Here is a 109,599-nt window from a genome sequence, read left to right as displayed (position 1 = left end):
CCCGACATCAAGGCGTTTTGTGACCGGCTGCGTGACAAAGGCAAAAAAACCAAGGTCGCCTTCGTCGCTGGCATGCGCAAACTGCTCATCCGGCTCAACGCCATGATGCGTGACGCTACGCGCTGGAGTCCGCCGAAATCATGATCGAATGAACCCCAAACACTTGACCTTCAATACAGTTGCTTTCTTTGCGGCGGCAAAGAAAGTAAGTGCCGCCCCGCACAGGGGCAACACTAATAGACCACTAACAAAACAAGAAAAGGCCAAAGAGCCAGATCAACAAAAAACCCGCCGAACAGGCAAAAAAACCACCACTACAAAACCGACACCTGATACCCAAACCGGCTAACAGTCTCAATCCTCACCTGAGGCACATCATCCAAAAGCTTCCGCCGTAACCTCGAAACAACCAGATTGACACTGGAAGGATCGACATCCTCCTTCTCGGGCCACGCATACCGGATCAATTGATCCCTCGCCACCGGCGCATTAATCTGCCTCAGCAAACATTCAAGCAGCAAAAACTCCCGCCGCGTCACGGCAACCCGCCGTCCGCCGCATACCAACTCGCGAGTAGCCGCATCCAAAGAAGGCCCCCCAAACGAAGGCAAAACAGAAGCAGAAGCAGCAGAACCAGCAGACGCCGTAGCAGAAAAAAAACCGGCGCCCCGCGCGCACCCGACCCGCTGCAATGCAGCCATCCTCTCGTGCATTTCAATAAACGAATAAGGCTGGCAAAAACACGCATCCGCGCCGGCCCGCAAAGTCCTGGTGCGATCCTGCGCCGTAGCAGCCCCCAGCACCGCAACAATCGCAGCGCCACTCCCGGCAGCAGCAAACTCCCCAATGAACCCCTGCAAGGAAGAATAAAATCCCACCTCAAGCACCATCAGAACAATCGCGTCGAACGGTTCCTGCGATGCAAGAAAAACCCCATCCCGCAGATCGTCGGCTCGCTGCAAACTATGAGCGCTCTCCTGCAGCGCCTTGAAAAGCCATGCCGCTTCCGGATGAGAAGGCCCAACGAACAGAATGCGCATTCACCACCCTGTCAGGATAAAGAAAACGCACAAGCTCATGCCAGCGTCCTCGACCAGCATTCGATGGAGATCCTCGCGCCTGGCTGCGCATTGCCGATCTTCATCGTGAAGTCATGCACCCGCATCACCGCCGAAACAATGCTTAAACCGAGCCCCGAGCCGGCCAGGTGCCGCGTACTCTCCCCGCGATAAAACCGCTGCAGGACCGCATCGCGCTCGTCCGCGGCAATCCCCGGCCCGTTATCGACAATATCCACCTGCGGCCCCGCTGAAGTCTGCCGAAGCTCCATACGTACCGCACCACCCTCCGGCGTGAACTTGATCGCGTTATCCATCAGATTGCTCAACGCTTCGAACAGCAACGCGCGATCGCCATGAATCGCGTCGACCGGTTGCGCATGCACGGACAACTGAATCAGGCGGCTCTCGGCGAGCGGCTCGTAGAGTTCACCCACTTCCTGCACCAGCGTCTCCAGTTGCACCTCGCCGAATCCACCGCGACGCTGCAGCGTGCCAATCTCGGAGATACGCAACATCGCGCGAAACCGGTCGAGCAAGGCATCGGTCTCCATTCGCGCACGTTCCACCAATTGCGATAGCGCAGGATCGTCAAGCGAGTCGGTATGCTCCGCCGCATGCGCGAGCAAGGTTCGCACATGCGCGAGCGGCGTGCGCAAATCGTGCGCGATACCGTCGCACGCGCCCTTCACTTCATTCATGAGACGCTCGACTTCCGCGAGCATATGGTTCACCAGATGCGCGAGCATATCTACTTCGTCGCGTCCGCCGATCGGCAGGCGTTGCGCAAGATCGCCCTGAGCAATACGCTGCGTGACGCGCCGGATCGCTTTCAGGCGGCGCATCTGCCGCACGCTCAGTGCGAGTCCACCCGCCACGCCTGCAAGCAGGCACACGATGCCGCCGCCCACCAGCGCGTTGATGATGGTCTCGCGAATCCGCAGAATGTGCGTCAGATCGCGGCCGATCACGAGCGTCGAGCCGTCCTTGCGCCGCTCGGCCATCGCGCGGACCACCGGCACCTGCTCGTTGCGTCCCTTCGCGAGCGCGAGATCGAGCGTCTTGCCGGTGCGGTTGGTGGGAAGCTGCGTCGGATACGAGAGAAGATCGCCGGCCAGCAGTTGGCCGTCGGCCGCGAACAGGCCGTAGTAATTCGTATGCATACGCTCGTGTTCGATACGCCGGTGAATCGCGTCCGCGAGGCCCGCATCAGGCACCGAATCGAAGTAGACCAGTTGCCAGTCCATCACGACATCGGTCTCGCGCTCCATATCGCCAGTCACGGCCCAGCCGATGTAGCCCAGCAACAGCATCACCGAAAGCGAAAAGATAACCGCGTAGACCGATAGCAGGCGAAAGGTGGTGGAATGCCAGCGCCGCCCGAGCGCAGATTGAGCCGGGAAGGTTGTGTCCATCAAAATGGTCTGCTCATGCGAGGATATAACCTGAGCCGCGCACGGTCTGGATCATCGGCGTCACGCCGGGTGGGTCGATTTTCTTGCGCAGGCGGCCCATGTGCACGTCGATCAGATTGGTGCCCGGGTCGAAGTGGTAGCCCCACACCGCCTCGAACAGCATGGTGCGCGTGATGGTCTGTCCGGCATGCCGCATCATGAATTCGAGCACACGATACTCTGTGGGCAGCAGGACGATCTCTTCGCCGTCGCGCTGCACCTTGCGGGAAATCAGATCGAGTTCGAGCGGACCGACCCGCAGATGCGTTTCGAGCGGCGTAGCCGGCATTTGACTGCGACGCAGCAAAACTTCGAGACGCGCGGTCATTTCCTCGGGGTCGAACGGCTTGGTCAGATAATCGTCGCCGCCAGCGCGCAGCCCGCGCACCCGTTCGTCCACATCGCCCAGCGCGCTTAGCATCAGCACCGGCGTTTGAATGCCGATACTGCGCATGGTGGTCAGGATCGTGAGACCATCCACGCCCGGCAGCATGCGGTCGAGCGTGATCACGTCGTACTCCTCGCTGATTGCGCGCGCCATGCCGTCGCGGCCGTTGGCCACCCAATCCACGGTGAAGCCGCGACTTTTCAGCTCCCCGACAATTTCATTCGCGGTAATTTCATCATCTTCGATCGTCAGTACTCGCGACATGATCATTGCATGCGCCGCCAGCTCAACCGATGCAAGCGGCGGGCGCGACTGGTTATCAGTAGGTAGACATGATGCCATATTCGGCTTGCGCGTTCAGAGTACGGGCGTGCGATTCGACGGGTGTCGCCGCTTTGCCCAGTGCCTGCCTGCAGGCTACGCGCGTGCGCATGGCGGATGAACATCCGCTTCATGAAGAAAAATTTAAGTTCGCCGCAAGGCGGCAGGAAACGGGCTGCAGAACGATAAAACATATTTCATTTTGCCGACGCTGCTTCGGTAGGCCGCCTCGACTAGCCTACTGCCATCCCGCTACTTTCTTTTGCGGTCCGACTCGAACCTTATCGTGATGGTATGAACATGAAGCTCGCAACCAGAACACTCGTCACTACCCTTCTGCTGATCGGCAGCGCGTCCGCAATGGCCGCGCCGGGTCTCACGCAGCAGCAATGCAACGACTACCCGTTCAAACAGCTCAAGACCGAAGTCACCCATAAGCAGTTGATGAACGAGCTCAGTGAACTGGAAGCAGTCGGCTACAGCCCGAGTGACGACGACGACGAATATCCGAGCGATCTGGACGAGGCGGAGCAAAAGCTGCAAGCCGAATATCGCGCGGACTGCATGCCGGTCGCGCACGCGTCCACAACCGCTACGCAAATGCCGGACGGTGCGGCGCCCGCAGCAGCGAATCAACCGGCTGGCTGAGCGCTGCGCTCGACGCTGATGACGGCGCGACGCCGAATCGCCGCACGGCCGCCGTCACGTCATCGGCCGTTGGTCAACTGACCGCTTTCGCTCGCCGCCCGCTGGGCGCGCCGCTCGTTACGCTTGCGGCGCAGCTCTGCGAGCCGCCGCCTGCTATAGGTTAGCGAGGCAACCGCATGAAACGCGACCGGCGCGAACACGAGGCCGAACAGCGTGGCCGCCAGCACCCCGCCAAATACCCCGGTGCCGATCGAGCGGCGGCTTTCGGCACCCGCCCCGCTCGACACCACGAGCGGCACGACGCCCAGCAGGAACGCCGCCGAGGTCATCACAATCGGCCGGAAGCGCGCCGCGGCCGCTTCGGTGACAGCACGCGTCAACGGCAGCCCCTGGCCATACAGGTCGCGCGCGAACTGCACGATCAGAATCGCGTTTTTCGCCGCGAGACCGATTACGGTAATCATGCCGACCTTGAAGTACACATCGTTCGGCATGCCACGCAGCAGCACGGCGGCAACCGCGCCGATCACGCCGAGCGGCACGACCATCAGCACGGCAAGCGGGATCGTCCAGCTTTCGTACAGCGCAGCCAGCGCCATGAACACGGCCAGCATCGACAAGCCGATCAGCAACGGGGTAAGCCGCGCCGCCGCGGTTTCTTCACGCGCCGCGTCGACCCAGTCGTACGAAACGCCGAGTGGCAGCGAAGCCGCGAGCCGCTCCATTTCCGCCATCGCCGCGCCCGAACTGTAGCCAGGCGCCGCGTGACCGCTCACGTCGAGCGAGGGATAGCCGTTGTAGCGGCTCAGCATCACAGGTCCAATGGACCAATGGCGCGACGCAATCGCTGACAGCGGCACCATGCCGCCCGTCGAGTTCGGCACGGAGAGCGCCATCAGATCGTCTTCGGTCATGCGGGTGGCGGCATCGGCGGAGATCATCACCCGGCGCATGCGGCCACCGGCAGGAAAGTCGTCGATATACGTCGAGCCGAAGGTGCTGCCCAGCACGTCGGAGATACGATCGAACGACACGCCGAGCGCGTACGCTTTCGCGCGGTCGATAATCAGCTCGACACGCGGCGCATCCGGCAAGTCCTCGGAATGCACCGATGCCAGCACGGGGCTCGCCTTTGCCTGCGCGAACAGTCGCTCGCGTGCGGCCTTCAACGCGTCCAGCCCGACTCCACCGCGATCTTCGAGCCGGAACACGAAGCCGTCCGAATGCCCCAGACCCGGCACGGAAGGCGGCAATTGCGCCTCAACGTCGCCGTCGAGAATCTTGTTGAACTTCTCGTTGAGGCGATCGCGCAACGCCATCGCATCGGTGTCGCGCTTGCCCCAGTCTTTCAGTTCGACGAAACCCATGGCCACGTTCTGGCCGCTGCCGGTAAAACTCCAGCCGATCACACTGGTGACGTGCGCAATCGCGGGCTCCATATGCAGGATGCCTTCCATCCGCTTGACCACGGCGAGCGTACGCGCCTGCGTGGCGCCGGCCGGCAATTGCACCATCACCTGCAATTGGCCCTGGTCTTCGCTCGGCAAAAAGCCGCCGGGCATTTGCCAGTACAGCACGCCGCATACGCCGACCAGCACGGCATAAATAACCAGCATCGGTCCGATACGGCGCAGCGTTCTCGCGGTCAGTCCACGATAACCGCTTGCGGCGCGATCGAAACCGGCGGTGAAACGGCTCGCCGCACGCGCCGCGAAACCGAGCGGGCCGCGGCGGGTATCGCGCTCACTCACCGGATGCTTGTGCGCTTTCAGCAGGTTCGCGCACAGCGCGGGCGTCAGCGACAAAGCCATGAAAGACGACACCAGCATCGAGGCGATCATCGACACAGCGAATTGCCGGTAAATACCGCCGACACCGCCTGGAAAGAATGCCATCGGCACAAACACGGCAGTCAGCACCGCGGTCACGCCGACGATCGCACCGCCGATTTGCGACATCGCCTTACGGGTCGCCTCGCGCGGCGGCAAGCCTTCTTCTTCCATCACGCGATGCACGCTCTCCACCACCACGATCGCATCGTCGACGAGGATGCCGATGGCAAGCACAAGGCCGAACATCGTGAACACGTTGATTGACAGCCCGCACACGTAAATCGCGAGAAACGCGCCCATCAGCGTGACCGGAATCACCACCGTCGGCACCAGCGTATAGCGCAGATCGCGCAGGAACAGCCACATCACGAAGAACACCAGCACCACCGCTTCCGCCAGCGTGACCAGCACTTCACGAATCGCGATCTGCACGAAATGGGCGTTGTCGAACGGGATTTCGACGGCCACGCCAGGCGGCAAGGTTTTCGAAAGTTCAGCCAGCCGCGCGCGGATCGCGTTGGACGTCTCGAGCGCATTGCCGCGCGGCCCGAGTTGAATACCCACGGTGGCCGCAGCCTTGCCGTTCAGGCGGGAATAGTACGAGTAATTGTCGCGCCCGAGTTCGACCCGCGCGACGTCCCGCAAGCGCACGGCCGAGCCGTCGGGCAATGCCTTGAGCACGATCTGTCCGAACTCGGCGGGCGAGATCAGTTGCCCCTTCACGCTCACCGAGGCGGTCAATTGCTGCCCCGGAACGAACGGCGCGTCGCCCAGCGTGCCTGCCGTTACCGTGGCATTCTGCGCGGCGATCGCGGCGTTGACTTCGGCGGCGCCGAGGCCGTATTCGCGCAGCTTCATCGGATCGAGCCAGATGCGCAGCGCTTCGTCGGCGTCCCACAACTCGGCCGCGCCCACACCCGGCGCGCGCTTCAATTCGCGCAAGACGTAGCGGCTCAGGTAATCGCTCAATTGCACGGAATCGCGCGAGCCGTCCGTCGATGTCAGCGCGACCAGCATCAGGAACGTATTGGCCGCCTTGAATACGCTAATGCCCTGCTGCACGACCTGCTGCGGCAAGCGCGGCTCGACCTGCTTGAGACGGTTCTGGATGTCGACCAGTGCGAGGTCCGGGTTGGTGCCCGGTGCAAAGGTCGCGTCGATCTCCAGATTGCCGAGATTGTCGCTGGTTGTTTGGTAGTACAGCATATTGTCGGCGCCATCGAGACTTTCCTCGATGATGCTGCCGACATTGGCATCGACCACCTCCGTCGCGGCGCCCGGATAGGTGGCGCTGATCACGATGCGCGGCGGCGCCAGACGCGGATACTGCGCCACCGGCAATTGCGGAATGGCGAGCGCGCCCGCTACCACAATAGCGAGCGCAACAATCCATGCGAAGACCGGGCGGTCGATGAAAAAAAATGGCACGCAATAGTCCGTTCAGATTGACTGGAGGCGCGGCGCGTCAACCAGGCGGGCCATATGCAGCACGTCGGCCAGTATGCCGTCGCGCATCGCAAAACCGCGCGAGCGGCCTTCTTCGACAAAACCGAACTTGCGATACAGCGCGATTGCCGGCGCGTTGTCGAGAAACACCGTGAGGTCGATGCGGCGCAAACCGAGCGATGCGTCCGCGCAATCGGTCAGCCCCTGCAGAAGCGCCGAGCCGACGCCGCGTCCATGATACGCGTCATGCACCGCCAATCCTAAGTGTGCGCAATGCGCGCGGCTGGGCCGCTGGAGCTCCAGACTTGCGTGGCCGACCATCTGCCCGCCAATCGTCGCGCACACGTTCACCCCGTCTTTGAGGCGCTGCTCGTACCATGTCTTGAGTTGCTCGGCGCTGCGGTAGCCAACCGACAACGTACCGCGCCGCACGCCAGGCAAGCTCATGATATCGGCGAACGCGTCCATATCGGACGATTCGAGTGCGCGAATCGTAATACGATTGTCGAACATGGCGCCGTGCTGCACCGTTTCTTCTTTCATAGTCCTATTCCGCTGCGACGCTGGCGGCTGCCGGCTCGATGTGGGCGGCCGGTGGCGCCGACATCCATGGCGGCGCCTCGCGCAGCCGCGCCATGAAATACCAGTCGATCAGTACGCCACGGCGCAACACCGCACCTCGCTGATGCGCTTCGATCTCGAAGCCGAACTTGCGATAGAGCGCGAGCGCCGCATGGTTGTCGGCGAAGACATGCAACTCGAGACGGCGCAGACCGAGCCAGTTGTCGGCCAGATCGAGTAGTTCGCCCATCAGCGCAGAGCCGATGCCACGCCGATGCCACGCGTCGTGGACACTAAGGCCGATCGACGCGGCATGCGCGCGGCGCCCCTTGAAAGGCGTGAGCTCCGCTGCACCTGCCAGGGTATCGCCAACCGTCGCCGCGATCGCGATCTCGGGGGGCGCGAGTTTTTCGAGGTATTCGCGCGTGCTCGCAAGCGTCTGAAACGGTACGTGCGGATTGCCGTTCGCCACGACCGGCGACTCCCACATGGCATGGAATTGTTCCGCGTCGGAAACGCGCAATGCGCGCAGCTTCAGACCCTCGGGTAAGCCCCCTGAACTGGATTTTGTTCTTATGTCTTGATTCATAGGCTCATAACGTCAATTCGAATGACCTCGCCAGGATGCCGGGCAATTGCATGCCGCCCGTAGCGCGCTCGCCCCACGTCGAATCGCTCAATAGCAATTGCGCCTGCGAGCCGAGTTCTTCGAGTTCGCTGCCGAGCAGGCGATACAAGCTGTCGTCGAAACGCATGGCATCCAGCGGCGCAACGATCTGCCCGTTCTCGACCCAGAAGGTCGCGAAACGCGTCATGCCAGTCAGGCGGCAATTCATCCGGTCGGAGAAATTCACGTACCACAGATTGCCAATGTAGAGACCTGTATCGAGTTTCTCCAGCACGTCTTCTTCCCGCAGATCGCCTGCTTGCATCGAGAGCGCGGCCGGCGACTCGCCCGCCAGCGCACCGTTCGGCGTCAAGCCGTACTCGCGCGCGCTGCGGGCATTGGTGAGGCGTTCGGCGCTGCGGCCGGCCTGGATCAGCGGGACGCTTTCGCGCAGATAGCCGTCGTCGTTGAAGCCGGGTGTAATGCCGAGATTCAGATCTTCGCTGATCGTGACGCGCGGGTCGACTACGATTTCTCCCACATGCAGCTTGTACAACTCGCTGCGCGAACTCGCCTGGGCCCGCGCGGAGAATCCGCTCCAAGCGGTCACGCCGAGCAGTTCGGCCAGCGCTTCAGGCGCCAGATATGAGCGATAACGCCCCGGCGCCAGGGTGCGCGGCGTGCGCGCGAGCACGGATAGACGCGCTGCGGCCTGTTCGACCTTGCGGGCGAAAACCGCGTCGCTCCAGTCATCGCCGGCGTAAGTCGTTTTGATCGCGCGACCGCTCGGGTCGTACAGCGACCAGCTGAAATTAAAGTTATCGACTTCGTACCAGCCGCGGCTGCCGCCCGTGGACGCAAAGCCCCGCACGATCGTGCCGCCCGCGTAAAAACCCACGAAATCCAGCCCTTGCGCGCATTCGGCCACCACGCGCAGCAAGCCAGCCGGCTCCGGCAGCTTGCCTGAACGTTGGGTGGTGCGCGCCCATTGCGTCGTGTCGATCAGCAGATGCGGATCATCCGCCGCACCACGCAGACCTTCGCGCAAGGTGGCGAGCGCCGCGCTCACATCGTCCAGATCCTGTTGCAGATCGCCGCAGATTGTCAGCGTCGAGTAGGCCTGGCGGGCGCCGTCGATCAGGCGCAAGGTCAGCTTGCCTTGCGACACGCTGCCGATCTGCCGAACCCGGCCCAGGTTGAAACGGATGAAGTCGGACTGCTCGCCGGCAAATGAACTCAGCGTGGTTTCCGAGCCCTGCTGGAGGCGCTCGATCGCGTCGGCCAGCGCGGTGAAATGCTGCTGCCAGTCGACCGATGCAGCGGCGCGCGAGGCAATGAACTGGCTCATCAGGCGCCTCCGAACACGTCGATGTTGCTGAACACGCACGCCGGCGACGCGTGGCCGACGCGAATGATCTGTGCCGGTTCGCCCTTGCCGCACATGGACGTGCCGTACACCTCGCGCGTCTGCGCATTGCCAACAGCGCTCAGGCTACGCCAGAAATTCGCCGAAATACCGCGGTAATTCGGCTGTTTGACGACCTGGGTGAGCTTGCCGTTTTCGATCAGCTGACCGAACTCGCAGCCGAACTGGAATTTGTTGCGATGGTCGTCGATCGACCAGGACGTGTTGGTGCGCATCAGAATACCGTGTTCGATGTTGCCGATCATCTGCGCGAGCGATTGCTCGCCGGGTTCGATGTTCAGATTCGCCATCCGGTCGATCGGCGGGCGGTTCCAGTTCGACGCACGCGAATTCGCTACGCCCGCCATACGCGCGCGCTGCTGCGAAAGCGCGCCGCCGAGCGGACGTTCGAGCACGCCGTCGCGGATCAGATACTGTTTTGTCGCCTCAGTGCCGTCGTCGTCGAAGGCGTATGCGGCGGCTTCCTCGCGCAAATCCGGATCGAAGGTCACGTTCAGCAGTTCCGAACCGTAGCGGTACGAGCCAAACATCTCCTTCTTGACGAAGCTCCAGCCGGCAAAATTGCGCTCGTCGCCGAGAATGCGATCGAGCTCGAGCGGATGGCCGATCGATTCGTGAATCTGCAACATCATCTGATCGGGCATCAGCAGCAAATCGCGCTTGCCCGACGGGCAATTCGGCGCCGCCAGCAATTGCAGCGCTTCATTGGCGACGCGCGCACCCGAGCCGTCGAAGCCGAAGCGCGCCAGCACTTCCATGCCGCCCTGCCCCAACGTGCCGTAGTTGCCGCCGAGCGTACGCACCTGCGTATCGCCGTCCGCGTGGGCGGCCACGCTCAATTGCGGCATCACGAACTGGAACCGCTGATCGATCCGCACGCCGTCGCTGGTGATGTAGAGCTGATCGGTATGCGTGATCTGCACGGCCGCGACACGCTCCACAATGCGCGCATCGAGATTCGCACCCGCGCATTCCACGCTGAGGCGCTCCAGCCACTCGGCGCGGCTCGGCAACGCATGCTGCGCATTCGGCGATACATAGTGGCCGCTCACGGCCGGGCGCGCCACCTCGCGATGGTCGATCAACGACAGAGCCGCGCTCGCCTCCGCGCGGGCCGTGGCGAGATCCAGCGCTTGCTGCAAACCGGCGGCGCTCAGATTCGCGGTGGCCGCATAGCCTGCCCCCGCGCCCACCCACGCGATCAGCATTGCGCCACGATCGCGCACTGTCCGCATGGGTTGCGCGATGTCGTTGCGAATTTCGTGGTCGTCGATCTGTTCATCGACAATGCGCAGCGACCAGAATGCCGCGCGGCTTACAAGCGATCGGGCGGCTTGCGCCCAACGTTCGTCAATCATTAGCAGTTCCCGTAGGAGTCTCGATTGCACCCGCCGGCGACACGATCAGCGACGACGCGAGCAACGACTGGGTGTAAGGATGCGACGGCGCGTGCAGCACATCAAGGGTGTCGCCCGCTTCAACGATGCGTCCCGACTTCATCACGATCACGCGATGCGCCATGGCTCGCATCACCGCCAGATCGTGCGTAATGAACAAATAGCTAAGCTTGTACTTTTTCTGCAGATTTGTCAGCAGATTCAGTACCTGTTTCTGGATGGATACATCGAGCGCACTGGTCGGTTCATCGAGCACCAGCAATTCCGGCTCGACCGCCAACGCGCGCGCAATCGCAATACGCTGGCGCTGACCGCCGGAAAACTCGTGCGGATAGCGCAGCATGGCGTCCGCGGGCATGCCCACTTCCTCCAGCAAACCGCCCACGCGGGCGCGCCGCGCCCTCGCGTCCATGTCGGGCTGATGCATGGTCAGGCCTTCGCTGACAATCTGCTCTACCGTCATGCGCGGCGACAACGAACCAAACGGGTCCTGAAACACGACCTGCATGCGCGAATACAGCGCGCGGCGCGAACGCGCGGTTTTCAGCGAGGCCAGCGGCAAACCGTCGATATGAATATGACCGGACGCCGGTCGCTGCAAGCCGAGTACGGTTGCCGCCAGCGTCGATTTACCCGATCCGGATTCGCCGACGATGCCGAGCGTCTCCCCGCGCCGCACGCTCAGGTCGACCTCGTGCACCGCCCGGAACGTGGAGCGCCCGAACAGCGAACGCCAACCCTTCGCGGACGTGCTGTAGTCGACCGCGAGTCCCTGCACCTCGAGCAAACGCCGCGCACCCGGCTCGACCGGCGCCACCGCGCGCTGCGGCACGCTGTCCAGCAGGCGCTGGGTGTACGGATGCTGTGGGTTGGAGAATAAGGCCTCAGTCGTATTGGTCTCGACCAGCACACCCTTTTCCATCACCGCGACGCGTTGCGCGAAGCGTTTCACCAGATTCAGGTCGTGTGTGATCAGCAACACGGCCATACCGCGCTCCGCTGCTTCCTGTTCCTGCAAGCCGATCAACAGGTCGACGATCTGCTGACGCACGGTGACGTCGAGCGCGGTGGTCGGTTCGTCGGCAAGCAGCAGGCGTGGCCGGCATGCCAGCGCCATCGCGATCATCGCGCGCTGCCGCTGGCCACCTGACAGTTGATGCGGAAAGCTGTCGATGCGCCGTTCCGGCTCAGGGATACCCGTGCGCCTGAGCAACTCGATACCGCGCTTGCGCGCCGCATTCGGCCGCAAGCCCTCATGCAGGCGCAAACTTTCAGCGATCTGCTTGCCGATCGTGAAGAGCGGATTGAGCGCTGTCATCGGTTCCTGAAACACCATGGCCACGTCGGCACCGCGCAGGCCACGCATCTGCTGCTCGGTTTTCTGCAACAGATCTTCGCCGTCAAGCAACATGCGGCCGCTTAGCTCCGCATGCTCGACGAGTCGCAAGATAGACAACGCGGTGACGCTCTTGCCGGAACCCGATTCGCCGACAAGCGCGACGCGCTCGCCCCTCGCGATCGACAGGCTGAGTTCGTTCACCGCAATCTTGTCGCCGAAGCGCACCGAGAAGCGGTCAATCTCGAGCAACGGCCGGTTGGCTTTGGCTTCGCTCATCGCGGACCTCCACCGAAGGCAGAACCGCGCTTGCGCGTGTCGAGCGCATTGCGCAGTGCGTCACCCATAAAGGTCAATAGCAGCAATGTAATCACCAGCGCGGCGAATGCCGAAATCGAAATCCACCAGGCGTCGAGATTGTTCTTGCCTTCCTGAAGCAATTCGCCCAGGCTCGGCGTGGGCGGCGGCACACCCAGCCCGAGGAAGTCGAGACTGGTCAGCGACAGGATCGCCGCGCTCATGCGAAACGGCAGAAACGTAATCACTGGGGTCAGGCTGTTCGGCAGTACATGGCGCCACATGATCTGCCAGTTCGAGAGGCCCATGGTGCGTGCCGCCTTCACATAGTCCAGCGAACGGTTGCGCAGAAACTCGGCGCGTACGTAATCGGACAGCACGAGCCAGCCGAACATCGACAGAAGAATAAAGAGCAGCCATAGCGTCGGCTCGAAGATCGACGCGAAGATGATCAGCAGATACAGGTCAGGCATCGAGCTCCAGATCTCGATCAGACGCTGACCGATCAGGTCGGTGCGTCCGCCATAAAAGCCCTGCACCGCGCCGGTCAATACGCCGATCAGGACGCCGGAAACCGTGAGCGCGAGCGCCATCAGCACCGAGAGCCGGAAACCATACAGCAGCCGTGCAAGCACATCACGGCCGTACTGATCCGTGCCGAGCCAGTTGCTCCGCGTGGGCGGCGCCGGATACGGATGGGCCGCGAAGTAGTCGATCGTGTCGTAGTGGAAATGATTTGGCGGATAGATCGCGAAGTTGCCGTTCGATTCGAGCCGCGAACGGATATACGGATCGAGGTAATTGGCACGGGCGGGAAAATCGCCGCCGAAGATCTTCTCCGAATAGTCCTTTACGATAGGGAAATAGTAGTGCCCGTCATAACGGACAATCAACGGACGATCGTTGGACAGCACCTCCCCCAGGAGACTGATAATGAACAGCGATACGAAGATCACGAGACTCCAGTAACCGAGCCGCTGCTGCTTGAAGCGCCACCATGTGCGCCGCCAGGGAGACGGCGACGCCACGTGCGCCGCGCCGGACAGATCAGCGGTCCAGGCGGTTGAATTGGATGCGGGGGTCGACGAGGACATAGCAGACGTCAGCAATGAGTTTGGTTACGAGAGCGATCAGCGTGAACAGGAACAGCGAGCCGAGCACGACCGGATAGTCACGGCGAATCACCGAGTCATACGAAAGTTGACCCATGCCGTCCAGCGAGAACAGGGTTTCGATCAACAGATTGCCGTTCAGGAAGGCCCCCACAAAGGCGGCCGGCAAGCCGGTCAGCAACGGAATCGCCGCATTGCGCAGCACGTGTTTCCACAGCACGTCGCGTTCCGGCGCACCCTTCGCGCGCGCGGTCAGAACGTATTGACGGCCAATTTCCTCGAGGAAGGTATTCTTGGTCAGGATCGTCACGATCGCGAAGTTGCCGACCACCGAAGCCGTGACCGGCAGCACGATGTGCCACAGATAATCGAGCAGCTTGCCGAAAGTACTGAGATCGTTGAAATTGTCCGAGGTCAGGCCGCGCATCGGAAACACCTGCCAGAAGGTGCCGCCGCCGAACAGCATCAGCAACAGCACGCCGAGCACGAAACCTGGAATCGCATAGCCGGCCAGCACCAGGACGCTGGTTACCGTATCGAAGCGCGAGCCGTTGCGCACTGCTTTCGCAATGCCTAAGGGCACCGATATCAGGTACGTGAGCATCACGGTCCATAAGCCGAGCGTGATCGACACCGGCAATTTCGATTTGATGACGTCCCAGACGCTATCGTGCTGATAATAGGACCGGCCGAGATCGAAACTCGCGTACCGCTTGAGCATCAGGACATAACGCTCGAGCGGCGGTTTGTCGAAGCCGAACTGCTTCTTGATCTGCTCGATCTGCTGCGGATCGACACCCTGGCTGCCGTGATAGCCGCCGCCCCCCGCCCCCGCCTCTCCGCCACGGCCAGTGCCGTGGCGGAGTTGCGTCATCACCTGTTCGACCGGCCCACCCGGCACGAACTGCGTGACGACAAAAGTGAGTGTGACCACGCCGAGCAAGGTCGGCACCATCAACAGCAATCGTCTGAGAATATAGGCAAGCATGGTGTTCCTCAGTGGGCCTCGGCCGTGGTCGAACCCGCGGATTGCGCGGCCTGGAGTTTTTGTGCCGCCTGCGCGCCCGGCGCTTTCACGTACCAGTAGTCGATGACCCAGTCTTCGTACTGGTAGGAATTTGGCACGGTCTTCGGAAATCCGAGGGTGGTCTTGTAGCCAATGCGCGCGCCCGGTGCGTAGTACTCGGGCACGAGATAGAACGAATAGATCAGAACGCGATCCAGCGCGCGGGTCGCGGCTTCCAGATCGTCGAGATTGGTGGCGGTAAGCGCGGAGTGAATCAGCGAGTCGACCGCCTTCGAACGGATGCCCGAATAGTTCTCGGAGCCCACTTCGGATGCGGCCGCACTGCCGAAACGACGCGTTAGTTCAGCACCGGGAATCGTGACTGGCGGATAGATGAAGGTGGTCATGTCGTACTCGAAGTTATCCAGACGCTTCTGGTACAACGCGCTGTCGATCTCGCGCATATGGGCTTGAATACCGAGCATGCCGAGCGCCTGCATATACGGCAGGATCAGACGATCCATGCCGGGCTGGTCGTCCATGATTTCGATCGTCATCGGCGTGCCGTTGGCGTCGCGCAATGCGCCGTCGCGATAGTGCCAGCCAGCTTGTGCGAGCAGATCGCGCGCAACGCGCAAATTGCCGCGCAAGGAATTCGGTGGGATCGTGTCGGGTTGCTTCAGCATCGGACCGAACACTTCAGGCGGCACGCTGCCGCGCAACGGTTCGAGCAGCGCCAGTTCCTTCTCGCCCGGCATGCCGGTTGCGCCGAACGGACTTGCCTCGAAGTAACTACTGGTGCGCCGGTATTGACCATAGAACATCATCCGGTTCATCCAGTCATAGTCGAATGCCAGCGTCAGGGCATGGCGCACCCGCGGATCCTGGAACATCGGCTTGCGTATATTCATCAGCATGCCCTGCATCTGCGCGGGACCGTCGGCGAATTCGCCTTTCTTCAGCAGCCCATTGTCGAAGTTCTTGCCGACATATTTACGTGCCCACTGCGTCGCGCTGTATTCGACGACTACGTCCGCATCGCCCGCCTTGAAGGCTTCGAGTTGCGTGTAATGGTCGCGATACAGATTGAAGGTAATCTGCGCGAAGCGGAACATGCCGCGTCGCGACGGCAGATTCGCCGCCCAGTAGTCCGGATTGCGGCGATATGTGATCTGCTTGTCGTTCTTGCGGCTCTCGATCAGATAAGCGCCGCTACTGATCGGCGGCGTGGAAGAGATCTGATCGAATGGCGGACGTTTGCCGTCCGGCTGCATTCCCCACTTCGGCGAGAAGATCGGCAGGTCGCCGGCAATCAGCGGCGCATCGCGTTCCGCATGCTTGAACTCGAAGCGGATCGTGCTCCTGTCGATTACCGTCGCACTTTTGATGATCGAGAACTGCGCATTGAACAGCGGCGACGCCTGCGGACTCGCCAGCGTGTCGTACGAGTACTTGACGTCGGCGGCAGTGATCGGGTCGCCATTGGAGAAACGCGCGGCGGGATTGATATGGAATGTCGCCGAGGTCAAGTCCGCGGCCACCTCCACATCGTCGGCGATCAGTGGGTACTCGGAGGCCAGCTCGTCCCAGCTGCGCTGCATCAGCGTATCGAACATCAGATTCTGGATGTCGGGCGCAGGCGCACCGCGCACCAGAAACGGATTCAACGAATCGTAGGTCTGCAGTTCGTTATAGTTTTCGAAACTCAGCGAGCCGTTGGCGGGTGCGTCGGGATTCGCGTAGTCGAAGTGCGTGAAATCGGCGGGATATTTTGGTTGGTCGTATTGTGAAATCGAAGGCTTTGCCTGCGCCGAAACCGCGTTCAAACTCAGGCATAAGCTCAGCGCTGTCAGCCATGCGGTGACGGCCGTCAGCACCGGCTGACGCGAAACGGACCACTCGGTATGTGGTGAGCGAAACTTCACAAGTCTCATCTTCTGAATGCGCGAGGGCGCGCGCCGGCCTCGAGCCTGCGCGCAGTAGATCGAATCGGCGCGAGCGACGAACTGATGCTGTCGCGCGCGTAGCTTTCCCCGCGGGCGCTGCGCCGCGGGTCGCTGGTCATCGTCGCTCGCTGCGGTCTTGCACGAGCATTGAACACGGAAAACTCCAAAGTACGTTTCTGACAACGTTGAACCGCTCCGGCACCGATGACAGGAAGCCGGAGCGGCTGACCGACTAGACAGACCGCGGATAAGTCACAAACGTCAAAGACTTCAGAAGCGGTACGTTGCACCAACCTGGAAGAAGCGGCCGATGTTGGTATAAAGCGACTGGTCGTAACCCGTGATATCCGGGGTGGCTTGCCACTCCACGTCGAACGGCGGCTTGCGGTCGAAGATGTTGTTGATACCGCCGTAGATCGTCCAGTTCTTGAAGCCGCGATATGATGCCATCAGGTTGAACTGGCTGTACGACGCCACCGACAGCGTGCCGCCGTCGCCGAACTCGGACGCCACCGCGTTGGTGTACGGGCCGGTGTACTGCCACGTCAGCGTGGTGGTCAGCTTGCGATAATCCCAGGAGAGGCTGGTGTTACCCTTCCAGCGCGGATTGGACGCACCGAACGGCTGCAGCAGCGCGAGGTTGTTGCCGGCGAAGTCCTGTGTCGGCGCACCCGGTGAATTCAGCTTGAAGTGCCACACGTAGGCCCAATCGCCTGCCAGCGTGAACGTGCCGTACTTCGTACCGACCGACTTGCGGAAGTTCATGTCAAAACCGTCGGTATCGAGCGAGCCGAGGTTGATGAACTGCTCCTTGATGTAGGCCACCGTGCCGTCCGGATTGCGGATCACGGTCGACGGGTTGTTCGCATCGATCACCGCGTTCGGATCGTTCGTGCCGATCACGCCGTCGATGTGGATCTTGTAGAACGCCGCACCGATGTCCGTCGACGAATCCGGCGACAACTGGAAGCCGATGTTGTAGTTCTTCGTATGCTCAGGCTGCAGCGCCGGATTGCCGTTGACCTGTTCCGTCGTGAAGTGCTTGGTCGGCACGCCGCTCGGGTCATTCGGGTCGACCAGGTTCTGGTGGGCCAGATACGTTGCCTGCGAGTTCTCAACCAGCGTTGGAGCACGGAAGCCGCGGCTGTATGACGCGAACGTCGTGAGCGCCTGGACAGGCTGGAAGCGCAACGCGAAGCTCGGCGAGAACGCACCACCGAAGTCGCTGTAGTGGTCGTAACGCCCAGCCTGCGTAAACGTCAGGTTCCGGATGATCGGAATATCGACCTGATAGTAAACGGCGGCCACGTTGCGCTCGCCGTCGACCGTCTGCACGTTGGCCGGCGCGGTGACCCCAAGCGCGCTATAAGTGCGCGAGTTGATCAGGTTGCTTTCGTGACGGAACTCCGTACCGAAACCGACACCGACCGGGCCACCCGGCAGATTGAACAGGTTGCCCGTCGAGGTCTTCGCCGTCACGCTATCGAGCTTGGAGATCGCCTGCTCGTAGTCGTTCTGGAATACGCCATTCAAACCGTTCGGCGTGGCCGACGGGTTCGAGAAGTTGAACACGCCGTTCTGCAGAATGTTCTCGACGCCTGCAACGTTCAGCGCGTTGCCGTAGGTCGTGTCGACCGTACTCTGAGAATGGCCGTAATCCGCGGACCAGTCCCAATCGCCGAACCTGGCGGTGGTGAACGAGCCCTTCACGCCGGTCATCGCCCGCCAGAAGGTCGACACCGTATCTGCGGAAACGGTGTTCGGGAAAGTGTAGTTGATCTGCGCCGGGGCGCCGAACGGGTTGTACGGGTTGGTTGCCGAGACGGTGCGGTTCAGCGGCAATGCCGAGCCGGTGGCGGGATTGAACGCGTTGGTCTGACTGCTCAGCACAGCCGGACCTTCGTTTTGCACCGTTTCGTTGCGGCTCACCCAGAGGTCCGCGTAAGCCTGAACATCGTCGTTGATCTTGAACGTGCCGCGCACTTTCGCGTTCAGGCGCGTCGTCGACGGGACCAGGGAGGTCTGGCTGGCAGGATTCGATTTACACTCCGCGCCGCCGTCCGCTGACACGCTGCCCGGAGGGCATGGGCTGAGTGCCGTCTTCGTGCCGTCCGGCGCGGTCCAGTATGATTGTTGATTCGGGCCGAGCGGGCCAGCGAGGCCACCAGGGAACTGGCTAAAGTCCTGATTCGCCGTCATGGAGCGATCGGCGAGCGAAGAGCCACTGTCGCGATAGTAGCTCGCTGCAGCGGTCACGTTGAAGCGATCGCCGTTCAGGTCGCCGATGCCGCCGAGCACACTGAAATTACCCTGCGCGTCGCCCGGATGCTGCGCCTTGCCGAGCTGGCCATCGATCTGCAGGCCCTGGAAATCCTTCTTCGTAATGATGTTGACAACACCTGCAATTGCATCCGAACCATACACCGAGACCGCACCGGTCTTCACGATGTCGATGTGGTCGATCATGTTGAGCGGGATCGAGTTCACGTCGAAGAACGTGTCGGTGAAGTTCACCGCCTTGCCGTAATTCGCCACCCGTTGTCCGTCCACCAGCACCAACGTGTACTTCTCGCTCAGACCGCGCAATGCAATGCCGCCACCACCTTGCGCGGAGCTGTTCATGTTCGTTTGGCCCCAGCTGCTCCCCGAATTCGCAGACGTGCCGCGCAGGAAGTCAGCCACGGTCGTATAACCGCTTTGCTGGATTTCCTTGGGCGTGATGGTCTGCACCTCCGTGTTGCCGACCTTGTCCGAAGTGCGGATGAGCGAACCGGTCACTTCAAATTTCTTAAGTTGCTGGACCCCTTTACCCGCTGGCGTCGCGGTGTTGCTATCCGCGGACGGCGTGGCAGCAGTATTTGCTGCCGGCGTGCTTTCCGTCGTCGTGCCCGCCGTAGTGCCGGTGGTGGCCGGCTGGCTTTGCGCAAACGCCGGTACGGCGATTGCGGCTGACAACGCCAGTTCAGCCCAGATTATTCTTTTGATGGCCAGCGCCAATGCCCTTTGTTTCATTTTTCCCCTTCTCGCTCGTCAATTAAGGCCACAGCTGTGTGTGTGTGAAGAGAGGTCTTGTGAACCTCCCCACTCGATATACGGCGATCTTGCGCCGCGCTCCGTTAAAGCAGGCCCGTTCTTCCGTTGCCCCGCAAACCGGTCAACAGCACACCGGACTGCGAAGACAAACGGGAAGACGGAACACTTCAAATACTTCAATATCGGACTACTTAGTTATTACAAACGAAATACGCAGCGCTTTCTAATCGTTTTCACTTCCACCATTTCGGACTCTGACTATTGAGGCAACACAATTCCAATCAGAGCCATTCCCGATTCAATCCTAAGCAATACTGAAAAACACAGAATGACCGCTTTCGACGAAAGCATGGAACAACGGCATCTAAAACAATCTTGGCGTGCCTACCCAGACGACCACCGCTTCTTCCCGCGCGGTATTACACCAGGCATGAGGCACAGTGGACTCGTAATGGGCGGTGTCACCTGCCTGCAATACGAACGTTGTACCTTCTAACGTGAGCGATATCTGGCCGCTCATCACGTACAAGAACTCTTCCCCTGCATGCGTCGTAACTTCCGACGGGTTCTGCCCCACCGGCATCCTGACGAGAATCACTTCCAGCTTGCTGCCAACCGACAGATTCGTCAGCCATCCAAAAAGATTCGCGGTTCCGTCGAACCCGAAGTATTTCAACTCACTTCCTCGTTGCACCGACTTGCCTTCGGTTGGCGTATCGACAAAGTACTGGACCGTCACACCTAAAGCTCGGGCAATGCCAACTAACGATGTAATCGACGGCGTTGCATGACCTCGTTCCACCTGCGACAAAAAGGGCTTGGAGATTCCCGCCGTGGTTGCCACTTCATCCAGCGTGCGCTTGAGCCGTTGGCGAAGCGCGCGAATTTTGCTACCTATAGAAACTGCGACCTGTGCCTTGTTATCGAGTGGCAAAACCATAGCAAGACAGAATCCCGTAGTCAAAATTAGTTTGATAAAACGAAACTATGTTTCGTTGAGTTCAACATCCTCCCTAAGACATGCACGAGATACCTGGTTGGTTGCCGCGCTGGGCGACTCAATCAAGGCGATGGCGCAGACGCTTTCGTACTTGCTGCGAACCGGGCGATAGTTGCGCACGCAACTGCCCCCGTCTATTCGCAGCGGTCCGTATCCCGTTTGGTGAGAATGTGCCACCCGGTTCGATGCACGGACATCTCGGGGGCACTCCACAGGAAGAAACATGTCTGGACCGGGACGCCGTTACTTCGACGCCACCAGCACCCACAGGCGGGCGAGGTCGGCCGAACCATCGGTACCCTTCACTGCACGGAAGGCTTGCACGGCGCGCGCTTTGTCACCTGCAATGTAGTACGCCTCGCCGAGATGCAGTTGCGCCTGATCCGGATGATCGATTCCGCCTTTCGCGATCGCAGCGTCCATTGCCGCCAGACCCTGCTTGGCCTGGCCCGCGAAGACCTCGTTGAACGCGACATTGACCGGCGCGATGGGGTTCGCAGGATCAGCTGGCGCTTGCGCGCGTTTCGCGGCGAGAGCCTGCAACCGCTTCTCGCGATCCGACTGCGCATCGTGGCCCAGAACCCCCGACGCAAAGCCCTGATCGATGACCTGCTTGCCTTCTGCCGTAGTGCCGGCCACGATCGCGAGCTGCGTCATTTCCATGTAATCGTCAGCGGTAGTGAGCGAGCCGGTCGCACGACGCAGGCGGAAGGTGTCGATATCCAGCGCAGACGAATAGCCCGGCTTGCTGCGAATCGCGTTGAACAGATCCTCCCAGTAAGCCTGCTTCGGATGATAGGCCACCAGCTTTTCGAGCGTGCTGCGGTACGTCGCATCATCTTTCACGCGTTGCGCGCATGTGCCGAGCAGTTGCAGTTGCGACTCGTCGGGTGCGTGACCGGCGCGCACTTGCGCGTCGATGCCCGGTTTGAGCAGGCTCACCACACTGCCGCAATCGTTTGACAGGTAGTAAGACTGCACAAGCAATGTACGCATATCGGGGTCGCTGCCGCCCGACTTCAGATAACGTTGCGCGACCTTCGCCGACTGTGCGTAGTTTTTCTGCTGGAAGTAGATGCCGGCAAGCGCCGCGGTAGTGCGCTGCTCGTCCGCGCCGGTCAGGCGCCCCGAACCCAACAAGGTCTCGTAGGCCTGTGCGGCCACACCGGACTCACCGGCTGCCGCTGCCGCAGCGCCGCGCATCTCCTGAATCATGTAGCTTTCATAGGGCGTTTTACCCGGCACGGCGTCGGCCTGATCGATCTTCGTCAACGCGTCCTTGTACTTGTGCGCGCGATACAGATCCTGCGCGGTATTCAGCGGCTTCGCCACATCCGGCCGCAAGGTGTCGGCAGCATGAGATGTGACCGGCAGCACGACGAGCGCGGACAGCCCTCCGATAGCGGCCGCAATGACGGCACGTTTGAACCGTTGATGGATCGTTAGCATTCCACTTTCCTATTGCATGTACTGCTCGTTGCCGATCAGGCCGATTTTCGTCGCGCCCAGTCGTTGCGCGGACGCCATCACCTCCGCGACAGCCTTGTACGGCACCAGCTTGTTAGGCCGCAGATGGATTTCAGCCTGAACCGGTTCGGCCGCTACCTGCGCAAGCCTGGATTCCAATGCCGTACGATTCGGCACTGGCTGACCATTCCAGGTCATGGTGCCGTCGAAGTCGATGTCGATCTGCACCACTTCCGGCTGCGTGATCGGCGGCGGCGGATTGCCGACCGGCAAGTTCATCTTGATGGCGTGCGTCTGAATCGGAATCGTGATGATCAACATGATCAGCAACACCAGCATCACGTCGATCAGCGGCGTGGTGTTGATATCGACCATCACATCCGGTTCGGAACCGCCACCGCCTGACGAAACGTTCATTCCCATGGTAGTTCTCCTGTCGATCGGAGTTAGTGCAAAGCTCTTACTCCGATCCCATGCAAAGCTAGCCCCCGCGCGCGGGCGGCTCAGTAATAAACGAAACCTTGGCGATACCCGCGCGCTCGCACGCGGTAATGACCCGGCCGATGAATTCGTAACGCGCGCTCTGGTCGCCCCGCACGTGCACTTCCGGTTGCGGCGTCATAACGGAGACGGTTTTCAGGCGCGCCAGCAGCGTAGGCCCATCCACCTGCTTCTCGTTCCAGAAGAAATCGCCGTCGCGGTTGACCGCAATGACGATACTTTTCGGTGTGGTCTGCAGCGGCTGGATCGTCTCCTTCGGCAGTTGCACCGGCACCGTATGCGTCACCACCGGAATCGTGATCAGAAAGATGATCAGCAGAACCAGCATCACATCGACTAGCGGCGTGGTGTTGATACTGGAGATGACCTCGTCGTTATCATCCTGCCCAACGCTCATAGCCATGACAGACTCCGCTTATTGGACCAGCGATGCTTCACGAGCCGAAGCGCGCGCCGAGCGCCGGCTGCCGGCGAGCAGGACAGTGTGCAGCTGTGCGCCGAACGCACGAACCCGCTCCATCACCGACTTATTGCGGCGAACCAGGAAGTTGTAGCCAAGCACGGCCGGCACGGCGACAGCAAGGCCGATCGCGGTCATGATCAGCGCCTCGCCGACCGGGCCCGCGACCTTGTCGATCGAAGCCTGTCCCGCGATGCCGATTGCCGTCAGCGCGTGATAGATCCCCCACACCGTACCGAACAGACCGACGAACGGCGCCGTCGAGCCGACCGTACCGAGGAAGGCCAGACCGTCTTGCAGACGGTTCGACACGTTGGTGATCGCACGCTCGACCGACGTATCGATCCACGTGTTGCGGTCGACGGCTTCGAGCAGTGCTTCGTCGTGGTGCTCGCCTGCCTCGATAGCCGTTTCGGCGATGAAGCGGAACGGCGATGCTTCGTCGAGCAGCTTCGTACCTTCGACCAGCGACGGCGCAGTCCACAGTTGTTCATCAGCGCTCTTCGCACGACGGTTCGCACGGAACTGCTCGAAGAATTTGGTGATCATGATGTACCAGCTGCCCATCGACATGAGCACCAGCAGAATCAGCACGAAGCGTGCAACGAAGTCACCGTTCTTCCAGAGCGCGCCGAGGCCGTACGGGTTATTGACGGTTTCGGAGGTGGCCGGCGCCGGCGGCGGCGTCCCTTCGTCAGCGGCCGGGGACACCGTTTGCGGTGCGGCGGTGGCAGGCGCCGCAGCCGACGCGGTCGCGTCGCTCGCTTGCGCGTGGGCCATTTGCGGTGCCACAAAGGTATCCACCGTGGTTACGGCGAACAACATGGTTGCCGCCAATGCGGCGAGAGTACGCTTCTTCATGCCTGCTCCAAGTTCATTAGTACAACTTCTAAACCAAGACTGATAAATCGCTACCGGTACCGAACAGCCCGTGGGTTTCAGTTCAGGTTAAACGAGAACGGAACTTGCACACGGACAGCCTGGCCTTGGGAAACGCACGTAAACTGCTTGACCGCATTGAAGGCAGCGCGATCGAGTGAGGAATCGTCCGCCGACTTGGCAACACGTTCATTCGTAATATGGCCCTGCGGGTCGACTACAAATTCAATCAGCACATCACCCGTCACGTTGTTTTCCTGCGCTTCCTTCGGGTAGCGAATCGACGAACGGATCTGATCCGAGTTCGGGCACACAACCCCTACTTCAGAGCTCACGGGCTTGCTCGGCGCGGGAGGCGCCGGCGGAGCGGGAGGCGCCACGGCGGGTGCGGAGACGACCGGTGCGGCCTGGTGCGTGATGGTCGGTTGGGGCGGCGTCTGTACTTGCACTTCCGGCGGCGGCACGAACGGCGGCGGCGGCGGTGCGAACTTCGGCGGCGGCAGTTGCACGGTGGGCAACGGCGGCGGCGGAGGCGGCTTCACCGGCTCAATGATCTTCGTTTCGATAGGATGCTGGATGACCTGCACGACCTTGGTGGCAAGGCCATTGATGAGTGCATAGATCAGCACGACGTGCAGGAGCAGAACAACTGCGACACCGCCAAAGCGGCGTACTGGGTTTTGCTGCTTGCGCCCAAACTCACGCGGGCGTCCTGGCCTCTCCATACGGGCCGTTGCTGCCGGAAATTGCCCTTCGACTTTCGTACCCACCTTTACTCCTCCGGCGTGAACCGTCCATTTCTGTAACTGCAGTGCGCTTACGTACGGCAAACAACGTTCACTTCTGGCGATCGCATCCATAGCCCGGCTCTTTGGTTTGCAGTCCAAAATTTAGCCGCTGGGCCCAAAACTTGATGCAATCGCACGGATAGGTCTGTGAGACGCCGAGACGGCACTTCACGTCGGACGAACAATCATCTAAGTAGAACTACTAATAGATTAAATTCGACCCGCTCATTTCCGTCTGGCATGAACATGCTGATGACAATTTGATCGAAGCGCGCTGCGGCCTTTGAACTTTTTGCGCGTTTGTCACCTGCATTTCATGGGAGGCAACAATAGCAGGACAAAAAATGCGGGGTCAAACTTTTTTTGATGGGAGCATACTAAGTTTAGAGAAGACACTCTAACTAATGCCGTATTCGCGTCGCTTTAAAAGAATAAGCGCGTGTCGAACAGATACGAGCGCGCCTTTCGCGGCTCGCCAATTGGGATGCAGCCGCTAATGCGGACTTACGTGGCACGCAAGGAACTGCTGCCGGGCCACTCGACAGTGCGTGGCGGAAAAGCCTGCTGGGCGGGCATTGCGCGAGGGTGGCGCGGCAGCATCGAGGGATCCCGAACAGATCATCCGACGTGCGTTTCAAGCGCTGCCAGCGGCCTGCGTCAAGGGCGGGAAGATAGCAGAAGAAAAACACCGCTTCCAATTCTTTTTAGCGGTATTTACGACACTCTAAATACATATTTCAATTACACCATTTTTATAATTACAAATGCATTTCAATTAATTACATATAGCAAACGCCAGCGATAGAGCTTAGCTCAGGCCATGCCCGGCATCTCGACGACACGTTTTTCGTGGAACGAAGGTGGCGGCTGGCTTGCGCGTACCTTGCACGCGCCATTTTTCGGGCTGAACAGGCAAACCGGAGCGGCGCGATGCCGATTGCCCCGCTCCGTTGCCTCACTCGTTCGTTTCCTCGCTCACAATGGCTTCGGTGTCATTCCGCGCACGCGCCAGCACGGGACGCAACGCCGCACCGGTGTGGCTGGCCGCGACGCGAGACAGTCCTTCGGGGTCCGTAGCGGCGACGATCTTGCCACCACCCACGCCGCCTTCCGGACCGAGATCAATGATCCAGTCCGCCTCGGCAATCACGTCGAGATCGTGCTCGATGACGACGACGCTATGGCCGCCATCCGCGAGACGATGCAGCACGCGAATCAGCTTGGCGACGTCCGCCATATGCAGGCCGACCGTCGGTTCGTCCAGCACGTATAGCGTGTGCGGCGGCTTCTGACCACGGCGCGTGATGTCGTCACGCACCTTGCTGAGTTCGGTGACGAGCTTGATACGCTGCGCTTCGCCGCCCGACAGCGTGGGCGATGGCTGCCCAAGCGTCAGATAACCGAGCCCGACGTCTTTCATCAACTGCAGCGGATGCGCGATGTTCGAGATCGGCGCGAAAAACTCGACGGCCTCATCGATTTCCATGGTCAGCACGTCGCCAATATTCTTGCCGCGCCACGTGACCGCGAGCGTTTCCGGGTTGAAGCGCTGACCATGGCAGACGTCGCACGCTACCTTTACATCGGGCAGGAAGCTCATACCGATGGTGCGTACGCCCTGCCCTTCGCATGCGGGGCAGCGTCCCTCGCCCGTGTTGAACGAGAAACGCGATGCCGTATACCCACGCGCGCGCGCTTCGAGCGTGCCGGCGAACAACTTGCGGATCGCGTCCCACACGCCGATGTAGGTCGCCGGACACGAGCGCGGTGTTTTGCCGATCGGTGTCTGATCGACTTCGAGCACACGGTCAATGGTTTCCCATCCTGTGATCGAATCGCAGCCCTGCCATGCATGCGTGACGTTCAGCTGCGCACGCGGCGCCGTGCGCGCCAGCACGCTCGAACGCCGATTCGCTGCCGGTTGGGTCTCGGCGGCCGCGCGAGCGCGCCGCGTGGCCGGCGAAGACAGCACCGAGCGCCCCACGGCATCCAGCAGATTGGTCATCAGCACATCGCGCGCGAGGGTCGACTTGCCCGAACCGCTCACGCCTGTCACCGCGACCAAGCGTGAGAGCGGAATGCCGACAGTGACGTTCTGCAGGTTATGCAGTTTGGCGCCATGCACTGTCAGCCAGTTCTCCGGCACAGCGGCTGTGCGCTTGGTGGGTGCGACCACCTCCCGACGCGGTTGCAATGGATGCACGATCGGACTAGCCAAAAACTGCCCGGTCAGCGAATCGGGTTGAGCCGACAGGTCAGCCACACTGCCCTGCGCGACCAGCGTGCCACCGCGCTTGCCCGCGCCCGGTCCGATGTCGATAATGTGGTCAGCACGCCGAATCGTGTCCTCGTCGTGCTCGACCACCACCAGCGTATTGCCCTTTTCCCCCAGTTTGCGCAGGGCATTGAGCAGAATCTGGTTGTCGCGCGGATGCAGGCCGATGGTCGGTTCGTCGAGCACATAGCAGACGCCCTGCAGGTTGCTGCCCAGTTGCGCGGCGAGCCGGATACGTTGCGCTTCGCCACCCGAAAGGCTCGGCGCCGCGCGATCGAGACTCAGATAACCGAGCCCGACCTCTTCCAGAAATTGCAGACGGCTACCGATCTCGCTGACCACGTCGCGAGCGATTTCCGCGTCCCGGCCGGTCATTTCCAACGTGTCGATCCACGCACGTGTGTCTGACACTGTCCATTGCGCAACGTCGACAATAGCCTGTTCGCCGAATGTGACCGCGCGCGCGGTGGGGTTAAGACGCGTGCCGCCACAATCGGCACACGGCTCGTCGACGAGACCTTCCGGTTCCTGCTCCTCGGAAGGCAAGCTCTGCTCGCGGCCACGGTTGTCGTCGACGACCACGGTGTCGTCGTACGCCGCGCGTTGTTCACGTGTCAGTGCGAGGCCCGTTCCGACACACGTGGTACACCAGCCATGTTTGCTGTTGTACGAGAACATGCGTGGATCGAGTTCGGGATAGCTGGTGCCGCATACCGGACAGGCTCGCTTGGTGGACAGCACCTTCACCGTGCCGACTTTCGCCGTGGCGCGGCCGTTGCTGATCGCGTTGTGCAAACCGTCGAGCGGCGCCAGCAGATGCATGACACCCTTGCCGATTTCCAGCGTCTGGTCGAGCGCCTGACGCAGTTCCGCTTCGTTATCCGACGACACCACGAGGTCGGTCACCGGCAATTCGATGGTGTGCTCGCGGAAGCGATCGAGCTTCGGCCACGGGTCCACCGGCACGAACTCGCCATCCACGCGCAGATGCGTATTGCCGCGCGCTTTCGCCCACTTGGCGAGATCGGTATAGACGCCCTTGCGATTCACGACCAGCGGCGCGAGAAAACCGACGTGCTGCCCTTTGTGATCGCGCAGCAACTGCGCCGCGATCGATTCGACGCTTTGCGACGTGACCGGCGTACCGTCATGGATGCAATGCTGCAGACCGAGTTTCACGTACAGCAGGCGCAGAAAGTGCCACACTTCGGACGTAGTCGCCACGGTGCTCTTGCGGCCGCCGCGCGACAAACGCTGTTCGATCGCGACGGTTGGCGGAATGCCATACACAGCGTCTACCTCGGGCCGTCCTGCCGGTTGCACGATGGAACGTGCATACGCATTCAGCGATTCGAGGTAACGGCGCTGCCCTTCGTGGAACAGAATGTCGAAGGCCAGGGTGGATTTGCCCGAACCGGACACGCCGGTAATCACGTTGAATTTGCCGTGTGGGATATCCACGTCCAGCGCTTTCAGATTGTGTTCGCGCGCATTGACGATGCGCACCACGTCCTCGCCTTCGATCGCCCGCCGCGCCCGCGCCGCGCTCAACGCTTTTTGCAGCGGAATGCCCTGCGATGCCGGTTCGCCCCCCGTATTCATGGCCCGGTCGTATTGCAGCAGCGCCTCGCCGGTGTGCGATTCCGCGCACCGCTTGACGTCTTCCGGCGTGCCCGCGCACAGAACCCTGCCGCCACCGTCGCCACCCTCTGGGCCGAGGTCGATCAGCCAATCGGCCGCGCGGATCACGTCGAGATTGTGTTCGATCACGATCAGCGAATGTCCGCTCGCCAGCAGCTTGCCGAATGCCTGCATCAGCTTGGCGATGTCGTCGAAATGCAGACCGGTGGTCGGCTCGTCGAACATGAAAAGGCGTTTGGCAACCGGTTGTTTCGTGCTGCGCGCGGTGCGCGCCTGCGCCGATTCCGCGAGGAAACCGGCGAGCTTGAGCCGCTGGGCTTCGCCGCCGGACAGCGTAGGCACGGGTTGGCCCAGCTTCACGTATTCGAGACCCACGTCGACGATTGGCTGCAGCACGCGCAATACTTCGGCATCCTTCGCGAAGTAGGCAGTGGCTTCGCTCACCGTCAATTCCAGCACATCGGCAATGCTCAACGCACGCGCCGGTTCACCGCGCTCGATTTTCACTTCGAGCAGTTCCGCGCGATAACGGCGCCCATCGCAATCCGGGCAGCGCAGATAGACGTCGCTCAGGAACTGCATTTCGATATGTTCGAAACCCGAGCCGCCGCAGGTCGGGCAGCGCCCGTCGCCGGAATTAAAGCTGAACATGCCCGGACCGTAACCGCGTTGCTGGGCGAGCGGCGCTTTGGCGAAGAGCTTGCGGATTTCGTCGAATGCGCCGACGTAGCTGGCCGGATTCGAGCGCGCGGTCTTGCCGATCGGCGACTGGTCGACAAAGACCACGTCGGTGACCTGGTCGGCGCCCGTCAGGCTCCTGAATGCGCCGGGCGATTCGGTGGCGAGGCCGAAGTGCCGCGCCATGGCCGGATACAGGACGTCCTGCAGCAAGGTGGACTTGCCGGAGCCCGACACGCCCGTCACGCAGACGAGCCGCTGCAGCGGAATTTCAACCGTGACGTCGCGCAGATTATGTTCAGTGGCGCCTTCGAGCACGATGCGCGGCGTGCTGTCATCCACCGGACGTTGCGACCAGTGTGCCGCGTCCGCCACGTGCCGGCGCCCACCCAGGTATTCACCGGTCAGCGTACCGGACGAACGGATTGCCTCAGGCGCACCGTCGTAAATGATCGAACCGCCACGCTCGCCCGGGCCCGGGCCCATGTCGATCAGACGATCCGCCGCGAGCATCACCGAGGGATCGTGTTCGACCACCACCAGCGTATTGCCCGCATCGCGCAGCCGATGCATTGCCTCGACGATCCGGTTCAGATCGCGCGGATGCAGGCCGATGCTCGGCTCGTCGAGCACGAACAGGGTTTTGGTCAGCGACGTGCCGAGCGCGGTGGTCAAGTTGATCCGCTGCACCTCGCCGCCCGACAGCGTGCGGCTCTGCCGGTCGAGCGTCAGATAGCCGAGGCCGACATCGCAAAGATATTTGAGGCGCGTGCGCACTTCGGCGAGCAATAGCTTGAGGGCGTCGTCGAGCAACGCGCTGGGCAGGCTGATTTCGTCGAAGAAACGCCGGATACGCTCGATCGGCATCAGCATCAGATCGTGCACGGTCAGACCCGGCAGCGACTCCAACTGCGCCCGCTTCCATTCGACGCCACGCGGCATAAAGCGCTTGCCGGGTGCGAGCACTTCGTCCGCATTCTGCTTGCTGCCGAGACGCCACAACAGCGACTCGGTTTTCAGACGCGCGCCGCCGCAGGTTTCACACGGCGTATAACTGCGGTACTTCGACAGCAGCACGCGGATGTGCATCTTGTAGGCTTTCGACTCGAGATATTCGAAGAAGCGTTTGACGCCGTACCAGTGGCTTTGCCACTTGCCGTTCCAGTCTGGCGACCCGTTGATGACCCAGTCGCGCTCGGCGTCTGTCAGTTCGCCCCACGGCGTGCCGCGGCGGATATCGGCTTTCGCCGCGTAGCGCATCAGGTCGTCCTGACATTCTTTCCAGGCCGGTGTTTGCATTGGCTTGATCGCACCGTCGCGCAGTGTCTTGCGCGCGTCGGGGATCACGAGACCGAGGTCGACCCCGATCACGCGGCCGAAGCCGCGGCAAGCTTCGCACGCACCGTAAGCCGAGTTGAACGAGAACAGCGCCGGCTGCGGGTCCGCATAGCGCAGATCGCTCTCCGGGCTATGCAGGCCGGTGGAGAAACGCCAGATTTGCGGCTCGGCGGGATTCGTGGTGCCCAAAGTCTCCGGTGCGTCTGGCGTGGCCGGCAACACGTAAATATTGACGCGGCCGCCACCGCGCTTGAGCGATGCCTCGATGGCCTCGACCACGCGCGGCTTCTCGACCGCGCTTAGACGGAAGCGGTCGGCCACCACGTCGAGCAGCTTGCGCTTGCCGGTGGGCGAATCGACTTCGCGCTGTGCCTGCACCCGCGTGTAGCCGCTCGCGGAAAGCCATTGCTCCACTTCCTGCTCGGAAGCCGTTTCCGGCAGTTCGACCGGAAACGTGACGACCAGCCGCGGATCATGCTCCGCGGTGCGTTCGAGCAACTCGGCGTAAATCGTTTCGGGCGTGTCGTGGCGCACCTGCTGCGCGGTCTTGCGGTCGAACAGTTCGGCCGCGCGCGCGTAGAGCAGTTTCAGGTGGTCATTGAGTTCCGTCATCGTGCCGACGGTGGAGCGCGAACTGCGCACAGGGTTGGTCTGGTCGATCGCGATGGCGGGCGGCACGCCGTCGACCCGGTCGACTTGCGGCCGGTCCATGCGGTCGAGAAACTGCCGGGCGTAGGCGCTGAAGGTTTCGACGTAGCGCCGCTGCCCTTCCGCGTACAAGGTGTCGAACACGAGGCTCGATTTCCCCGAGCCGGACGGCCCGGTGACGACCGTCATTTCGCCGGTTCGTACGTCGAGATCGACGTTCTTGAGGTTGTGCTGGCGCGCGCCGCGAATGCGGATAGTTCCGTTAGATGCCAATTTTTCCGACCGTCTGAATAAGTGGACCACCTCTCACGGACGCCTCGCGACCGCGCAAGTTCTAGACACCCGGCTGGCGGGAGGACACGCCTGGGAGGCCGGGTTATAGGGGGATACTATACTGTATATTTATACAGTTTTCCACGACACGACACAGTCGCGCAATGACCGCGCCAGCGTAATGAATGGCGGCGGCGGGTGCGCCCGGTCAAGCGTCAGCAGACCTTCAGCCGTTTCCGACCAGATCAGACCGAAGCGCGCCGCGCACATGAAATGGCGGCGGAGGGCAGGAATTGCAAGCTTTTTTACGCGGCGCGACGTGCGCACCGGTTGCAGCGGGTTCAACCAAAGACGCTTTCCACACTATGGTTGTCTGCCGCCGGTGCCGCAGCGGCTTGCGTCGCTGGTGTCTCGCCGAGCGCATAAGCCACGCAGCGTTTTGCCAGCACGTCGGTCGGATCGACAAGCCGCACCACCGGCCGGCCCGGGCGCGCCAGCGTCGAACCGCGCAGCAGCAGCGGCAACTCGGTGCAGCCCAGCACGATGACCTGCACGCCTTGCGCGACCAGGTCATCCACCGCGGCGGCGAGATCGTCGTCGCATTCGCCCGACAGGTATCCCGCCTTCGCACCACACGGTCCGTAAATCGCATTCATCAGGCGGGCCTGGGCGGCCTCGGCCGGCGCGATCTGGACGAAGCCGCGCGCTGCGAGCGCCGTCTCGTAGACGCGGCTGGCCAGCGTGCCCGAGGTAGCCAGCACGCCGACTTCACGCACGCCTGGAAAGGCCTCGCGCAGATAGTCGGCGGTGCAGGTCAGCATATTGACGATCGGAATGGTCAGCGACGGCTGGATCCGTTCCACGAACGCATGCGCCGTATTACACGGAATCGCGATGAGATCGGCGCCGCCCTCTTCGAGGGTCTTGCAAGCGGCGTAGAGCGCGAGCGTCGGATCGTCACCGCCGCCGAGCAGCGCCTCGGTGCGATCGGGAATCTGCGGGTTCTGCTCGACCATGACCTTGATGTGATCCTGATCGCGCGCGGCCGGCGTATTGCGCACCAGTTTCGCCATGAAATCGACTGTCGCCGCCGGACCGACGCCGCCCAGCACGCCGACCTTGAAGCGCCGCTGCGGCTGCGCATATTGCGCCGCCGCGACGTACCGCGCATAAACCAGATTGGTATCCACGAACGGCACTTCCAGCGTGCCGAGCACGCGCGCCACCAAAGGGATTTCGGCGAGCCCGGGGACGATGATCTCCGCGCCTTGCGCAATGAGGTCCGCGCAGGCCGCGCGCAACAACTCGACGGGCCGGCCGCTCAGATAACCGCTTTTGATGCCGTCGTCGCCATACACGGCGCAGGTGACGCGATCGCCGTCTTCGTCGTGACGCGGATACAGCAGGTCGAACCGGGCCCTGTCGAAATGGCGTTCGAAGAGACCGTTGGAACGGATCGTCTCGGAAGTCAGCACGCCAATGCGGCGCACCGACGGAAACGCTTGCCGCACATGCGCAACGAGCGAGGCCATGATGCTGGCGATCGGCAAGGACACGTTCGCCGAGAGCTCGTCGATGAAGGTGTGACTAAGAAAGCACGGCAAGACGATCGCGTCGACGCCGCGTTTCTCGAAGGCGCGGATCGTGTCGAACACGTGAATCTTGAACGGCGCACTCGCCGCGCCTGGCGAAGCCGGTCCCGGCCACGCCTGCTGTTCGAGGATAAAGTCGAAAGGCTTGACCGTGCCGGGGCGGCGCCAGGCGGCCATCATCCTGCTCAACACGTCGGCGCTGGCGAGCGGCGACGCCCCGGTCACGACACCCAGCGAACGATGACGATACATGATGGCTTCCCCCCGTCGTTTTTCAATTCGACTTGATATTAGGACGCTTTGGGGGATTCCGGATGACGTTAACCACGAAATAGCGGGTTTATGCCTGGTCTCGTGCTCAAACCTCGGCCACTTCGACAACCCCTCGCGCCGTGCCTCGCTTACGGCGCTCCAGGGTACTGATGCAAACCAGCGAAACCCCGGCGAGACAGCTATAGAACACGGCCAACGGCCACCATGCGCCGGGATATCGATGCGCGAGCAACGTTCCGATCAAGGGCGTCAATCCGCCGGCCAGTGCGGCGCATACCTGGTAAGACAATGAAATCGCCGAATACCGGACTCTCACTGCAAATGCAGTCGACATAAACCCGGCCATCACCGCATAAGAACTCGACATGCACATCACCGCCAGTGCGATGCCGACCACAATCGCGACCGGCCGCCCGGTCGATACCAGCGCGAACATCGGGTAAGGCGAGAGCATCGCCAACGCTGCCGCGCCCTTCAAAAACCTTCCAGTCCCGACGCGTTGTGCGAACCACCCCGAGCCCAGTTGCGTGAACAACTGAATGAACGCCACCACGAACAGACAATCGAGGATCAGCGAACGGTCGAGCCCAAGCGTCTGCGTCGTGTAATTGAGCATGAAGGTATTGACGAACCACGCACCGGCCACGCCGATCACGTTCGCGCCAAGACACAGCAACAGCGTGCGCCACGCGTCGCGCACCACCTCGGCGACCGGCAGCGCCGCCACTCGCCGCTCGGCTTTGAGCGCCTTGAATTCCGGCGATTCGTCGACGCCCGCGCGGATCAGCAGGCCGACCACCAGCAGCACCGCGCTTGCGAGAAACGGCAGACGCCAGCCCCAACTGAGAAACGCGTCCTTATCCATCGACGCCACCGCGCGAAACGCGAGCAGCGACAGGATCAGGCCCGCAGGACTGCCCAGTTGCGCGAACGAGGCGAAGAAAGTACGCCGTCCCTGCGGCGCATGTTCGCTTGCCATCAGCACCGCGCCGCCCCACTCGCCACCGATCGCGATGCCCTGCGCAACCCGCAGCAGCACCAGCAAAACCGGCGCCCATACGCCGGCGCTCGCATAGGTCGGCAGAAAGCCGATACCGACCGTGCCGATGCCCATAATCGCCAGCGTAGCCACAAGCGCCTTCTTGCGGCCGATGCGGTCGCCGAGGTGGCCGAATACGAGCCCGCCGAACGGCCGCGCAAAAAAGCCCACCGCGAAGGTGCCGAACGAAGCCAGCGTCGCGAAAAAAGGATCGCTACCCGGAAAGAACAGCTTGCCGAAAATCAGCGCGGATGCCGTCGCGTAGATATAAAAGTCGTACCACTCGATCGTAGTACCGACAAATGCCGCGGCTGCGGCGCGGGTGGGTTGCCGCCCTGCGGCGAGGTCGTCTGGCTCGCGATTCATGTCTTTCGTCTCCAAGGTCTTTCTTCTGGATGGCGCGGCTTCTTTGTGCCGTCACCGGAACACTGCTTTCTTACGCTCAGGCTTTCAGCACGCCTGCTTCGAGCAAGCGTTGCTGGGTTGCCTCATCGATGCCCAATGCGTCGAGTACCTTGCGTGTGTCGCCGCCCAGCGCCGGCGGCGCAGTGCGATACGTGGCCGGCGTGCGCGACAGTTTGATCGGCGACGCCGTGCCGCGATACTCGCCCATCTCGATCACCATGCCGCGATGCAACGTATGCGGATGACGCGCGACGACGTCGACGGTTTGCACCGGCCCGCACGGCACGCCTGCGTTGATCAACGCCTGCGCGAGCGGCTCGCAGTCGTGCTCGGCAAGCAGACTTTCCAGCGCGGCCTTGAGCGGCTCGCGATGCGCGCAGCGACTGCGGTTGTCCACGTAGCGCGGATCGTCCGCGAGTTGCGGTGCGCCGAGATGCGCGCACAGCCGCGCGAATTGCCGGTCGTTGCCGACGGCAAGAAAGATCGGTGCAGTCGCGGTGCGATAGCTGTCGTACGGCGTGATGTTCGGATGCGCGTTACCGCTGCGCTGCGGCGTACGGCCCGAGCCGAAATAGTTCGGCAAATGCGGATGCAGAAGCGACACGCCGCAGTCGTATAGCGCGATATCGATCGACTGACCGTGCCCGCTTTTCGCACGCTCGGCGAGCGCCAGCAGAATGCCGGCCAACGCATTCAAACCCGTCACCATGTCGACAACCGGCAGGCCGACACGCGTGGCCGGTCCGTCGCGTTCACCGTTCACGCTCATCAAGCCGGTCATTGCCTGAATCGCGGCGTCGTAGCCGGGCAAGCCGCCGAGTGGGCCGTCGGGACCGAAACCCGATACCGCGCAGTGAATCAGCCTCGGGAAACGTTCACGCAGATCGCGCTCGTAGTCCATGCCCCAGCGCGCCAGCGTGCCGGGCTTGAAGTTTTCAACCAGCACGTCGGCGTCTTCGAGCAGTTTCCACAGAATGTCGCGACCCGCTTCACACGACAGATCGACCGCGATGCCCTGCTTGTTGCGGTTCACGCCGGCGAAGTACCACGCCGTATCACCGTAAAACGGCGGCCCCCAGCCGCGCGTTTCGTCGCCCCCAGGCGGTTCCAGTTTGATGACCTGGGCGCCGTGGTCGGCCAGTGCCTGTGTGCAGTACGGACCGCCGAGCACGCGGCTGAGGTCGATGACCTTGATGCCTTGCAACGCACCTTGCGTGGTTTGCGTGCGCTGCGCGGTGTCGTTCACGGATGCGGTCATTGCGCGCTCCGTGCCGGCAGCAGTTGCAGCGCCTGGTCGAGCGTCACGGTGCGGGCATTGACCAGCGCCTCGATGACGTCACCGCTGTCCGACGCCGTTTGCACGTCGAGCGGATCGAACGGCAGCAACTTGTGGCGCAACACCAGATGACTCAGCGCGAGGCGCCGGAAATCCGGTGCGAGGCGCGTGCCTTCGCAAGCCATGAGTACCGCTGTGCTTGCGTGATACAACGCCGTGGCTGCCTGCCTGACCGATTCGTCGCGTCCACACTCGGCAACGCTCAAGAGGGCATCGCAGGCGCGCGTCAAGGTGGCGCGAAGCATGCTGAGACTCGCGGCGGGCAATCCTGCGGCGCCGAGCAGATCCAGCAGGTACGCGCGCAGCGGTTCGAGCGCGCCGTCGCGCTTGGCCGCGCGCGCGACGTCGAGCGCGACGATGTTGCTGGTGCCTTCCCAGATCGACCCGAGATGCGCGTCGCGCACGAGACGCGCGTCGCTCCACTCCTCAATGTAGCCGGTGCCGCCGCGTACTTCCATCGCGTCACCGGTCACGCGGCGTGCGTCGCGGCACGCGCGAAATTTGATCAATGGGGTGAGGATGCGTACACATTTCGCCCCCTGCCGATCGCCGGCATCGGCCTTTTCAAGCAGCAGCGCGATCTGCATGAACATCGAGCGAGCCTGCTCCGCGGGCAGCATCATCTTGAGCAATTGCCGCTGCATCAGCGGCATATCGATCAGCTTGCGGCCGAACGCTTCGCGATTGCGCGCGATATGGAGCGCCTCGGTCAGCGCGCGGCGCATCAGGCCTGCCGCCCGCACACCGTTCGACAGACGCGACATGTTGATCATGTCGGCCATCTGGTGAAAGCCGCGCCCCACTTCGCCGATCAGATGCGCGGCGGCGCCTTCCAGCACGATTTCGCCGCTTGCCATCGAGCGGCTGCCCAGTTTGTCTTTCAGACGGACGATCCGATAGCTGTTGCGCGAGCCGTCCGGCAAGGTCTTCGGCAACAGGAACAGGCCAAGGCCATGGATACCGGCGGGCGCATTGTCCACATGCGCGAGCACCATCGCGAGATCGGCGTCGGCGTTCGAGCAGAACCATTTGTCGCCGTACAGACGCCACGCCTCTTCACCGTTCACGCCGGTTTCGCGCGCGGCGCGCGTCGCGATGCGGGCCACGTCCGAGCCCGCCGCCTGTTCCGTCATGAACATCGCACCCTGAAACAGCGTGTCGAAATCACGCGATGCCAGCATCGGCAGAAATCGTGCGACCAGTTCGGGCGCGCCGAATTTGCGCAGTGTGCGCGTGAGTGAATCGGTCATGCTAACGGGACAACACAGACCGAATTCCGCCTGCACGAACAGGAACGTCAGCGCGTACTTGACCAGTGGCGGCGGTGCGTTTTTTCCTTCGCGCGTGTCATGGCTCATCGACGCCAGACCCAACTCCGAGTAAGCGACGCGTTCCAGCGCGACGTAATCGGGATGCTTGTCAATGCTTTGCAGCGCTTCGCCGCGCCGTGTGCGATGCCGCAATTGGGGTGGGTTCTTGTCAGCGGACAGTGCCCAGACATCCAGTTCGTCGGACGCTCGCTGACCTAGCGAAACGAGTTGGCCTTCGAGTTCCTGATAGAGCGCGTTGCCCAGATGCAGTTCGAGCAAACGGGCGAAGTCGGGGTCGCTGCTGAAGAAGTTGATGCCCCGGCTGTCGGGAATATTGGACGAGCCGTGTGCCGGCTGCGCGATGGTTTCGCTCATGCGTGTCTCCTTTGTGGAAGGAGCATAGAAGCGGCTTCGATAATCGTCTAATACAACTTATATCCGGTACGATAGACGCAGCTTATCGATCAAAAGAACTGGAGATTGCCGTGGACCTGAAGCAACTACGCTATTTCGTGGCGGTCGCGGAGGAATTGCATTTCGGCCGCGCGGCCAAGCGGCTGTTCATTTCGCAGCCGGCGCTCAGTTTCGACATCCGCAAGTTCGAGGACCAACTGGGTGTGCAACTGCTTGCACGCACCAACAAGACGGTGGCGTTGACGAACGCCGGGCAGGTGCTGCTTGGCGAGGCGCGCCGCTTGTTGCTGCAGGCCGGCGAGGCAGAGCGCATTACGGTTCGATCGGCGCACGGATTGGCTGGCCGCTTGCGGATCGGCTTCGTGAATTCGATGTTGTACCGTGGCATGCCGCAGGCTGTGAGCCGTTTCGAGGCGGACTATCCGGGTGTCGAGATCGTATTGAAGGAGATGAACACCAGCGAGCAGGTGCATGCGATCCAGCGGATGCAGATCGACATGGGTTGTGCGCATTGGGGCAATTTTCCGTCGGATGTGATTTCCACGCCGATTTTTTCCGAGCCGTTTCTGTGTTGCTTGCCGGTGGATCATCCGTTGGCGCGCAAGCGCAAGGTCGATTTGCGGGCGTTGGCGCAGGAGCCGTTTATTCTGTTTCCGCGCACCGTGTCGCCGCATTATCACGATTTGATTATTGCGCAGTGTGTGGGGGCGGGGTTTAGTCCGTTGATTCGCCATGAGGCGCGGTTGTGGCAGACCGTTGTGACGATGGTCGGGTTTGGGATGGGGGTGGCGTTGGTGCCTTTTACCTTGCGGCAGGTGCAGGATCCAAGGGTTTGCTTTTTGCCCTTGCAGGGCGAGACGCTTTTGTCGCAGGTTTTGTTGTTGCGGCGGAGTGGTGATTCGGAGCCGGTCGCTGAGCGGTTTGTTGAGTATCTAGGGAAGTGACTTTTTTTGCCTGCCCGGCGGGAGGGGGCCTTCGCGGCGCTTTTTGTTGTGTAGCGCCGCCGGAGGTATGACGGCCTTGTCACTGAGGTGGAGTGTGCGAGGCGACAGATTCCAGATGCACCGCTACCGTGGCTGTGCGGGGGACCCGCTTATGAGCTGGCGGTGTGAGCCGCTTTCTTTTGCCTACTTTTCTTTGCGGCCGGCAAAGAAAAGTAGGTGCCGCCCCGCACAGGGGCAACGCTAATAGACCACTAACAAATCAAGGAAAGGCCAAGAGACCAAAAGACCAAAAGACCAACCCCAGAACAGACCACAAACAAACCAAAACCTTTACCCCTCCCCCCGATACCCCACCAGCACTTTATGTGCAACCATATCCACTGCAGGCTTCACCAACCCATTCTTGTCAGTCCAAACCTTGGGCGTCAACGCCCCACTAAGCGCCACACTGTCCGCATCACCCAGCGCCAGCAACGCCGCCTGCACTTCATCGTCAAACGCAATCACATTGACGAAAATCGTATCGCCATCATTGGTGGTTGCCCGGACCTTGCAGGTCACAAACCGCTTGCCGTTCTGCCCCGTGCGAATCTGCGCCTCACCGTACAAGCGCCCGCCCACCAGCCCATCGATCATCGCCCTGCTCCTCTTTTTCCATACCGTGCAACAAGCAATCCCGCTCAGCACGGCCCGTATGATCCCACGATACGCAGCGCATTACGCAAAACCAAACCACTCGCGCAATAGCACCATTGACCACACGCCTATGCCAACCCACGCGCTCGTCGCTAACCCGCTCCAGCAGCCTCAAAAATATCCCGCAACCACTGCGCAAAAACCCGCACCCGCGACGACAACTGGCGATTGTGCGGATACAGCACCGAAACCGGCATCAGCGGCGGCGGAAAGTCCGCAAGAATGATCCTCAGCCGCCCCGCCGCCAACTCACCCGCAACACGGTATTGCGGCACCTGCACAATGCCAAGACCCGCCACCGCCGAGCCCGTGTAAAGATCGGCACCCGTCACCGCTACCGACGACGGCAAGTACATCGCCGTATCGCGGCCATCGACTCTGAATTCGAGCGGCACCGCCTTGCCGGTCGCACTAGACAGATAATTGACCGCACGGTGCCCCGACAACGCGGCCGGATCGGCCGGCTCTCCGTATGCCGCCAGATAAGCCGGACTCGCCACCGTCACCTGCGGCAAATGCGCCACGCGCCGCCCCACCATCGACGAATCCTGCAGATTGCCCGCCCGCAACACGCAATCGATCCCCTCCCGCACCAGATCGACCAGCCGGTCGTCCTCGCCGATCGTCAATTCGATGTCGGGAAACCGCGCAAGAAACGCGGGTAACGCCGGCACAACGAAATGCCGGGCCAGCGTGCCCTGCAAATTCACACGCAAAAGGCCCTTCGGCGCGAGGTTGGAAAAAGAACCCTCCGCCTCCTCCATGTCGGCAATCAAGCGCACGCAGCGACGGTAATACGCCTCGCCGTCGTGCGTCAGGCGTACCGAGCGTGTGGTGCGCTCGAGAAGCCGCGCGCCAAGCCGCTGCTCCATGCGCTTCATCAGATTGGTAACGGTGGCGCGCGGGATCTGCAAGTCGTCCGAAGCACGCGTGAAGCTTTGCCGCTCGGCGATCCGGATGAACACCCGCATTTCCTCGAAACGATCCATGGTCAACGCCTTTGTGCCGGGCCAGCGATCCGGCTGGTTACCAGTTGTCGCCCATGGCCTGCCAATCAATTGTTAAAGCAAATGGAATGATGATGGCAAGTCTAACGCGATTATCTCAATGGCAAAAGCGGCCATGATTCGTCTCACCAACCCACCGCACAGGAGGAAACGAATCATGAACACGATCAAAAACGCTCGAGTCGCCATCGTTACCGGCGCATCCCGCGGCATCGGCGCAGCCGTTGCGCAACGCCTCGCCAACGACGGCTTCGCGGTCGCCGTCAACTACGCATCGAGTTCATCGGAGGCCGATGCGCTGGTCGCGCAACTCACGGCGGCGGGCACGAGAGCCATCGCGGTGAAGGCCGATGTTGCAAACGCCGACGATGTGCGCCGCATGTTCGAGACCACCGAACAGCAACTCGGCAAAGTAGATGTACTGGTCAACAACGCCGGCATACTCAAGACCGGGCCGCTCGCCGACACCAGCGACGCGCTCTACGACCAGACGTTCGACATCAACGTACGCGGCACCTTCAATACCCTGCGCGAAGCAGCCGCGCGGATGAACGACGGCGGACGCATCGTCAACTTCTCGAGCACGACGCTCGCGCTGAACATGCCGGGCTACGCGATCTACAACGGCACCAAAGCCGCCGTCGAAGCCTTCACGCACGTGTTCGCCAAGGAATTGCGCGGCCGCAATATCACCGTCAACGCAGTGGCGCCTGGCCCGGTCGCGACCGCGCTGTTCCTCGATGGCAAGACCGAAGAACAGATCCAGACCTTCGCGAAGATGCCGCCGCTGCAGCGCCTCGGTCAGCCTGACGACATCGCCTCGGTAGTGTCGTTTCTCGCCGGCGCGGATGCAGGCTGGGTCAATGGCCAGATCCTGCGCGCCAACGGCGGTGTGGCCTGATTCCGGCTGAAAACACTTCAAGTGCCCTTGTTACGGCACGCTTGAACGGCGTATCCCTTTCACGAGCGACCTGTTCACCGCTCCGGCCGACCTCATCAAGCAGGAATCGAACCGGAGCGCGTTGTGACTCTGTCTATGCGGCGCGATCGCCGGCGAAGCGCACTTAAACCGCCGCCGGATTACGCTCCGCAAATCCTTCCTGATGCCAGTACGGATACGCCGGACGCAGAGCGCTGGCCGCATCGAGTTTCGCCACCTGTTCGGCTGTCAGATTCCAGCCCACTGCGCCCAGGTTCTGCCGCAATTGCTCTTCGTTGCGCGCGCCGATCAGCACCGTCGATACAGTAGGCCGCTGCAGCAGCCAGTTCAACGCAATTTGCGGCACGGTCTTGCCAGTTTCGGCCGCAATCTCGTCGATTGCATCGAGCACGCGGAACAGATACTCGTCCGGCACCGGTGGCCCCATGTCGGCGGTTTTATGCAGGCGGCTCGTTTCCGGCAACGGTTGACCGCGTTTGATCTTGCCGGTGAGACGCCCCCAGCCTAGCGGACTCCACACCACCGCGCCCACGCCCTGATCGACGCCGAGCGGCATCAACTCCCATTCGTAATCGCGGCCGATCAGCGAGTAGTAAGTCTGATTCGCGACATAGCGCGGATAGCCATAACGGTCCGCGGTGTCCTGCGACTTCATCAGATGCCAGCCGGAGAAATTCGACACCCCGGTGTAGCGGATCTTGCCGGCGCGCACGAGATCGTCGAGCGTCGACATGACTTCGACAATCGGCGTCTTCGCGTCGAAACCGTGCAACTGGAACAGATCGATGTAATCGGTTTGCAGGCGTTTGAGCGCAGCGTCCACCGCCTGGATCAGATGAAAGCGCGACGAGCCGACATTGTTCGGACCGTCGTCGAAACGGAAGGTCGCCTTGGTCGAGATAATCGCTTTGTCGCGCTTGCCTTTGAGTGCTTCACCGAGCACCGCTTCGGAAGCGCCGCTCGAATAGATGTCGGCGCTATCGAACATCGTGACGCCCGCATCGAAACAGATGTCGATCAGGCGACGCGCTTCGGCCACGTCCGTGGCGCCCCACGCCTGAAAAAATTCACCCTTGCCGCCGAATGTGCCGGTGCCGAAACTCAGGACCGGCACCTTGAAACCGGATGCACCCAGATGTCTGTATTCCATTGCTGAATCTCCGTGACCTAGCCGTCGATAAAGGGACATTCAGTCTACGCGTGTCTGGCAAAACGCGTCAGCTAGCGCTCAACCCGACCAGCGCGTCGCGCACGTTTCGAATCACGCTGTCCCAATCACCCAGTGCCGGTTGCCGGAACAATTTCGCTTGCGCATACCAGGGCGTATCGGTGCGCTCCAGCATCCAGCGCCAGCATGTGTCGAAACGGTTCAGAATCCATACCGGCTTATCGAGCGCGCCGGCCAGATGCGCGGTAGACGTATCCACCGATATCACCAGATCGAGGTTCGCCACCAGCGCGGCCGTGTCGGCGAAGTCGTCGAGTTCTTCGGTGTAATCGATCACGTCGAGGTGCGAGTCGTCGTGTTGCAATTGCCGCGCGGCCGGTCCTTTTTGCAGACTGAAGAACCGCACGTTCGGCACATCGAGAATCGGTGCGAGCCGCTCGAACGTAATCGAACGCCGCGCGTCGTTCTTGCGAAGCTCGGCGACATGCGGCCGGTTTCCGCCAGCCCAGACGAGCCCTACGTTCAGGCACTTTTGCGCTGGCGCAGCGATACGTTCGTGCCACTCGCGGCTTGCTTGCGGGTCGGCGAACAGATAAGGCGTCTTTGACGGAATACTCGCGAGATCGGTCTTGCACGCGAGCGGCAAACTCAGCAGAGGACAGTGGCAATCGAACGGCGGCAGTGCGTGCCCCGCTTCGATCAGCTGGTTCACACCGTCGAGCGTGGACATGAGCCGCATCAACTCGCGCGGTACTTCCAGCACGACCTTTGCGCCTAGCTTCGACACCGTTTTGGCATAGCGGCAAAACTGCAGCGTATCGCCCAGACCTTGCTCGGCGTGCAGCAGAATGGTTTTTCCGTCGATGGAAAAATTGCCGAGCCACAGCGGTTGTGCGAAGGTGCGCCGGCTTGCCTTGATCCGGCTACGCTCCCAGCGCCATTCGTACTCTGCCCACCCTGCTTCCAGTTGCCCTAATTGCAGCAGACACAACGACCGGTTCCAACGGGTCTCGGCAGCGGCCGGATTCACGGTCAGTGCGCGCTCATAGCTGTGCAGCGCTTGCGCGTGCTCATTCAGATCGACCTGAGTCAGGCCGAGGTTATTCCACGCGTCGGCAAACGCCGGGGCCAGTTCGAGCGCGCGCTGATAGCTTGCCCGTGCTTCGTGCGGCCGGTTCAGATCGCTCAACGCATTACCGCGATTGCTCCATGCGTCGGGATAGCCCGGCTGCAAGGCGAGCGCGTGATCGCAACTCGCGAGGGCATCGGCGGCCCGGCCCAGATCGCGCAGCACGCAGGCGCGATTGTTCCAGGCGGGTGCGAAATCCGGCGCCGAAGCGAGCGCGCGATCAAAGCTGTTGAGTGCTTCAAGCGGCAAATTCAGACCGGCTTGCGCATTACCGCGATTGTTGAGTGCGTCCGGGAATCCGGACTGCAAGGCGAGCGCGCGATCGGCACTCGCCAGTGCTTCGTCGAAACGTTGCAACGCGTTGAGCGCATAGGCGAGATTCGAATGAAGGGGCGCCTGCTTCGCATTGATGGCGAGCGCCTTTTTCAGGAATTCGATGCCCTCTTGTACACGCCCCGCTTGCAGCGCGAGCGAACCCAATAACTGCAGCGCGTCGAAATGACGTGGCTTAAGTTCGAGGATCTCACGATAGAGTTCTTCGGCCTCGGCCAATGCGCCGTTCTGCTGTAGCGCGACGGCTTGCCGAAGCATATGGTCCAACTGTTGCGGGAGATTGGCAGGCTTGCCCATGCGGTGAGCTTTGATTGAATGCGCGTGGAATCGGGAAATTGCTGTCGATCTGCCTGAGTCATGCCGGGAGGCACGCAGGCCGAGCGAAAGAAGAAGCCGATTATCGCCGAAAAGAACGCATTCGGCCTGCTGCGCGCGCCGCGCCGCAACGTGACGCGCGTTTGATGCCGCAAACTATGCGGGGTTGTGACCGGCGTGCGGCTTACTGGGCGAAATGTTTGCGTTTGGCGAGATCCTGGGCCATCGCGTAGTGCTCCTGGATGGTCGGGAGTGCCTTCTTCGCTACGTCCTTCAGCTGTTCGTCGCGCCCCGAGGCGATTTCAGCCTGGAATGCCGACAGCGCTTTCTGTTCGCCGGCGAGCGCGACCTGCTCGATGTAGGTCTTGTCGAAATCGGCGCCACGCAGGTTGTTGATGCTCGCGAGCACCGCTGTATTCGGATCGTTCTTCGGCACGTCGACGCCACGCGGGCTTGCGGCGCGCAGCGCGTCCGAGATTTTCGCGTTGTCGTTCGACACGCGTTCGGCGAATGCCTTCACGTCGCGGTCGGTGGAGCGCGAGGTGGCGATGCGTGCGGCATCGCGCTGCGTGGAGACCGCCGCGGTGGCGTCGGTAATGAAGGCCTGATCGGCGGCATGAATACGCACGGCGCCCGGCGCTGCCGGCGCGGTCTGTGCGTGGGCTGCGGTAGCGACGATCATAAGACTGGCCATGCAGGCGCTGCTGAGGGTGGCCAGAGGCAAGCGGATCATATGTTCTCCTTGTGGTGGAAGCGAAACGACGGCGACACGCGTGCGCCTCGGCCATTGCATTCGACTGCATTGCCAGCTTGCAAGTCGCTTGCGATTGACTGACGGCGCCGCGCTCTTATCGCTGTGCATTCTAGGAGGCGCATTACCGGGCATGTGAAACCACGCTGTCGCTTCTGTAACCTTAGGTAACCTTCATACAAATTACCTGGCTTTCGCGTAGGGCCGCGGTCCGCTTTCTGTTCCGGAGACCGACTGGGTGTTAACCAGAAAGCATCGATAAACCGCCTGAATTGACTGAATTTTCCTGTCGATGCGCCGATAACGGAAAGATAGGACACGCGCCAGGGCCGGACCGACGGTATGCATGGCGCACCACTCGCACCGCAATCCCCGGAGAGTTTCAATGGCAGTCGATCATCGCGTGAACAACGAACGCAGCAACCTGACGAGTTCCAACAAGTTCGAATTGTTGCTGTATCGGCTGGGCTCTGTTCCCGGCAGCGACGCGCATGAGCTTTACGGTATCAACGTCTTCAAGGTGCGTGAAATATCGACGATGCCGCCGGTGACGCCGATTGCGGGATCGTCGCCGTATGTCATGGGGGCGGTGGATATTCGCGGGCAGATTATTCCCGTGATCGATTTGCCGCGCCTGATGGGGTGTGAGCCGACGCGCGGTTTGAACATTTTGCTGGTGACGGAATTTGCGCGTTCGACGCAGGCATTTGCGGTTGAGGAAGTGGATGACATTGTGCGGCTCGAGTGGAATCAGGTGTTGTCTGCCGAAGGCGCGGCCGGTGGCAATCTGGTGACGAGCATTGCGCGGATTGACGGCAACACGGGCGACTCGCGACTTGCGCAGGTAATCGACGTGGAGCAGGTATTGCGCGATGTGTTTCCGTCACAGCATCCTAGCGTCGACCCGAGCTCTGTGGGTGAAGCGCTTGGCATCCGCCGGGGCGCGAAGATTCTCGCCGCTGACGATTCCGGTTTTGCGCGCAAGCTGATTGAGCAGGCGTTGAGCGCGATCGGCGCGGACTATGTGATGACCAAGACTGGCGAGGAGGCGTGGCATACCTTGCAGGAAGTTGCGCGTGAGGCGCAGGCTACCGGTGCGAGGGCGAAGGACAGTATTGCGCTGGTGTTGACCGATCTCGAGATGCCCGAGATGGATGGGTTTATGTTGACTCGTCAGATCAAGGCTGACGAGCGGACCCGGGATATTCCGGTGATTATTCATTCGTCTTTGACAGGCGCGGCTAATGAGGCGCATGTGAAGAATGCTGGCGCGAATGGGTATGTGGCGAAGTTTGCAGCCGCTGAGCTGGCTGATGCTATTCGTAATGCGTTGGGGGGGGTGCCTGCGGCGGAGGGGGTTGTTGGTTGATGTGGTTTTGTGCCTGTTCGGCGCTTTTTGTGGTTGATCTGGGGCTTTGGCCTTTCCTTGTTTCGGTAGTGGTCTATTAGCGTTGCCCCTGTGCGGGGCGGCACCTACTTTTCTTTGCCTGCCGCAAAGAAAAGTAGGCAAAAGAAAGCGGCTTTACCCCGCTAGCTCATAAGCGGGTCCCCCGGCTTGGAGGGGGCAGTGGTGCATCTGGAATCTGTGCCCTCGCACATTCGGCTTTAGTGACAAGGCAGTCATACCTCCGGCGGCGCTGCGCGCGCCGATACCCGGATCAAAAAAACGATCAGTCATGCAAATCATCAGCCAGGTTTCCCAAGCAGACCCGTCCGCGACGCACGTAGTGCGGAGTGGGAGCTGATGAATCCTTTGTCAACGGCGCGGAATGTGCGGGGGCACAGATTCCAGATGCACCACTACCGTGGCTGCGCGGGGGACCCGCTTATGAGCTGGCGGTGTGAGCCGCTTTCTTTTGCCTACTTTTCTTTGCGGCCGGCAAAGAAAAGTAGGTGCCGCCCCGCACAGGGGCAACGCTAATAAACCACCAACAATTCAAGAAAAGGCCAAAAGACCAACCCCAGACCAGACCACGAACAAAGCAATGCCAAAGACCCAGATCAAACAACAAAAAAGCGCCGCGAAGCCCCCTGCCGGGCAGGCAAAAACCCAATTTCTATGTGACCATACCCAAACCCACCCAACCCCGCACGGAGTGCAAACAAGAAAATGCTACACCCTGACCCACTCCACCCCCTGCGCCCCTTCCTGAAAAACTACGTGTGGGAACACGGCCACATCGGCACTCGCTACCTGAACTGCGCCACCGGCGAAATCAGCTTCGATGACGGCAAAAAATCCCGCTTCGCAGCAGAAAAATACCTCTACATCCCGCTAGATAAAAACGCCACCGACGACCCGCAAGCCCCCGGTCCGTCAACCCAGGACGCGGCCCTCGCCCGCTTCCTCCGCGCAGCGCAACTCGGCAAACCCGAAGAGGCCGGCTCCGCCGCGGAAGTCAAACGCGCCGTTCACGATTGCGTCGACCTGGCCATCTTCAGCGCCTATCAGCACGACGCGCTGCAAGCAGTCGACCACTACACCCAGGAAGCCATGTTCGACGACGAAATCCGCGCGGCGGTAGTCAGCGATATTCGAAAGGTCTATGGCCCCATGCGCGACCAACTCGCACTCTACGACTTCACCGTGCTGCATGGCCTGCCCACCCCGCTTCTCTTCAGCGACACACCTTTCATCGACTGGCGCATACGCGTCAAGCCAGCCATGCCGTTCGTCTCGCTGCCCCTCGGACCCTACGCGCTACTGGTCGGCACACCGTCTGGCAGAACCAGCCGCGCGGCACCCGTCGCGTGGAAAACCGCCGTGTCGATGGGCGCGCTAAAGGATCACAATCGTCTGATGGTCGAACGCGCCCGTCTGTGGATCGTGGCCACCAGCGACGATCAACTGGTGTCCATCCAGAACCGCTTCAAGAAAGACGACGCATAAGCAGCGCCGCCCTCCCAGCCCTCACGACCCTCACGCCTCGCGGCGTGCATGCGCTGCGAGCTCGAACGAAAATGCCAGATGGCCGATTTCGACGCCCATGGTGTTGACCATCGGCGGCGCATGGAACGCGCTCAATCGCGCTCGCTGTTTAGCGCTGCCGATATCGAGCCGCGCAAGCAGTTCGGCAACGGTCGCGTACAACACGCCGATGTTGCCGTCCTCCACTTTCACCGCGATGCCGAGCGCGCCGTCCGCGCCAAGCCGCGCTGTCTGCCGCGAAGCCCGCACGCCGATCGCATAGCTGCCGTCGGCGCCGACCTTGCCGATCAGCGCGCCGTCGAATGCCCGCATCAACGTAGTACAGAAGCGCCCCTCGCCGCCCACCCACTCCGGATGCGCCGCCATCGCCCGGTAGATGCGCGCGAGCGCAACGGTGCGTGGCGAAATGGCAGAAGGAGTCCCCGCAGAAGCGGCGGCGGACGCCGATATCTCATCCTCCGCGGCAGCAAGCTTCGCGAACAGCCGGGCAAGACGGTCAAGGGCAAATGCCGGCGTGGGCAGATTGCAACCGTCGATTGACCATTGCACCCCGTCGTCCGGTAAGTCGCACACCTCGGCGACGGTGTGCTTCACGCGCACCTGTAACGGATGCTCCGGCAGTTCATAACCCGCTATCGCCGCGCCGATCGAACGCGCGCCGGCCAGCATGCCGGCGTGCTTGCCCGAACAGTTGCTGCACACCGCATCCGGCTTGAAGTCGCGCTTCAACCAGTCGACATACACGGCGTCGGACAACGGGGGATGCCCGCCACAACGCAGGTCGGCCTCGCTAACCTGCGCCTTGGCCAGCATCCGCCGCGCACGTTCGATGTGACGCGGCTCGCTGCTATGCGATGCACACATGAGCGCAAGGTCGGCTTCGTCGAAGCCGAAGCGTTCAAGCGCGCCAGTTTCCAGCACCGCGAGAGCCTGGGCGGGCTTTGCCGCGGAGCGCACCAGCGTGATGCGCGATGGGTCGCCAAATGAATACAGCAGACGGCCGTCGGCCTGAACCACCGCAACATGGGCGATATGGGTGTTCTCGATCGCTTCGCCGCGATAGACAGTCGCCGCGATCGGCCCGGTTTCACGCAAGCTCATGTTCGTTCTCCTCCTGATCGCTTCTGTTGTAGCGATCGCTATGAATGGTTTTATGAAGCTTCGTGTAATTGCGCGACGAGGTAGTCGATCAGCACTCTCACCTTCGGCGGCAGGAAACGGTTCGGCGGATATAGCAGCCACACCGACCCTACGTAAGCGCGTGCTTCGAGATTCCAGTCCGGCAGCACCTGCACGAGTGCGCCGCTTTGCAGTGCCTCGGCGGCCGCAAACTCAGGCAGATTGGCAATGCCGAAATCCTGCTGCGCGGCCTCGAGTCGCGCGCCGGCATGGTTGGCAATGTAGCGTCCTTTCACGTCCACGGTTTGCGTCTCCGTGCCGCGGCGAAAGCGCCAGCGATTGTCGTCGGCAGTTTCGCCCAGATAGATGCAATCGTGCTTGAGAAGATCGCGCGGTTGCACCGGCGTGCCGCGCTCACGCACGTACGCCGGCGATGCAACCAGCAGCCAGCGCACCGTGCCCAGCCTGCGCCCCGCGAGCCCTTGCGGCGGATGCCCGGTCAAACGGATCACCAGATGGACGTCGTCGGCAAGCGGATCGACATCGTGGTCGGTGAAAAGCAGTTGCAGATCGACTTCGCCATAGGTGCGCAGAAAGCCGGGAATCAACGGGTGAATCACCGTCTTCGCAAACGCGGTCGGCGCGCTCACGCGCACCTTGCCTTGCGGTCGGTCGGCCAGTTGCCCCGCGGCATCCACCGCGCCCGATGCCGCGCTCACCATGTCCCGGCAAAAACGCGCCACCTGAGCACCCGATTCGGTGACCCGTACCGTGCGCGCGGACCGTTCCAGCAGACGTGTCGCCAGCGCGTCTTCGAGGCGCTTGATCTGGCGGCTGACCGTGGACGGCGTGCTGCCGAGCTGACGCGCGGCCACCGAAAAGTTGCCGGCATCGACAACGCGCGCGAAAACCGCCATGTCCGGCAGCAAAGCGAAAAGGTCGGTTGGGTTCATTGTCGGACGCTCGCGGCTTGAGCCTATTTATGCATTCGCAACACAAATGCTATGCACAACAACCCGATTATCGCTTTCTATACAAAGTTCGACAATAAGCGTTCATCTGTCTGAGGTCCGCCATGTCGAAACAAGAACGTCTGCTTCTGCTCTCCGATCTGATGCTGCTCGCGGTCGCGGTGGTCTGGGGCACCAGTTACGGGGTCGTCAAAAGCGCCCTGGTGTTCTACCCGGTGCTGGGCTTGCTGGCGATGCGCTTCGGCATCACTTTCGTGATCCTGTCGCCCACCTTGCGTCATTTACGCGCTGCCGATGGCCGCACGCTGCGCGGCGTCCTGATCGCGGGCGTCCTGCTGCTCGGAATCTTTCTGTGCGAGACCTTCGGCATCCTGCTCACGCGTGCGGCCAATGCGGCGTTTCTGATCAGCCTGTGCGTGGTGCTGACGCCGCTCGTCGAATGGTGGATGCTCAAGCGCACGCCGAGCCGCATCGAATGGGGAGCGGTCGCGCTGTCGCTGCTGGGTGCCTGGTTGCTGGCGGGGGACGGCGCACTGAGTTTCAATCCCGGCGACGCGCTGATTCTGCTCGCCGCGCTGCTGCGCGCGCTGAATGTGTGCGTGACCAAGCGCGTGATGCGCGACTCGGCGTTACCGCCTTTGTCTGTGACGGCGGTTCAGTCGGGCGTGGTCGCGTTCGGCAGCGCGGCAGTTGCGCTGCTGTTCGCGCCGCAACAGTGGCAACCGGTGCCGTCGCTCGCCGGGCATGCGATGTTCTGGGGCTACATCAGCTATCTGGTGATAGCGTGCACACTGTTCGCGTTCTTCGCGCAAAACTTCGCGATCAAACGCAGCAGCCCGACGCGCGTGTCCTTGCTGATGGGCAGCGAACCCGCGTTCGGCGCGCTGTTCGCGTGCCTCTGGCTAGGCGAACGGATTTCGACGGCAGCGTGGATCGGCGGCGCCCTGATCGTCGTGGCATCGATTCTCGCCACGGTGCGATGGACGGCGTTGCGGGTGAGCGCCGCCTAAGCTCGAATCACGTGCCCGATGCCGCCCGTAATCGCGCGATTTCCGCTTCCAGCGTCTCGATGCGCCGGTCCTTCTCCGCCAGCGCGGCAGCCACGTCTGCGGCCTCGAACCGCTGAGGAATATGTTGCGGACAGTTCATATCCCACGCGCTGACGGTCATCACGATCACCCGCTCGCCGCGCGCTTTATAGCCCTGTGGCATCAGTCTGGCCAGCAGCTCCGGATCGTCTTCGACCACGCGCGCGTTGCCCCACAGCTTGATGCGGCGCCGGCGTGCATAGTCGATCAGGAAGAGATACGCCTTCGGGTTGTCGGCAAGATTGCCCAGCGTGATGTACTGACGATTGCCGGCGAAATCGGCGAACGCGATTGTGTGGTCGTCGAGTACGCGCAGAAAACCCGCAGGGCCGCCGCGATGCTGAATATAGGGCTGCCCTTCTTCATTCGCGGTGGCAAAGAATACGCTCGTCTGTTGCTCGATAAAGCCTGCGACATCCGGCGTAATGCGCGTTTCCCAGCCGCGTTCGCTTTCCATGCGCGCATACGCATCACGCGAACCATGGCGTGCCTGGATCGCCTTCACCGTTGGCGTGAAAGCGATGTCGCTCGGGTACGAGTGTGTGTAGTTCATTGAACGGCTCCTGTCTCGCGGATCAGCCCGCAGCTTGCACGTTCAAAGTTACCGGCTTCCATCTTTAAAGAGAACCCGGTGAAATCGGAAACCCGACTTTCAAAAATCGAGAAGATGAAACGGCGTCCCGTTGAAAGCGAGACGCTGTGCACCTCTATCAATGGCTCGGCACCAACCCCTCCTCCCGTTCAAGCGAGCGGGTTCGCTTGAGTTCCGGAAAGAATCGCATCCACAACAAGGCGACGGCGATCGTTGCGATGCCGCCTACCAGAACGGCCGGCTGCGCACCCCACCACCCCGCCGTCACACCCGATTCGAATTCGCCAAGTTGATTCGACGTCCCAATGAAAAGCGAATTGACCGCGCTGACACGGCCCAGCATTTCGTCAGGCGTACGCAGTTGCACGAGCGAGAGGCGCACCACGACGCTGATCGTGTCCGACGCACCCAGCACCATCAGCGCGAAGAATGACAGGAAGAACTGATGCGACAGACCGAACACGATCGTGGCGGCGCCAAACGCAATCACGCCGCCGAACATCGCAGCGCCGGGCCGGTTGCGCAGCGGGAAATGTGCGAGCCAGATGGTGCCCGCGAGCGCGCCGATCGCGGTGCCCGAGCGCAACAGGCCGAGACCGAGCGGTCCGGTATGCAGGATGTCGCGTGCGAAGACCGGCAACAGCGCCGTCGCGCCGCCGAACAGGACCGCGAACAGATCGAGCGACAGTGCGCCGAGGATCACGGGTTCTTTGCGAATAAAAGCGATACCTGAGAACACCGACTCGAGCGTCACCGGCGCGCGGCTTGCCAACTTCGCCTGCAATGGGATGGCCCACACCGAGGCAGCGGCGGCCGCGAACGACAGCGTGCATGCGAGGTAAGCCGCACCCGGGCCGATGCCGTAAAGCAGACCGCCTAATGCCGGACCCGCGATCTGCGCGGACTGATTGGCGGAAGTGGCCCATGCGGTCGCTTTGGGCAATTGCGCGCGCGGCACGACGCCCGGCAACAACGAAGCGACCGCGGGGGACTCGAAGGCGCGAGCCGCACCCACGCATGCGGCCAGTACATAGATAACCGGCGCGCTGATCCAGCCGCCGAAGGTGCCGACGGCGAACAACAACGCAGCGACGCTTTCAAGGCTTTGACAGATAGCGGCGATCCGGCGACGGTCATAGCGATCGGCAACATGGCCGACCACGAGCGTCAGCGCGAACATCGGCAGGAATTGAGCGAGGCCGACGAGGCCCAGTGCGAAGGCGCTATGCGTTAGCGCGTAGATATGCCAGCCCATTGCGACGGCGAGCATCTGGAACGACAGCGACGAGAGGATACGTGTACACCAGAAGCGCTGAAACGGAGGATGTTTTGGCAAACTGAAACTGGCGTCGCCGACGGAATCGGCCGGAGGTCGGGGCATGGGTTGCTTGCTCTCTACTAGGCTGGCTGGGGCGGCAGCTAGTTTAGAGCAAGTTTATTTATTTTGTTTTTACACTTACGCCCGCCGGGCCGCCTGAGCTTCACGTTTCAATGCAACCGGCGCAGGTAAGGGTCGACAGTTTGGCGACCGGCGGCAGAGCAGTTCTTAACCGTCCTCGTGAATCCGATCAACGCGCCGCTTGCCTTCAACATAACCGGCTTCGCGAGCCGCTTCTTCGCTGGGAAACGTGGCGGCCAATTCCTCGAAGCGAATGCTCTGCCCGGCTAAGTGGGCCTGGGCGCCGTGCCGACAGATGTACGCCGAGTAATGCCACAAGGTGTCTGGCGCCGGCGGCCCGTAAGCCGGAATCGGCAGGACCCAGACCTCATATCCGTTGTGCTCGATCTTGTCCCACATGACACTCTCCATCCGGAATCTGAAGGAAGCTTATTCAGGTGCCGCAGCATGAAAGCCGAATGCCCACGGCCCTGCTGGTTGCTTCGTCAAACGTGCGGAAGATCGTCGATGGACTTTTCGACACTGCCGTCAGGCTCCTCCGTGTCGATGCCATCAGGGCCATTGGTGTGCGGAACGATCTTTATTTTCGGCCCCAGAAATCTCACGCCGCCGAGGGTAAAGAGGGACCAGCCTACGTCCCCCGCGCGGATCGCCTTGACCACCTCCGCCACCTCGACGATCGAAGTTGGAGACAGGCGGTCGTGCGTCCTCTGGTCGATGAGCGACCAGCGCACGTGCGTGACACGATCAGTTGCAGGGTTAATCCGCACGCCGTCAATAGCAAACGCAGCCATATCAACCTCCATCATTCCGACTAGGAATCCTCGTATTATGCCCCGCTTCTTTCCCGCTTCTTTCCCGCTTCTTTCCCCGCTTCTTTCCCGCCTCTGCGGCCCGTTTCGGGGCGGGATCATCTGCGTCGGGTGCGATTCGCCGTGACCGATATTCGACCATCACAGCGCAAACAAACGACCCAATCGAGGTTCGCAATCCTCCACGCCTGCGAGGCGCAACGCATGCCACGCCATCGCGAAGTTGCTCGATATCACGGGCTTGCCGAACCTTGCCTCGAGTTCTGGAATGAGCCCGGCAATCCGCAGACTCGTGCAGGACACGAAAACAGCGTCCACGTCAGCGCTCTGTGCGAGATGCCCGACGGCGGCTTCTAAAGACGCGGCGTCGATTCGCGCCACTTCGTTGTCGTTCGCATGCTCGAACGAGGCCATACGTGTGACGCCGACACCGCGCGCTTCGATGTAGTCGCGCATCGTGTTGTTGATCGCACGCACATAGGGCGTCAACAATGCGACGCGCCGCGCACCGAGCGCACGCAGGGCCGCGAGCGCCGCGGTGATCGGCGTGGTGCAGGCGACGCCGGGACGCGCTTCGTGGATGCGCTCGAACACCGTCTCCTCGCCGATCACCATCGATGCCGACGTGCAGCCAAACGCCACGACGTCGATCCGCTCGCCGGGACGAATCAGCGCCACCGCCGCGGCAATACGGGATTCCATTTCCATCAACCGTTCAGGCGTGATATCCGCCGAGTTGTACACGCGGCTTTCGTAGAACGCCACGCCATCCTGCGTCAGCAGCTTGCGCCATTCGTGCTCGATCGTATGGTCGGTCGCGAGCACCACGAGACCAATGGCAGCACGCCGGCAGATGCCGTCGTCCAGCACGAAATCGAGTTTTGCATACGCGTCGTCGTGCGGTGCATTCATGCTCATTTCAGTGTCATCCCTGTCATGTCGATCTCGGGCTGGCGATCGGCCATGACGTCGGCCAGCAGTTTCGCGGTGCCGCACGACATGGTCCATCCCATGTGTCCGTGCCCGGTGTTCAGGTACAGGTTCCTGTGATGCGTGCGGCCGATCAGGGGCGTCCCCTCCGGCGTCATCGGCCGCAAACCGGCCCAGTAGGACGGGCTGTCATAGTCGGCGCCGTCGGGAAACAGTTCGCGTGCTGCCTGCAGCATGGTCGTGAAGTCTGCGGGTGTATGGCGGGTGTCATAACCGGCGAATTCCGCGGTTGCGGTAAAACGCAGCCGCTCGCCAAAACGCGCCCACGCCACGAGATTGTTCTCATCGACACCGCCAAGGTCCGGCGGTCGGTGACCCGGTCGAACCGGGAAGGTGGCCGAGTAGCCCTTTATCGGATACACCGGTAGCCGATAGCCCAAGGGACGCGCAACGATGGGCGACCAGGAACCGAGCGCCAGCACGAACTCGTCACCGCCCACGAGTCCCCGTGGCGTTCGCACGCCGACTACCCGGTCGCCCGAAGCCTCGATTGCGCTGATCGGCGTGTCGAACTCGAAACGCACACCGAGGCGCTCGCACGCCGCTTTCAACGCGCGGGTGAACAGGTGCGCGTCGCCGCTTTCGTCGGTGGGGCAGTAGATTGCCCCGGCAATCCTGTCACGCGCCCCGTCAAGCGCGGGTTCCCGTGCGACAACCTGGGCCGTATCGAGCGTGTCGAGCGGCAGACCGTTGTCCTTGAGGATCGACATGTTCCGTGTGCCTCGCTCAAACGATGCTTCGTCGCGATAGAGATACAACAAGCCGCGGCTAAGGCGGTCGTATTGCAGATGCTCGGCGGCCGTCAGCTGTTGCAATTGCATCTGTGCGTAGCGGCAAAGCGCAACCTTGCGCGTCGTGTTCCGGCGGGAGCGTTCCGCGGTGCAGTTTCGCAGGAACTGGAGGCACCAGACCCACATGTGCGGGTCCGCATTAAGCTTGAGCCGCAGCGCCTGCCCGTCGACGAAGAGCGACTTCAGCATGATTTTCGGTGCACGAGGGGACGCCCACGTATACGAGTGGCCCGGCGCAACCAGCCCGGCGTTGGCGAAACTGGTCTCAAGCGCAACGCCCGGCCGCCGATCGATTACCGTCACCTCGCGGCCCTCTTTCGCGAGATACCAGGCGGCTGTAACCCCTGCGATCCCGCCGCCAAGAATGACGCTTTTCATGCGCGACTCCCATCCCGATCGTTCAAATATAGCGCCGCGCACGCGTGGGATGGAGGTTTATACGCGGATACCCTAGCCCGTTCATTCGGCAGCGAGACCTATCATGAAAGGAGCACTTTCGTAACGGCGCCGCGATAAGCCTGACGGCCAGTCCGGCGGGCTGGCGGGCCACGCATGGCATGCGAACGCACGTTTTCGTCCGTTTTCTGATGTCACCGGTCTATCCGCGTGGCGGATCGCTCTGATCCCTTTCACGATAAGGAGTCGCTAACATGATTGCTCAGAAGAATGGCGCCGTCTGTGCTGCGAGCGTTTTGCGGCGCACAACAATCGGGGCCATGGCCGCGCTCGCCGTGCTCGCCGGCGCCCTGCCCGGTTCGGCGCGCAGCGAGGGCGCCACGATCAAGATCGGCGTGCCGGTGCCGCTGTCGGGCAGTAGCGCCAACGCGGGCCAGGACATCGTCAACGGCGCCAAACTCGCCGCCGCCAAAATCAATGCGGCCGGCGGCGTGCTCGGCAAGCAGATCGAACTGGTGCCGGAAGACGACGCCTGCGATGCGCAGACAGCAGTACAGGCAGCACAAAAGCTAGTCGATGCGGGCGTCGTGGCGGTGGCCGGCGGTTACTGCTCCAGCGCCGCGTTGCCGGAATTGACAACCTTTCACCGCGCCGGCATTCCTTACGTACTGGACGCGTCGACCAATCCCAAGCTGACCGAGATGGGTTACGACAACGTGTTCCGCACGATCGGCCGTGATGACGAGCAAGGCCCGTTTGCCGCCAACTTCATGAAGAACTTCCTGCATGCAAAACGGGCGGCGGTCATCAACGACAACACGACCTATTCCAAAGGTCTCGCCGATAACACGGTGGACGCATTGAAGAAGGACGGTGTCGATGTGGTCTACGACGACGCGATCACGCCCGGCCAGATGGACTATTCGCCGACGCTGACCCACGTTGCGGCACTGAAGCCAGACGTCATCTATTACACCGGCTATTTCGCCGAAGCGGGCTTGCTGGTGAAGGAAGCGCGGCAACTAGGCATGAAAATGACGCTGATGGGCGGCGACGCCACCAACGACCCCACGCTGATGAAAACAGCCGGCCCCGCCGCCGACGACATGCTCATCACCACGGCGCCGCTGGCGCAATTCCTGAGCGCCGCGCACGGCTATGTCGACGATTATACGAAGGCTTACGGGCAAGGCCCCGGTCCCTATTCCGTCTACGAATACGATGCCGTCGGCGTGACGGCAAAAGCGATCGCGAACGCAAAATCGACGACGCCCGCGGCGATCACTGCTGCCCTGCACAAAATCTCGGGCTATCAAGGCGTGACGGGAGCCATCAGCTTCAACGCCAAAGGTGACCGCAGCAACGCGGTGTATATCGTCATCACCGTGCGCGGCGGTAATTTCACGCCGTATCAGCGGCTCGATTCCGGCGGACACTGGGTGGCGATGAAGTAGGCCCGGCGCGCAACGGGCCACGCCATGAGCACCTTCTTCCAGTTCGTCATCGAAGGGCTGACGACGGGCTCTTTCTATGCCCTCGTCGCCCTCGGCTACACGATGGTCTACGGGATTATCCGGCTGATCAACTTCGCTCACGGCGACCTGTTCATGGTCGGTGCGTTCGTCGGCTGGACCGCTTTGACGGCGCTCGCCGCGGTGCACCTGCCGCTTGCTCTCGCGCTGCTGATTGCGCTCGTTGCTTCGATGGCCGTCACCGGCGCCCTGGGTCTTGCCATCGAGCGCCTCGCATATCAGCCGCTGTTGCGCGCGCCGCGGCTGTCGATTTTGATCACAGCGCTCGGCGTTTCGCTCGCGCTGGAGAACGGGGTGCTGCTGCTCTACGGGGCCGGGTTCGACACCTATCCGCATGTGCTCAGCCAGGCGGGACTCGACCTGCTCGGCGTGCGAGTCAGCTTCACGCAGATCGGCATCATCGTGGCGAGCCTCGCGCTGATGCTGGCGCTTTACTTCTTCGTCCATCACACCTTCCTCGGCACGGCCATGCGCGCGCTGGCGATCGATCAGGACGCGGCGCGTCTGATGGGCGTCAATGTCGAGCGGCTGATCCAGCTGACCTTTCTGCTTGGTTCGGTATTGGCCGCCGTCGCCGGCGTCATGGAAGGGCTCTACTACACGCAGATCAATTTCTTCATGGGCTTCGTGCTGGGCTTGCGTGCATTCACCGCCGCCGTTCTCGGCGGCATCGGCAACATTCCGGGCGCGATGGCCGGCGGCATTCTGATCGGCCTGCTCGAAGCATTCGGCGCCGGCTATGTTTCGTCGCAGTGGACCGATGTGCTGGTGTTCGGTGTACTGATCGGTGTGCTCGTGATCAAGCCGACGGGCTTGTTCGGCGAACGCGTCGTCGAGAGAATGTAGGCCATGGGCGCGACGTCAGCCTCAGCGCGTTGGCGCCGCCCGGCGGCAGGTGGCGCTCTTCTGCTCGCCGCCGTGGCGTTGCCGGCGGTCGCCAGCAGCTATATCGTCGACGTCGGCCTGACCATCGCGACCTATTCGATCCTCGGCCTCGGGCTGAATATTGTTGTCGGATATGCGGGGCTGCTGGATCTGGGCTATGCGGCCTTCTTCGCCATCGGTGCGTACACGACGGCGCTGCTGGAAACACTGCTGCACTTCTCGTTCTGGGAAACGCTGCCGTTCAGCCTCGCGTTCGCCGGTGTTTCCGGCATCGTCATCGGCTACCCCACTTTGCGTCTGCGCAGCGACTACCTGGCGATCGTCACGCTCGGGTTCGGCGAGATCACGCGTATCGTTGCCACCAATCTGCGGATTACGGGCGGCCCGAACGGTATCTACGGTATCGATAGTCCCAGCCTGTTCGGTTACGAAATCAGTTCGCCCCGCGCAGTGTACGAACTGGGTATTGCGTTCTTCCTGATAGTGCTCATGTTCGCGATCCGGCTCGGCCGGTCACGGCTCGGCCGCGCCTGGACCAGCATCCGCGAGGACGAGGCGGCGGCCGAAGCCGTGGGCGTACCGACGCTGCGCGTCAAACTGCTTGCTTACGTGATGGGCGCGTTGATCGGCGGTTTTGGCGGCAGTCTGTTTGCTGCGCGCTTCGGGACGATCGACCCGACCGGCTTCACCTATCTGCAGTCCGTCACGATCCTGATCATTGTCGTGCTGGGCGGTCGAGGCAGTATTCCTGGCGTGATACTCGGCGCCATCATTGTTGCCGGACTGCCTGAGGTGCTGCGTTTCCTCAACCTGTGGCGCATTTTCGGCTTCGCGATCGGGCTGGTGATTCTGATGCTGCTCCGGCCGCAAGGCCTGTGGCCCGCGCCGCTGCGCCGCGTGGCGCCGCCACGCGAAGGTGACGGCGTAGCAAAGCCCGCGCACCGGGAGATCGTCGCCGATGACATCCTGCTCGATGTGCGCGACATGCAGCGCCGTTTTGGCGGGGTGCGGGCGGTCGGCGGCGTCAGCTTCACGGTGCGCGGCGGCGAGATTCTCAGCCTGATCGGCCCGAACGGCGCCGGCAAGACCACGGTGTTCAATTGCCTCACCGGCGTGACCCGTCTGAGCGGCGGCCAGATTCTCTGGCGCGGCGCCTCGCTGGCTGGCGGAGCACCGCATCGCATCGTTCATCGCGGCATGGCGCGTACTTTCCAGGGCATCCGTCTGTTCGCCAATATGACGGCGTTCGAAAACGTGCTGATCGGCATGGACCATCGGCTTCATACCTCGTTGATCGTCGAATTGCTTGCGCTCCCTTCCGCTCGCTCCGAAGCGGCCGATCACGCGGCAGAGGGCCTCGGCTGGCTCACCTTCGTCGGCCTCAGTGCCCGGGCAGGCGAACGCGCGGCCGATCTGCCTTATGGCGACCAACGCCGGCTGGAGATCGCTCGCGCGCTCGCCAGCAACCCGTATCTCCTGCTGTTGGACGAACCGGCTGCCGGGATGAACCCGACCGAGAAGCATGCGCTGATGGAATTGATCCGGCGCATCCGGGATCTGGGCGTGACGGTGTTGCTGATCGAACACGACATGATGCTGGTGATGGGCGTGTCGGACCGGATCATCGTCATGGATCATGGCGTGATCATCGCCGAAGGTTCGCCGGGCGAGATCCAGGCCGACCCGCGTGTGATCGATGCCTATCTCGGTACAGCAGAAGAAACGGCCGACGATGCCACTGGGGAGAAATCGCTGTGGGACTCCTAGAAATCCGCGATCTGCATGTGAGCTATGGGAATGTCGAAGTTCTGCACGGCATATCGCTCGATGTCGCGGAAGGTGAGATCGTGGCCTTGCTGGGCAGCAACGGCGCGGGCAAGACCACGACGCTGCGCACTATTTCCGGCCTGCTTCGCCCGCGTGCGGGACAGATCGCGATGGCCGGAGAGCCGCTCACCGGACTGCGGGCCCACCAGATCGTGGCGCGGGGTCTCGGCCATGTGCCGGAAGGCCGCCGCATGTTCGGAGCGTTGACGGTCGAGGAAAATCTGCGGCTCGGCGGTTATCTGATCCGGGCCGACGGCGCGTTGCTGGAACAGCGCATGGCCGAGGTCTATCAGACTTTCTCGCGGCTCGGCGAACGGCGCAGCCAGTTGGCGGGGACGCTTAGCGGCGGCGAACAGCAGATGCTGGCCATCGCTCGCGCGCTGATGCTGCGGCCTCGCGTCGTTCTGCTGGACGAGCCGTCCATGGGATTGGCGCCGAAGCTGGTCCGGGTGATCTTCGGCATGATTGCGAAAATCTGCAACGAAGGCACCTCGATTCTTCTGGTCGAGCAGAATGCGCGTCAGGCCCTGCGTATCGCGCATCGGGCCTACGTGCTGGAAAGCGGTCGGATCGCACTAGCCGGCCCCGCCAGGGAACTGGCGCAGGATAGCCGGGTTCGCGCCGCGTATCTGGGTGGGAGTGCTATTGCGACGGAGTGATGGTGGGGCGGCTGGATGGCGTGTCGGACCGGGGCAGGTACTTAGCGTGCAGGCGACCTACCAGACTGGCCTCAGACTGGGATGAAATATGCTAGTGGGCACAGCGAAACCCGTCCTGGCTCCATACGCCGCACCACTCCTTCTCAAGCAAGGTAAATGCCTTCGCTGCGAGACAGGCGCGAATCCTCGCAATACGATCATCACCAATTGCCATAGAGACGGAATGTCGTTACTGGTTATGGTGGGAATGGAACATCAGGCGTCGATCGACATCGACTGCTGCGAAGCAACGAGCTTCGGCAACGGATCGCACTTGCAGATGCAAAGATCGTCGCTTAAAGCAGCGTGCCGACCATCGGGCGCGGTCATCACCTGACGCAGACCATCGCATTTGATCTTGCCCGTCGTGTTGCATGTGGGACATTGCACCTCATCGCCCTCGTGGGCGACGTCACGACCTTCGAACTAAATCGCGATGGGTCTTCAATGCCTCGGCATAAGCCGGCGCCTCGATATCGATCGTCCCCCACATCGCATGCTTAACGGAGCTGTCGTTCAACGATTTTGGGCCGACGACCGCCTGATTCATACGGTCCTCGCCATCACTCAATCGGCGATCGCCTCCCGCGCCAAACGCGCCGCCCAAGACGGGGTCCTCAAACCAAACATCGGGTTTGTCGACCCAAGACGCTTCGCCGTTGAACGGTTGCCGACGCCGCTGACGTAGAAGCTATAAATTCCTTTGCCCGGGGCATTCATCGAAGCGTCGAACAATCTTGCGACATTGCTCCATCGTTGTCCTGCCGCGTCAGCGTCCCGGTTGTTTCCAGTCCCGTCAAAGAAGAACGCGAGGTGAACCATGTCGGAACAATCTTGTTTCGCCGCTGGAGGCGTTTTTGGAACGTCACGCGTCGTGGCCGCTATGGTCTGCATCAACGAAGGCGGTTGGGGAAGCGAACTCACTGCTTCTTTCCCTCCGGCTCCGGTCGTTCGTCAACATATTCCTTGGATGCCTCAGCAATTGCCGTTGCGTTCGGGTACACATGAACGGTGAGGACTTTGGAGTCGCCCGGCAATTCCTGTAGCACGGCAGTCGCGTGAATTCTTTCGCCCAATCTTGGAGCGCCTTGCCGGCCTCCCAGCGAATATTCGATTGATATCGGGCCCGGTTTGACTTTCACACAGCAAACAATTTTTCCGCCGGCGTTGCCCGGTTCATACGCCATGAACGCACCGCCTGCGTATTGACCGTTGACGGCAACATCGTAAATCGCACGAGGCCAGTAGTTGTAAACGGCGACATCGAGATTCATGGGCCTTTCCAGGCAGGCAGTGAGTGGCAATACGGACAATAACCCGACAATCAGGCGGCGGATCATGGAGTTGACCGCTGCTTCAGTTTTGGACTTCATTCTTGTTGTCTCTGGTGTTTCGCTCGACTTGAATGGTAAGCAGATCGCGAATGCCCGACATCAACCGTCGGGACATTCCGCGGAAAGTTCTTCATGAGATCGTCAAAAGTCAAGACCTTCGACTTCACCTGTTCGAGCAAAGCGGCGACTTCCGGCAAGGCGTTGAACGAATCCACGTAAGCAAGTGCGATACGGCAATAATTGACGAGATCGCCGGCACCTTACAGTCTATATTGCCGTGCATTCAAAATCTGCGAGCGTAAAAATGCGTACTGCGCCGAATCTGATAGCCGACGACTTCCACGGCAATGACGATGCTTCGCTGAGGCTGCTACCGCGCGAGCGCAGGCTCAGCTAGCCGTGCTTCAATACACTTTCTTCACTCGGCTGGATGTCAGCGAAATACTCTTCGACTTCAGCGTCGTGCTTTGCCAAATAAATCGTCATGCCACGAGAAATTACATCCGCCAATAGAGGAGACCCATCGCCTTGTTGCTAACTGAATGGCGGGGTAGTCCGCGGGGTTAGTAGACTCGCGAACAGCATTTAGTGCATATCAACTTTCGTCACAGGCGCTTCATTGACCCCGTCGAAAATCTTATTCGAAAAGCTTTTGTATCTTGAAGCTTGGCATTGCTGATCGAAAATTATCTTCCCATTTTTCGATACATAGACCTCGCCCGGCGAGACCGAGGACACGACATAAGTGTACGGCTCCTTCGAGAACTTCAAATGCAGGCCGCGAATGCTTCCTTCGGAGACGTCGGTGATCTTAATCGTCTTGGACGGCGAGGTATTTTCAGAAGGGAATGCGAAAGCATCGTCCTTGCTACCGTATCGGTATTGCACGTAGCCCCGATTAGGGGCGGTGTTGTTCTTTGCGCAGACGGAAACGGTCTTCCCGTTCTCCAGCGGACAACTAAAATAAACCTCCTCGCCTTCGCTGCAAAGCGTCTGTTCATCCTGCGACGACTGAGTCTGCGCATTCGCCACGTCATATTTGACGAGCGACAACACAACAACCATGAAAAATCCTGCCATACGTATCACTTCAATCCCTCCCAGTTATGAATCGAGGCGAAATTGTTCCGCCGGTCAACTATGTCGTTCATGTTCTCCTGGCTGATCGGGTGGCCAGGATGATGCGCAAAAAGCCCGGGATTGATCGCTCGGGTGATGTTGTCGACGTCGTCCTCGGTCGCCCCGTGATCGGCCGTTTCGTACATCCTGTTGTTGATCCAATATGCCGCTGCGGATCTCACTGCATACTTGACCTCGCCAACAAGCGCATAGTCGACCAGAAAGTCCAGATTCGCCTCGCTGGGCCAGCCCCCCGAGTTGTGCTGGTGCCATTCGGAAAATTTTTGGTACTGTGTTCGGCCTGTAATCTGGATCAAGCCTCTCCCACGGTATTTCCATCCATCCCCGCTCGCAATGTCTCCGTTGCCATTTCTATTCGCATACGCACGATTGGCGATAGCCTGTTCATTGGCAGGATGCTGGGAAGTGCGCCCGTACGATTCGGATTCGTCGGTATGTTGCTGGAAATACGAGAATTTTTGCCGCAACCTGTCAGGCGGATAGTTCAGGCTTTCGCCATCATGAACAGCCAAAGATGGGCCCGCCTCGCGCCGGATTTGCGCGAAGAAGTGCTCACGTCTGAGTGGTTTGTCGAGCTTGAATAAATTGATATTGGCGTTCAGTTCCGTGATGGCAGCTTGCAATGTCGCAACGTTTGCACTTGGGAAGATGTGCTGCAACATCGGCAACGTAAACTGGAAACCGTAGCGATAAAAATTGCCGACCAGTCCGACCGGATGTATATGATGGACGTTCGCGCTCGCTGGCGTTACGCCGGCCGTGCCCGACCAGAACCTGAGCTCTTCAATCCGCTTTTTCTCCGCTTGCCACACAGGCAACCCCGCATGCATATGCGAGTCGAGTGCATCCCACTTGCTCATGTCGCCGCCCCACTCGGTTTCATTCCGCACGATCAGATGAACGATGCGATCCGCCAACCATGGCTTGCCGAGCGCCAATTGCAGTTCGTGTGCCGTGATCTTTCCGTCCTTCAGTCCCTGATCATCTATTGCATCCTCAAGTTTCTTGATGGTTTCATCGGAGCGCGCTGTGTCGAATGAATCTTCGAAACGTGCAATCTCGTCGGGCGTGCCGTTATCTGCGATATATAACGCACGTTCGAACATGACCGACACCGACGCGTCGAGATTCGCGACCTCGAAACCCGGCCAGTCCCACGGGCTTTTAAGTTCGACGAGCGGATGTCCGTGATCGCATGCCCAACCATCGATCTGTGCGTTATTCTCGTCGGCAATGCTGACCGCGTACCACGTCTTGTTTTCTGCTTCGGCGCATTGCGGGGCCGATCCGGTGGCGACTACGCGCGGCCATGCTGCACCCTGCCCGCCTGCCGCTTGCACGTGGAGGGGGAATTGACTCCACGCCTGACGATCTCCGGTACCCTGCAGATCCGCGAGCGCAATCCAGAGCGGTGCCTGACCAATGAGCGGGTGACCCGCAGCATCGAGCTTCACGACTTTGCACCACGGACCGTTGCCGAACGAGCCCGATGCCGCTTTGACGTGAGTGCCAGCGGGGATCGATGTATCGGCAGAAGCTGGTTGCACCAACTTCGCACCCTTCGAAACGAGCAGCAACGTCCGCGATTTCGAATCAAGTTGCTGCGCTCGCGTCCGGCTCCGCGAGATAAACCCATTCAAATCGTCTCCCGTGAACACCTCCACATGGAGCAGGGGGCGTTCGCCGAGTTTGGGAGGCATCGTGTGGTGCGCCCGAGCCTCCACAAGCCGCTGATATTCACCGATCCAGGCAACAGTCTCCCCCGCCGCGATTCTGTGGGGCTTGGGCAAGATATAAATCTGGTCGACCGCCGATGGCTTGTTTTCCTTATCCATCTCGCCAACATAAACCCAGCCCAGGGCCGCGCTCGCATTGAGCGTTTCGCCCTGCTTGTAGGGCTGCGCCGCGCCGGCAACGAAGCTAGAAATCTTGCCCCATGTGCCGTGCTTTTGCCCAATCTTGATTTTCGTGTCTCGCGGCAGCCAACCGATCACGGCAGCTTGCCCCGAATGCGAGGCGCGCACGCGCAGACCCGCCGTCGTGCTGTCGGGCTGGCCCGTCGGCTTCAATTGCGGGTCATGCGCTTTCGCCCCGACGACATACGTTTCCGTCGCGCCGTAGTAGGCAGGCAGCGTTCTTGCCGTGCCATTCGGTTGCGCACCCGGGCTGTAGCCTTCTAGCGGCAGCGTGTGCATGTAGAGGCTGAAGAACGTCAGCACATCCTGGGCGGGCGGCATGGTGTTCTGCGCAGCAGGGGGTGTCGTTGCCGGTGGGTTCTGCGGCTGGGCGTTGCCATTCGTCGGCTGCGGAGGGGCCGGTGGGAGAACGAGTCGATGGCGCACCAGCGTAAATCCCTTCGAGTAGCCCGCCTTGATCGCGTCCGGGTAAGCGACTTCCTGGAGCTTTTCATCCAGACGGAATGCGACGACCTCGCCGTCCGCGATGCATCTCACGCCGCCATCCTGCTGGAATTTGCCGGCGGTCTGCGCGCCGAAATGAATGCCGCCATGCCAAAGACCATTGGCGCCGAGCGGATAGAAACCGTCCTCAGCCACCGCGAGCGCCTGGAGATAGTCCTCGGGCGCGAACGTGACATTCGTGGTCTTCAGAGGAAAGGGATACGCCCAACTCTCGACTTTCGACGGCTGTTCCTGTTGTTGCGCCACGCGCTATCCTTTGTTCAGGTTGCTGTTTCAGATTGTGTTGGCCGCTATCGCCGTTACCCGGAAAAATCCACCGCGCGGCGCGGCACGCTGTCGTTCCACGACGGAAACTTTTCATCGATCCGGGTCGGGCCGTTGAAGCTGTGCTGCGCACCCTTCACGTCGATTTTGCCTGGAGCGTGAATCTCGATGTTGCCGTCCTTGATGCGGATATAAGCGCCCCCTGAGGTCAACAGGATTTCGCCCTTGGCGATAGCCTGAATCTGCTCGGTCGCTGAAACGAGCTTGACGCTCTTTTGCGCGGTGAACTCGATGTTATCGTTGTGCGCCTGGATCTCCACCTTTCCTTTGGCGGCGAACAGTTTCATTCCGGCATTCTGGACGAAGAGGCTCAGCTTCTGCGTGACGCTCGCGATCAACGATTTGCCCGTTGCGATGTGGATGCTCTGTCCACTAATCAGGTTGGTCTGTGCATCGCTCGCGATGTGCACGGACTGCTGCGTGGACATGGCGATCCCGGAGGGACTACCGAACAGCATGACGGGCTCCTTGAACCCATTCGCGTTCCCGGTTCCGCCGCCTGCAGTGTTTCCTCCCGACGTCGAACCCGACATGCTGTTCTGCGTCGCGTCCGTGTATGACTTCAACGAGTCGTAACCATCCTTCAGACTTTCAGCCTGATGTGTCGTGCTGGCATTCGACATCGCTTCCAGCACGCTTTCCGAATTCACCAACTGCGATGTTGCCCGCCGTGCATCCAGCGGCTGGCTGGTCGCCGTATAGGTGGTGACGTACAAGCCCTGGCCCGCACGCACCGCACCGTAAGCGTCGGACTTCAGGTCAAAGCCACTACCCAGATAGTTGCCTCTGCTGTTCCCGGTCTGGTCAATCAGGTAACCCAGATGCAGATGTGCGTTCGTGCTCGTTGAATAAAGCTGAACGCGGTTCTGACCCGTCGAGTCGTCCATCACCAACTGGTTGTAGCCGCTGCCCTGATATTCCTTCGACTTGTAGCCTGATAGCAGGCCGTTGGAATGCCAGTGAGGTTTCGTCGCGCCGTTATAAACGCGCCCGGTGACGAGGGGTCTATCGCAATCGCCGTCTACCCAGCTGATTAACACTTCTTCACCGACTCTCGGCACATGTACGCCGCCGTATCCGCCGCCCGCATCGGACATCGCGACACGTACCCAGCACGATGCCTTCTCGTCACCTTCGTTGAGGCGATCCCAATGAAAACGCACCTTGATCCGATTCAGCGGATCGGTATAGACCTCCGCGTTTGCAGGGCCGACGACAATCGCGGTCTGCAAGTGCATCTTCGGTTTGTGATGGTCAAACGCGCTGCGAAACGGAACAATTTTGCGCTGGGCTTCGATCTCGACGAGAAAGAAACCTTCCGTACCATCATCATGCATGACCTTCAGGCCGGTATGGTTAGCTTTCGCCGCAGCGAGTTCAATCTTGAGGCTGTGCGGGAAATCGGTCGCCTGACTGGACACCGGCAGATTGTTTTCGATAAACCAGCTGGTTTCGATGATCGCAAACTGGCGATTTTGCTGGCTATCTGTCGCATGGCCGGGATGATCGTCAAGCTCAAACCAGTGTCCCGCATCCGCGCCTCGTACACCACCCGAACCACTGAACCGTTTTGCCTGCGATTCCCATTCTTCCACTCGGATTTTGGACAGGGCGTCGCCCCGATCCTGGTTTCCATAGGTGTAGGCGCCGGTGTATTCATACACCTCAGCCTGCTCGGGCAGATTTCCCTGCGTAGGAAGGGTTGGAACGTTTGTACCCTTGGCAAACGTGGGGGAAGCGGGCGCCTTGTAATCGAAGGTTCGGGTCGTGAGCATCGTGCTTTGCAGCGTTCGCGTGCCCGACCACTGAACTAGGGCATCGGCTTCACTGTTCGCGCCCGCTCGATAAAATTGAACCGTCTGCGGCGAAAGAGGCTGGAACGTGTCGAGGCCGTCGGTGACGATGAGCGTATGCGATTTGCCATCGCTCGCCTGCTCGAAGTAGCCGAATAGCCCCTCGTTTTCCATCAGACGGTGGACGAAATTCCAGTCGTCCTCGTATTGCATGCAGAACGAACGTGAGGGCAACGACTTGCTCAACGCAAAGCGAAATGCACCCTGGGCTTGCGGATGCATGTTGAAGACATCGGTGAGGATTTCGTCGGCCGGTTTGTCCTGCCAGATTCGTGCATCCTTGCGAAAGCGCAGGAAATGCATCCACGACGCATAGCCGATCTGATAACTGGTAAGCCCGCTATCCGACCCAAGACGCCGTGCGGTATGCACATAACCGTGATGCGGCAGATAAGACCTGTCTGTTTGCTGGACCCACAGTGTCACCGGCTGGGCGATCAGCTTCTTGAGCTCAATCGCGTTGGAGGTAGACACGACATCAGCGGTGATTTCATAATGACGGCCAATCCGTGAATGACCAACGACCCGCTGCGGAAGCAGGACGCTATTTCCTAGCGAGGTATCCAGTTTAAGCAGGCGGTCGCTTTGCACGAACGCGCCAGTGAGTGCCCCAATTATGTCTTGCGCTCCCATACCGCCTCTATTCTGTTCCGATTGACTGAGCAACCGCTTCACGCGCGATCTTACGAAACTTCAGACAAATGGGCTAGCATTCAATGTCCGTAAGTGTGAGATGGCGTGAATTTGTTGATTAACGAATGCAGGTGGCATATCCGAAATTTTGTCAAATAACGCTTGGGATATCCCTTTCACGTTGCCAATTGGATAACGGGACGTTCCGCGCTTTCGGTCGAAGAACGTCACAGCAAACTGCGACGCGCCGCCGAAGTCGAGCCAGTAATGACAAAGGCCACAGCCGGGCACCGTGTATCTATCGTCGGCCTTCCGCGCGCCAGCTTTCCCGTGCGCGCCCTCGTTGCTGTGGCACGGGACAATCGTGTCTTCCCACTTGAGCTGGTGACAAATGCCGGGCACGCGGAGATAGCACACCTGGCCGCGGCAGGCGTTGCGCATCTTCGCGTCGTGCCAGCTGCGCTTCTTCCGCGCTTTGCGCTTGAATGGCGACTCCACGAGGATCTTCGTGCGCGTGAGCGAGCTATTCGGCGCCGGGCGTTTGCCGATCGGGGCGCTACGCTTCAGCGGCGTTTTGCTGACGAGCGGTTTCTTGCGCGTCAGCATGGGTCGGCTCGCAACTGGACGACGTCGTCAGGCCACACGCGGTTACTGTCCGGCGGGAATGTGGGGAGTGGCACGCGTTGATTGAAATGCAGCGGCACGCGCAGCTCAACCTCGCCGGACTCCAGTCGCGGCCAGTTTTCCGGCGGGATGATCTATGCTGGTAACCGCACGTAAGGAGCATAGCTGACGCGTAGGCCGCGGCGCATGCTGTTGCGAAACTTCCACGGCGAATGCGCAAAAGTCCGCACGAGCTCGACGACGTCGCACTGGATCAGGCACGGCGGCCGCTCTTTCTGCGGCACGCCGTACACTGTGAACGCAGCCGGCACGATGAACGTCATCTTCACCACTCACCCCCGAGGCCGTTCAGCTTCATCAGCACGTCGCACGCATACACCAAGGCAGTTGAATGGGGATACTTCGATCGGCACCCGTTCAAAGGTGAGGTGCGCCTGACCGGCGAGAAGCCGCGCAAGCGATACGTCGAGGATTGGGAGGTCGTCGAGTGCCTGTCGATCGAAGCACGGCGCAAAGCAGGCAGCGTGCTCGCGATTCAGGCGTACATGCGGCTCAAGTTGCTTACCGGGATGCGCCGGAGCGACCTGCTAAGTCTCAGCCCATCGAACCTTCAGGATGACGGCATCCACGTGATGCCGGGCAAGACCGAGGGGTAGACGGCCAAGCGGATCATTTACGAATGGTCGGATGCGCTGCGCGAGGCTGTCGCGATGGCTGTGGCCGCACGACCTGTGCAGATTGCACCCTGGCTTTTTTTGCAATAGCGCGGCGAAGGCTACTTCAATGAAGAAAGCGGGCGCGCCGGCGGATGGGACACGATGTGGCGGATTTCATGGCGCGGGTGCTCGAGGAAACCAAGGTGAAGGAGCACTTCACTGAACACGACTTGCGCGCTAAATGCACCAGCGATGCCGAGACACTCGAGCATGCGCAGGCACCTCTGGCGCATGCCGACGGTAAGGTGACACAGACGATTTACCGGAGAAAACCGGAGCGCGTGAGGCCCTTGCGTTGAAAATTGTATGGCACAACGCCAGCTTTATGGCACAGCGCTGAATTTTTGAGTGCCGCAAAGGCATATGGGAAGGGTGGCGGAGAGACGGGGATTCGAACCCCGGATAGGTTATTAACCTATACACGCTTTCCAGGCGTGCGACTTAAACCGCNTACCGGAGAAAACCGGAGCGCGTGAGGCCCTTGCGTTGAAAATTGTATGGCACAACGCCAGCTTTATGGCACAGCGCTGAATTTTTGAGTGCCGCAAAGGCATATGGGAAGGGTGGCGGAGAGACGGGGATTCGAACCCCGGATAGGTTATTAACCTATACACGCTTTCCAGGCGTGCGACTTAAACCGCTCATCCATCTCTCCGGCGGGGAGCCGAATTATAGCAAACTTCGCGCCCTGCGCCACACCCATGCGCAAACCCGCTTAAGGATGCCGGATGTAGTCCACCAGCGCCCTCGTATAAGCGTCCGGTTTCCGGTCGATCAGGCTCACACCGATCGCCACCAGAAACCCTGCCGGCACGCCGAACACGCCGGAGCTGATCGGCTCGATCCCAAACCACCGCGCGCCGGCAAAGCCAGTCATCTGCGTAAAGAACGGATACGTCGAGACGATGTAGTAAATGCACACCACCAGCCCCGCCACCATGCCCGCCACGGCCCCAAGCCGCGTGGTGCGTTTCCAGAACACGCCCAGCACCAGCACCGGAAACAGACTCGAAGCCGCCAGCGAAAACGCCGCGCCCACCAGAAACAGAATATTCCCCGTATTCAGCGAAGCCACATACGACGCGAACAGCGCCACCCCCAGCAACAGAATCTTCGAGATCGTCACGCGCCGCTGGCTCGATGCCGCCGGATCGATCATGTGATAGTAGACGTCGTGCGACAACGCATTGGCGATCGTCAGCAGCAAACCATCGGCGGTCGAAAGCGCCGCGGCCAGCGCACCGGCCGCGATCAGCCCCGACATCACATACGGCAGCCCGGCGATCTCGGGCGCGGCGAGCACCACCATATCCGGCTGCATCTGAATTTCGCTCCAGCGCACAATGCCGTCGCCATTCGTGTCGGCCAGGCTGATCAGACTCGGTTCGACCTTGCGCCACTGCGTAAGCCACTGCGGCAAATCGGCAAAGTGGTGACCCACCAGATTAGTCAATATCTCGTACTTGATCAGCACGGCCAGCACAGGCACCGTCAGATAAAACAGCGCGACGAAAAACAACGTCCAGCCGACCGAGCGTCGCGCGGAAGCCACCGAAGTCGTGGTGTTGTAGCGCGTCAGGATGTGCGGCAGGCTCGCCGTGCCAAGTGACAGGCACAGCAGCAGCGACAGGAAATTGCGCTCATGGGTGCGCCGGTCCTCTTCGCTCGAAGCGGGAAACGGCTCGTGCATCGGCACCGGCGCGGCCGCGCGCGTCAGCATCTCGTCGCGGCGCTGAGTCCACACGATCTGCGCGGCGGCGGCGTCGCGTGGAAACTGCTCGAGCGATCTTTCGCGCTCCTTGATCTCGCGTAATGGACCATTGTGGCGACGCAAGTCCGCGACTTCCTGCATGAGGCGCAGTTTCTCGTCAACGAACGATTGCGGCAGCGTATCGAGCCGCATCTGCATCAGATCGGCACGCCGCCGATAGTCGTCGCGTACGGTCTGCTCGAGCGGCGCCTCGCGCACCTGCTTCTCGAGACCTTCGACGCGCTCCATCAAGCGCCCGTAGTTGAACTGCGGCACCCAGCCGAGGCCATCCTTATGCGCGATCATCGACACAGGAATCAGAATCGCCGCGATCAGGATGATGTATTGCGCGACCTGAGTCCACGTCACGGCACGCATGCCACCCAGAAACGAGCACACGAGAATCCCCGCGAGCCCGCAGAAAATGCCGACCGCGAAATCCACGCCGATAAAACGCGTCGCAATCAGGCCGACACCCTGAATCTGCGCAACAAGGTAAACGAACGAGCACAGGATCGCCGCTAACGCAGCGAGTCCGCGCACCGCGTTGCTCGAAAAGCGCGTGCCGAGAAAGTCGGGAATCGTGTAGCGCGCGAGCTTGCGCACGTACGGTGCGAGCAGAAATGCGACGAGGCAATAGCCGCCGGTCCAACCCATCAGGTACGCGAGACCGTCGTAGCCGGTCGCATAGAGGGACCCGGCAAGGCCAATGAACGACGCCGCGGATAACCAGTCAGCCGCGGTCGCCATGCCGTTGAAGAAGGACGGCACGCGCCGCCCGGCCACGTAGTATTCAACCAGGTCGGAGGTGCGCGACAGCAAGCCGATCACCGCATACACCGCGATCGGCACGAACAGGAACACATAGCCAATCCATACGCCAGGCCCGGTGGTCCGCTCGATACGCCACATCACGTAGATGAAAAGCAGGAAGCCGAGCGTATAAAGCGCGTAGGAGCGGATCAGGCGGTTCGTGAGCTTCATCGGCTCAGCTTCCGCGCGCGGTGGGCGCACGGGAATCGGCACCGGTGCTGCCTGGGTTGCTGGCACTCGCATCCGCATCGAAAGCGCGTTGCAGACGGCGGTCGGCGCGCTGCATCAGCACGATATACCCGACGATCAACGCGACGTAGATCAGAATCGCCCCTTGCGCACCGAAATAAAACGGCAATCTGAAGCCGAAGAAGCGCACCTGATCCAACGCCGGCGCCACCAGCGGCAAAACGAACGACACCACAAAGCCCACCGTCATCAACGCCGCGATCAACGCAAGATTGAAGCGCCAGTACTTCTGATGCGCGCGCGCCATCGCAGCCGAGACCGCAGGCGGTTCGGGCACGGGATTGATCGTAGCGTGAGAGGTGTGGTGCGGCACGGCCATGCGCCTATGTATCAAAAAGCCACCGGGCAGGCAATCGGGATTGTCCGCGCAGTGGCTTTGACGGCCTGACGTGAGTGGTCGACACCTGGGTTCAGACAAAGGTACATCGTTCGACACACCCTTGCTGCACACCCAGGCAAACCTCAGCTCAGAGCGACTCGCCGAGCTGATCGAGAATCGCCGGGTTCTCCAGCGTCGAGACGTCCTGAGTGATTTCCTCGCCCTTCGCAAGCGAGCGCAACAGGCGGCGCATGATCTTGCCCGAACGCGTCTTCGGCAGGTTCTCGCCGAAGCGGATGTCCTTCGGCTTGGCAATCGGACCGATTTCCTTAGCAACCCAGGCACGCAGTTCGTTGGCGAGCTTCACCGCTTCCTCACCTTCAGGACGCGCGCGCTTGAGCACCACGAAGGCACACACGGCTTCGCCGGTCGTCGCATCGGGACGGCCCACCACGGCCGCTTCCGCCACGATCGGGTTCGACACCAGCGCCGATTCGATCTCCATCGTGCCGAGACGGTGGCCGGACACGTTGAGCACATCGTCGATGCGGCCCATGATCGTGAAGTAGCCGGTCTCCTTGTCCCGCACCGCGCCGTCGCCGGCGAGATAGAGCTTGCCGCCGAGCTCTTCGGGGAAATAGCTCTTCTGGTAGCGGTCCGGATCGCCCCACACATTGCGCAGCATCGACGGCCATGGACGCTTCACCACCAGAATGCCGCCCTGCCCGTTCGGCACGTCCTGCCCGGTTTCATCGACTACCGCCGCCATGATGCCCGGCAGCGGCAGCGTGCACGAACCCGGCACCAGGGGCGTGGCCCCCGGCAGCGGCGTGATCATGTGACCGCCGGTTTCGGTTTGCCACCACGTATCGACGATCGGGCAACGGCCGCCGCCGACGTTCTCGTGATACCACACCCATGCTTCCGGATTGATCGGCTCGCCGACCGTGCCGATAATGCGCAGCGTCGACAGGTCGTAGCTCTTCGGATGAACTTTCTCGTCCGCTTCGGCGGCCTTGATCAGCGAGCGGATCGCCGTGGGCGCGGTATAGAACAGCGTGACCTTGTGCTTCGCGATCATGTCCCAGAAGCGGCCGGCGTTCGGATAGGTCGGCACGCCTTCGAACACGACCTGGGTGCCGCCGAGCGTCAACGGTCCATACGTGATGTAGCTGTGGCCAGTAATCCAGCCGATGTCGGCGGTACACCAGAACACGTCCGTCGGCTTCCAGTCGAAGGTCCACTTCATGGTCTGCGCGGCCCACAGCAGATAGCCGCCGGTGCTGTGCTGCACACCCTTCGGCTTGCCGGTCGAGCCCGACGTGTACAGAATGAAAAGCGGATGCTCGGCGCCGACCCATTCAGGCGCGCATTGATCCGATTCGGCCTGCGTGAGCTCGTGCATCCACAGATCGCGGCTGTCGTCCCACGCGATCTTGCCACCGGTACGCTTGTAGACGATCACGCTCTTCACCGCATCGCAGCCGCCCATGGCGATGGCTTCGTCGGCGATGTTTTTCAGCGGCAATGCTTTGCCGCCACGCATCTGTTCGTCGGACGTGACGAGCGCCACCGCGCCCACGTCCACCAGCCGCTCATTGAGCGACTTCGACGAGAAGCCGCCGAACACCACCGAATGCGTCGCGCCGATCCGTGCGCAGGCCTGCATCGCGACAATGCCTTCGATCGACATCGGCATATAGATCACGACGCGATCGCCCTTCTTCACGCCGCGCTTCTTCAACGCATTCGCAAAACGCGACACGCGTTGCAGCAGATCGTTATAGGTGACGTTGGTGACAGTGCCGTCGTCGGCTTCGAAGACGATCGCAACGCGCTCGCCATTGCCGGCTTCGACATGACGGTCGATGCTGTTATACGACGCGTTCAACTGGCCGTCTTCGAACCAGGTATAGAAAGGCGCCTTCGATTCGTCGAGCACCTTGCTGAAGGGTTTGTTCCAGCTTAGCGTCTCGCGAGCGAGGCGCCCCCAGAAACCCTCGTAATCGCGTTCCGCTTCGGCGGCCAGCGCCCGGTACGCATCCATGCCGGAGATCGTCGCACCCGCCGCTGCTTCAGCGGAGGGCGGGAAAACACGGCGTTCCTGAAGAACCGATTCAATCGCAGACATCGACAACCCCTTGGTGAAGATGAAACGTAAAACCTGTGCCGGCGCGCCCGTGGCGCGCCATGTCATGATGGCGCCACCATTCCTGATCGAAAGGCGGCGCACTGTCTCCAACCCTCGCGCAGCGATCGCGGATCTCTGCGCCACGGCCCGTGTGCCTTTCATCTTCATTCATGCGGCACCGCAACATGACTGCGTGAAAGACCGTCGTTCCGCTCTCGCGTTCAAACATAAACTTTGCAACTTACCAGCCACTTACGCGCAGCGCATTGCATGCAAGCGAAAACCCCATGCAAGCGAAAACCCTTATGCGGTTCGCGTTCGTACGGCACGGCATGCTACGCGCTCTGTTCCGTTCATGCGATCAATTCGACATGCCGGTGCGACCCGGCACCGTCAATCGACGCCGATATCGGGCACATAGCAGGCATCGCGCGTGCCGCCCTGACGTGCCATGCCTTTACGCTCGCTCGCGCGCCCTCTTACAATGCTAACTGAACTAGTCGTCTGGATTCCAGCTTGAATCGTTACTCCCTGCTTCTCATTACTTCGATGCTGCTGGTCGGCAGCAACGTCGGAATCGGTAAATCGATCGTCGAGTTTGTCCCCGTTCCCCTGTTCGCGCTGCTGCGCTTCGTGATCGCCATGGCGGTGTTATGGCCGTTGCTGCGCGTGGCCAAGCTGCGCCGCGTCAAACGCGATGAATGGCTCAACCTGTTTTTGCAGGCGCTGTTCGGCACCTTCGGGTTCACGCTTCTGATGCTGGGCGGCGTGCAACGCACGAGCGCGGTCGCGGCCGGCGTCATCACTAGCACGATCCCGGCGGTCGTCGCGCTGCTCTCGTGGCTGATTCTCAAAGAGCGTCCGAACGGTCGGGCACTCGCCTCGATCGCGCTGGCAATTGTCGGTGTGGTGGTCATCAATCTGGCCCATGTGGATGAGAATGCGGGCGGCGAGACTTCGTTCACCGGCAATCTGATGGTGCTGGGCGCCGTGTGCTGCGAATCGCTGTACATCATTCTGTCGCGCCGTTTGACGCAGACGCTCGCGCCGATCGACATCTGCGCCTACACACATATGTTCGGCCTGCTGCTGATGCTGCCGCTCGGTGCCACCGCACTGCTGCACTTCGACTACCGCGCAGTGCCGGTTAGCGTCTGGACGCTGGTGCTGTGGTACGGGCTGTCGGCGAGCATCTTCTCCTTCTGGCTGTGGATGAAGGGCATTCGCCACGTGCCGGGCAGTCTTGCGGGTGTGTTCAGCGCCGTGCTGCCGGTGGCCGCGGCGATCTACGGCATCGTATTTCTCGATGAGCGGCCCACGCTCGCGCACGGCTTCGCGCTCGCCTGCGTGGTAGCGGGCATCGGGCTGGCGAGCCTGAAGGTCAAACGGGCGCCGCCGGTGGCTTCGTAAGCGCCGCAATCCGTCGATCACCGCCTGTTGACCGCTGCCTGGTAAGGCCCTGTTCTACGGCGGGCTCCAGCAGCGTGCGCCAACCCGCACTGCCCGCCGCGCCGCAGCAATTTCATCCAACGCTGTACAATAGCGCGCCTGACGCGAGCTTCTCCGGCCTCCCTCGCCGCGTACTGCGCCGTCTGCGCCCTGGTTTGCGTGCTCGATCGCGCGTTTGATTTGCGCGTCGGGACAGCGCATTTGGTCCGTGTTCCGTCACCTGCGTTTCATCTGACTCTTATCTATGTCCGCTTCGCGACCCGACTCCGCCCGTCAGCGCCGCCCGATGCGCCCGCTGCCCGTCATCATCTTCATGAGCCGCTGGCTGCAGGTGCCGCTGTACCTGGGGCTGATCGTCGCCCAGGCGGTCTACGTCGTCCTGTTCCTGAAAGAAGTCTGGCATCTGGTCAGCGCGTCCATGACGCTCGACGAAACCAACATCATGCTGGTGGTCCTTGGTCTGATCGACGTGGTGATGATCTCGAACCTGCTCATCATGGTGATCATCGGCGGCTATGAAACCTTTGTGTCACGCCTCGGTGTGGAAGGTCATCCGGACGAGCCGGAATGGCTCGACCACGTGAACGCCGGCGTGCTGAAGGTCAAACTGTCGATGGCGCTGATCAGCATCTCGTCGATCCATCTGTTGAAGACCTTCATCAGCCCCGACCAGAATTCGACGCACACCATCATGTGGCAGGTGATCATTCACGTCGCGTTCCTCGTCTCGGCGCTGGTAATGGCACTCGTCGACCGCCTCACCACGCATACGCATCCGAAACATTTTCAGGAGCCCACGACGCTGCATGTCGTGAGCTCGCACGATTCCACTCCCCTGAAGGCGCACGACTGACGCACTGCCCCGCGCGTCGGAATAACAAGCGCCATTGTCCCCACTGAGCTAGCCATGACCGTCATCAAACAGGAAGATCTGATTCAGAGCATCGCTGATTCGCTTCAGTACATCAGCTATTACCATCCGCTCGACTACATCCAGGCCTTGGGCCGCGCGTACGAGCTCGAAGAGAGCCCGGCCGCGAAGGATGCGATCGCGCAGATTCTCACCAACAGCCGCATGTGCGCCGAAGGCAAGCGCCCGATCTGCCAGGACACCGGCATCGTCACGGTGTTCGTGAAGGTCGGCATGGACGTGCGTTGGGACGGTGCGACGATGGGCGTCACCGAGATGATCAACGAAGGCGTGCGCCGCGGTTATCTGAACCCGGACAACGTGCTGCGCGCATCGATCGTGAGCCCGCCGGAAGGCGCTCGCAAGAATACGAAAGACAACACGCCGGCCGTGATCCACTACGAGATCGTGCCGGGCGACAAGGTCGACGTGCAGGTGGCGGCCAAGGGCGGTGGCTCGGAGAACAAGTCGAAGTTCGCGATGCTGAACCCGTCGGACTCGATCGTCGACTGGATTCTGAAGACCGTGCCGACCATGGGCGCGGGCTGGTGCCCGCCGGGTATGCTCGGCATCGGCATTGGCGGCACCGCTGAGAAAGCGATGGTGATGGCGAAGGAATCGCTGATGGATCCGATCGATATTCAGGACGTGATCGCACGCGGCCCGAAAGACTGGATCGAAGAACTGCGAGTGGAACTGCACGAGAAGGTCAACGCGCTCGGCATCGGCGCACAGGGTCTCGGCGGTCTTGCCACCGTACTCGACGTGAAGATCATGGCCGCACCGACGCATGCGGCGAGCAAGCCGATCGCGATCATCCCGAACTGCGCGGCGACCCGTCACGCGCATTTCACGCTCGATGGCTCGGGCGTCGCGAAGCTCGAAGCGCCGTCGCTCGACGCATGGCCGAAGGTGCAGTGGGAACCGGACACGGAAAAGAGCCAGCGCGTCGATCTGAACACGCTGACGCCGGAACAAGTCGCCTCGTGGAAGCCGGGCCAGACTCTGCTGCTGTCGGGCAAGATGTTGACGGGCCGCGACGCCGCGCACAAGCGCATCGCCGACATGCTCGCCAAGGGCGAAAAACTGCCGGTCGATTTCACGAACCGCGTGATCTATTACGTCGGGCCGGTCGATCCGGTGCGCGACGAGGCAGTCGGCCCGGCAGGCCCGACCACCGCCACGCGCATGGACAAATTCACCGAGACCATGTTGTCGCAAACCGGCCTCATTTCGATGATCGGCAAGGCCGAGCGCGGCCCGGTTGCGATCGAGGCGATCAAGAAGCACAAGGCCGCGTACCTGATGGCCGTGGGCGGTGCGGCTTACCTCGTGTCGAAAGCGATTCGCAGCGCGAAGGTTCTCGCGTTCGAAGACCTCGGCATGGAAGCGATCTACGAGTTCGACGTGCAGGACATGCCGGTGACGGTTGCCGTCGATTCGCACGGTACCTCGGTGCACCAGACCGGCCCGAAGGAATGGCAAGCAAAGATCGGCAAAATTCCGGTCGCGACGGTTTGATCGCTATTGACATCCTCTGAATAATTTAAAGCCGGGGCCCGAAACCCCGGCTTTTTTATGATGAAATGAGAACGGTACGCATCACGCGAAAAACCCTCTGAAATCAGGCCAGAATCTGATTTTTTGCCTTGGCTTTTCGCGTTTCGGCGTTTATTGTTCTGGGAAAATCAAATCCCTATAAGGACACATCATGCAAGGCGACAAGAAGGTCATCGAATATCTCAACTCACAGTTGAAAAACGAACTGACCGCGATCAACCAGTACTTCCTGCACGCGCGGATGTACAAGCATTGGGGTCTCGAGAAACTCGGCAAGCATGAATACGACGAATCGATCGGCGAGATGAAGCACGCCGACTGGCTGATCGAACGCATTTTCATGCTCGACGGCCTGCCGAACCTGCAAGACCTGCACAAGCTGCTGATCGGCGAGGAAACCAAAGAAATCCTCGCTTGCGATCTGAAGCTCGAACAGATTTCACAGAGCACCTGTAAAGAAGCGATCGTGTATTGCGAATCGGTTCGTGATTTCATCTCGCGCGAAATCTTCGTGAAGATTCTCGACGATACGGAAGAGCACATCGACTGGCTCGAAACGCAACTCGACCTGATCGACAAGGTCGGCATCCAGAACTACCAGCAAACCGCAATGGGCTCGATCGAGTCCTGATCGAACCGAGACACGTAGAACCCGCGCGCCGGCTCATGGGTCTGCTCATACGCGATCCCGCCTGGCTGGTGATCAGCCGGCAAGCGAGTCGGCCCGTTTGCCAAAGCAGGCGCCGTGCGGGCGATATACTTGCGCACTTCCCCGTTTTCGTGAGTTTCCCGTGACCGGTGCGCCGCGCGTCTCCTTATCGCCTATGTCCACAGAATCGCCGTCTTCGAGTGTCGGAATTGCCAACTCCGGTGACAATTCACGAGCGCCGGTCGGCATTTTCGATTCGGGTCTGGGCGGTTTGTCGGTGTTGCGGGCGGTTCGGGCGCAACTGCCCAACGAGGCGCTCATCTACGTTGCCGACTCGCTCTACGCCCCCTACGGCGAACGCGACGACGACTTCATCGCCGATCGCACCCTCGCAATCGGAGAATGGCTCGCCAAACAAGGCGCGAAAGCGCTGGTGGTCGCGTGCAACACGGCGACCGCACAGTCGATCGCGCTGGTCCGTGAAAAGCTGGCGATCCCGCTGGTAGGCGTCGAACCGGGCATCAAACCCGCCGCGCTGCAGTCGAAAACACGTGTTGCCGGCGTACTCGCCACTCAGGTGACGTTGCGCAGCGCGCGCTTCCAGGCCTTGCTCGAGCGCTACGCCAGTGACTGCCGTTTTCTTTGCCAACCGGGCCACGGGCTCGTGCAGGCGGTGGAACGCTGCGACGTCGGGTCCGCTGAACTGCGCGCCCTGCTGCGCAGCTACCTGGAGCCCATGCTCGACGCCGGCGCCGACACTCTGGTGCTCGGTTGCACCCACTATCCGTTTCTCGACGCGGCGATCCGCGATATCGTCGGCGACCGGCTGATGCTGATCGACACGAGCGTGGCCATCGCGCGTCAGCTGGAACGGGTACTCGATCAGCATGGGCTGCGCGCCATGGCGGCAAGCCCCGGCTCTGTTCCGGCCCGCTTTTATTCGACCGACGACGGCGCGCATCAGCAGCAACTTGCCGCGACCCTGCTGCATATCGACGCAACGGTCGACCGGGTCGTGATCCCATCGCGCCGCACGGCCGCGCCGGATTCCCAAGCCGCATAAAGACTCTCGCCCGCCGTGCTTCGGGCCGCCAGACGGCCTTTTCGCATGGTTTTCGGACGTTTCTGCCCTCTTCCCGCCACCCGCGCCCCAGCCGCTCCGTTAGACGAAACCCTTCTAAGAGTCTGGTTTTGTTACAAAAAATGATGCAGGACGCTTGCCAAACCGGCCAATCAAAATGATAATAGTTCGCATTAACGTTAGCTATGACGCCCTGCCATGATTGTCTGTGTCTGCAAGTCTGTTTCTGACCGAAAGATCCGTGCCTCGATCGCGGAAGGCGTCGATTCGTTCGACGAACTCCAGTTCGAACTCGGCGTCGCTAGCTGCTGTGGCAAGTGCGCGGATTCCGTGCGCGACGTCATGATGGAAAGCGGCGTGTGCGCGAGCCGTTGCGGCTTCGACCATCACTCGCAACCCGTGCCGCTGACGTTTTACGAACGCAAGGCCGCCTGAGTCCATTTTCAGGGCGTGGCCCATGCCGCGCCCCGGGGCTTGCCGCCCCACTGCTTCACGCGTTATCCCACTGCCGTCAGCAAGCCAGTATCCGTACCAGCCAGCTACCCCGCTCATCCGTTAAAAGGAGTTCGAGATGGAATTGCTGATAGGTTTCGTGACCACTTTGTTCATTTCGCTGCTGATCTTCCGAAAATGACGATGTCTTGTCTGACGTGCCGCATCGACTGCACGCCTCCACGCTAACATGCAGGCCTCGCATACCGTTTCAGCCCGCACCACGCCGGCTTCGTCCCTCAGAATGAACTCCCGTGCCTTGAGCGCGACTGCCGCGGTCGCGGCGATTCATGTCGCTTTGCTCGCCGTGATCCTGACGCTGCGTCATGACCCCACGCCACCGGCAATCGAATCGCGCGTCATGACCGCCCAGTTGCTGCCGCCGGCGCCAGTGGCCGCGCCCGTCGCGTTGCAATCGATCGCGCCGCCACCGCCCAAGCCGACGCCGCCGGTCCATACCAAAGCCAAAGTCCAGCCAAAGCCGACACCGACGCCCAAACCAGCGCCTACGCCGCTACCCGAGGCTGCCGCGCCGTCGCCCACGCCTGTCGCGGCGCCTGATCCGACGCCGCCCGCGCCGGCCGCACCGCCCGTTCAGGCGGCGCCGGCGGTCGGCCGGCCGACGATGGAAATCACCGCGCCGAAAAACGTTTCGCACATCGACTGCAACATGGTCACGCCAGAGTACCCATCGCTGTCCAAACGGCGTGGTGAAACCGGCACGGCCTATGTGAAGTTCGTGGTCGGACTGACGGGCAAGCTCGAGAACATCGAACTGAAAAAGAGCAGCGGCTTCAACCGTCTGGACGATGCCGCGCTTGCCGCGGCGCACGCGAGTGCCTGCAAACCCTATCTCGAGAACGGCCAGCCGGTTCGGGCCGCGTACACCCAGCCTTACAACTTCAATCTGAACGATTGAGGCGGATTTCAAAAAAGAAGGAATAGCAATGCAAAACTACGGACTGGCGCACGTGTGGGCGCAAGGGGATTTCGTGACGCGTGGTATCGCGCTCGCGCTGTTGATCATGTCGGTGATGTCGTGGAGCGTGATCGCCATCAAGGGCTGGAATGTGATGCGGCTGAACCGTCTCACGAAGAACGCCGAGCAGCAGTTCTGGCATTCGGACGATCTCGCCGACGGCGTGAAGAAACTCGGCGGCGGTTCGTCGACGCCGCAGGACAATCCTTTCCTCGCGCTCGCGCTGTCGGGCCAGGAAGCCGCCGATCACCATCACCAAACCCAGCCGCATCTGCATGATCGTATGGACGTGTCGGACTGGGTGACACGCTGCCTGAAAGACACGATGGATGACAGCGTCGCGCGCATGCAAAGCGGTCTGGCGATTCTCGCCTCGATCGGCAGCACGGCGCCGTTCGTCGGTCTGTTCGGTACGGTGTGGGGCATCTATCACGCCCTGCTGGCAATCGGCGCAAGCGGCCAGTCGTCGATCGATCAGGTCGCGGGCCCGGTCGGCGAAGCGCTGATCATGACCGCGTTCGGCCTGTTCGTCGCGATTCCGGCCGTGCTCGGCTACAACGCGCTGACGCGCGCCAACAAGGCGATCGTCGCCAAGCTGAGCCGTTTTGCGCACGGCCTGCATGCGTTCTTCGTGACGGGCGCCCGTCTGTCGTCGTCCAAGCGCGGCGACGGTTTGCGTCTCGCCACGCGCGCTCACTGATCGACGAGGTATTCCGATGGCAATGAGCCCCTTCGCCAGCGACGATGACGACGGCCTGATGAACGAAATCAACATGACGCCGCTCGTCGACGTGATGTTGGTTCTCCTGATCGTCTTCATGGTGACGATTCCGGTGATTCGTCACGCGGTCAAAATCGATCTGCCGCATGCAAGCAGTCAGAAGGAAGATACCAAGCCCGCGCAAGTGACAATCGCGATCGATGCGGACGGCAACGTGTTGTGGGACGACAAGAAGGTCGACGACGCGGCGCTGAGCGCGAAGATTGCAGAGGCCGCGCAAGCGAATCCGCAGCCGGAGCTGCATCTGGATGCGGACCGCAAGGTCGCGTATGAGAAAGTGGCGCAAGTGATGTCGGCGGCGCAGGCCGGCGGCCTCACCAAGATCGGCTTCGTCACGCAGCCTAAAACGAAATAAGGGCAAGCGCTCCACGCATGGCGTCGCGCCCCTGTTAAGCAACGCCTGCCGAAAAAGCAGAATAGCCCTTGAAACAGGTGCTAAAAGTAAAAGGCCTTCATCGTCAGATGAAGGCCTTTTTTTGTGCGCACTCGGCGCCTTCGGGCGGCGGGATCACTTACCGTCAGAAGATGACTGATAGCTCGAATCACCGCATGCGACAGCCGTGGTCGACACGGACAGCGCGGTCAGCCCTATCAGGCCCACTATCATAGAGGCCATGAGTTTTCGCATAAGAGACTCCTTAGCGAAGGGATTTCACTATAGGCCCGCAGACGCGCGCATTCAAGCAAACTGCCATTGAAAGTACTCATGACAGGCGGCGCTTAAATGCTAAAAGCGATGTTGCCACCCGGAATAAGTGCTATGACGCGAGCGCGAGAGCCGGCCGCGCGGCGTCTTGTGTGTTTCGCGTCGGACACTCGCCCATGATGTGCTTGCCTTCGTCCGGATCGAGCATTTCAACCAGATAATCGACGAACGCCCGCACGGCCGGCACCATTCCCTGCCGCGACACGAATACCGCGTACAACTGCGGCGTCGGAAACGTCCAGCCCGGCATCACAGGCGACAACTGCCCCGCGCGCAACGCGCTGCCATACATCATTTCCGGCAACGCGGCGATACCCACACCGGACAGCACCGCTTCACGAATCGTCATCAGATCGGCGGTGACGAGGCGCGGCTCGTGTTCGTGCGCGTGGCGCGTGCCGTCCGGAGCAATCAGATCGAAGACGTGGCGCCCGTCGCCGGTCGGCACGTCGAGCGTTTCAAAACGGCTGAGATCGGCGGGCAACAGCGGCGGCGCATTCTGCTGCAACAGGCTCGGTGCGCCGACCAGCAGCTGCTGCGTGCGCCACAGCGGGCGCACCACGATGTTGGCGTTCTCCGGCGGATCGGAACGCACGCGCAACGCGATATCGATCGAATCGTCGAACAGATCGACCACGCGGTTCGTCACGCGCATCACGACCCGCACTTCCGGGTAGCGATGCATGAACTCCGGCAGAATCTGCGACAGGATGGTTTGCGAAACCGTCACCGGCACGCTCACGCGCACCGTGCCGCGCGGCGACGAACGCAACTGCTGCACCACGTTGACGGCCGCCTGCGCCTCGCTCAGCATCGCCTGACAGTGCTGGTAGAACAATTGACCGGCTTCAGTGAGCGCCAACTTGCGAGTGGAGCGTTGCAGCAGGCGCACGCCCAGCGACGCCTCCAGCTCGGTCAGCCGGCGCGACAGGCGCGACTTGGAAATACCCAGCACGCGCTCGGCGGCGGAAAAACCGCCATGTTCGACGACCTGCGAAAAGTACATCAGGTCATTCAGATTGTGTGAATCGATCTTCATCTCATCGTTCCAGTAATAGAACAATCCATTGCGTGAGGGCGGCTGGCACCTAGGAAAACGGTCCCTATAATAGCTCTATGTTTCAAAAATAACGCTATTCCCCATTTTTTGAGGTGACTTTGATGAGCACGACGCGCACGATCGAACGCACGTTTCCCGCCGTTCGCACGACCGAAGGTGGCGGCTTTATCGTCCACCGCCCGTTTCCGACCCGACTGCTGATGGATTTCGATCCGTTCCTGCTGCTCGACGAAATGGGTCCGATCGACTATGCGCCGGGCGAAGCCAAAGGCGCACCGGATCATCCGCATCGCGGCTTCGAAACAGTCACCTACGTGCTCGAGGGTCAGTTCGGTCACAAGGATTCGGGCGGCCATTCCGGCACGTTGCGGGCCGGCGACGTGCAATGGATGACCGCGGGCGCAGGCGTTGTGCATAGCGAAATGCCGGACCCGTCGTTCGTGCGCACCGGTGGGCGCGTACACGGCTTGCAGTTGTGGGTGAATCTGCCGCGCCGCGACAAGATGATCGAGCCGCGCTATCAGGAGATACCGTCGGCCAGCATTCCGGTGGCGACGTCCGCGGATGGCAAGGTGCGCGTCAAGGTCATCGCGGGCGAGGCGCTCGGCGTCAAGGCGGCGATTGAAACGCGTACACCGATCCTCTATCAGCATTTCTCGCTGCAACCGGGCGCGACGATCCGGCAACCCGTGCCGGCCGACTACCGGGTGTTCGCTTATAGCCTGTCGGGCAAGGGCTTTTACGGCGAAGGCGAGGCACGCCAGGAAATCGATGCGCAAAACATGGTGGTGTTCCAGAACGACGGCGAGTCGGTCACGCTGAGCGCCGGCGCCGAGCCGCTCGAAGTACTGCTGCTCGGCGGGGTGCCGCTGAAGGAGCCGGTCGTGCGTTACGGCCCGTTCGTGATGAACACCGAAGATGAGATCCGCCAGGCCGTGATCGACTATCAGGCCGGACGCATGGGCGCGATCACGCACTGATCGACCCTGCCGATGCGCGTTGCCGCTGACGATTGCGGTAACGCGGCATCGCCGCGCCGCCACGCATTGGCGCGGAGACCGGTAAATTCGTTCACAATAGTAATTTATGCCGCGCGCCATACCGTCTAACCATGATGGACTGTGGCGCGCGGCGATTTCCGTCCCTGTTCAGGAGCGCGCATGGCAGAGTCCCACGTCACCGCCCACATCGGTTCGACGAATTACCAGGTCCTTTTAGACGACGGCAAGCACACGTGGCTCGCCGACGAACCCGAGTCCGCCGGCGGCGGTGATCGCGGGCCTTCGCCGGTCACGCTGCTGCTGTCGAGCCTCGGGGCTTGCACGTCGATCACGCTGAAGATGTACGCTCAGCGCAAGGGCTGGCCGCTTGCCGACGTGCGCGTGGCGCTGTCGCTTGAAAGCGGCGACGCGGGCACGACGATCGACCGCCAGATCATGCTGGAAGGCGATCTGTCCGACGAACAGCGGGAACGGCTATTGCAAATTGCCAATGCGTGTCCGGTCCACAAGATCCTCACGCATTCGATCACGATCCGTTCGGGTCTTGCCGCTGTCGCCTGAAGCAGGAAAGGCGCGGCACCGGCAGACGGGACCGCGCCTATTGCAACGCTTTCATAGGAAGCCGTCGTTTTGAATTTCGAACACCTTATCCAGATCAACGATCCGTTGAATCCGCTTGTCGACTCAATGACCCGCGAACAACTGTGGGAAGGTCTCGTGCTCCGTGCCGAACAGCCGCAACTGTTCGTGATCGGCCTCGACAGCTGCACCATCCTTTCACGCGAAGCCGACACGCTCGAACGCGAACTGCACTATGGCCAGGCCACCGTGCGCGACCGTGTCACGCTGCGGGATCGCCAGAGCGTGCGCTACGACATTCTGCCGACGGCGGACTATGTCGGCGGCTCGCTGACCATGACGATCGAGCAGCCCGACGAACTGCAGTTGTTCCTTCGCTTCGAATACACGACCACCCTGCCGGTGTCCGACGACCAGGACGCCGTGCAGACGCAGGAAATCGTGAAGTCGGCGTATCGCGAAAACGATATCGACACGGTGCGGCTGATCCGTCAGTACGTCGTGGCCAAGCAGGAGCCCGGTTCGTTGCATTGATGTGGGTGCGGGCGCCCTGCCCGCGTCGTTGTGCCGGGCGAGGCCGCCGGATGGAAGGTGGCGTGCCTCTTTCGCCTTCGTCCTTCAGCTATCGAAACCAAGATCCGATGAATTTCTCTTTCTTGTAAATAGGAATAGTTATCATTTAGAATTAGTCCATCGAATCGACCAACAGCTAAAACGAATGACCGATCTCACGCGCTCTTCAACCCTCAGCCTGCGCCGCCCGGCGGCCGCGCTGACCAGCCGTCCGAAACCGTCGGCGGCGACGGCGGCGACAACCGCCACGAAGCCAGCAACGGATCGCGCCAACGGTGCCAGCGAAAAGTCGGATCGGGTCGTGCGCAGCGACACGCTGCTGCAAGGCCACACTCACGTCAGCATCGTGCATAACGGCGAAACCTATCAACTGCGCGCAACGCGCCTGGGCAAGCTGATCCTGACGAAGTAACGGGCAGCACCGAATCGCAGTCAGTACCGGGTATTGTGGGGACCACCTCCTCGAGAGGTGTTGGGCATTAGCCAGCCACGACGGCTTGCACGTGAGAACTAGACCCCTTCGTGCAGACACCAAGCCAGCCGTCGCAGCCAGCCAGGCCGCTTTTTTGGTTCTCACTCGATGCGGATAGACGAACGACATCGTGTATCGCAAGACAGGAAAAGAAAAAGCCGTGGGATGTTCATCTCCACGGCTTTTGTTTTGAACGGCGCCGATCAGGTTTCGACAGCACCACGAAGCGTTAGAACCTCGTTATGACCTACTTCGAAGCCCAGCCCCAGAACATCAGCCACCACGCACTATCGACCACCGCCAGCGCCGCGGCGAACCACACCATCGCGAGGGCGCGTTGAACGAAGCGCTCGCTATAACGGCGAGTGACCAGCCAGGCGAGCCACGCGCTCCACAGGTTGGCAATCGCCAGAATCGCGATACGCACATCCGACGCCCACCACAAGGGCACGTGTTCCGCGCGCAGCAGCGACAGCGTGGTCGCCGACAAGCCAAGGAACACCCCTGCGCCTGCGATCGGAATGAGGCCTTGCGTCAAATGATGCAGACGCACGGTATTGAAGCGCCCCAGCATGCGCGTCGCGCCCATCAGCAACACCAGTAGCGCGGTGCCGTACACCAGCGCGGTCGCGAGGATGTAGCCGATCACCATCGTGCCGTCGAGCCACGAGAATACGTCGTTCTGCTCAGGGTAATGCGTGAACAGGAACCACGGCGCGTTGGTGTCGAGCGGCCAGGTGATGTCGTGATCGACCAGCCAGTTGGCGAAGAACATCTTCAGGTCGATGAACCAGCGCGAAGCGGTCCAGTGGAACGCGCCGATCGCGATACCGAGCAGGCCGTACAGGATCAACGCGGTGTCCCACGGGTTCGCCTGTTTGTCGCCGAGCTGCACGACTTCCGACGACGGCGCGCGCCACGTCAGCGCGATCGCGTCGCGATGCCCGCTGCAACGGCCGCACATATGGCAGTCCGACGCGCCCTTCATATTGCGCAGCGGCACCAGCGGCGCGCAATTGATTGGAATCACGCGATGCCCGTGCTCGCCGTTCTTGTACGAACGGCGCCACGCGTCTTCATCGACCTTGTAGTGGAACGGCGCGAGACGCGCCAGCAGCGAAAAAACCCCGTTGACGGGGCACAGATACTTGCACCAGACGCGCTTCTCGCGTCCGTACAGCAAGCCGATGATCATTGCCGCGAAAGTCGAGCCGCCGAGCACCAGCAGCACCGCTTTCGGATACTGGTAGACGCTGACCATCTGGCCGTAGATGGTGGTGATGCCGAACGCGACGAATGGCCAGCCGCCCCAGCGCATCCAGCGGGGAATTGCCCGGCCGCGGCCGTACTTGCTCGCGAATTCCGCGAGCGCGCCCTCCGGACACAGCACACCGCACCAGACACGGCCGAGCATCACCATCGACAGCAGCACGAACGGCCACCAGATGCCCCAGAACACGAACTGCGCGGCAAGCGTCAGGTTGCTCCACAGATGCGCGGTATCGTCAGGTAACGGCATCACCGCCGGCACCAGAATCAGGAACGCGTACACGGCCACCACGACCCACTGAATGCCGCGGATCAAGCTGCCGTGACGCTGCATCCACTGCCCGGCCGCCGCGAGCCGGCCCGGACGTGTCATCACGGCACTCATGCTGCGCGCCCGGCGGCCTGCTGCGCAGGCTTGCGATTCGCGCGGCGCACCAGCAGATAGACGACCAGCCAGTACACGGCGTACGCGATCAGATTCATCAGCGCCGGGTGAGCGCGATAACCGGTGAGGGTCGCGACCAGCGAACCGAAGGTACTGGAATCGTCGAGGATGGCCGACGAATTCCACATCTGGCCAACGATTGTCGGCATGATTTCCTTGTCGATCAGCTTATCGACACCGGTCTGGAACAGGCCCGCGCCTAGGAACAACAGCATGATTTCCGTGACACGGAAAAAGAGCCGCCAGGAAAAGATCTTGCCGCCCAGTTGCAACACGTAGAAGGTCAGCAACGCGAGACCGAGACCGATCGCCACCGCGAGCATCTGGCTGCCGTCCACATGGCCCGATTGGCCAAAGCCGAGACCGTACAGGAAGATCACGGTTTCACTGCCTTCACGTGCGATCGCCAATGCGACCAGCAAGGCGACGCCCCACCAGTTGGAATCGCGCTTGCTCTTTTGCAGCGACTGTTCCATGTCGCGCTTGAGCGAGCGGCCATGCTGCTTCATCCACAGCACCATTTGCACGATCAGCACACAGGCGACCAGCACCATCGCGGTCTGGAAATAATCCTGCGCGTCACCGGAGAGCACTTCGGTGAAACCGACCAGCGCCGCGCCGAGTGCGACCGCGGCGATCAGACCGGCCGCGACGCCGCCCCACAGGTACGGCAAACCGCGGCGCGCATCGTCGTCGCCATTTTTCAACCATGCGTACAGGATGCCGACCACCAGCAGCGCCTCGACACTTTCGCGCCACACGATGAATAGAATCTGACCCATCCAAGCTCTCCCTCTACCTGCTACTGCTTTACCTGCCACTGCTCCGGCGAACGCGTCACCCGTTTGCTTGAGGGTCCGCGTTCGCGCCCCAAGCCGCTATTTCGCGACGATCACGCCCTGCGCCTGCTGATGAAAATCGTCGAAGAACTTGTACTCGCCCGGATCCAGCGGCGCGATCACGACGAACGAATCGCCGCCTGGCGCCAACACTTTTTCCTTGCGCAATTGCACGCTTTCGAATTCGGCCGCGCCCTTGCCCGTGTTGCGAATTGCAATCTTGATGCGCTGCCCTGCCGGCACTTCGATGCGGACGGGATTGAGCTTGCCGTCGTTCATTTCAAGATTGAAGGTGGGCAGATCCGCTGCGTGCGCGGCCCCAACTGCCAACGCAGTCATGGCGAGGATTGCGATCTTTCGGTTAATTCTCATTAGCCTTTCCGGAAAACGCGGCGCGGGAAGTGTCATCGTCCGCGCGCCGCCTGCTGCATGCATTCACTCATTCGCTCATTCACGGCCGGCCGCGCGGTCATGCGCGTGGAGCCGCGACGAGCCGCGTGCGCGGCGCTCGGCGATCAGTAACCGCCCTTCTTGCCGATGCCCGCGAACGTGAAGTCGTATTCGAGCGTGATCGGCTTGAACCACGGACCCACGCCAGTTTCCTTGTCGACGTGACGGCCGAACGCCATGTGACCGGTCTGCATCGGCGCTTCGACCATCAGCTTCAGATGGTATTTGCCCGGGCCTTGCAGCTTGACGTTGTCGCCGTAGTGCGGACCGTCGTTGGCGACCATCGCCATCATGTCGCCCTTCTGGGTCTGATTCGAACCGGCTTTCGTCAACTCATAACGGACTTGCAGATACGGCATCCAGTCGCCTTCGGCGAAACCCGTCGGATTATTCTTGACCGCGTGGATGTCGGCTTCCAGGTGGATGTCCGAATCCGACGCCTTGCGCATCATGCCTTCGGGTTCCATCGTGATCGGCTGCAGATAGACCGCGCCGATTTCCATGCCGCCCTGAATCTGGTGCTTGCCGATCGGGTATTCCGCAGCCGTTGCGGAAAGCGCCGCTACTGCGGCCACCGCTGCTGCGCCACCACGCACAAATGAAGAAATCCGCATTGAAACTCCTTGTTTTTTTCAGACTGGAATCGAGTCATTGGAACAGCGCGCGGCGCTTGTCTCGTTGCAGCACTTGCCAGTGCCCCCGCCGGCGGACATCAGCAGCGTACGCTGCAATACGAACGTTAATGCGAACCATTCTCAATATTGGTCGAGTTTATCATTGATCGGCAGGGAGAACAAACGCGGCTGCACGCAAAGCCTTACGGGAGTAGGGCCTTAAGGCAGTTTTAAGGAAAGCGCGGGACGAGGGTATCAGCGGGCCGCAAGGCGGGAAAAGACAAGGCGCGGCACATTGCCGCGCCCAGACAGGCAGGTGTTACTGGACGCCCGGCACGTGGTCGCCGACGTTCGCACCGAACACGCGCTGCCGCAACAACGCCAGTTGATCGCGAGTTTGTGCAGCCTTTTCGAATTCGAGGTTCTTGGCGTGCTCCATCATCTGCTTCTCGAGGCGCTTGAGCTCCTTGGCGAGCTGCTTCTCGGACATGTCCTCGAATTTCGCCCGAGTCTGCTGTTCCTTCAACTCGGCACGTGCGTCGTCGACGTTGTACACACCGTCGATGATGTCGCGGATCCGCTTGACCACGCCGCGCGGCGTGATGCCGTTCTCCAGGTTATAGGCGATCTGCTTGGCGCGCCGCCGCTCGGTTTCGTCGATGGCACGGCGCATCGAGTCGGTCACCCGGTCCGCGTAGAGAATCGCCTTGCCGTTCACGTTACGCGCCGCCCGGCCGATGGTCTGGATCAGCGAGCGCTCGGCGCGCAGGAAGCCCTCCTTGTCGGCGTCGAGAATCGCGACCAGCGAGACCTCCGGAATGTCGAGCCCCTCACGCAGCAGGTTGATCCCGACCAGCACGTCGAACGTGCCCAGACGCAGATCGCGGATGATTTCCACCCGCTCCACCGTATCGATGTCGCTGTGCAGGTAACGCACCTTCACGCCGTGGTCGGCCAGAAACTCGGTGAGCTGCTCGGCCATGCGCTTGGTCAGCACGGTCACCAGCACGCGGTCGCCTACCTTGACGCGCTCGTTGATCTCGGCGAGCACATCGTCGACCTGGGTGCGCGCCGGGCGCACCTCGATTTCCGGGTCGACAAGACCGGTCGGACGCACCAGCTGCTCGGCCACCTGCCCTGCCGTTTTCTGCTCGTAGTCTGCCGGCGTGGCCGACACGAACACCACCTGACGCATCTTGCGCTCGAACTCATTGAATTTGAGCGGGCGATTGTCGAGCGCCGACGGCAAACGGAAACCGTAGTCGACCAGATTTTCCTTACGCGCCCGGTCGCCGTTGTACATGCCGTTCAACTGGCCGATCAGCACGTGCGACTCGTCGAGCAGCATCAGCGCGTCGGGCGGCAAGTAGTCGACCAATGTTGGCGGCGGCTCGCCGGGCGCAGCGCCCGAAAAGTGCCGCGAATAGTTCTCGATGCCCTTGCAGAAGCCCAATTCCTGCAGCATTTCCAGATCGAAGCGGGTGCGTTGCTCAAGCCGCTGTGCTTCGACAAGCTTGCCGCTGCTGTAGAAAAACTCGAGCCGCTCGCGCAATTCGGTCTTGATCGTTTCGACCGCGCGAATCACGGTGTCGCGCGGCGTCACATAGTGCGACGACGGGTACACGGTAAAACGGCTGATCTTCTGCCGCACGCGGCCGGTGAGCGGATCGAACAGTTGCAGCGTCTCGACCTCGTCGTCGAACAACTCGATGCGCACCGCCATTTCGGCGTGCTCGGCCGGGAAGATATCGATCGTATCGCCGCGCACGCGGAACGAACCGCGCTGGAAATCGGCCTCGTTGCGGTTGTATTGCATGGCGATCAGCCGGGCGATGATGTCGCGCTGGCCCAGCTTGTCGCCGGTGCGCAGCGTCAGAATCATCTTGTGATATTCCGACGGGTTGCCGATACCGTAAATTGCCGACACCGTGCCGACGATAATCACGTCGCGCCGCTCCATCAGGCTCTTGGTGGCCGACAGCCGCATCTGCTCGATGTGCTCGTTGATCGACGAATCTTTCTCGATGAACAGGTCGCGCTGCGGCACGTACGCTTCCGGCTGGTAGTAGTCGTAGTACGAGACGAAGTACTCGACCGCGTTGCGCGGGAAGAACTCGCGGAACTCCGAATAGAGTTGCGCGGCAAGCGTCTTGTTCGGCGCGAACACGATCGCCGGCCGGCCGAGCCGCGCGATGGTGTTGGCCATCGTGAAGGTCTTGCCGGAGCCGGTCACGCCAAGCAGCGTCTGGAACGACAAGCCGTCCTGGACGCCTTCGACGAGCGTGTCGATCGCCGTCGGCTGGTCGCCGGCGGGCGGGTACGGCTGGTAAAGCTGGAACGGCGAGCCTTCGAACGTGACGAATTTGGATTCGTCGAGCGTCTCGTCGAGTTCAGTCAGATGGTGTTCGGACATGGGGAGCGGCACCGGGCCTTAGGCAAAGAACTATTCTAACGGGTTGCGGGAACCCGGGCTGAGCGGGTCTGCGTAGGGGTTCAGCGGGCTGCGCAGAGAAAGCAAATGGCGCTTTGATGCCTGTTTTTCAAGCAAAAAATTCAGTCCGCCGGCCTTTGGTGCCCGAAAATTGCCCACAAATTCGCTACAATGCCAAGTTGCGCTCGCTCGCCGATGCCCGCCCGCCGTCCGGATCGTCCGTCAGACGTCTTCGGCCGGGTTCGCCGCGAACGAAGCGGCCCTCTTTTCACTACTGCTGCCCACCCATCATGTCTCTGTTCTCCGCCGTCGAACTTGCTCCCCGCGACCCGATTCTGGGCCTGAACGAAGCTTTTAACGCCGATGCGCGCGCCACCAAGGTCAATCTTGGCGTTGGCGTCTACTTCAATGAAGAAGGCAAGATTCCGCTGCTGCGCGCCGTGCGCGACGCGGAAAAGGCACGCGTTGAAGCCGCGCTGCCGCGCGGCTATCTGCCGATCGAGGGCATCGCCGCCTATGACGCCGCTGTGCAAACGCTGCTGCTCGGCAACGATTCGCCGCTGATCGCCGCAGGCCGCGTCGTGACGGCGCAAGCACTGGGTGGCACGGGCGCGCTAAAAATCGGCGCCGACTTTCTGAAGCGTGTGAACCCGAATGCCAAGGTCGCGATCAGCGATCCGAGCTGGGAAAATCACCGCGCGTTGTTCGAAGGCGCAGGCTTCGAAGTCGTGAACTATCCGTACTACGACGCGCACACGCACGGCGTGAACTTCGAAGGCATGCTGAACGCGCTGAATAGCTACGCCGCGGGCACGATTGTCGTGCTGCACGCGTGCTGCCACAACCCGACTGGTGTCGACCTGACGGTCGACCAATGGAAGCAGATCGTCGAAGTCGTGAAAGCGCGCAATCTGGTGCCGTTCCTCGACATCGCTTACCAGGGTTTCGGCGACAACATCGAATCCGACGCCGCAGCGGTTCGTCTGTTCGCCGCATCGGAACTGAACGTATTCGTGTCGTCGTCGTTCTCGAAGTCGTTCTCGCTGTACGGCGAGCGCATCGGCGCACTGTCGATCATCACGGCAAGCAAGGAAGAATCGGCTCGCGTGCTGTCGCAACTGAAGCGCGTGATCCGCACCAATTACTCGAACCCGCCGACGCACGGCGGCTCGGTGGTCGCGGCGGTGCTCGCATCGGCTGACCTGCGCGCCACGTGGGAGACGGAACTCGCTGAAATGCGCGACCGCATCCGCGCCATGCGCAACGGTCTCGTCGAACGCCTGAAGGCAAGCGGCGTGGATCGCGATTTCAGCTTCGTGAATGCACAACGCGGCATGTTCTCGTACTCGGGCCTGACGGCGCCCCAAGTGGACCGTCTGCGCGAAGAGTTCGGCATCTACGCGGTGAGCACGGGCCGTATCTGCGTGGCTGCGCTGAATACGCGCAACCTCGACGTGGTGGCTAACGCGATTGCTCACGTGCTCAAGTAAGACATTTCAGGGCGCGGGCGTTTAGCGCGCGCGCCTTGTCTTGCTTGGCTGGCTGAAGTTGCTTGAAAAAACGGCGCCCAATTTGGGCGCCGTTTTTCATTGGTCGGCTGCTGCTGGACGTGTGACCGACCTGCCGATGCAGCTTGTTGCCGTTAGTTGCCGATCTGGCCTGTTGCCGCCATGCATGGGGAGGTCACGGGGATTTCAGCGTGCATCCCGATGAATATCGTGCGTGACAAAACCCGCGTCGTTATCAGGCATGTCGAGCCAATCGGGTTGGGCCAGCGAATGGCGGATATCTTCCAGACCGCTACTCCAATGTTCGCGCATTGTGGAGAGGCCAAACTGGAAGTCTTTGAAGTGCCCTTCGTATTCCTTTTGCCGATAGATGAGGTGGATCACGTTGTAGCGCTTCGAACACGAGAGATCCTCCGCAAGCTTGCACCACGGATCGTCGCGCTGGTCAGACGGCACGCGATCGAGCACCTCGCGCAGCACATGCCGGAAACGCTGCGAACGTTGCAGCATGTCGGTCACGAGACGCGTGCGGCTCGAGTACTGAATGTCTTTCATGCGCCCTTGAACATCAGTGATGTTGTCCGGCACCGGGCCGATCGCGCTCCATAGGTCAACCTGGAATGCGAGCGTATCGCGACGCGGCGTGGTCTGAATCACTTCATAGAGCGGCGTGTTCGACATCAGGCCACCGTCCCAGTAATACTGGCCGTCGATCTCAACTGCCGCAAAACCCGGCGGCAACGCACCTGACGCCATGAAGTGCTCCGGCCTCAGTTTGGTATGCCGGTTATCGAAGTAAGCAAAGTTGCCTGTTCCGCAATTCACCGCCCCGACTGATACGCGCATCTCGCCGGAATTGATCCGATCGAAATCGCAGAGGGCCTCCAGCGTCGCCTTGAGCGGCGTGGTGTCGTAGTAGCTTGCCAACTGCGGCGGCCCGGAGACGGTGGGCAGCGGCGGCGGAAAGCGCGGCACGAAAAAGCCCTTTTGCCCTTCCACAATCGCGCCCATGGCCTGAGTCGCCGTGAATGCCTTGCGAACAGCTTCACTGGAATTGAACAGTGCGTGCTCGATAAAGGCCGGCAACGGCGGCCCGAACGCAGGTTGGCAGATCGTTTCCCAGAATTGCAGTAGCCGCTCGACGCGCTTTTCCGGCGGATTGCCGGCAATGATGGCGGTATTCAGCGCGCCGATTGAAATACCGGCGAGCCAGTTCGGCTCGATACCGGCTTCGTAAAGTCCCTGAAAGACGCCTGCCTGATAGGCGCCCAACGCACCACCGCCTTGCAGCATCAGCGCAACGGTTTCGTAGTTGGGTAAATGGCGTTGCGGGCCAGGATGCGCGACGGGCGCCGGACCGGCGCCCTCGCCTTCCCCGCCCCCGGGCGCGCCGGCGCGCGCCCGTTTGAGATTGCGTTGCGCCATGGGCGCCTCCTTATTGCATATACCAGCCGTGGCTCACAATAAAGGACTGGCCGGTCAGCGCCGCAGTCGGGAAGGTGGACAGAAACAGCACAGTCTGCGCGACGTCTTCCACCGTGGTGAAGATGCCGTCGACCGTGCCGCCCAGCATCACGCGCTTGATCACGTCTTCTTCGCTAATGCCGAGCTCTTTGGCCTGCTCGGGAATCTGCTTGTCGACCAGCGGCGTACGCACGAAACCCGGACACACGACATGCGAGCGCACATTGTGTTTCGCGCCCTCCTTGGCCAGTACGCGTGCGAGCCCGAGCAGCGCATGCTTGGCGGTCACATAGGCCGACTTGAGCGGCGACGCTTCATGCGAATGAACCGAACCCATGTAGATCACGATGCCGCCGCGATCGTCTTTATACATGTGCTTGAGCGCGGCCTTGGTGGTGAGGAAGGCGCCGTCCACGTGGATCGCCTGCATTTTCTTCCAATCGGAAAACGAGTAGTTTTCGATTGGATTAACGATCTGAATGCCGGCGTTGGAAATCAGAATGTCGATCGAGCCCAATTCGGCCGCGACTTTGTCGATACCCTGGTTGACGGCGTCTTCGTTCGTGACGTCCATCGCAATGCCGATTGCCTTTCCGCCAGCCTGTCTGATTTCTTCAGCGACGGCGTTCGCGCCGTCCTGGTTCAGGTCGGCGATCGCGATCGCCGCGCCCGCGGCAGAAAGCGTGAGCGCAATCTGCTTGCCGATGCCGCTCGCGGCGCCCGTAACCACCGCGACCTTGCCATTCAGATTCGTGTTCAGTGACGACATCCAGAACCTCCATGCAGTTGATGAGCAATGAGACCACGGGCCGCAGGCGGCGTGAAGTCAGCCAAACGGCATAGGCCGTTTGGCCGAATGCTGCACTGCGGCCAACGCTGCTATTGTGCATGAACCATGTGAACTACATCGGTAAAACGCGCATCGGGCTTTATCTCTTTAAACTAGACGTCTCAGCGGGATTCCGGCGGCATCACTACCAAGGAGGAATGCATGAACTATCGACGTCTGGGCCGTTCCGGCCTGCAAGTCAGCGAACTGTCCATCGGCTCATGGGTCACCTACGGCAATCAGGTGGATCATCGCGCGGCACGCGAGTCGCTTGCGGCCGCCCGCGATGCGGGAGTCAACTTCTTCGACAACGCCGAGGTGTATGCCGGCGGCCAATCCGAAGAGATCATGGGCCAGGCGCTCAAGGAACTCGCGTGGCCACGCGTGAGCTATGTGGTATCCACGAAGTTTTTCTGGGGTCTCAACGAGGCGCCGAACCAGTACCACACGTTAAACCGCAAATATCTGCTGAACGCGATCGATACGTCGCTCAAACGCCTGCAGCTCGATTATGTCGATCTGGTGTTCTGTCATCGTCCTGACCCGAACACGCCGGTCGAAGAAACCGTTTGGGCGATGAGCGATATGATCACGCGCGGCAAGGCACTGTACTGGGGCACGTCGGAATGGAGCGCCGACGAAATCCGCGCGGCTTATGAGATCGCCGAACGGCATCATCTGCACAAGCCGGTCATGGAGCAGCCGCAATACAACCTGTTCCACCGCAAGCGCGTGGAACAGGAATACAAGCGGCTTTACGAGGACATTGGCCTGGGGCTGACCACATGGAGCCCGCTTGCATCCGGTCTGCTTACCGGCAAATACCGTGACGGTGTGCCTACCGACAGCCGCGCGCAGTTGCAAGGCTACGAGTGGCTGCGCAAGCAGGTCACCGACACCGGCAAGAACAACGTGGTCGGCAAGCTCGGCGAAGTGGCAGACGAACTCCACTGTACGGTCGGCCAGTTGGCGATTGGATGGATTCTGAAGAACCCGAACGTAAGCACGGTGATTACCGGCGCTTCGCGTGTCGAACAGATCGGTGAAAACATGAAATCGGCGGAGGTAGCCGAGCAGATCACCCCGGAGATCAAGCAACGGATCGAGGAAATCATCGGCGACGCCTACGACTGAGCCAACGTTCGCCGGAGCGCGCGGAACATGGCCCACGCATCATCAGGGCTGTGCCACGCGCAACGCACTGCAGGGCGCAGCGCGGCGTCGCGTACAATACGCGACCGCGCTGCACTTCTATTGTGCTGCCGCATTGCACCCGCACCGCCGAATCCGCCTTGGACCGGCACGCCCTCTTTCAGCGTCTCCTCATCATGCTTAGCTACCGCCACGCCTTTCATGCAGGCAACCACGCCGACGTTCTGAAACACGCCGTCGTGTTGCAGCTACTGCGCTACCTCGGCCAGAAGGACAAAGCCTATTGGTATATCGACACCCACGCGGGTGCCGGCGTCTATTCGCTGAAAGAAGGCTACGCGACCAAGACCGGCGAATTCCAGACCGGCATCGCCAAACTTTGGGGACGCAACGACCTGCCGTCGGTCTTCGCGGATTACGTCGATGAAGTGAGCGCGCTGAATCCAGACGGCCAGTTGCGCTTCTACCCGGGCTCGCCCTATATCGCGTGGCGGCAGATGCGCGAACAGGACCGCATGCGCCTGTTCGAACTGCACACCACTGAAATCGACGTACTACGCCATAACTTCCGCGATGCGGGGCGCCGGGCAATGCTTTATGCAGGCGACGGCTTCGACGGCATTCTCGCGTTACTGCCTCCGGCACCGCGCCGCGCGCTGGTACTGCTCGATCCGTCGTACGAAGACAAGCGCGACTACACGCGCACCCTACGCTGCGTCGAAGAAAGCCTGAAGCGCTTTCCGACCGGTACCTATGCAGTCTGGTACCCGCAGGTCAGACGGCTTGAATCGCAGCGCTTCCCCGATCAGTTGAAGAAGCTGCAGGAGCGTAACTGGTTGCATGTGAGCCTGACCGTCAGCAATCCGCCGACCGACGGCTTCGGATTATTCGGCAGTGGCATGTTCATCCTGAATCCGCCGTATACGCTGGCAAAAACGCTGAAAGACCAGATGCCCTGGCTGGTTCAGGCGCTCGGCGAGGACAAGGCCGCACAGTTCAAGGTGGAGTATCGCGGCGATTGAGCTTATTGCCCGCGAGGCATGGGACGTGGTTGCGGATAGGGTTGTGGAGACGGCGTGCCGCCGCCGGCAGGCACCGGGATGTAGGGTGCGACAATGAATGGCGGCGACGAATTCGGCGCCAACTCCGTGGGCGTGGCGATGGGCTGCGCCTCTACGATCGGCTGTCGCGAAAGCGGTGCGGTTTGCAGCACCGTGCCGCTTTGGCCGTCGTTGATACCGCTCTGTGAGTCGAGTATCACCGGTTTGCGGGTGTTGCTGCTTGTCGCTGCGAAACTCGCCGGTACTGCGAAAACCGATGTCAGCGAAGTCGCGGCGGTTATGACCAGAATGGACTTGAGTAGGCGGACAGGAAACATGGGCAGACCGGTTGAGTTTTGAAAATGCCGGATAGCGTGGAAAACGCCTTACCTTACCGCTACGGCGGCCGCCAGGCTAGTCGTTATCGGCCATGGATCGACTTGAAGCGCCATTTGCGGTGAAATTTTCGCGGTCCAGATGTGACAAAGCCCCGTCTATACGGGGCTCAACACTTTACTGCAATGGCCGCGCACGAGCGCTGCCGGATCAAACTTGATGCAGTTGAAACTTACAGCGAGTAGCCATTGGTTTCGAGCGAGCGGATGCGCTGTTCGAGCTGAACGATATCCGACGACGACGCCAGATAGGCTTCACGACGGCTGCGTTCTGCGGTTTCAAACCAGGTGCTCAGCTTTTCAAGTACGTATGCAAACATGATGTTCTCCAAGGATCAGATTGAATCCCCGGTGAGTTCTGCATCAGGGATTTCCCGTAAAAGGGTTAACCCGAATTATAGCCCTATGGTGCAACCTTGCTAGTGAAATGCCCGCATGACGTGCATTCCGTTTTGGAATGGTGCACGCTTGCGGTGCGCTTAAGTCATTGATTTGTCTGAATTCAAGACGACTGCCTCGAGACAATCGATAGCGCCCCCAATTATTTTGCACCGCCGTGGTGCTTTCTTACGTTCCGTTGCGACAAATCCCACAACGGGTTGCACCGACGCGTTTAAATCGGATGACAGCCCTTCCCGGACACCAGATCAGTGTCGGCTAGCCGCTCGATAATCGGGCAATCTGGGCGCTCATCGCCGTGGCAATGGTCCGCCAGATGCGCCAATGTGTCGCGCATGTCGGTCAGTTCGGCAATGCGTCGATCGAGTTCCGCGACGTGCTCCAGCGCAATCGCCTTTACTTCGGCGCTGGCGCGCGACCGGTCATGCCAGAGCGCCAACAACCGGCGGATGTCTTCGACCAGAAAACCCAGGCGGCGCGCCTGGCGGATAAAACGCAGCGAATGGACCTCTTGCGGCCCGTATACGCGGTAGCCAGCGCTCGTGCGCGCCTTCGCTGCCAGCAGACCCACACTTTCGTAATAGCGAATCATCTTCGCCGTGACGCCCGACGCGCGGGCCGCTTCACCGATATTCATGACTGTTTCCTCAGTGTGTACGTCGATCGTACACCTTCCCATTGTGGGAAGGTCAGCCACCCAATTGCGCACCGGCAGGCATAATTCAACCGTCGCAACATTCATTTTTTCGAGGCAATCCCGATGACGATCGAATTCCAGGTAGAAGGTATGAGCTGCCAGCATTGCGTGGCAGCGGTTACGAATGCGATCCGTGAACACGATGACACCGCTCAGGTTCGGGTCGATCTGGCAACCGGGCGCGTGGCGATCGAGTCGACGCAACCGGCCGGCACATTAAAGAGCGCCATCGACGAAGCCGGTTATACGGTGACCGGCGTAATCAGCGGCCCGGGCCGTTAAGCGAGCGACCTTCATGTTCAAAGTTGCCGTCATTGGTGCTTCCGGGCTGCTCGGCCGGGCGCTCGTCAACGAACTGGCGCAGCAGGCCAGTTGGCAAGTTGTCGCCACGGCGTTCAGCCGACCGGGCCCGAACACCGTTGCACTGGACATTCGCGATGCGCGCGCGGTCGAGCAATTCATCGAGCGCGAAGCGCCGGACGCACTCGTGATTGCGGCGGCGGAACGTCGGCCGGATGTGTGCGAGCACGATCCGGCGCTCGCCCGGGCATTGAACGTCGACGCAGTGCGCACTCTGGCTACGGCAGCCGGACGTCGCGGTGCATGGACGCTCTCGATCTCGACCGATTACGTATTCGACGGCACCCACCCACCCTATCAGCACGATTCCGTGCCCGCGCCGCTCAATGCCTATGGGCGGAGCAAACTCGAAGGCGAGCGCGCGCTGACGGAATCCACCGATCTCGGCTGCGTGCTGCGTTTACCGCTACTGTATGGGCCGATCGTCGATTGGGCAGAATCCGCGGTGACGAGCCTCGTGCCGGCGATTGCCGCGTCGGCTTCACGCGATGGCAAGGCCGCCGTCATGGACGCATGGGCGATTCGTTACCCGACCTTCACACCGGACGTCGCGTTTGTGATCCGGCAGATGCTCGAATGGCAAGCACGTGGCGAGGCGATCCGCGGCATCGTGCAATGGTCGGGCGACGAGCCGATGAACAAATATGAAATCGCCGTGCGGTTGGCCGCCGCGTTGCAACTCGATGCACAAATAACGCCGCAGCACACGCCCGCGGACGCGACGCCGCGTCCGCATAACTGTCATCTGTCCTCGGACCGGCTCGAGGCGCTTGGTATCGGCCGCCGCACACCCTTCGACGTGGCGATCCGGCAAGTGCTGGCCGAATTTCCATGGCGGGATGAGACGGCAGCATAGCGCCCGGCAACGCGCTCGACCACGGCAGGTCCGCATCAATGAAAATCGCGGCTTGCCGTGGCCAGTTCGCCGAGCCACTCGCTGTGATCTTCAAGCCGATGCGCGACAAGATGGATCACTTCACCCTTCTGTTTCCGTTTCGCCTTACCTGCCTGGTTCATGTCCGCCGCGTTGCCAGCGCTGTCACCGCCGGTGGAAACACCGTCATCACGCTGCAGGACGCCATACACCGCCAGCAACGATGAACCCAGCAACACCTTGCGCTGCTTTTCCACCAGCGATGGCCAGACGATCACGTTGATCGAACCGGTTTCGTCTTCGATGGAAACAAACACGGTGCCGTTTGCCGTGCCGGGCCGCTGCCGCACGGTGACAATGCCGCAGGCCCGCGCCACCGTACCGTGCCGGCACACCGCCAGCTCAGCCGCTGTGCGAAAACGCTGTCGGGCAAGACGTTCGCGCAATAAGGCTAGCGGATGACGATTGAGCGTGAGACCGATGCTCGCGTAATCGTCGACGATCTCGCGACTCTCGGTTGCCTGCGGCAATGCCAACGGCGTTTCCGCGATCGGCGCATCGCGCAGCAGCCTGGGCACCGCGTGCTGCGCGGTCACCGCCCACCATGCTTCGCGCCGATGGCCCGCGATGCTCACCAGCGCATTCGCCGCGGCGAGCGCTTCGAGATCACGCCGCGTTAATGCCGCGCGACGCGTCAGATCGTCGACGTCGGTAAACTGCGCGTCGCAGCGAGCCGCCATGATGCGTTCGGCGGCCACCTGCGAAAGACCTTTGATCAGATGCATGCCGATGCGCACGGCCGGGCCGCGTGCACCATAGGTTTTCGACGCTTGAAATACGCGTGCGGTCAGCTGTTTCGCCGCGCGCCGGATCGTCCGGGCCACAGTGAAGCGCCGCAACGACAGATCACGAAATTGCTGTGCGGACAACACGCCCTGCTGACGGCGCAAATAGGTCTCGCTCGATGAAATCCGCTGCCCCTCATGGCCACGTTGTTCGAAGGTCGACTCCCAATCGCTCAAGGTCACGTCAGGCGGTAATACCTGGACACCGTGACGCCTGGCATCCTGCACGAGTTGAGACGGCGAATAAAATCCCAACGGCTGACTGTTCAGTAATCCTGCCAGAAAAGCAGCCGGCTCATAACGTTTCAACCACGCGCTGAGGTAGACGAGCAACGCAAAGCTCGCGGCATGGCTTTCAGGAAAACCATATTCGCCGAAGCCCTCGATCTGTTTGCAAATGCGGTCGATGAACTCTTTTTCGTAACCGCGCGCGGACATACGGTCAGTCAGATCCTTCTGATGCTTCGTCAGATTGCCGCTGCGCCGCCACGCGGCCATCGCGCGCCGCAATTGATCAGCCTGCTCCCCGGTGTATTTCGCCGCAACCATCGCGAGGTGCATCACCTGTTCCTGAAAGATCGGCACGCCGAGCGTGCGTTCGAGCACGGGACGCAATTCCTCCTTCGCGTAATCCACCGCTTCCAGACCCTGTTTGCGGCGCAGATACGGATGCACCATGCCGCCCTGGATCGGCCCGGGTCGCACGATCGCGACTTCGATCACAAGATCGTAGTACTTGTTTGGCTTCAGGCGCGGCAACATGCTTTGTTGCGCACGCGATTCGATCTGGAATACACCGATCGTATCGGCATGACCGCACATTTCGTAGACGGCCCGGTCCTCGCGCGGAATATCCTGCATCCTGAATTTCGGCAAGCCGCGGCGCAAGGCGACGAATTCCAGCGAGCGCCGGATAGCCGACAACATGCCTAGCGCCAACACGTCGACTTTTAACAGCTTGAGCGCATCGATATCGTCCTTGTCCCACTCGATCACGCTACGATCTTTCATCGTTGCGTTCTCGATAGGTACGAGCCGTGACAGCTTGTCTTTCGCGATCACAAAGCCACCGACGTGCTGCGATAGATGACGCGGGAAGTTACGCAACTCTTTGGTGAGACGAATCAGATTCTGCGTGATGTGCGAGTTGGCAGCGAAACCCGCTTCAGCAAGATATTTGGCGACCGCATCCGTGCCGTCCCACCACTGCTGCGATTTGCTGATTCGCTCGATCAGCGACGCTTCGAGTCCCAACGCCTTGCCGACGTCCTTCAGCGCACTGCGTGCGCGATAGGTGATCAGCGTTGCAGTGAGCGCGGCGCGATGACGGCCGTATTTTCCATAGATATATTGAATCACCTCTTCCCGACGCTGATGCTCGAAATCGATGTCAATATCAGGCGGTTCATTACGCGCGCGCGAGATGAACCGTTCGATCAGCATGTTCATGTTTACCGGATCGATCTCCGTCACATGAAGGCAGTAGCACACGATCGAATTTGCCGCCGAGCCTCGTCCCTGACACAAGATGTTTCTGGAGCGCGCGAAGCTCACGATATCCTGCACCGTCAGGAAGTACTTTTCGTACTTCAGGTCGGCGATCAATTGCAGTTCTTTCTCGATCTGATTGATCCGCTTGAGATCCATCCCTTTCGGCCAACGCTCCATCGCGCCGGCCATCACCAGTTTGCGCAGATAGCTTGATGGCGATTCACCAGAGGGCACCAGTTCTTCTGGATACTCGTACTGGAGCTCGTCGAGCGAAAAGCGACACAGGGCTGCAATACGCAGCGTTTCTTCGAGTGTGTCGCGTGGATACAGTTTGCCGAGCCGCACGCGAGTGCGCATATGTCGTTCGGCATTGGCCTCAAGCGCGTGACCGCACGCCGATAGCGGCGTGACGAGGCCAATCGCGGTCAGGGTGTCCTGCAACGGCTTGCGCGATCGCACATGCATCAGGACACCTCCTGCTGCTACCAGTGGCAAACCACTCGCTTTTGAAATCATTCGCAATGCGTCAATCTGAAGATCGTCGCTGCCGGTTTGCCAGAGTTCGAGTGCGATCCATGAGCGTTGCGGCGCGAAAGATGCCAGCCAGTGCGCACAATGCAAGGTGTGCGAGAGCGTCGCCGTGCGCTGCGGCACGAGGATCAGGACGCAATCGGGCAAAGCTTTGAGATGTTCGAGATGGGGTAGCGAATCGGTGAAGTCGGACGGACTGAGGCGATAGCTGCCTTTGTCCGCACGAGAACGAGCGAGCGTGATCAACTCGGAAAGATTGCCGTAACCATTGCGGTTCGTTGCGAGCGCAATCAGGGTGCAGAATGGTTCGCCTGCATCGTCAGTCAGATTGAGTTCGCTGCCGATGATGAGGTGAGGGATTGGTTTTAACGCCTCTTGCTCTGCGGTTTCTTGTTGGGTGGTTTCTTGTTGGGAATCCGCTGGCTTTATGGCCGTCGACTTTGCTGCTTCCTCTAGAGACGCTCCGGTTTGCGCGGCTTTCGCCTTGTCATCGCGCTCCTTCTGTTGACGCTCCCGCTCCTGTTCGATTTCTTTCACCGCCATATGTGCGCGCACCACGCCCGCCAGTGAACATTCGTCGGTGATCGCGAGCGCGCTATAACCGCACGACATCGCCTGCTCGACCAGTTCATGCGGGTGCGAAGCGCCACGCAGAAACGAGAAATTAGTCAGGCAGTGCAGTTCTGCATAGGGTGGCAATTGGGCTGCAAACGCCTGCTCCAATAAACCTGAGGCCTGGGAATCCGCCATGATGCTCAGCCGAACAAACCTTGCAAATACCACCCATCGCCAAGACGTTCCCGGTACACCCAGAACATATGGCCACGATCATCCGCCGCAATGTAGTAATCCCGCTCGACGAGGTTGCCGTCCCACCACCCTGCTTCAATCCGTTCGGTGCGCGTGAGCATTTTCAGTGGCCGACGATAGATCGGCCGCTGGTCGCGCATCATCAGGCGCAGCGGTTTATCGAGCATCCAGACTGGACGAGGCTGCGACGGCAATGCACTGTCGGGCAGATCGAGTGAAGCCTGGACATCGGCTGATTGCGTGACGAATAGGCTACTGTTTTTAGCGTCGCCCAATTTGCCAGACTGCCGGGATGGGTGCGCTGGGTGTGATGTGCCTGCTACCTGTTCTATCTGTTTCGCTTGCTTCATCGCATCGTTGTCTGCACGCATGCTCTCCAATGCAGCGTTCTGCAATTCATCGGTCAGCCAGGTTTTATCCGCTTTGATTTTTGTCTTCGTAGACGAACGCTTCTTGCGCGAAAACGCTTGCGCCTGGTAGGCCTCGACGCGCATTGCCCGCTCGGGCCGATGATCGTCCTGCTCCGACATCTGCAGCACGTTCTCCGGCCCCAAACGCGCGCTCAAGCGTTCGAGCAGACGTGCGATCGAATCGCCGTCTGATTCAGGCATAGGAAACAAGGTGTCCGACCGCCCTGCACACTCGCTGATCTGATCCGCGACCAGCTTCAACTCGATCACGGGCGCCGCCAGAACCGTCTGATTCAACTTCTCACGCAACAGCCAGATCAAATGCTCGGCGTCACGCGACGGTATGGCCCACGCGACCTTCAGACTCGACGTCTTCGGCGCATGACGGGATGCCAATTCATGTTCAAGCAATAACGTATAAGCACTAAGCGCGGCATGATGCGCGCTCAACCATCCAGCCAGTTGCACAATCAGCCGACGCGCGGCGAACAGTAGTGCATCAGCGTTATCAACCCGCGACGGCAACTCCAACTGAGCATGAAACGATGCCGGCGCACGAAACGATTCGCGCGGATCCGGACGGGTGCCATATGCTTGTGCCAGCAGATCCAGAATGCCGCTGCCGAAACGCCGCACGACGCCGTGCCTTGGTAACTGACGCAAATCGGCCAGCGTCGTGCAACCGACATGCGTAAACGCATCGCGATTCGCCTGCGAAACCGGCAGCAACAACACGGATAAACGATCGAGAACCCGTGCAAGCGACGCTTCCTTTACCACATGCCAACGACGATGCCCCTCCCGACTGGCGCGCGCCTGCGCCAACAGCCACGCACCCCAAGCTGTCGGTGCACACGCGATGCGAGCCGTATAACCGAATTCGGCCACCGTCGCGGATACCCGTGACAACAACGTGCGCAACCCGCCGAACAATCGCAAACCGGAGCCGACGTCCAGCAACAAGGTGTGCGCATGCGCGAGCGACACCTTTGGCGTGTATGTCAGTAAAGCGAGCGCCATTGCTTCGAACGCCTGGGTTTCGCGGGACGTGTCCGCGGCAAGCATCTTGAGACCGGGGGCCAAAGCCAATGCGTACGAGCGCGAATGACCCGCATGCACACCGGCACGCAGTGCGTCAAAATCCGGCATCAGGATGTGCGCGTGATCGGCCAGCGCATAGCAGCGCTCCCCGGTAACGTATCCAGCGCCTGAGGATTGGCTTGTCTCGTCGCCGGACTCACACGGATTCGGCTTCGCGAGTGAACCACCCTGGAGCGACTCGAGAGGCTTCACCGCTTCTAGCGACAAGAGTGGCAATGTGACTGCGATCCACAACATGTTTGATTTCTCGTCCTTGATTGCTGCCGCTTCCGCCTTCCGGCAACACGACGCTTTGTAACGGCAAAACAAGGCGCAGGGGCTCCGCTAGCGGCGGGCCGCGGCGTTTGAAGATGTCGATCGAAATACCAATCTCCTGCAGCCATTGACGACGATTGATCGTCTGCGCATTGGCCGGCAAAAGCGGTTCGCAAATCATTCGCAAAGGCGCTGGCGAAGATTGCGTTGCTGCCTCGACAGGCCGAATCAAAAATGCGAGTGAAGCCGATTCCTGGGCCGCGACCTGCAGACGTCGAACCTTATCGATGCGCGCATTCGGCAGCCATACCAGCACGGCGCCCATACCATCCTGCTTCAATGCCTGAGCTGCGGCCCAAAGAGCCTGATCCTCACTCGAACGCACCCATAAGACACGCTCGACATCGACACCCCAGGCCCTCAGAGCCGAAGCACTGGGTTGGTAAGGCGGCGCCACGAGCATGACGTGCCGCTCGGCTTGTGCCGTGAGATGCTTGAGCGCACGAGCCAGTAGACGCAACTCGCCAACTCCTTCGTGTTCAATCAATAATTCCGTCAGACCGCCAGCCGACCAGCCTTGCCCGGGCAGCAGCTGATCCAGCGCGGCATAACCGCTGGAAATCACCCGCGAGTCCGCCTCGGCAAGCTCATTGCCCTGCCACACCTGACGCCGCAATTGCGACGACAGCTCTGTTGTCGCCAAATGAATCGCTGCTGCCATAGACACGCTCATTCCATAGGAAATACTCCGCCCTGCCCGGCATCAAACAAGCATGGAGCGACGACTTTTACTGTATATTTATACAGTATTTTGAGGGGAATGTTAAGAAAACAAAGCAAGGCGAAGAAGCGCCCGCAGGGGGGAAATGACGAGGGGTGAAGCTGTTTGGCCGCAGGTTTTTCACCCGCGGGAGCAGTTGCTCTTTGGCGTAACAACTACGTTAGCAAGCCTGGAGTTTCCATGTTCCAGAAGGAACGGAGCGAAAGTTCACGCATGTATGCTGCAGATACGCGCAAGAACTGACGGCTCATGCTGCGCCTCGATCCATTGATGGACGATCAGGAACTTGATTCGCGCGAGTCGACCGGCGCGGTGTACTGGGAAGGTGCAGTGCGGGTGAGCCGCAACGGTGCGGACGTGGGCCGGGCGTATCTGGAACTGACGGGTTACGCGAACGCGCTGCGGATCGGCAAGGAGTGAGCGGCGTGCCTGCCGGTATTTCCGGGGTGCGTAAACGCAGAAACCCCACCTTTGTGGGGTGGGGTTTCTGATGCTGCAGGGGAGCCTGACGATT

Annotated in this window: 91 protein-coding genes, 1 tRNA gene and 2 pseudogenes; 32 read left to right on the top strand and 62 right to left on the bottom strand. The window is 61.1% G+C overall.

Annotated features, from left to right (window positions below):
• Positions 1–314 precede the first annotated feature (314 nt).
• The 3 genes from AC57B6_RS00610 to AC57B6_RS00600 are packed head-to-tail and all read right to left on the bottom strand — an operon-like array spanning position 315 to position 3,164.
• Entirely contained in the window at positions 315–1,040 is a 726-nt protein-coding gene (locus tag AC57B6_RS00610; RefSeq protein ID WP_496420537.1) for a winged helix-turn-helix transcriptional regulator, read from the bottom strand.
• A gap of 35 nt (positions 1,041–1,075) precedes the next feature.
• Positions 1,076–2,473 (bottom strand): HAMP domain-containing sensor histidine kinase, encoded by a 1,398-nt coding sequence (locus AC57B6_RS00605; RefSeq protein WP_102857332.1) that lies wholly within the window; start codon positions 2,471–2,473, stop codon positions 1,076–1,078.
• Positions 2,474–2,486: 13 nt separating this feature from the next.
• Positions 2,487–3,164, bottom strand: a complete 678-nt coding sequence (locus AC57B6_RS00600; protein ID WP_030103422.1) for a response regulator transcription factor — start codon at positions 3,162–3,164, stop codon at positions 2,487–2,489.
• A gap of 357 nt (positions 3,165–3,521) precedes the next feature.
• Here AC57B6_RS00600 and AC57B6_RS00595 point away from each other — a divergent pair, with 357 nt between their 5' ends.
• Positions 3,522–3,869, top strand: a complete 348-nt coding sequence (locus AC57B6_RS00595; protein WP_046569844.1) for a DUF4148 domain-containing protein — start codon at positions 3,522–3,524, stop codon at positions 3,867–3,869.
• Positions 3,870–3,928: 59 nt separating this feature from the next.
• On the opposite strand, the gene AC57B6_RS00590 is transcribed toward AC57B6_RS00595, so the two are convergent.
• The 10 genes from AC57B6_RS00590 to AC57B6_RS00545 all read right to left on the bottom strand — a co-directional run bounded on the left by AC57B6_RS00590 (position 3,929) and on the right by AC57B6_RS00545 (position 19,613).
• Positions 3,929–7,129 (bottom strand): multidrug efflux RND transporter permease subunit, encoded by a 3,201-nt coding sequence (locus tag AC57B6_RS00590; protein WP_496420536.1) that lies wholly within the window; start codon positions 7,127–7,129, stop codon positions 3,929–3,931.
• Positions 7,130–7,141: 12 nt separating this feature from the next.
• A complete protein-coding gene (locus AC57B6_RS00585; RefSeq protein WP_051743585.1) occupies positions 7,142–7,690 on the bottom strand; it encodes a GNAT family N-acetyltransferase in 549 nt (182 codons plus the stop codon).
• 4 nt (positions 7,691–7,694) lie between these two features.
• Positions 7,695–8,297: a GNAT family N-acetyltransferase gene (locus AC57B6_RS00580; RefSeq protein ID WP_030103418.1), complete on the bottom strand. Its 603-nt coding sequence runs from the start codon at positions 8,295–8,297 to the stop codon at positions 7,695–7,697.
• Positions 8,298–8,301: 4 nt separating this feature from the next.
• The gene (locus AC57B6_RS00575) at positions 8,302–9,663 is read right to left on the bottom strand and encodes a TldD/PmbA family protein (protein WP_496420535.1); all 1,362 of its coding nucleotides are present in this window, start codon (positions 9,661–9,663) and stop codon (positions 8,302–8,304) included.
• Positions 9,663–11,099 (bottom strand): TldD/PmbA family protein, encoded by a 1,437-nt coding sequence (locus tag AC57B6_RS00570; RefSeq protein ID WP_496420534.1) that lies wholly within the window; start codon positions 11,097–11,099, stop codon positions 9,663–9,665. Before AC57B6_RS00570 ends, AC57B6_RS00575 begins: the two co-directional genes overlap by 1 nt.
• Entirely contained in the window at positions 11,092–12,753 is a 1,662-nt protein-coding gene (locus tag AC57B6_RS00565) for an ABC transporter ATP-binding protein (protein WP_144192911.1), read from the bottom strand. Before AC57B6_RS00565 ends, AC57B6_RS00570 begins: the two co-directional genes overlap by 8 nt.
• Positions 12,750–13,865, bottom strand: a complete 1,116-nt coding sequence (locus tag AC57B6_RS00560; RefSeq protein ID WP_046565998.1) for an ABC transporter permease — start codon at positions 13,863–13,865, stop codon at positions 12,750–12,752. The genes AC57B6_RS00565 and AC57B6_RS00560 overlap by 4 nt, the downstream gene beginning before the upstream one ends.
• Positions 13,819–14,871, bottom strand: a complete 1,053-nt coding sequence (locus AC57B6_RS00555; protein ID WP_144192912.1) for a microcin C ABC transporter permease YejB — start codon at positions 14,869–14,871, stop codon at positions 13,819–13,821. The genes AC57B6_RS00560 and AC57B6_RS00555 overlap by 47 nt, the downstream gene beginning before the upstream one ends.
• 8 nt (positions 14,872–14,879) lie before the next feature.
• A complete protein-coding gene (locus AC57B6_RS00550) occupies positions 14,880–16,823 on the bottom strand; it encodes an extracellular solute-binding protein (RefSeq protein ID WP_281663305.1) in 1,944 nt (647 codons plus the stop codon).
• A gap of 282 nt (positions 16,824–17,105) precedes the next feature.
• On the bottom strand, positions 17,106–19,613 hold the full coding sequence (locus AC57B6_RS00545; RefSeq protein ID WP_281663304.1) for a TonB-dependent receptor plug domain-containing protein: 2,508 nt from the start codon (positions 19,611–19,613) through the stop codon (positions 17,106–17,108).
• Between AC57B6_RS00545 and AC57B6_RS00540 the strand changes: the two genes are divergently transcribed.
• The gene (locus AC57B6_RS00540; RefSeq protein WP_338138166.1) at positions 19,597–20,133 is read left to right on the top strand and encodes a hypothetical protein; all 537 of its coding nucleotides are present in this window, start codon (positions 19,597–19,599) and stop codon (positions 20,131–20,133) included. The two genes, AC57B6_RS00545 and AC57B6_RS00540, sit on opposite strands and share 17 nt — an antisense overlap.
• A 99-nt stretch (positions 20,134–20,232) precedes the next feature.
• On the opposite strand, the gene AC57B6_RS00535 is transcribed toward AC57B6_RS00540, so the two are convergent.
• From AC57B6_RS00535 to AC57B6_RS00485, 11 genes are all read right to left on the bottom strand, one after another.
• On the bottom strand, positions 20,233–20,808 hold the full coding sequence (locus AC57B6_RS00535; protein ID WP_496420533.1) for a helix-turn-helix domain-containing protein: 576 nt from the start codon (positions 20,806–20,808) through the stop codon (positions 20,233–20,235).
• Positions 20,809–21,111: 303 nt separating this feature from the next.
• Entirely contained in the window at positions 21,112–22,317 is a 1,206-nt protein-coding gene (locus AC57B6_RS00530) for a tetratricopeptide repeat protein (protein ID WP_496420532.1), read from the bottom strand.
• 9 nt (positions 22,318–22,326) lie between these two features.
• Positions 22,327–22,758: an ExbD/TolR family protein gene (locus tag AC57B6_RS00525; RefSeq protein ID WP_496420531.1), complete on the bottom strand. Its 432-nt coding sequence runs from the start codon at positions 22,756–22,758 to the stop codon at positions 22,327–22,329.
• A gap of 58 nt (positions 22,759–22,816) precedes the next feature.
• Positions 22,817–23,239, bottom strand: coding sequence for an ExbD/TolR family protein (locus tag AC57B6_RS00520; protein WP_028200670.1), 423 nt, complete (start codon positions 23,237–23,239; stop codon positions 22,817–22,819).
• A gap of 12 nt (positions 23,240–23,251) precedes the next feature.
• Positions 23,252–24,157 carry a MotA/TolQ/ExbB proton channel family protein gene (locus AC57B6_RS00515; protein ID WP_496420530.1) on the bottom strand — a complete coding sequence of 302 codons (906 nt, stop codon included), beginning with the start codon at positions 24,155–24,157 and terminating at the stop codon, positions 23,252–23,254.
• A gap of 77 nt (positions 24,158–24,234) precedes the next feature.
• Positions 24,235–24,945, bottom strand: coding sequence for an energy transducer TonB (locus tag AC57B6_RS00510; protein WP_496420529.1), 711 nt, complete (start codon positions 24,943–24,945; stop codon positions 24,235–24,237).
• A gap of 973 nt (positions 24,946–25,918) precedes the next feature.
• Positions 25,919–31,816 (bottom strand): excinuclease ABC subunit UvrA, encoded by a 5,898-nt coding sequence (uvrA, locus tag AC57B6_RS00505; RefSeq protein WP_496420528.1) that lies wholly within the window; start codon positions 31,814–31,816, stop codon positions 25,919–25,921.
• Between the two features lie 341 nt (positions 31,817–32,157).
• Positions 32,158–33,660, bottom strand: coding sequence for a cysteate racemase (cuyB, locus tag AC57B6_RS00500; RefSeq protein WP_496420527.1), 1,503 nt, complete (start codon positions 33,658–33,660; stop codon positions 32,158–32,160).
• A 106-nt stretch (positions 33,661–33,766) separates the two neighbouring features.
• Positions 33,767–35,086, bottom strand: coding sequence for an MFS transporter (locus AC57B6_RS00495; RefSeq protein WP_496420526.1), 1,320 nt, complete (start codon positions 35,084–35,086; stop codon positions 33,767–33,769).
• Between the two features lie 76 nt (positions 35,087–35,162).
• The gene (locus AC57B6_RS00490) at positions 35,163–36,383 is read right to left on the bottom strand and encodes a CaiB/BaiF CoA transferase family protein (protein ID WP_496420525.1); all 1,221 of its coding nucleotides are present in this window, start codon (positions 36,381–36,383) and stop codon (positions 35,163–35,165) included.
• The gene (locus tag AC57B6_RS00485; protein WP_496420524.1) at positions 36,380–38,146 is read right to left on the bottom strand and encodes an acyl-CoA dehydrogenase family protein; all 1,767 of its coding nucleotides are present in this window, start codon (positions 38,144–38,146) and stop codon (positions 36,380–36,382) included. Before AC57B6_RS00485 ends, AC57B6_RS00490 begins: the two co-directional genes overlap by 4 nt.
• Positions 38,147–38,256: 110 nt before the next feature.
• On the opposite strand from AC57B6_RS00485, the gene AC57B6_RS00480 reads away from it, so the two are divergent.
• Entirely contained in the window at positions 38,257–39,129 is an 873-nt protein-coding gene (locus tag AC57B6_RS00480) for a LysR family transcriptional regulator (RefSeq protein WP_030103402.1), read from the top strand.
• 330 nt (positions 39,130–39,459) lie between these two features.
• On the opposite strand, the gene AC57B6_RS00475 is transcribed toward AC57B6_RS00480, so the two are convergent.
• A complete protein-coding gene (locus AC57B6_RS00475; RefSeq protein ID WP_028200666.1) occupies positions 39,460–39,765 on the bottom strand; it encodes a single-stranded DNA-binding protein in 306 nt (101 codons plus the stop codon).
• 152 nt (positions 39,766–39,917) lie between these two features.
• Positions 39,918–40,814 (bottom strand): LysR family transcriptional regulator, encoded by an 897-nt coding sequence (locus AC57B6_RS00470; RefSeq protein ID WP_106353645.1) that lies wholly within the window; start codon positions 40,812–40,814, stop codon positions 39,918–39,920.
• A gap of 175 nt (positions 40,815–40,989) precedes the next feature.
• Between AC57B6_RS00470 and AC57B6_RS00465 the strand changes: the two genes are divergently transcribed.
• On the top strand, positions 40,990–41,733 hold the full coding sequence (locus AC57B6_RS00465; RefSeq protein WP_496420523.1) for an SDR family oxidoreductase: 744 nt from the start codon (positions 40,990–40,992) through the stop codon (positions 41,731–41,733).
• A gap of 163 nt (positions 41,734–41,896) precedes the next feature.
• Here the strand turns inward: AC57B6_RS00465 and AC57B6_RS00460 are convergent, their stop codons facing one another.
• The 3 genes from AC57B6_RS00460 to AC57B6_RS00450 form a co-directional block, all read right to left on the bottom strand.
• On the bottom strand, positions 41,897–42,922 hold the full coding sequence (locus AC57B6_RS00460; RefSeq protein ID WP_496420522.1) for an aldo/keto reductase: 1,026 nt from the start codon (positions 42,920–42,922) through the stop codon (positions 41,897–41,899).
• 67 nt (positions 42,923–42,989) lie between these two features.
• Entirely contained in the window at positions 42,990–44,699 is a 1,710-nt protein-coding gene (locus AC57B6_RS00455) for a tetratricopeptide repeat protein (protein ID WP_496420521.1), read from the bottom strand.
• A gap of 202 nt (positions 44,700–44,901) precedes the next feature.
• Positions 44,902–45,450: a DUF4142 domain-containing protein gene (locus AC57B6_RS00450; protein WP_028200662.1), complete on the bottom strand. Its 549-nt coding sequence runs from the start codon at positions 45,448–45,450 to the stop codon at positions 44,902–44,904.
• Between the two features lie 403 nt (positions 45,451–45,853).
• Between AC57B6_RS00450 and AC57B6_RS00445 the strand changes: the two genes are divergently transcribed.
• Positions 45,854–46,837, top strand: coding sequence for a chemotaxis protein CheV (locus tag AC57B6_RS00445; protein WP_106353653.1), 984 nt, complete (start codon positions 45,854–45,856; stop codon positions 46,835–46,837).
• A gap of 741 nt (positions 46,838–47,578) precedes the next feature.
• A complete protein-coding gene (locus AC57B6_RS00440; RefSeq protein ID WP_183803610.1) occupies positions 47,579–48,358 on the top strand; it encodes a hypothetical protein in 780 nt (259 codons plus the stop codon).
• A 30-nt stretch (positions 48,359–48,388) separates the two neighbouring features.
• On the opposite strand, the gene AC57B6_RS00435 is transcribed toward AC57B6_RS00440, so the two are convergent.
• Positions 48,389–49,498, bottom strand: a complete 1,110-nt coding sequence (locus AC57B6_RS00435; protein WP_496420520.1) for an asparaginase — start codon at positions 49,496–49,498, stop codon at positions 48,389–48,391.
• A 50-nt stretch (positions 49,499–49,548) separates the two neighbouring features.
• Positions 49,549–50,469: a LysR family transcriptional regulator gene (locus AC57B6_RS00430; protein ID WP_496420519.1), complete on the bottom strand. Its 921-nt coding sequence runs from the start codon at positions 50,467–50,469 to the stop codon at positions 49,549–49,551.
• Between the two features lie 122 nt (positions 50,470–50,591).
• On the opposite strand from AC57B6_RS00430, the gene AC57B6_RS00425 reads away from it, so the two are divergent.
• Positions 50,592–51,497 (top strand): DMT family transporter, encoded by a 906-nt coding sequence (locus AC57B6_RS00425; protein WP_496420518.1) that lies wholly within the window; start codon positions 50,592–50,594, stop codon positions 51,495–51,497.
• Positions 51,498–51,504: 7 nt separating this feature from the next.
• Here the strand turns inward: AC57B6_RS00425 and AC57B6_RS00420 are convergent, their stop codons facing one another.
• The 6 genes from AC57B6_RS00420 to AC57B6_RS00395 all read right to left on the bottom strand — a co-directional run bounded on the left by AC57B6_RS00420 (position 51,505) and on the right by AC57B6_RS00395 (position 56,537).
• On the bottom strand, positions 51,505–52,128 hold the full coding sequence (locus tag AC57B6_RS00420) for a pyridoxamine 5'-phosphate oxidase family protein (protein ID WP_030103393.1): 624 nt from the start codon (positions 52,126–52,128) through the stop codon (positions 51,505–51,507).
• A 157-nt stretch (positions 52,129–52,285) separates the two neighbouring features.
• Positions 52,286–53,548: an MFS transporter gene (locus AC57B6_RS00415; protein WP_046566047.1), complete on the bottom strand. Its 1,263-nt coding sequence runs from the start codon at positions 53,546–53,548 to the stop codon at positions 52,286–52,288.
• 165 nt (positions 53,549–53,713) lie between these two features.
• Complete coding sequence (locus AC57B6_RS00410; RefSeq protein WP_030103392.1) at positions 53,714–53,965, bottom strand: hypothetical protein; 252 nt, start codon at positions 53,963–53,965, stop codon at positions 53,714–53,716.
• Between the two features lie 86 nt (positions 53,966–54,051).
• Positions 54,052–54,360, bottom strand: a complete 309-nt coding sequence (locus AC57B6_RS00405; RefSeq protein ID WP_028200584.1) for a hypothetical protein — start codon at positions 54,358–54,360, stop codon at positions 54,052–54,054.
• A 159-nt stretch (positions 54,361–54,519) separates the two neighbouring features.
• Positions 54,520–55,296, bottom strand: coding sequence for a maleate cis-trans isomerase family protein (locus tag AC57B6_RS00400; protein ID WP_106353663.1), 777 nt, complete (start codon positions 55,294–55,296; stop codon positions 54,520–54,522).
• A complete protein-coding gene (locus AC57B6_RS00395; RefSeq protein WP_496420517.1) occupies positions 55,293–56,537 on the bottom strand; it encodes a D-amino acid dehydrogenase in 1,245 nt (414 codons plus the stop codon). Before AC57B6_RS00395 ends, AC57B6_RS00400 begins: the two co-directional genes overlap by 4 nt.
• Positions 56,538–56,809: 272 nt before the next feature.
• Here AC57B6_RS00395 and AC57B6_RS00390 point away from each other — a divergent pair, with 272 nt between their 5' ends.
• The 4 genes from AC57B6_RS00390 to AC57B6_RS00375 are packed head-to-tail and all read left to right on the top strand — an operon-like array spanning position 56,810 to position 61,458.
• Positions 56,810–58,009, top strand: a complete 1,200-nt coding sequence (locus AC57B6_RS00390) for a branched-chain amino acid ABC transporter substrate-binding protein (protein ID WP_106353666.1) — start codon at positions 56,810–56,812, stop codon at positions 58,007–58,009.
• 24 nt (positions 58,010–58,033) lie between these two features.
• Positions 58,034–58,933, top strand: a complete 900-nt coding sequence (locus tag AC57B6_RS00385; RefSeq protein ID WP_028200580.1) for a branched-chain amino acid ABC transporter permease — start codon at positions 58,034–58,036, stop codon at positions 58,931–58,933.
• Positions 58,934–58,936: 3 nt separating this feature from the next.
• Positions 58,937–60,739 carry a branched-chain amino acid ABC transporter ATP-binding protein/permease gene (locus AC57B6_RS00380; protein WP_496420516.1) on the top strand — a complete coding sequence of 601 codons (1,803 nt, stop codon included), beginning with the start codon at positions 58,937–58,939 and terminating at the stop codon, positions 60,737–60,739.
• On the top strand, positions 60,727–61,458 hold the full coding sequence (locus AC57B6_RS00375) for an ABC transporter ATP-binding protein (protein ID WP_496420515.1): 732 nt from the start codon (positions 60,727–60,729) through the stop codon (positions 61,456–61,458). Before AC57B6_RS00380 ends, AC57B6_RS00375 begins: the two co-directional genes overlap by 13 nt.
• Before the next feature lie 255 nt (positions 61,459–61,713).
• Here the strand turns inward: AC57B6_RS00375 and AC57B6_RS00370 are convergent.
• The 7 genes and pseudogenes from AC57B6_RS00370 to AC57B6_RS00340 all read right to left on the bottom strand — a co-directional run.
• Positions 61,714–61,917 (bottom strand): annotated as a pseudogene (locus AC57B6_RS00370) (PAAR domain-containing protein); the annotation flags it as partial.
• Between the two features lie 147 nt (positions 61,918–62,064).
• On the bottom strand, positions 62,065–62,421 hold the full coding sequence (locus tag AC57B6_RS00365; RefSeq protein ID WP_127837909.1) for a DUF2235 domain-containing protein: 357 nt from the start codon (positions 62,419–62,421) through the stop codon (positions 62,065–62,067).
• Positions 62,418–62,870: a DUF3304 domain-containing protein gene (locus AC57B6_RS00360; RefSeq protein WP_081833271.1), complete on the bottom strand. Its 453-nt coding sequence runs from the start codon at positions 62,868–62,870 to the stop codon at positions 62,418–62,420. The genes AC57B6_RS00365 and AC57B6_RS00360 overlap by 4 nt, the downstream gene beginning before the upstream one ends.
• Positions 62,871–63,416: 546 nt before the next feature.
• On the bottom strand, positions 63,417–63,896 hold the full coding sequence (locus AC57B6_RS00355; RefSeq protein WP_052719598.1) for a hypothetical protein: 480 nt from the start codon (positions 63,894–63,896) through the stop codon (positions 63,417–63,419).
• 20 nt (positions 63,897–63,916) lie between these two features.
• Positions 63,917–66,637 (bottom strand): hypothetical protein, encoded by a 2,721-nt coding sequence (locus AC57B6_RS00350; RefSeq protein ID WP_496420514.1) that lies wholly within the window; start codon positions 66,635–66,637, stop codon positions 63,917–63,919.
• 53 nt (positions 66,638–66,690) lie between these two features.
• Positions 66,691–69,201: a type VI secretion system Vgr family protein gene (locus AC57B6_RS00345; RefSeq protein WP_496420513.1), complete on the bottom strand. Its 2,511-nt coding sequence runs from the start codon at positions 69,199–69,201 to the stop codon at positions 66,691–66,693.
• Positions 69,202–69,261: 60 nt separating this feature from the next.
• A complete protein-coding gene (locus AC57B6_RS00340) occupies positions 69,262–69,807 on the bottom strand; it encodes a DUF1364 family protein (RefSeq protein ID WP_052719599.1) in 546 nt (181 codons plus the stop codon).
• Between the two features lie 230 nt (positions 69,808–70,037).
• Between AC57B6_RS00340 and AC57B6_RS00335 the strand changes: the two genes are divergently transcribed.
• Both AC57B6_RS00335 and AC57B6_RS00330 read left to right on the top strand, forming a co-directional pair.
• A complete protein-coding gene (locus AC57B6_RS00335; protein WP_052719600.1) occupies positions 70,038–70,481 on the top strand; it encodes a site-specific integrase in 444 nt (147 codons plus the stop codon).
• Positions 70,482–70,633: 152 nt separating this feature from the next.
• Entirely contained in the window at positions 70,634–70,840 is a 207-nt protein-coding gene (locus AC57B6_RS00330) for a site-specific integrase (protein ID WP_052719601.1), read from the top strand.
• 265 nt (positions 70,841–71,105) lie between these two features.
• Here the strand turns inward: AC57B6_RS00330 and AC57B6_RS00325 are convergent.
• From AC57B6_RS00325 to acs, 4 genes are all read right to left on the bottom strand, one after another.
• Positions 71,106–71,196 (bottom strand) — tRNA-Ser (locus tag AC57B6_RS00325).
• Positions 71,197–71,256: 60 nt separating this feature from the next.
• Positions 71,257–73,275: a sodium:solute symporter family protein gene (locus AC57B6_RS00320; RefSeq protein WP_252888899.1), complete on the bottom strand. Its 2,019-nt coding sequence runs from the start codon at positions 73,273–73,275 to the stop codon at positions 71,257–71,259.
• A gap of 4 nt (positions 73,276–73,279) precedes the next feature.
• Positions 73,280–73,672: a DUF4212 domain-containing protein gene (locus AC57B6_RS00315; RefSeq protein WP_496420512.1), complete on the bottom strand. Its 393-nt coding sequence runs from the start codon at positions 73,670–73,672 to the stop codon at positions 73,280–73,282.
• A 148-nt stretch (positions 73,673–73,820) separates the two neighbouring features.
• Positions 73,821–75,803 carry an acetate--CoA ligase gene (gene acs, locus AC57B6_RS00310; protein ID WP_028200311.1) on the bottom strand — a complete coding sequence of 661 codons (1,983 nt, stop codon included), beginning with the start codon at positions 75,801–75,803 and terminating at the stop codon, positions 73,821–73,823.
• A 516-nt stretch (positions 75,804–76,319) separates the two neighbouring features.
• Here acs and AC57B6_RS00305 point away from each other — a divergent pair.
• The 9 genes from AC57B6_RS00305 to AC57B6_RS00265 all read left to right on the top strand — a co-directional run bounded on the left by AC57B6_RS00305 (position 76,320) and on the right by AC57B6_RS00265 (position 84,059).
• Positions 76,320–77,213 carry a DMT family transporter gene (locus AC57B6_RS00305; protein WP_496420511.1) on the top strand — a complete coding sequence of 298 codons (894 nt, stop codon included), beginning with the start codon at positions 76,320–76,322 and terminating at the stop codon, positions 77,211–77,213.
• A 325-nt stretch (positions 77,214–77,538) separates the two neighbouring features.
• The gene (locus AC57B6_RS00300) at positions 77,539–78,105 is read left to right on the top strand and encodes a TIGR00645 family protein (RefSeq protein WP_025496403.1); all 567 of its coding nucleotides are present in this window, start codon (positions 77,539–77,541) and stop codon (positions 78,103–78,105) included.
• A 54-nt stretch (positions 78,106–78,159) separates the two neighbouring features.
• Positions 78,160–79,683 (top strand): fumarate hydratase, encoded by a 1,524-nt coding sequence (locus AC57B6_RS00295; RefSeq protein ID WP_025496402.1) that lies wholly within the window; start codon positions 78,160–78,162, stop codon positions 79,681–79,683.
• 190 nt (positions 79,684–79,873) lie between these two features.
• A complete protein-coding gene (bfr, locus tag AC57B6_RS00290) occupies positions 79,874–80,353 on the top strand; it encodes a bacterioferritin (protein WP_025496401.1) in 480 nt (159 codons plus the stop codon).
• Between the two features lie 193 nt (positions 80,354–80,546).
• On the top strand, positions 80,547–81,434 hold the full coding sequence (gene murI, locus AC57B6_RS00285; protein ID WP_028200332.1) for a glutamate racemase: 888 nt from the start codon (positions 80,547–80,549) through the stop codon (positions 81,432–81,434).
• Positions 81,435–81,650: 216 nt separating this feature from the next.
• Entirely contained in the window at positions 81,651–81,887 is a 237-nt protein-coding gene (locus AC57B6_RS00280) for a (2Fe-2S)-binding protein (protein WP_028200333.1), read from the top strand.
• Between the two features lie 247 nt (positions 81,888–82,134).
• On the top strand, positions 82,135–82,863 hold the full coding sequence (locus tag AC57B6_RS00275) for an energy transducer TonB (protein ID WP_028200334.1): 729 nt from the start codon (positions 82,135–82,137) through the stop codon (positions 82,861–82,863).
• Between the two features lie 28 nt (positions 82,864–82,891).
• Entirely contained in the window at positions 82,892–83,623 is a 732-nt protein-coding gene (locus AC57B6_RS00270) for a MotA/TolQ/ExbB proton channel family protein (RefSeq protein ID WP_028200335.1), read from the top strand.
• A 16-nt stretch (positions 83,624–83,639) separates the two neighbouring features.
• Positions 83,640–84,059 carry an ExbD/TolR family protein gene (locus tag AC57B6_RS00265; protein WP_028200336.1) on the top strand — a complete coding sequence of 140 codons (420 nt, stop codon included), beginning with the start codon at positions 83,640–83,642 and terminating at the stop codon, positions 84,057–84,059.
• Between the two features lie 403 nt (positions 84,060–84,462).
• Here AC57B6_RS00265 and AC57B6_RS00260 read toward each other — a convergent pair whose 3' ends face one another.
• Positions 84,463–85,449 carry a LysR family transcriptional regulator gene (locus tag AC57B6_RS00260; protein ID WP_028200337.1) on the bottom strand — a complete coding sequence of 329 codons (987 nt, stop codon included), beginning with the start codon at positions 85,447–85,449 and terminating at the stop codon, positions 84,463–84,465.
• A 122-nt stretch (positions 85,450–85,571) separates the two neighbouring features.
• Here AC57B6_RS00260 and AC57B6_RS00255 point away from each other — a divergent pair, with 122 nt between their 5' ends.
• The 4 genes from AC57B6_RS00255 to hemP all read left to right on the top strand — a co-directional run bounded on the left by AC57B6_RS00255 (position 85,572) and on the right by hemP (position 88,035).
• The gene (locus tag AC57B6_RS00255; RefSeq protein ID WP_030103366.1) at positions 85,572–86,450 is read left to right on the top strand and encodes a pirin family protein; all 879 of its coding nucleotides are present in this window, start codon (positions 85,572–85,574) and stop codon (positions 86,448–86,450) included.
• A 180-nt stretch (positions 86,451–86,630) separates the two neighbouring features.
• On the top strand, positions 86,631–87,032 hold the full coding sequence (locus AC57B6_RS00250; RefSeq protein WP_046566098.1) for an OsmC family protein: 402 nt from the start codon (positions 86,631–86,633) through the stop codon (positions 87,030–87,032).
• A 69-nt stretch (positions 87,033–87,101) separates the two neighbouring features.
• A complete protein-coding gene (locus AC57B6_RS00245; protein WP_028200340.1) occupies positions 87,102–87,584 on the top strand; it encodes an SRPBCC family protein in 483 nt (160 codons plus the stop codon).
• 184 nt (positions 87,585–87,768) lie between these two features.
• The gene (hemP, locus tag AC57B6_RS00240; protein ID WP_028200341.1) at positions 87,769–88,035 is read left to right on the top strand and encodes a hemin uptake protein HemP; all 267 of its coding nucleotides are present in this window, start codon (positions 87,769–87,771) and stop codon (positions 88,033–88,035) included.
• 307 nt (positions 88,036–88,342) lie between these two features.
• Here the strand turns inward: hemP and AC57B6_RS00235 are convergent, their stop codons facing one another.
• The 5 genes from AC57B6_RS00235 to uvrB form a co-directional block, all read right to left on the bottom strand.
• The gene (locus AC57B6_RS00235) at positions 88,343–89,749 is read right to left on the bottom strand and encodes a 4Fe-4S binding protein (protein WP_028200342.1); all 1,407 of its coding nucleotides are present in this window, start codon (positions 89,747–89,749) and stop codon (positions 88,343–88,345) included.
• Positions 89,746–90,591, bottom strand: a complete 846-nt coding sequence (locus tag AC57B6_RS00230; RefSeq protein ID WP_496420510.1) for an FTR1 family iron permease — start codon at positions 90,589–90,591, stop codon at positions 89,746–89,748. Before AC57B6_RS00230 ends, AC57B6_RS00235 begins: the two co-directional genes overlap by 4 nt.
• Before the next feature lie 96 nt (positions 90,592–90,687).
• The gene (locus tag AC57B6_RS00225) at positions 90,688–91,020 is read right to left on the bottom strand and encodes a cupredoxin domain-containing protein (protein WP_030103365.1); all 333 of its coding nucleotides are present in this window, start codon (positions 91,018–91,020) and stop codon (positions 90,688–90,690) included.
• 143 nt (positions 91,021–91,163) lie between these two features.
• Positions 91,164–91,712 (bottom strand): iron transporter, encoded by a 549-nt coding sequence (locus AC57B6_RS00220; RefSeq protein WP_178368795.1) that lies wholly within the window; start codon positions 91,710–91,712, stop codon positions 91,164–91,166.
• Positions 91,713–92,031: 319 nt separating this feature from the next.
• Positions 92,032–94,125 carry an excinuclease ABC subunit UvrB gene (uvrB, locus tag AC57B6_RS00215; RefSeq protein WP_028200346.1) on the bottom strand — a complete coding sequence of 698 codons (2,094 nt, stop codon included), beginning with the start codon at positions 94,123–94,125 and terminating at the stop codon, positions 92,032–92,034.
• Positions 94,126–94,433: 308 nt separating this feature from the next.
• Between uvrB and AC57B6_RS00210 the strand changes: the two genes are divergently transcribed.
• Complete coding sequence (locus AC57B6_RS00210) at positions 94,434–95,633, top strand: amino acid aminotransferase (RefSeq protein ID WP_029673919.1); 1,200 nt, start codon at positions 94,434–94,436, stop codon at positions 95,631–95,633.
• Between the two features lie 204 nt (positions 95,634–95,837).
• Here AC57B6_RS00210 and AC57B6_RS00205 read toward each other — a convergent pair whose 3' ends face one another.
• Both AC57B6_RS00205 and AC57B6_RS00200 read right to left on the bottom strand, forming a co-directional pair.
• Positions 95,838–97,076 carry a DUF3734 domain-containing protein gene (locus AC57B6_RS00205; RefSeq protein WP_496420509.1) on the bottom strand — a complete coding sequence of 413 codons (1,239 nt, stop codon included), beginning with the start codon at positions 97,074–97,076 and terminating at the stop codon, positions 95,838–95,840.
• Positions 97,077–97,086: 10 nt separating this feature from the next.
• Positions 97,087–97,884 carry a 3-hydroxybutyrate dehydrogenase gene (locus AC57B6_RS00200; protein ID WP_028200349.1) on the bottom strand — a complete coding sequence of 266 codons (798 nt, stop codon included), beginning with the start codon at positions 97,882–97,884 and terminating at the stop codon, positions 97,087–97,089.
• 222 nt (positions 97,885–98,106) lie between these two features.
• On the opposite strand from AC57B6_RS00200, the gene AC57B6_RS00195 reads away from it, so the two are divergent.
• Both AC57B6_RS00195 and AC57B6_RS00190 read left to right on the top strand, forming a co-directional pair.
• Entirely contained in the window at positions 98,107–99,078 is a 972-nt protein-coding gene (locus AC57B6_RS00195) for a potassium channel beta subunit family protein (protein WP_496420508.1), read from the top strand.
• A gap of 194 nt (positions 99,079–99,272) precedes the next feature.
• Positions 99,273–100,118, top strand: coding sequence for a 23S rRNA (adenine(2030)-N(6))-methyltransferase RlmJ (locus tag AC57B6_RS00190; RefSeq protein WP_028200351.1), 846 nt, complete (start codon positions 99,273–99,275; stop codon positions 100,116–100,118).
• 2 nt (positions 100,119–100,120) lie between these two features.
• Here the strand turns inward: AC57B6_RS00190 and AC57B6_RS00185 are convergent, their stop codons facing one another.
• The 3 genes from AC57B6_RS00185 to cueR all read right to left on the bottom strand — a co-directional run bounded on the left by AC57B6_RS00185 (position 100,121) and on the right by cueR (position 101,567).
• Positions 100,121–100,474, bottom strand: coding sequence for a hypothetical protein (locus tag AC57B6_RS00185; protein ID WP_029673873.1), 354 nt, complete (start codon positions 100,472–100,474; stop codon positions 100,121–100,123).
• A 230-nt stretch (positions 100,475–100,704) separates the two neighbouring features.
• Complete coding sequence (locus AC57B6_RS00180; RefSeq protein ID WP_074284875.1) at positions 100,705–100,851, bottom strand: DUF3563 family protein; 147 nt, start codon at positions 100,849–100,851, stop codon at positions 100,705–100,707.
• Positions 100,852–101,144: 293 nt separating this feature from the next.
• On the bottom strand, positions 101,145–101,567 hold the full coding sequence (cueR, locus tag AC57B6_RS00175) for a Cu(I)-responsive transcriptional regulator (protein WP_028200353.1): 423 nt from the start codon (positions 101,565–101,567) through the stop codon (positions 101,145–101,147).
• A gap of 123 nt (positions 101,568–101,690) precedes the next feature.
• On the opposite strand from cueR, the gene AC57B6_RS00170 reads away from it, so the two are divergent.
• Both AC57B6_RS00170 and AC57B6_RS00165 read left to right on the top strand, forming a co-directional pair.
• Positions 101,691–101,909, top strand: coding sequence for a heavy-metal-associated domain-containing protein (locus tag AC57B6_RS00170; RefSeq protein WP_028200354.1), 219 nt, complete (start codon positions 101,691–101,693; stop codon positions 101,907–101,909).
• Between the two features lie 13 nt (positions 101,910–101,922).
• Positions 101,923–102,843, top strand: coding sequence for a dTDP-4-dehydrorhamnose reductase family protein (locus tag AC57B6_RS00165; protein ID WP_183803558.1), 921 nt, complete (start codon positions 101,923–101,925; stop codon positions 102,841–102,843).
• A 35-nt stretch (positions 102,844–102,878) separates the two neighbouring features.
• Here AC57B6_RS00165 and AC57B6_RS00160 read toward each other — a convergent pair whose 3' ends face one another.
• Genes AC57B6_RS00160 through imuA form a run of 3 tightly spaced genes read right to left on the bottom strand, consistent with a single transcriptional unit; the run spans position 102,879 to position 109,025 of the window.
• Positions 102,879–106,478, bottom strand: coding sequence for an error-prone DNA polymerase (locus AC57B6_RS00160; RefSeq protein ID WP_496420507.1), 3,600 nt, complete (start codon positions 106,476–106,478; stop codon positions 102,879–102,881).
• Between the two features lie 5 nt (positions 106,479–106,483).
• Entirely contained in the window at positions 106,484–108,286 is a 1,803-nt protein-coding gene (locus AC57B6_RS00155; protein ID WP_496420506.1) for a Y-family DNA polymerase, read from the bottom strand.
• On the bottom strand, positions 108,186–109,025 hold the full coding sequence (gene imuA / locus AC57B6_RS00150; RefSeq protein ID WP_030103357.1) for a translesion DNA synthesis-associated protein ImuA: 840 nt from the start codon (positions 109,023–109,025) through the stop codon (positions 108,186–108,188). The genes AC57B6_RS00155 and imuA overlap by 101 nt, the downstream gene beginning before the upstream one ends.
• 306 nt (positions 109,026–109,331) lie before the next feature.
• Between imuA and AC57B6_RS00145 the strand changes: the two are divergent.
• Positions 109,332–109,505 (top strand): annotated as a pseudogene (locus AC57B6_RS00145) (lipocalin family protein); the annotation flags it as partial.
• Positions 109,506–109,599 lie beyond the last annotated feature (94 nt).

This window comes from Paraburkholderia sp. BGA-UO-ETr-F12, from assembly GCF_059567945.1.
Note: the sequence above shows the minus strand (reverse complement) of the source record. Positions and strands in the feature narration are given on the sequence as shown.

What these genes read in the sequence shown, in the direction of transcription:
- AC57B6_RS00450 (WP_028200662.1), bottom strand. Translation starts at nt 45,450, where the DNA reads ATGATCCGCTTGCCTCTGGCCACCCTCAGCAGCGCCTGCATGGCCAGT.
- AC57B6_RS00540 (WP_338138166.1), top strand. Translation starts at nt 19,597, where the DNA reads ATGAGCGAACCGGTCACTTCAAATTTCTTAAGTTGCTGGACCCCTTTA.
- AC57B6_RS00520 (WP_028200670.1), bottom strand. Translation starts at nt 23,239, where the DNA reads ATGGCTATGAGCGTTGGGCAGGATGATAACGACGAGGTCATCTCCAGT.
- AC57B6_RS00605 (WP_102857332.1), bottom strand. Translation starts at nt 2,473, where the DNA reads ATGGACACAACCTTCCCGGCTCAATCTGCGCTCGGGCGGCGCTGGCAT.
- AC57B6_RS00235 (WP_028200342.1), bottom strand. Translation starts at nt 89,749, where the DNA reads ATGAGTGCCGTGATGACACGTCCGGGCCGGCTCGCGGCGGCCGGGCAG.
- AC57B6_RS00445 (WP_106353653.1), top strand. Translation starts at nt 45,854, where the DNA reads ATGGCAGTCGATCATCGCGTGAACAACGAACGCAGCAACCTGACGAGT.
- AC57B6_RS00335 (WP_052719600.1), top strand. Translation starts at nt 70,038, where the DNA reads ATGCGCAAAAGTCCGCACGAGCTCGACGACGTCGCACTGGATCAGGCA.
- AC57B6_RS00225 (WP_030103365.1), bottom strand. Translation starts at nt 91,020, where the DNA reads ATGAGAATTAACCGAAAGATCGCAATCCTCGCCATGACTGCGTTGGCA.
- hemP (WP_028200341.1), top strand. Translation starts at nt 87,769, where the DNA reads ATGACCGATCTCACGCGCTCTTCAACCCTCAGCCTGCGCCGCCCGGCG.
- AC57B6_RS00470 (WP_106353645.1), bottom strand. Translation starts at nt 40,814, where the DNA reads ATGGATCGTTTCGAGGAAATGCGGGTGTTCATCCGGATCGCCGAGCGG.
- AC57B6_RS00295 (WP_025496402.1), top strand. Translation starts at nt 78,160, where the DNA reads ATGACCGTCATCAAACAGGAAGATCTGATTCAGAGCATCGCTGATTCG.
- AC57B6_RS00485 (WP_496420524.1), bottom strand. Translation starts at nt 38,146, where the DNA reads ATGAGCGAAACCATCGCGCAGCCGGCACACGGCTCGTCCAATATTCCC.
- AC57B6_RS00565 (WP_144192911.1), bottom strand. Translation starts at nt 12,753, where the DNA reads ATGAGCGAAGCCAAAGCCAACCGGCCGTTGCTCGAGATTGACCGCTTC.
- AC57B6_RS00265 (WP_028200336.1), top strand. Translation starts at nt 83,640, where the DNA reads ATGGCAATGAGCCCCTTCGCCAGCGACGATGACGACGGCCTGATGAAC.
- AC57B6_RS00440 (WP_183803610.1), top strand. Translation starts at nt 47,579, where the DNA reads ATGCTACACCCTGACCCACTCCACCCCCTGCGCCCCTTCCTGAAAAAC.
- AC57B6_RS00430 (WP_496420519.1), bottom strand. Translation starts at nt 50,469, where the DNA reads ATGAACCCAACCGACCTTTTCGCTTTGCTGCCGGACATGGCGGTTTTC.
- AC57B6_RS00195 (WP_496420508.1), top strand. Translation starts at nt 98,107, where the DNA reads ATGAACTATCGACGTCTGGGCCGTTCCGGCCTGCAAGTCAGCGAACTG.
- AC57B6_RS00390 (WP_106353666.1), top strand. Translation starts at nt 56,810, where the DNA reads ATGATTGCTCAGAAGAATGGCGCCGTCTGTGCTGCGAGCGTTTTGCGG.
- AC57B6_RS00200 (WP_028200349.1), bottom strand. Translation starts at nt 97,884, where the DNA reads ATGTCGTCACTGAACACGAATCTGAATGGCAAGGTCGCGGTGGTTACG.
- bfr (WP_025496401.1), top strand. Translation starts at nt 79,874, where the DNA reads ATGCAAGGCGACAAGAAGGTCATCGAATATCTCAACTCACAGTTGAAA.
- AC57B6_RS00355 (WP_052719598.1), bottom strand. Translation starts at nt 63,896, where the DNA reads ATGGTTGTTGTGTTGTCGCTCGTCAAATATGACGTGGCGAATGCGCAG.
- AC57B6_RS00155 (WP_496420506.1), bottom strand. Translation starts at nt 108,286, where the DNA reads ATGTTGTGGATCGCAGTCACATTGCCACTCTTGTCGCTAGAAGCGGTG.
- AC57B6_RS00465 (WP_496420523.1), top strand. Translation starts at nt 40,990, where the DNA reads ATGAACACGATCAAAAACGCTCGAGTCGCCATCGTTACCGGCGCATCC.
- AC57B6_RS00570 (WP_496420534.1), bottom strand. Translation starts at nt 11,099, where the DNA reads ATGATTGACGAACGTTGGGCGCAAGCCGCCCGATCGCTTGTAAGCCGC.
- AC57B6_RS00420 (WP_030103393.1), bottom strand. Translation starts at nt 52,128, where the DNA reads ATGAACTACACACACTCGTACCCGAGCGACATCGCTTTCACGCCAACG.
- AC57B6_RS00190 (WP_028200351.1), top strand. Translation starts at nt 99,273, where the DNA reads ATGCTTAGCTACCGCCACGCCTTTCATGCAGGCAACCACGCCGACGTT.
- AC57B6_RS00250 (WP_046566098.1), top strand. Translation starts at nt 86,631, where the DNA reads ATGGCAGAGTCCCACGTCACCGCCCACATCGGTTCGACGAATTACCAG.
- AC57B6_RS00610 (WP_496420537.1), bottom strand. Translation starts at nt 1,040, where the DNA reads ATGCGCATTCTGTTCGTTGGGCCTTCTCATCCGGAAGCGGCATGGCTT.
- AC57B6_RS00585 (WP_051743585.1), bottom strand. Translation starts at nt 7,690, where the DNA reads ATGAAAGAAGAAACGGTGCAGCACGGCGCCATGTTCGACAATCGTATT.
- AC57B6_RS00360 (WP_081833271.1), bottom strand. Translation starts at nt 62,870, where the DNA reads ATGAAGTCCAAAACTGAAGCAGCGGTCAACTCCATGATCCGCCGCCTG.
- AC57B6_RS00560 (WP_046565998.1), bottom strand. Translation starts at nt 13,865, where the DNA reads ATGTCCTCGTCGACCCCCGCATCCAATTCAACCGCCTGGACCGCTGAT.
- AC57B6_RS00395 (WP_496420517.1), bottom strand. Translation starts at nt 56,537, where the DNA reads ATGAAAAGCGTCATTCTTGGCGGCGGGATCGCAGGGGTTACAGCCGCC.
- AC57B6_RS00475 (WP_028200666.1), bottom strand. Translation starts at nt 39,765, where the DNA reads ATGATCGATGGGCTGGTGGGCGGGCGCTTGTACGGTGAGGCGCAGATT.
- imuA (WP_030103357.1), bottom strand. Translation starts at nt 109,025, where the DNA reads ATGGCAGCAGCGATTCATTTGGCGACAACAGAGCTGTCGTCGCAATTG.
- AC57B6_RS00300 (WP_025496403.1), top strand. Translation starts at nt 77,539, where the DNA reads ATGCGCCCGCTGCCCGTCATCATCTTCATGAGCCGCTGGCTGCAGGTG.
- AC57B6_RS00575 (WP_496420535.1), bottom strand. Translation starts at nt 9,663, where the DNA reads ATGAGCCAGTTCATTGCCTCGCGCGCCGCTGCATCGGTCGACTGGCAG.
- AC57B6_RS00595 (WP_046569844.1), top strand. Translation starts at nt 3,522, where the DNA reads ATGAAGCTCGCAACCAGAACACTCGTCACTACCCTTCTGCTGATCGGC.
- AC57B6_RS00600 (WP_030103422.1), bottom strand. Translation starts at nt 3,164, where the DNA reads ATGTCGCGAGTACTGACGATCGAAGATGATGAAATTACCGCGAATGAA.
- AC57B6_RS00380 (WP_496420516.1), top strand. Translation starts at nt 58,937, where the DNA reads ATGGGCGCGACGTCAGCCTCAGCGCGTTGGCGCCGCCCGGCGGCAGGT.
- AC57B6_RS00210 (WP_029673919.1), top strand. Translation starts at nt 94,434, where the DNA reads ATGTCTCTGTTCTCCGCCGTCGAACTTGCTCCCCGCGACCCGATTCTG.
- AC57B6_RS00580 (WP_030103418.1), bottom strand. Translation starts at nt 8,297, where the DNA reads ATGAATCAAGACATAAGAACAAAATCCAGTTCAGGGGGCTTACCCGAG.
- AC57B6_RS00415 (WP_046566047.1), bottom strand. Translation starts at nt 53,548, where the DNA reads ATGCCCCGACCTCCGGCCGATTCCGTCGGCGACGCCAGTTTCAGTTTG.
- AC57B6_RS00460 (WP_496420522.1), bottom strand. Translation starts at nt 42,922, where the DNA reads ATGGAATACAGACATCTGGGTGCATCCGGTTTCAAGGTGCCGGTCCTG.
- cueR (WP_028200353.1), bottom strand. Translation starts at nt 101,567, where the DNA reads ATGAATATCGGTGAAGCGGCCCGCGCGTCGGGCGTCACGGCGAAGATG.
- AC57B6_RS00220 (WP_178368795.1), bottom strand. Translation starts at nt 91,712, where the DNA reads ATGCGGATTTCTTCATTTGTGCGTGGTGGCGCAGCAGCGGTGGCCGCA.
- AC57B6_RS00320 (WP_252888899.1), bottom strand. Translation starts at nt 73,275, where the DNA reads ATGAAGCTCACGAACCGCCTGATCCGCTCCTACGCGCTTTATACGCTC.
- acs (WP_028200311.1), bottom strand. Translation starts at nt 75,803, where the DNA reads ATGTCTGCGATTGAATCGGTTCTTCAGGAACGCCGTGTTTTCCCGCCC.
- AC57B6_RS00535 (WP_496420533.1), bottom strand. Translation starts at nt 20,808, where the DNA reads ATGGTTTTGCCACTCGATAACAAGGCACAGGTCGCAGTTTCTATAGGT.
- uvrB (WP_028200346.1), bottom strand. Translation starts at nt 94,125, where the DNA reads ATGTCCGAACACCATCTGACTGAACTCGACGAGACGCTCGACGAATCC.
- AC57B6_RS00410 (WP_030103392.1), bottom strand. Translation starts at nt 53,965, where the DNA reads ATGTGGGACAAGATCGAGCACAACGGATATGAGGTCTGGGTCCTGCCG.
- AC57B6_RS00160 (WP_496420507.1), bottom strand. Translation starts at nt 106,478, where the DNA reads ATGGCGGATTCCCAGGCCTCAGGTTTATTGGAGCAGGCGTTTGCAGCC.
- AC57B6_RS00495 (WP_496420526.1), bottom strand. Translation starts at nt 35,086, where the DNA reads ATGAATCGCGAGCCAGACGACCTCGCCGCAGGGCGGCAACCCACCCGC.
- AC57B6_RS00425 (WP_496420518.1), top strand. Translation starts at nt 50,592, where the DNA reads ATGTCGAAACAAGAACGTCTGCTTCTGCTCTCCGATCTGATGCTGCTC.
- AC57B6_RS00525 (WP_496420531.1), bottom strand. Translation starts at nt 22,758, where the DNA reads ATGGGAATGAACGTTTCGTCAGGCGGTGGCGGTTCCGAACCGGATGTG.
- AC57B6_RS00455 (WP_496420521.1), bottom strand. Translation starts at nt 44,699, where the DNA reads ATGGGCAAGCCTGCCAATCTCCCGCAACAGTTGGACCATATGCTTCGG.
- AC57B6_RS00330 (WP_052719601.1), top strand. Translation starts at nt 70,634, where the DNA reads ATGGGACACGATGTGGCGGATTTCATGGCGCGGGTGCTCGAGGAAACC.
- AC57B6_RS00555 (WP_144192912.1), bottom strand. Translation starts at nt 14,871, where the DNA reads ATGCTTGCCTATATTCTCAGACGATTGCTGTTGATGGTGCCGACCTTG.
- cuyB (WP_496420527.1), bottom strand. Translation starts at nt 33,660, where the DNA reads ATGTATCGTCATCGTTCGCTGGGTGTCGTGACCGGGGCGTCGCCGCTC.
- AC57B6_RS00275 (WP_028200334.1), top strand. Translation starts at nt 82,135, where the DNA reads ATGCAGGCCTCGCATACCGTTTCAGCCCGCACCACGCCGGCTTCGTCC.
- AC57B6_RS00230 (WP_496420510.1), bottom strand. Translation starts at nt 90,591, where the DNA reads ATGGGTCAGATTCTATTCATCGTGTGGCGCGAAAGTGTCGAGGCGCTG.
- AC57B6_RS00260 (WP_028200337.1), bottom strand. Translation starts at nt 85,449, where the DNA reads ATGAAGATCGATTCACACAATCTGAATGACCTGATGTACTTTTCGCAG.
- AC57B6_RS00315 (WP_496420512.1), bottom strand. Translation starts at nt 73,672, where the DNA reads ATGGCCGTGCCGCACCACACCTCTCACGCTACGATCAATCCCGTGCCC.
- AC57B6_RS00400 (WP_106353663.1), bottom strand. Translation starts at nt 55,296, where the DNA reads ATGAGCATGAATGCACCGCACGACGACGCGTATGCAAAACTCGATTTC.
- AC57B6_RS00345 (WP_496420513.1), bottom strand. Translation starts at nt 69,201, where the DNA reads ATGGGAGCGCAAGACATAATTGGGGCACTCACTGGCGCGTTCGTGCAA.
- AC57B6_RS00340 (WP_052719599.1), bottom strand. Translation starts at nt 69,807, where the DNA reads ATGCTGACGCGCAAGAAACCGCTCGTCAGCAAAACGCCGCTGAAGCGT.
- AC57B6_RS00205 (WP_496420509.1), bottom strand. Translation starts at nt 97,076, where the DNA reads ATGGCGCAACGCAATCTCAAACGGGCGCGCGCCGGCGCGCCCGGGGGC.
- AC57B6_RS00490 (WP_496420525.1), bottom strand. Translation starts at nt 36,383, where the DNA reads ATGACCGCATCCGTGAACGACACCGCGCAGCGCACGCAAACCACGCAA.
- AC57B6_RS00385 (WP_028200580.1), top strand. Translation starts at nt 58,034, where the DNA reads ATGAGCACCTTCTTCCAGTTCGTCATCGAAGGGCTGACGACGGGCTCT.
- murI (WP_028200332.1), top strand. Translation starts at nt 80,547, where the DNA reads ATGTCCACAGAATCGCCGTCTTCGAGTGTCGGAATTGCCAACTCCGGT.
- AC57B6_RS00270 (WP_028200335.1), top strand. Translation starts at nt 82,892, where the DNA reads ATGCAAAACTACGGACTGGCGCACGTGTGGGCGCAAGGGGATTTCGTG.
- AC57B6_RS00165 (WP_183803558.1), top strand. Translation starts at nt 101,923, where the DNA reads ATGTTCAAAGTTGCCGTCATTGGTGCTTCCGGGCTGCTCGGCCGGGCG.
- AC57B6_RS00550 (WP_281663305.1), bottom strand. Translation starts at nt 16,823, where the DNA reads ATGAGACTTGTGAAGTTTCGCTCACCACATACCGAGTGGTCCGTTTCG.
- AC57B6_RS00170 (WP_028200354.1), top strand. Translation starts at nt 101,691, where the DNA reads ATGACGATCGAATTCCAGGTAGAAGGTATGAGCTGCCAGCATTGCGTG.
- AC57B6_RS00405 (WP_028200584.1), bottom strand. Translation starts at nt 54,360, where the DNA reads ATGGCTGCGTTTGCTATTGACGGCGTGCGGATTAACCCTGCAACTGAT.
- AC57B6_RS00185 (WP_029673873.1), bottom strand. Translation starts at nt 100,474, where the DNA reads ATGTTTCCTGTCCGCCTACTCAAGTCCATTCTGGTCATAACCGCCGCG.
- AC57B6_RS00515 (WP_496420530.1), bottom strand. Translation starts at nt 24,157, where the DNA reads ATGAAGAAGCGTACTCTCGCCGCATTGGCGGCAACCATGTTGTTCGCC.
- AC57B6_RS00280 (WP_028200333.1), top strand. Translation starts at nt 81,651, where the DNA reads ATGATTGTCTGTGTCTGCAAGTCTGTTTCTGACCGAAAGATCCGTGCC.
- AC57B6_RS00435 (WP_496420520.1), bottom strand. Translation starts at nt 49,498, where the DNA reads ATGAGCTTGCGTGAAACCGGGCCGATCGCGGCGACTGTCTATCGCGGC.
- AC57B6_RS00180 (WP_074284875.1), bottom strand. Translation starts at nt 100,851, where the DNA reads ATGTTTGCATACGTACTTGAAAAGCTGAGCACCTGGTTTGAAACCGCA.
- AC57B6_RS00530 (WP_496420532.1), bottom strand. Translation starts at nt 22,317, where the DNA reads ATGCTAACGATCCATCAACGGTTCAAACGTGCCGTCATTGCGGCCGCT.
- AC57B6_RS00255 (WP_030103366.1), top strand. Translation starts at nt 85,572, where the DNA reads ATGAGCACGACGCGCACGATCGAACGCACGTTTCCCGCCGTTCGCACG.